The following is a 115,343-nucleotide window of genomic DNA, read 5'->3' on the forward strand; positions in this document are numbered from 1 at the left end:
GCGTTTGTGGGGGCCAGCACGGTGGTCGACGCGCAGGCCGCGCAGAAGGCAGCGTCGTCCAGTCATACCCTGGTCGCAAGCTCCGGTAACAGCGCCGGGCTTGCCGGGTTGCTGGTTGCCAGCCTGATCAATACCCAGATGGGCAGTGGCAGCTTGCAGCGCGATGCGGAAAATACCGCCGCCAAGGAGTCGCGCCCGCTGGCGGACCTGCTTGCCGGCGTGCCGTTGCAGGAGCGGTTGCAACAGCGCTTCCAGCAAGCGTCGCTGGTGGCAGGACTCAAGCAGGGGCAGGGGCCGGTCAGCGCTCGCCTGGTGATCGAGCCCAAACTGATGCTTACGCCTGACCGTGGCAGTTTCGTGCTGATCAATCAGGTACAGGTCCAGGACATCGCGGGTTCCGCGTTGTATCGCATGCGCATCGAGGTTTCCAGCCAGCCGATCAGGCGCTGTGGCAAACGCTGTATTGACGACGGCTCGCTGGATCTGGTGCAAGTGACCCAAGTGCTCGACGAATGCATCGACGAGTCGATGCGGGTGCTGGCAACCGACCTGATGTTACCGGTGCCACCAGAGGCGGCCCAGGAAACCCTGCGCTATGTGCTTGACGGCCAGCGTGTGGTCGAGCGCGGCTACCAGTTGGCCAATAACGGTAACTACTGGCGCTATCGCAACCTGTATGGCGCGGTGAAGTCGGTGCCGGTCCCTTTCGAAGACGCGCTGTCCCAAGAGCAGTTGCAGAAGGTCTACGGTCGTTGACCGTGGATCGTTGCGAAATTCTGCGAAATGTCAGTGTTGGCTCCGCCAATATCGACTGACAGCACCCTTGGCGCCTTGCACCGGATCCTGATCAGGAAACGGTAGCGCGTCGATGTTTGCCAGTTGCGCCGCGCTCGGCGCTTCGCGACAGATGTCGGCCTGCTGGCCCGGTGGGTACGCTCCGACGACCAGGAAATCTTCGCTGGAACCCAGGTTGCAATGCCCGGTGCCAGCAGGCAGCAGCAACACGTCGCCTGCCTGGACGTCGATCACTTGGCCATCGGGGCCGCCGATCATCAAGCGCGCTTGACCGCTGGCGACGCCCAGAACTTCGTGGCCCTCGGTGTGGTAATGGTGGAAATCGTAGATCCCGTAGCGCCATTGCGGCGGCCAGCCGTTGCTGCGGAACATCTCTTCCAGCTGGGCAGCCAGATCACCTGCCTGGGCAGCCATCGCGTCACGGTAGATGATCACCGGCAGGCGCGGATGGTTGGGTACCCAATCGTTGCGTTCCAGCATCAGGGTCTGAATGGACGCCGATACCCAGTTCAGTGTGCTCATCGATACATCTCCATCGCGGTAGCCGAACCCAGGAATGTGGGAGCGAGCCTGCTCGCGAATCGGTGTGACAGACGACATTGATGTCGAATGTGCCGCCGTCTTCGTGAGCAGGCTCGCTCCCACAGAATCTAATGGGCTAGACGATGTTTGCGATGCGAGAGTTCAACGTCGCTGACCGGTGCCGCTCGTCAACGCTTCTCCTTCATGATCCGCTCGACTTCGCCCGATGCCTTTAGCGCTTCAAACGCGCGCTGGGCCCTGGCGACCGTTTCGTCCGGCGTGCTCAGGCTGAAAGCCAGGTAGACCCGGTGGGGCTGCTCGTCGAGGGCATAGACTTCCTCCAGCTGATTGAAATCCATCTGGGCATCCTGGCTCATCAGGCGTGCCGTGTTCTCCGGCATCGGCACCAGTTGGACCTGACGGTTCAACAGTTTCTGAAAGTTGTCGTGGTTGTTCGCCGACACGACCAGCCGACTGAAGCCACGTTCTTGCAGATAGATCTGCTTGGCGTCATTACGTATCACGCCGATGCTGTACTGCTTGGCCTCTTCAAGGTTGCGGACAGTGATGGGGTCGGCGTCGCGCAGCTTGTAGAGCCGGCTGGTGGAACGATGGATTTCACCGACCCACTTGAACAGCTGTTCACGGGCCGGGGTGCGATCCAGTGGGAAAATCAGCACGTTGGGCTCGCGCAAGGCCATCTCATAAGCTCGCGCCCAGGGATACAGGGCCATGCGAAAATCGCTGAGGTTGGCCTGTTGCAGCGTGTCGGACGCGATATGGATGCCGGGGCCGACGAGTTTGTCGTCGCGCAGATACGCGTAAAGCGAGTCCTCGGTCACGACCTCGATCGTTTCGGCCTGGCTTGTGAGGCTGATCAAGGCCAGGAGTACGCAGGAGCAGAGCATCAGAGAGTGGCGCATACAGACCTCGACGTTGATGGATCTTCAGAGGGAGACGCGGTTGCGTCCCTGGTGCTTGGCCCGGTACAGCGCCTGGTCGGCGCGTTGCATCAGTGGATCGAAATGATCCATGGTCTCGGGGTCCAGCTCGGCGACGCCGATGCTCAGGGTGACGAAGGGCGAGACCGATGAGCCGCTGTGGGGCAGCTTGCGTTCGGCCAGGGCGGCGCGCAGCCGCTCGGCTGCCTCGCAGGCCTGCTGCGCGTCGATGTTTGGCAGCACGACGACGAATTCCTCGCCACCCACTCGCGCGGTCAGTTCGCCGGAGCGCCCGAACACGTCACGCAGGGTTTCGGCTATCTGTTGCAGGCACAGGTCGCCGTTCATGTGGCCGTAGGTGTCGTTGTAGATCTTGAAAAAATCCACGTCGCACATGAGCACCGCCAGCGGCGTCCTATGACGCATGGCGCGGCGGAACTCGACTTCCTTCAGTTCGTCGAAGTGGCGACGGTTGGCCAGGCCGGTCAAGGCGTCGTGGCGGGACAAGGCTTCGAGGGCCTGGTTGGCGGCCTTGAGTTCCGCCGTGCGCGCCTCGACCAGTTCGACCAGTTGATCGCGGCTGGCGGCGATCGCCAGTTCGTCCGAACGCTGGCGCTCCAGGTGCGCATGGAGATTGTCCTGCAGCTCGTTGACCTGGGTTTCGAGCAGGCTCAGTTCGTCCTGGCGGTTGACCGAGCGCTGCAATTTGAGGTGACGCTTGAGAGTTTGCGGAGCGAGCTCACCCAAATGCCGGGCAATATGCACCACATGGATGGTCACCAGGCGGTTGAACATGGTCATGACCAGCCCGGCCAGGAGCATCGATTGGATGATTTGCGTGATGACGATGGTGCGCGCTTCGCCCCACAGGCGCCTCCAGAGCAGTTGATTATCGCCCTCGATGATCAGCTCGCCGACTTTTTCATGAGCGCCGAGATAGGGTTGCGCGATGAGCTGGCGCTGCAACACCGGTGCCGAGCCGGCGTTACCGGTGGTGTAGCGGTTGAGTTCGATGATTTCCGGTGAGCGGCCGGGCCGCAGGACATTCAGGACCACGCGTCCGACCGGCGCTGCACTGGCGACACTGTTGAGCTGCTTGTCCAGGGACTCGCGATCCATTTCCCAGATGGCGTGGGCCAGGGTGTCCTGGAACACCTGGTCAATCAGCCCCAGCTCGGAATTCATCTCCGCCAGGTTGCTTTCCCAGGCCAGCCAGGTGCGCCATGTCACCATCGCCACGGTGAAAATCAGGCAGAACAGCAGCGTCGCGAGCACCAGTCGACGCCCCAGGGAGCTGAGGGCCTTGGCCTGTGGTCGTTGAAAGGGCGCCGGGGCGAAGTTGCCGTCCATCTCATAACCACTTGCGCGCGATGGCATCGTAGACGCCGTTGCGACGAATGGCCTCCAGGCCGGCGCGGAATTTCTCGACGGTTTGCGCCGGCGTGTTGCGGCTGAATGCCATGTTCAAGCCGTCGGCGCTGCTCAGTTCGGGCAGCGGCAATGACCGGATGAGGACTTTTTCCGGGTCTTCGCCGTTCTGCCGAGTCAGGTACAGCGCGTTGAGCTCGTTGGAAATCCACAACTCCACATGGTCGACCTTGAGCTTGCGGTAGTTGTGTTCGTATTTGGTGCTCGATTGCAGATCCTCGCCGATGCGGAACCCCTTCGAGACCAGGTATTGCTCGCCGACGTCCTGATTGACGGTCGCGATCTGGTGCCCATGGGCATCTGCCAGGGAGCTGAGCTTCACTGGCCGCTCAGCCAGGGAGTAGATGTACCACTGGGTCGGGGCGATGGCGCCGATCCACTGGAAAAGCGCTTCGCGTGCGGGCGTGCGGACGATCGAATAGATCAGGACGTTGCTTTCGTTGAGCGCCAACTCGTACGCGCGGGCCCAGGGCATGGGCTGGATCGACGCCTGGACGCCGATCTCCTTGAGCACGGCCTCGACGACCTCGGTGCTCATCCCGGTCACGCGTCCGTTCTGCGTCATGTTGTAGGGCGGCAACTCCTCCGTGACGATGCGCAGCGGCGGCTCAGCCGCGGTGGCCAACGCCGACCCACCTGCAAGCAGGAGCATCAGGACGCCAAACATCAGTAAGCGGTTAAGCTGCAAAGCCATTGATCATCACCCTATGCGACCAGCAGAGCCTGACGAGGCCGGAGGGCCGCCGTCACACAGGTTATCGGCCAGGTGGAGGGCTGCTTGAGGAGAGCGTTCGATTGTCGGGGCTGACGGCTCTATCCCGTGGTCGCCAGAACTATCGTCGGTGAACCTTGCGTCGATACAGCACTCACTTGTCAGGTAGTTGCCTCGGCTGAGGCGACTGTTTTTTGCCGATAAGGAATTCGCATGGACCAGATTTCGAGCCCGCATGTCCTCCCCGTCGAACGCGAATTCAGCCCGCGCGCGGTCATCACGGGGATCGTGCTTGGCATCCTCCTGACGCCCTCCAATGTCTATGCCGGATTAAAAATCGGCTGGTCATTCAACATGTCGATCATTGCCTTGCTGGTCGGCTACGGCATCTGGCAGGGCCTGGCCAAACGCTCGGCTGCGGCGCTGCCGTGGACGTTGCACGAAAGCAACATCAACCAGACCGTCGCGTCGGCAGCGGCGTCGATCATCTCCGGCGGGCTGGTCGCGCCCATTCCGGCGTACACCTTGCTGACCGGCCAGCAACTGGACGCTGTGCCGATGGTTGCCTGGGTGTTTTCGGTGAGCTTCCTGGGCATCTGGATTGCCTGGTACCTGCGGCCGTCATTGCTCAATGACAAGGCGCTGAGGTTCCCCGAAGGCATGGCGACCCTGGAAACCCTCCTGCACATCTACAACCATGGCCAGGAAGCCGCGACGCGGCTCAAGGTGCTGCTCGGCGCGGCGCTGCTGTCCGGGCTCGCCAAGTGGGTGGATACGTTTTGGTGGGCCATCCCGCGTTGGTCGCCGAACGCCCATTTGGAGCGCCTGACCTTTACTGCAGACCCTTCGCTGTTGCTGGTGGGGTTCGGCGGCATCATCGGCATCCGCGTCGGCCTGACCCTGCTGCTCGGCGCGCTGCTGGCGTGGGGCGGGTTGGCGCCGTGGCTGCTGGAAAATGGCCTGGTGCAGTTACCGCCCGGCAGCAGTGGACCGCAATTTGCGGTGCTGGTGGAGTGGCTGCTGTGGCCGGGGGTGAGCCTGATGGTCTGCTCGACGCTGGCTTCCCTGGCGATTCGCCTGTGGGCCTTGCACGGTTCCACCAAGGCCAGCGGCGCGGCGACCTGGGTGATTCCCAAGGCCGGCCCCGCCCTCGGTTTCCTGTTGGCGATCATTCTGGTGGTAAGCCTGCAAGCGCTGTTGTTCGGCATCAATCCGTGGATGGCCCTGCTGACCATCCCCTTGGCCATCTGCCTGGCGGCGGTGGCGGCCCGTGTGGTTGGCGCCACGGGTATTCCGCCTATCGGTGCCATCGGGCAATTGTCCCAGTTGAGTTTTGGCATCGTCGCCCCGGGCCAGGTGCCGATCAATCTGATGAGTGCCAATACCGCCGGCGGTTCGGCCGGGCAATGCACAGACTTGATGAACGATTTCAAGGTGGGCCGAGCGATCGGCGCCACGCCGCGCAAACAACTGCAGGCGCAGACCCTGGGAATCTTCATCGGCAGTATCGTCGGCGTGCTCGCTTACCTGGCGTTGATCCCCGACCCGCAAACCATGCTGCTCACCGAAGAATGGCCGGCCCCGGCGGTCGCCACTTGGAAGGCCGTGGCGCAAACCCTGACCCATGGCCTGGACTCACTGTCAGCCAGCATCCGCTGGGCGATTTTCATCGGCGCCATCGCCGGCTTGCTGCTGGGCATCCTCGACAGCCTGCTGCCGGCCCATCGGGCCCGCTACCTGCCAAGCACGGCGGCCTTGGGCCTGGCCTTTGTCCTGCCGGCCTCGGTATCGCTGATGATGGCCCTCGGCGCCGTGCTCACCTGGCTGGTGAGCTGCCGCTGGCCAAGCCTCACGGAACGCTTCGCTATTACGGCGGCGGCGGGGTTGATTGCGGGGGAGAGCATTACCGGGGTAGGGGCGTCGTTGTGGGAGATGGTTGGGAATATGTGAGTAGGGGGTGTTGAAAGATTGATCTGTGAGCGTTACTGGCAGAGTTATTTGTTGGGCTTTCCCCGTAGCTTACATATCCCTGCAACCCCCGTGGCGAGGGAGCTTGCTCCCGCTGGGCTGCGTAGCAGCCCCTCTCAACAGCCCTCGGTGTGTCTGGCTGATTGGTAGTTCTGATGACATATCCAGTCCGCTGTGGGAGCGAGCCCGCTCGCGAAAGCGGTTATAAGTCAGCATCAATTCACTCCTAAGTCTGTCGCCGATGTCCTATTTTTTAACTTTATTCAACGCATTTGCTAATGCTTTTTCCAGCTCTATCCAGTTTCTTGCGTTTTCAGAGTGTACTGGGGTGTCCCAGTTGGATTTTGATATCAGAACGACTCTAAAGTGACCCTCTTTACAAAATTCCGGGTACCACCCGATATCTAAAATTTGATCCGAAGGGAAGCTGGCTTGAAATAAATCCTCTTTCAGGTCGTCTATGAGCTGTGATAGCTCCTTTGTTTGATTTAAATGCGAAATATCATCAAATGTTATCTTTCCGCCAAGCTGGTATATTTTCTGAGTGTTCATCGGTTATTTTTTCTTGGTGTACTTTTTAAATGATTCTTTGGATATCGGGTGGCCATGTATTGTGCGGGCACTCAATTCAACTCGCATAAACCTAGTCTCTTTGCCATTGTTTGCTCCGACCGTTCGTCCTAGATCCATAACTTTCCAAGGTTTTCCATTGTTAACATTTTGCCCGTTTGCAAAAACATAACGTTCCAGTGCTTCGATATCAGTACCCGGTAAGTACCTGGCTGTACCTCCATTTCCAGTAGATTTTATGACGGTGGACCAAGGTGATTTTGGAGAAACATGCTTGTTTCCATGATTTGTCCATTCGACGTCCGGAAGCTGGGGCGAACCTTCGTTGATACTTGCTTTTTGTTCGGGAGCCTGATCGCCCTTCTCAGGAGTGCATTGACCTTTTCCCGGGCAATCCACCAACCCCAACGGATCCACCCACCCCGTCGGGTTCAGGGTGTACCGGTACCCATTGAGCCCACCCGCCAGCTTGCTCGGATCAGGCGTGAGGTACCGGCCCGTGTCCGGATTGTAGTAGCGATGCCGGTTGTAATGCAGGCCGCTTTCCAGGTCGTGGTATTGGCCTTGGAAACGCAGCGGTTGGGTCAGTTGTTTGTCGGCGCCGTGGGCGAGTTTGGTGAGTTTGCCGTAGCCGGTGTAGTGCGCCGCCCAGACGATTTCGCCCTGGTGGCTGGTCAGTTCCTGCGGTGTCCCGAGGTGGTCGTTGTGGTAGTAGAACGGCGTGGCGTTGTTTGGGCCTTGGCCTTCGAGCAGGGCGAGGGGGCGGAAGGTGCCGGGCTCGTAGACGTAGCTTTGGTAATGATGGTCGCTGCTTTCAGCGATGAGCTGGTCGCCTTGCCAGATGAATTCGGTGGTCTGGCCGTCCACGGTCTTTTCGATGCGTCGGCCGAAGGCGTCGTAGCGGTAGGAGGTTTCGTTGCCGTCCGGGGTGGTGAGGCCGATAAGACGGTGCTGGCTGTCGTAGCGGTATTCGGTGACCAGGCACTGGGCTTTGCCGCGGCGTTCGCGGACCAGGTTGCCGTAGGCGTCGTAGTCGTAGTGGCGGTCGCCCTCCATCAGCAGGCGGTTGCCCTTGAGCCTGGTCGGGCCGGGGCGGTCGTGCAGCAGCAGGTTGCCGGCCGGGTCGTGGGAAAAGTGCTCGGGGGGCTGGCTGTGGGCGTAGTCGATGCGCAGCAGGCGATCTTGCGGGTCGTAGTGGTAGGCGCGTCGGTTTCGGGTGTCGGACAGCGTGGCGAGGTTGCCGTTGGCGCTGTAGGAGTAGTCGCGCCAGAACAGTTGTTTCTGCTGGGTCTGCCACACGGTCTGGGCCTTGAGGCGGCCCTGTTCGTCGTAGTTGTAGTCGCTGAGCAGCAGGCCTTGCTGGCGCTGGCGTTCGCGGGTGCCGGTGAAGCGGTGTTCGGTCAGGCACTGGCCGTTGAGGTCGATGGCCAGCAGCGCGCCGCCATAGAGGTGGCGGTAATTGAGGGTGCTGCGGTCGGGCAGGCGGCAGTAGGTCAGCCGGCCGGCCTCGTCGTAGCGATAGTGCAGGGTGGCCCAGCCCTGGTGTTCGGCGACGAGGCGGTCCTGGTTGTCGTATTCGTAGGCCAGCGGCCAGTGGCCGTCGTCGACGCTGACCAGCCGGCCGAGGGCGTCGTAGCGGTACTCGACCGGTTTGCCGTCGGGCAAGGTCTTGCGCAACAGGCGGCCGGCGCTGTCGCGCTGGTAAGCGGTGAGCCGCTGGCTGCCATCGGCACCGAACTCGGTCTTTTCCAGCAGGTGGCCGTTGAGGTCGTAGGCGTAGCCGGTGCGCTGGCCGTCGAAGCCGGTTTCCTGTCGGATCAATCCGTTGGGCGTGTAGGCCAGCTGATATTTTTCGCCGGATTCATTCTCGACTTCGGTGAGCAACAGCCGCGCCGAGTCGTAGCGATACTTCAGTTCGCTGCCATCGGGATTGAGCCGCCGGCTGATCAGGTGCAGGTCGTCGGCGTATTCGTAGCGGGTGATGCGCCCCAGTTCGTCGCGTTCGGCGGTGACCTTGCCGTAGGCGTTGTAGCTCCAGGCGCGGGTGGCGCCGGTGGGCAGGGTGGTTTGCAGCAGGCGGCCGACGGCATCCCATTGGTAGTGGGTAATCGCGCCATGTTCGTCCTTGCGGGTCAGCAGCCGCCCCAACGTGTCGTAGGAAAAACTCCGCTGGCTGTCGTCGGGCAGGGTTTCTTCGGTCAGCTGGCCTTGGCTATTGCGGACAAAATGATGGGTGCCGCCGTCCGGGTAGCGGATCGAGAGCAGTTGCCCCTGGGCGTCATAGGCGTACCGGGTGCTGTGACGATCCGGGTCGATGGCCTCGACCACATCGCCCTGGGCATTACGCCGGTAGGTCCACACGGCTTTGCCGCGCTGTCGGGCGTGCAGGAAGCCGTTGCGGTATTCGTAGGACGTCGGCTCGCCTTCAGGCGGAATCAACGCCACCAGCCGTCCAGCTTCGTCGTAGCGGTATTCGGTCACCGCGCCCAAAGGATCCTGCTCGGCGGTCAGCCGACCCTGCTCGTCATAAGCCTTGAGCTGTTCGCCGCCAACGGGATCGACCTGGCGCACCAACCGTGCGCGGTTGTCGTGGACGTACACCTCCTGGCTGCCATCCCGATGCCGGACCGTGACGCTGCCGTCTTCGCCCCAGCTGTAGTGGCTGTCCATCTGCGCGAAGGACGCCCAGTGCCGCACGCAGCGCGCCGCCGGGCCGAGGCCTTGCCATTCCCAGTAAAAACTCGCGCCGCCGGCCAGTTGCCGCTGGAGGATGACGTGCTGGTCGTCGTAGTCGTAGCGCTCGCTTTCGCCGGCGGCATTGGTCGCCTCGATGAGTCGGAAACGGCCGTCGTAGCGGTAGGTCACCAGCGTCTGTTCGGTGCGCCAGGCTTCGTCCGGATGCTGTTGCGGGTCAAAGCTCTGATAGTCGATGGCGACCAGGTGGCGATGCTCATAGCGCAACCGCAGGCCGCGCCGGGCGCCGTTGTCCAGGCGGCTGATGTCTCCGTAGATGTTGCGCTGGACGGTCAGGCGGTTGTCGTACCGATCGCTCAGCGCCGTCAGATGACCGTCGCGAAAGTGCAGGAAAGGGGCGTCTTCGCCGGGTTGGGCGATGATCAGTTCGTCCGGCTCGCGGCTCAGGTAGATCGCTGCGCGGGCCAGGCTGTTGTGGATCGCCGGGCGCTGAAGGTTGGGGCGAGGAAAGGTTGTTCGGCGGTTTTCCTGGTCGATCCAGATCACCTGCTCACCCTCGATCACCAGGCGATGGGCCAGGCCATGGCTCCAGCCACGGCCGAGGCCGATGTCCAGCTCGGCGGCGCTGGTGCGATAGAGACGGGTGAAGACGAAGGGCAAGCGCCCGTCGAGGGTGCCGTCCTCCAGGGTCAGCAGTTCCTCGCCGGTGACCATCGACACCGGGCAGCCGTCGGTGCGGGTCTGGGCGGCGCTGTCGGCGGGGTCGCCGTTGGGGTTTTTCGAGGGGGCCGGGGCGTCGTCGTGGGGTTCGTCTTTTTTCAGCGTGGTGTTGCGCTGCGCGTCCCAGCGCAATTGCATCCGGCCTTTTTTCACGCTGGCGGCAATGCCTCGCGCCGCCACGGTTTTGTAGCGGTCCACGTAGGCCATGAACCCGTTCACCACCGCGAAGATCGCCCGGATGAAACGTGTTACGGCGTCCAGTAGCCGGACGCTGTGCCGGACCAGGCGCAGCGACAGGTAGGCAATCCCGGCGCCCGCCCCGGCGAAGGTCAGGACCACGCCGATCAGCAGGTCGATCACCAACTGCACGACCACCATGGACAACGCTTTGGCCGTGCCGCCGGCCACTTCGCTGGGCGGCAGCATGTCCAGCCAGAGACTCGCGGTGCGCACCAGCAGGCACAGCGCCGCTTCGTCGCTGGCGAGCAACTGCAGCTTGGCCATGATCTGCGGGGACGACTCGGCAAGTTCGATCAGGTCCGCCGCACCGCTGCCCAATTGATCGCCAAACCGGCTCGGGTCCTTGAGGATGTCCGAGAGCAAGCTGATGCTGTCCCACACGCCCTCGATGGCCGCCCAACCGCCGGCGAGCAGGCCATTGCCCACCGCGGCCGCCGACGTCGCCGACGATTGCTGTGCCCACTGCGGCTTGAAGCCCTGCCATTCGCTACGCAGCCAGTCCGTCAGATCAGCAGTCAGGCCGTTGTAGGAAGAAAACAGGTCGTCGATCTGCCTGGGCGTGACTTCGCTTTGAACGTGAACCCGGTAGTAGCGACCCGCTTCGCCTTTGAAGGTCCCGACACCCTGGGCATTCAGCTGGACGGGGGTGACCTCGCCGCTGTCCACCGACACTACATCCACCACGATGTCGCCCAGCGGAATGTCGTACGCCGATTCGAGCTTGCTCTCGATCGTCAGGACCCCACCCTTGGGGCACTGGGCCACGGTCGAGTGGAAATCACTGTCGCGGCTGCTGACCGTCGTGGCGCTGCCACCAAAAAGAAGCACCCGTTCCATGCCCATCAGCGACGGCAAGTCGGCCGCCTGGCTGGCCCGGTCCGCCGCACGGGCGTACCAGCGGCCGAGTTGTTCGCGGTAGAGGGAAAGGCTGTCTTTGAAGCTGTCGAGTTCCGCCTCGATGCGGCGCACCTGATCCATCAGGAAGCGGTCTGATCAGCGGCCAGCAGGAAAAATCGGTCGAACATGGGCAGGCGTCTCGCGAAAAATCGGGGTGCGCGAGACTTTGCCGAGGAAGGCTAGGGAAATAAGTCAGACAAGGAGACGGGTGATGTAGGACGCTTCTTTAAGTGGTCCCAAACGCCCGGCCACTCACGACCGGGCGCTCCGAGTCAGTGCGAATGCCGCGGCTCACCACTGCGGGCGATTACCCGCAAATGCAACGTGGCCGGCTCCAGGCAGCCGCCGGTGGACAGCTGTCCGACCAGTTGCCGATAGAGTTCCTGCCAGGGCGTTTGCGAGGGCGGGATGTTGGGTGTCCATTCGCGACGGCGCCGTTCCATTTCGGCCTCGTCGACCAGCAGGTTGACGGTGCGGGTGTTCAGGTCCACTTGCAGCCGGTCGTTGGTTTGCAGCAGCGCCAGGCCGCCGCCCACGGCTGCTTCCGGGGACATGTTGAGGATCGACGGGCTCGCCGATGTGCCGCTCTGGCGGCCGTCGCCGAGGCAGGGCAGGGAGTCGATACCGCGTTTGATCAGCGCTGCGGGCGGCGCCATGTTCACCACCTCGGCGCTGCCGGGATAACCCACGGTGCCAACGCCGCGAATGACCAGGATGCAGCGCTCGTCGATGTCCAGCGCCGGGTCGTCGATCCGCGCGTGGTAATCCTCCGGCCCTTCGAACACGATGGCCCGGGCTTCGAAGCTGTTTTCGGCGCCGGGCTCGGACAGGTAGGTCTTGCGAAACGCCTCGCCGACCACCGACATCTTCATGATCGCGCTGTCGAAAAAATTGCCGCTGAGCACGATGAATCCAGCGCGATGCTTGAGCGGGGTAGCAAACGGGTAGATGACATCGGCGTTGCTGGTCAGGCTGCTGCTGACGATTTCGCCAATCGATTTGCCGCTGACCGTGGCGCAGTCTTCGTGCAGGCGCCCGGCCTTTTGCAGTTCATGCATGACTGCCGGCACGCCACCGGCGCGGTGGAAGCCTTCGCCGAGGTACTTGCCGGCCGGCATGCAGTTGACCAGCAGCGGCACGTCTTCGCCAATCCGCTGCCAGTCGTCCAGGCTCAGCTCGACGCCCATGTGCCGGGCGATGGCAATCAGGTGCGGCGGGCAATTGCTCGATGCGCCGAGTGCCGAGGCGACGGCGATGGCGTTCTCGAACGCCTCCCGAGTCATGATCCGGGATGGGCGCACGTCCTGGCGCACCAGTTCGCAGATGCGCTTGCCGGTGGCGTAGGCCATCTGCCCGCGCTCGCGATAGGGCGCCGGAATGCTCGCGCAACCGGGCAGCGACATGCCCAGGGCTTCGGCCAGGGCGTTCATCGACAGCGCGGTACCCATGGTGTTGCAGTGGCCCACGGAGGGCGATGCCGCCGTGGTCATTTCCATGAAGCCTTCGTAGTCGATTTCGCCGGCGGCCATCAGGTTGCGTGCGTGCCAGAGCACGGTGCCGGAGCCGATCAGTTCGCCCTTGTGATGGCCGTCGAGCATCGGCCCGCCGGAGAGCACGATGGCCGGCAGGTCGGTGGTCGCCGCCGCCATCAGGCACGCCGGGGTGGTCTTGTCGCAGCCGGTGGTGAGCACCACGCCGTCCAACGGGTAGCCATGGAGGATTTCCACCAGGCCCAGGTACGCCAGGTTGCGATCCAGGGCAGCAGTGGGCCGGCGCGACTGTTCGGCGATCGGGTGCACCGGGAATTCCATCGGGATGCCGCCAGCGTCGCGAATACCGGCCTTGACCCGTTGCGCCAGCTCCAGGTGATGACGATTGCAGGGCGTCAGGTCGCTGCCGGTCTGGGCGATGCCGATGATCGGCCGACCCGATTGCAGCTCTTCGCGGGTCATCCCGTAGTTCATGTAGCGCTCGACATACAGGGCGGTCATGTCCGCGTGAGCCGGGTCGTTGAACCACTGCTCGCTGCGCAGGCGGCGTTTTGGCGTGTCACTCATGATTCATTTCTCTCTTGTAATTGGATGAATCGACGATCTGTCGGGCTCAGCGATCGAGCAGCCCCCGCGCGGCGAGATTACGCAGCAAGGCGCCGACGCCGAAGGTCCAGGGCGCGGCCTCGCAGCTGTGAGTCACCTGATTATGCAAACTGCCGAGCAACGGGCTGCTGATACTGACCCGGTCGCCCATTTTGTGGGTGAAACCGCTGCCCGCGTGGTCGCGATCCTCGGTGGGGGCAAACAGGGTACCGAGAAACAGCAGGAAGCCATCCGGGTATTGGTGGTTGGCGTTGAGTGTCTGGCCTGCGAGGTCCTGCGGGTCGCGGCTGATCTGGCTCATGGAGCTGCAGCCGTGCAGGCGGTAACCGTCTTCGCCGTGTACCTGGAGATCGACCTCGCAGGCCCGCACGTCGTCCAGGCTGAAGTGTTCATCGAACAGCCGAATGAACGGCCCGATGGCGCACGAGGCATTGTTGTCCTTGGCCTTGCTCAGCAACAACGCGCTGCGGCCTTCGATGTCCCGCAGGTTGACGTCGTTGCCCAGGGTGGCGCCGTGGATCTGGCCGCGGCTATTCACCGCCAGCACCACTTCCGGTTCCGGGTTGTTCCATTGCGAGGCTGGATGAATGCCGATCTGGCTGCCGCTGCCGACGGCGGCCAGCACCGGCGCCTTGGTGAAGATTTCCGCGTCCGGCCCGATGCCGACCTCCAAGTACTGCGACCACATGCCCTGTTCGATAAGGAAGGCCTTGAGGCGCATGGCTTGCTCGGAGCCCGGGACGATCGAGCGCAGGTTGTCGCCAATGACGCTGTGCACCGTCGCGCGCACGGCTTCGGCCCGGGCTGCGTCACCGCCAGCCTGCTCCTCGATCACCCGCTCGATCATGCTCGCGGCGAAGGTCACGCCGGCGGCCTTGATCACTTGCAAGTCCAAGGGCGGCAACAGGAAGGGCCTGGCCGGGTCAGCATGCATGCCGGTGTTGGCGAGCAGCGCGTCGACGCTGGCGATGAACGTGCCTGGCGTCTGCCTGACCGCTGTCAGCGGCGCGGGCGTTTCCAGCAAATCGCTCAAGGTCGCGAAACGCTCCGACAGGTCGAACACTCCGTCGCTGCGCAGTACGATTGGCGAAGGCCCGGCGATCCGCCCAGGGACCCAGGCACGACCAATCAGGGTGCCGGCCAGGCCATCGACCGGCAGCGTGTTCTCGGGGGTAAGCATCAGCGACATGGGCAGTCTTCCTGGTTCGTAAAGCTTTCAAGCTAGGGCGCGCTGGTGATGAACTCCAATGAGATATATTCAGTATCTGATAACGTCCGGTTATTGCATCGTGAGGGTTGCCCATGTCCGATCTGTCCTTTTCCAGCTTCTGCGGCTGGCTCAAATTCCGCCATCTGCTGCTGATCGATACCTTGGGCCGCACCTGCAACATGCACCTGGCGGCCGAACAGATGAACCTCAGCCAGCCGGCGGTGAGCAAGATGCTCAAGGAAATCGAGAGCCTGCTCGGCTTCGCCCTGTTCGAGCGGCGCCCGCGCAGCATGCCGCCCACCGCGCTGGGTGAGCATGTGCTGCGCTACGCACAGATCGCTTTGAATGACGCGCGCTCGTTCGTCGAGCAGATCAGCAGCCTGCGGGAGGGCGGCCATGGTTATCTCAAGGTCGGCGGGATCTTTGCCGCGACCGCGGTGGCCCTGCCCGAGGCGATCCTGCAGATCAAGCAGCGCTGGCCGTTGTTGTCCATCGAGGTGGTAGAGCAGACCAGCAATCACCTGATGAAGATGCTGGAAGAGAAGAAGCTCGATCTGGCTGTGGCACGGTTTACCGAGCAGAGCCAGCAGCAGCGCTACGACTTCCAGCCCCTGGCTCCGGAACCATTCTGCATCGTCGTCAACGACCGGCATCCGCTGGCAGACGCCGGGCCGATATCGCTGCAGCAACTGGTGGACCTGCCGTGGATTCTCTACCCGGTCGGCACGCCGATCCGCGCCCGCATGGAACTGGCGTTCGCCGAAGCGGGCGTGCGGATGCCGCGCAACACCATCGATACGATTTCCATGCAGACCTTCCTCCAGGTGCTGAAACGCGGCCCGATGATCGGCATGTTGCCCAATGCCATGGTCGATCCGCTGCTGGAAAGCGGCCAGCTCAAGACCCTCGATACCCCGTTGCACCTGGTGCCGCAGGATTACGGCATCCTCACGCGAAAGGACGAGCCGCTGGTGGGCGCGGCGCTGGAGTTTGCCGAGATTCTCAAGGACAACGCCCGGCTGAGCAGGTGAACGTGCCGCCGCCATCGCGAGCAAGCTCGCTCCCACAGTTGTTTTCGGTTGACTGAAAGGTCCGGGACGCCCCGCCCCTGTGGGAGCGAGCTTGCTCGCGATGGCGGCGGTCTGGCTGCAATGATCCTGTGCCAACCCTCAATACCGATAACAACTGGTTATCAACTAATCCAAAAATGCCATTGGGAATGAATCGATCCACGACAGTAGAGTCCTCGTTCAATCGCCGGATGAGCCGCTCATTCGACGTGACCCAATAACAACAATCAGGGGTTACCTCATGCAAACCATCTCCGAGCCGTTGCCTGCCCAGGCGCAAGCCGGCGAACTGGATTTCGAAGACCGGACCTACCGCAAGGTGATCTGGCGGATCCTGCCAGTGCTGCTGTTGTGCTACATGGCGGCATACCTCGATCGGGTCAATATCGGCTTCGCCAAGCTCGATATGCTCGCCGAGTTGCAGTTCAGCAACACCGTGTACGCCTTGGGCGCCAGCATGTTTTTCTGGGGCTATTTCCTGTTCGAGGTCCCCAGCAACCTGTTACTGCATCGTCTGGGCGCGCGGTTCTGGATCGCCCGGATCATGCTCAGTTGGGCGGTGATCTCCATGGCCGTGGCCTACACGGTGCCGCTGGCAGCGTTCTTCCACGTCGAATCGAGCACGATGTTTTATGTGCTGCGTTTCCTGCTAGGCATCTGTGAAGCAGGCTTTTTCCCCGGCGTGATCCTCTACCTCAACTACTGGTTCCCGACCCACCGGCAGAGCCGGGTGATGTCCGGGTTCCTGCTGGCGTTGCCGGTCAGCCTGACACTGGGCGGGATCCTGTCCGGGTGGCTGATGAACAGCATGCAGGGCGTGCAAGGCATGTCCGGCTGGCAGTGGATGCTGATCATCGAGGGCATCCCTTCGATCATCATGGCCTTCGTGGTGATCGTCTGCCTGGCCGATAACATCGACAAGGCCAAGTGGCTGTCGGCAGCGGAAAAGGCCATGCTCAAGGCCAACCTGCAAACCGACAACCAGGGCAAGGCTTCGCGCTTGAGCGAAGTGTTCTTCAACCCTCGCGTCTGGTTGCTGGTGCTGATCCTGCTGACCTTCAACACCGGTTTCTACGGCCTGGCCTTCTGGATGCCCTCGATCATCAAGAGCACCGGCATCACCAATAGCCTGCACATCGGCTTGCTCACCGCCATTCCCTACTCGGTGGCAATCGTGGCGATGCTGCTCAATGCGCGGCACTCCAACCGCACCGGCGAACGGCGCCTGCACGCAGCCATCCCGGCATTCATTGGTGGCGCCGGGCTGATCCTCAGCGCGTTTTTCGCCGATAACCTGGTGTTGTCGGTGCTGTTCCTCAGCGTCTCCGCCTCGGGGATCCTCAGCCTGATGCCAATTTTCTGGACCCTGCCGGGCACTGTGCTGTCGGGCGTTGCCGCCGCAGCCGGGATCGGCATGATCAACGCGATCGGCAACCTGTCGGGCTTCACCGGTTCGATGATCACGGCCGTGGCGGAGACCCTGACGGGCAATATCAACAACGGTACGTACGTCCTGGCGCTGTGCCTGTTGGTCAGCGGTGGGTTGATCCTGGCGATTCCCGCTTCGATGCTCGGCAGGACAGCCAAGACCGCGCCCACCGCCGCGCAACTGGAGACCGCATGAACATGCGAGGCAAGCGGGTGCTGGTGACGGCGGCGGGACAGGGCATCGGCCTGGCCAGCGCCGTGGCCTTCGCCCAGGCCGGCGCCGAGGTGTTCGCCAGTGACATCGATATTCGCGCGCTGGCGGGCATCGAGGGGGTCACGCCGATGCTCCTGGATGTCACCTCGGCCAGCGCCATCGACGCTGCCCGCGAGCGGATTGGCGAGCTGGACGTGCTTTTCAACTGCGCCGGCTACGTGCACAGCGGCACCATTCTCGATTGCGACGAAGCCGCCTGGGCGCGCTCGATGGACCTCAATGTCAGCGCCATGTACCGCATGATCCGCGCGTTTCTGCCGGGTATGCTGGCGCGTGGCGGCGGGTCGATCATCAACATGTCGTCGGTGGCGTCCAGTATCAAGGGCGTGCCCAATCGTTTCGCCTATGCTGCCAGCAAGGCGGCGGTAGTCGGGCTGACGAAGTCCGTCGCCATCGACTTCGTCAGCCAGGGTATCCGTTGCAATGCGATATGCCCTGGCACCGTCGACTCGCCTTCGCTGCGCCAGCGCATTGCCGACCAGGCGGCGCAGCAGGGTGTCGAGGAGGAACAGGTCTACCGGCAGTTTCTCGACCGCCAGCCCATGGGCCGCATCGGCAACACCGAGGAGGTCGCGCAATTGGCGCTGTACCTGGGCAGCGACGCATCTGCCTACACCACTGGGACGGTACACGTCATTGACGGTGGCATGAGCCTCTGAATTTTCACTTGAGCAGGAGCACTTCATGAAACTGTTGCGTTACGGCGAAAAAGGTTCGGAAAAGCCCGGGCTGCTGGATGATGACAATCAGATCCGTGATCTGTCGGGCCACGTGCCAGACATCGCCGGGCAAGCCCTGGCTCCTGAAAGCCTGGCAAGACTCGCCACCATCGACCCGCGCAGCCTGCCGGTCGTGGGCGGCCAGCCGCGGATCGGCGCGTGCGTCGGGCAGGTCGGCAAGTTCATCTGCATCGGCCTGAACTACGCCGACCATGCCGCCGAATCGAACATGGAGGTGCCGAAAGAACCGATCATCTTCAACAAATGGACCAGCGCCATCTGCGGACCGAACGACGATGTCCAGATTCCCCGTGGCTCGCTCAAGACCGATTGGGAAGTCGAACTCGGCGTGGTCATTGGCAAGGGCGGGCGCTACATCGACGAAGCGAACGCCATGGAGCATGTCGCCGGTTATTGCGTCATCAACGATGTGTCGGAACGCGAGTGGCAACTCGAACGCGGCGGCACCTGGGACAAGGGCAAAGGCTTCGACACCTTCGGCCCGCTTGGACCCTGGCTGGTGACGAAGGACGAAATCGCCGATCCCCACGCGCTTGATCTGTGGCTGGAAGTCGACGGACATCGTTATCAGAACGGCAATACCCGGACGCTGATCTTCAGCGTGCCGCAACTGATTGCCTACCTGAGCCGGTGCATGAGCCTGCAGCCCGGCGACGTGATCTCGACCGGGACGCCACCGGGTGTCGGCCTGGGCATCAAGCCCAACCCGGTGTTCCTGCGCCCGGGCCAGACCATGCGCCTGGGCATTCAAGGTTTGGGTGAACAGCGTCAGGTGACGGTGCAGGCGGACTGATCACTGGCTTTACCGCCGTCTTCGCGAGCAGGCTCGCTCCCACAGAATCTCCGCCTCCCTGTGGGAGCGAGCCTGCTCGCGAAGACGCGGGTCCGGCCACACAGGAATGGGAACTCTGGAGAGACTGTTCGTGCCAGTAAAAATCGCCGAAGATGCGCCACCGTTTCAAGAGAAATGACGCCCTCCATGCGCGACGACTCCCACACGCAGTTCTTCCGCTTCCAGACCCCTGATCCAGCCATCGGTCCGCGAGAGCAGGCACCGATGCTTGCGCAGGAGCTGGCCTGGGCGCGGGACCGTGCGTCCATGCATGACTTCAGTTGGTTGGTCGTACTGCTGCCGCCATTGAGCATGGGCCCGGTGCTGCCGGGCGTGGTGCTCCTGGCGGGCCTGGGCCTGGTCCAGAAGTTGTTCGCCCCGGACCTGGACGTTGATCGGATCGTCGGCGACTCCTTGGGCTGGCTGGCGCTGGCGACGCTGCTTTTCGTGGCGGCGTGGATACTGTCCAATTACCTGCGCGATTCGCGCGACCCGACCAAGCACTACTGGCAATCGATGCCCGATCAAGGGCTGGTCGAGCTTGAGCGTCATACGCTGATCTCGGCCATCAGTCTGTGGGCCAACGATTTTGATCCCGATTGCAGCAGCCTGATGTCATGGAAAAACGACAAGCTGGTGCGGGTGCAAAGCTCCGGCGTGTCGCAGTGGATCCTGGCGATGACCACGGCCGGCGATTGGCTGGTGCTCAAGGAGGAATTTCCCGGCGACTTCTGCTACCGACGGGTAGGGCAGATGCCCGCGCCGGAGAAGCAGATGCAACCCCGGCAGCAACTGGCGATTGCCTTCGCTCCCGGCACCCAGTTGGCGCTTGGCCGGCGTTTCGACGGTGCGCCTTTGCCAATGACGCAGACGTCTTACTGGATGTCCGCCGATGAGATCAAGCGACTCGCGCAGATTGCCCATCACTGGATGTTTTTCCCGCCGGACCGTTATGCGGTGGTCAATGCTGATGATGCCGGTTGGGTACGACGCCTGGCGGACAAAGCCCTGGCCAGCGTCGAGAGCCAGGCTGTGCCACAGGGCAATTAGCGTAGCCAGCCTCAACGCGTTTTGCTGCGCGCGACCCGCTTCATCACCACCACGAAAAACACCGGGACAAACACCACCGCCAGCGTGGCGCTGATCATCCCGCCGATTACGCCGGTACCAATCGCTTGCTGGCTCGCCGAGCTGGCCCCGGTGGCGATCGCCAACGGGACCACGCCGAGGATGAACGCCAGCGAGGTCATGATGATCGGCCGCAGGCGCAGGCGCGCGGCCTGGAGCGTGGCGTCGAGCAGGTCATGGCCATCGTCGTAGAGGCTCTTGGCGAATTCGATGATCAGGATGGCGTTCTTCGCTGACAGGCCGATGATGGTAATCAGGCCGATCTTGAAGAACACATCGTTGGGCATGCCACGCAACGAAACAGCCATTACGGCGCCGAGCACGCCCAGCGGTACCACCAGCAACACCGAGGTCGGGATCGACCAGCTCTCGTACAGCGCCGCCAGGCACAGGAACACCACCAGCAGCGACAGGCCCAGCAGGATCGGTGCCTGGCTGCCGGACAAGCGCTCCTGCAAGGACAGGCCGGTCCATTCCTGGCCCATGCCCTTGGGCCCCTGGGCCACCAGCCGTTCGATCTCGGCCATGGCTTGCCCGGTGCTGTAGCCCGGCGCCGGTTCTCCGGAAATACTCACCGCCGGATAGCCGTTGTAGCGAGTCAACTGTGCCGGCCCCTGGGTCCAGCGCGCCTGGACAAACGCCGACAACGGCACCATCTTCCCGCTGCTGTTGCGTACGTGAATCTTCAGCAGGTCCTCGACCTGGCTGCGCTGGTCACCCTCGGCCTGGACCACCACCCGCTGCATGCGGCCCTGGTTCGGGAAGTCATTGATGTAGGCTGAGCCCACCGCCGTGGACAACACGCTGCCGACGTCGGCAAAGGAGATGCCCAAGGCATTCGCCTGTTTCCGATCCACTTCCAGTTGCACCTGCGGTGCTTCCGCCAGGGCGCTTTCACGCACATTCATCAGCACCGGGCTTTTATCCGCGGCGGCGAGCAGATCGCTGCGGGCCTGCATCAGCGTGGCGTGGCCGAGGCCGCCGCGGTCCTGCAAGCGGAACTCGAAACCGCTGGAGGTGCCGAGACCGTCCACCGGCGGTGGCAGCACGGAAAACACCATGGCGTCCTTGATTCCACCGAAGGCCTGGTTGGCGCGATCGGCGATGGACGCCGCCGAATCGTCGCCACCGCGCTGCGACCAGTCTTTCAGCGTGGTAAATGCCAGGGCCGCATTCTGCCCGCTGCCAGAGAAGCTGAAGCCGAGGATGACCGTGCTGTCGCCGACCCCAGGCTCGCCGGCATTGTGCGCCTCGATCTGTTCCACCACCTGTACCGTACGATTCTTGCTGGCGCCCGGCGGCAGCTGGATGTCGGTGATGGTGTAGCCCTGGTCTTCCACCGGCAGGAACGAGGAGGGCAGGCGACTGAACAGCAGGCCCATGCCCACCAGCAGCACGCCATAGATCAACAGGTAGCGCCCGCTGCGTTTCATCGCGTAGGCGACCCAACCCTGGTAACGGTTGCCGAACCGGTCGAAGCCACGGTTGAACCAGCCAAAAAAACCGCCCTTTGCGTGGTGATCGCCTTGGGTGATCGGTTTGAGCAAGGTCGCGCAAAGCGCCGGGGTCAAGGTCAGCGCGAGAAAGGCCGAGAACAGTATCGACGTCGCCATCGACAGCGAGAACTGCTGGTAGATCACGCCCACCGAACCCTGCATGAACGCCATCGGAATGAACACCGCCACCAGCACCAGAGTGATGCCGATGATCGCCCCGGTGATCTGGCCCATGGCCTTGCGCGTCGCTTCCTTGGGCGACAGGCCTTCCTCGGCCATGATGCGCTCGACGTTTTCCACCACCACGATGGCATCGTCCACCAGGATGCCGATGGCCAGCACCATGCCGAACATGGTCAGTACGTTGATCGAGAACCCCAGCGCGAGCATGGTCGCGAAGGTGCCCATCAGCGCCACCGGCACGACGAGGGTGGGGATCAGCGTGTAGCGGATGTTCTGCAGGAACAGGAACATCACCGCGAACACCAGCAACATCGCCTCGCCGAGGGTATAGATCACCTTGGTGATCGAGACCTTGACGAACGGCGACGTGTCGTAGGGAATCTTGTACTCCACGCCGGCCGGAAAGTAGCGCGACAGCTCGTCCATCTTCGCGCGCACCAGGGTGGCGGTGTTCAGCGCGTTGGCGCCCGGCGACAGCTGCACGGCCACGGCGGTGGAAGGTTTGCCGTTCAGGCGCGTGGAGAACTGATATTCCTGGCTGCCGATTTCCACCCGCGCGACATCGGCGATGCGCACCGTGGAGCCGTCGGGGTTGGCCTTGAGCACGATGTCGGCAAATTCCTGCGGGGTCGAGAGCTGGCCCTTGACGACGATGGTCGCGGTGATTTCCTGGGTGCTGCGGCTCGGCAGGTCGCCGAGGCTGCCGGCCGAGACTTGGGCGTTCTGCGCCACGATGGCAGCGTTGACGTCGGCCGGGGTCAGGTTGAGACCCAGCAACTTCTGCGGGTCGATCCAGATCCGCATGGCTCGCTCGGCACCGTACAGCTGGGCCTTGCCGACACCGTCGAGGCGCTTGATCTCGTTCATCACGTTGCGCGCCAGGTAATCGCTGAGCGCCACGTCGTCGAGCTTGCCGTCGCTGGAGGTGAGGGTGATCAGCAGCAGGAAGCCGGCGGAAACCTTGTCCACCTGCAGGCCCTGCTGGGTAACCGCCTGCGGCAGGCGCGACTCCACGGCCTTGAGGCGGTTCTGCACGTCGACCTGGGCCAGTTCCGGGTTCGTCCCCGGTTGAAAGGTCGCGGTGATCGTCGCGCTGCCGAGACTGCTCTGGGATTCGAAATACAACAGATTATCGGCGCCGTTGAGTTCCTCCTCGATCAGGCTGACCACGCTTTCGTCTACCGTCTGCGCCGAAGCGCCCGGGTACACGGCGTAGATCTCGATTTGCGGCGGAGCCACGACCGGGTACTGCGCCACCGGCAGTTGCGGAATGGCCAGGATCCCGGCCAGCAGGATGAACAGCGCGACGACCCAGGCGAATACCGGACGGTCAATGAAAAAATGCGGCATGGCTTAGTGTCCTGCCTGTGGCCCGGGAACCTGGGCGAGGGGGAGAGGGGCGTCGTCGACCCGGACCTGTTCACCGGGGCGGGCATGCTGCAGGCCTTCGACGACGATGCGATCGCCCGGCTTCAAGCCTTGCGTGACGATCCAGCGATCGTTCTGCGCCGCGCCCAGTTGCACCGGTTGCTGACTGATCTTCTGCTCGGCGTCCAACAGCAGCACCTGCGCGACGCCGGCGCTGTCGCGCAGGATCGCCCGTTGCGGCACGGTGATTCCCTGGCGGTTGACCGCCTGTTCCAGGCGCACGCGAATGAAGCTGCCGGGCAGCAGATCGAGGTCGGGGTTGGGAAACTCGCTGCGCAGGGTGATCTGGCCGGTGCTCGGGTCGACGCTGAGGTCGGTGAACAGCAACTTGCCTGGCAGCGGATAAGGGCTGCCGTCGTCCTGGATCAAGGTGGCCTTGGCCTGGCCCTGGCCGACGGCTTGCAACTGCCCCGCACGGAACGCGCGACGCAGCTCATTGAGTTCGCGGGTCGATTGGGTGAGGTCGGCGTGGATCGGGTCCAACTGCTGGATCAGCGCCAGTGGCGTGCTTTCGTTCTGCCCCACCAGCGCGCCTTCCGTCACCAGGGCCCGGCCGATGCGCCCGGAAATCGGTGCGGTCACCGTGGCGTAGCCCAGGTTCAGCTTCGCCCGTTCAACGGCCGCCTTGTTGGCGGCGACGTCGGCTGCGGTCTGGCGCACGGCGGCCCGGGCATTGTCATATTCCTGGCCGCTGATCGCCTGGTCATCGATCAACTGGGCATAACGCTGCGCCTGCAACCGGGCCTGGAACGCATTGGCCTCGGCCTTGCGCAACGCCGCCTCGGCGCTGTCCAGGTCGGCCTTGAACGGTGCCGGGTCGATGCGAAACAACACGTCGCCCTGCTTGACGTCGCGGCCTTCTCGAAACACTCGCTGCAAGACCACGCCGGCTACCCGTGCACGGACCTCGGCCACCCGTGGCGCGGCGATACGGCCACTCAGTTCGTTGCTGATCGACAGTGGCCCGGCCTGGACGGTCTCGATACGCACGCTTGCCAGCGGCGCGGATTCTTCCGGGGTCGAGGCGCTGTCACAGCCGCTCAGCAACGCCCCGACCAACAGGCCCAGTGTGACGAAAGGAATCTTGGACATGGTGCTTCCCCAATATTGAACCGCCCATGGTAGGGACCGGAGCCAAGGTCAGGGGTGAAGCTTTGTAGGCGCTCTGTGAAATTGTGTAACCGCGCTAGATCCGAAAGTGCTCCACCAACTGCTGTTGATGGTTGGCCATGGCATGCAGCGAGTGGCTGGCCTCGGAGGCTTCGTGCATCTGGCCGCTCAAGGTTTCGCTGATGCCACGAATGCCGCTCACCCGATGGCTGATGTCTTCCACGACCGAGCTTTGTTCCAGGGCTGCGCTGGCGATCTGCTGGTTCATCTGTTCAATCACTTCCACGGCCCGGGTGATACGTTGCAGTGCCCCGTGGGTCTGCTCGACCTGGACCACACTGCCCCTGGCCAGCTCGCGGCTCGACTGGGTGCTGTGCACCACCTCCTGGCTCAGTTGCTGCAACGCTTCGATCACCGTGCGTATCTGCTCGACCGAGTTCTGCGTGTTGCTCGCCAGATGCCGGACTTCGTCAGCCACCACCGCGAAGCCGCGCCCCTGTTCGCCGGCGCGGGCCGCTTCGATAGCGGCGTTCAAGGCCAGCAGGTTGGTTTGCTGGGCGATGGCGCAGATGACGTCGAGCACCTGGTTGATCTGCTGGCTGTTGTCCGCCAGTACTCTGACCTGCCCAAGCGTTGCCTCCAGCCGCTGGTCCAGGGCATCAATACTGTTGACGGCATTGGCGAACATTTCCTGCCCTGATCGACTGGCATTCTCGGCTACCGTTGCGGCATCGGCGGCCTGGTGGGAATGGCGGGCAACCTCCTGGGCGCTGGCGCTCATTTCGTGCAAAGCCGTCGCCGCCAGTTCTACCTCGCGGTATTGCTGCTGCATGCCCGTGCTGACGTCGCGGGCAACCCGCGCCGAGGTGTTGGCCGTCTCACGGGTGTCGAGGGAGGCTTGCTGGATATCCCGGATGATCGGTTGCAGTTTGTCGAGAAAACGATTGAAGCCGTCGGCCAGTCGGCCCAGTTCATCGTGCCGGGTGTTGGGCAGCCGCTGGGTGAGGTCACCGTCGCCTTCGACAATCGCATCAAGCATATGCGCCACCCTCAGCAGTGGCCGGGTCACGCCGTATGCGCTGAGCCAGACAAGCAACAGGCCCAGCCCGGCGCAGAGCAACCCGAGGCTGAGGTTGAACCCGTTGGACTGGCGCTGCTTGTCGTCCAGTTGTGCCTGCATGTGCAAGGCGGGCGCCTGCACCAGTGCTTCCGGCACGCGTATCTGCAATTGCCAGGGACTGTTGGCCGGAGCGGTTTGCACCGTTTGCTGCACATCGACCGAAGTGCCCGCCACGGCGCCGCTGTGGCCGGCAATCTGCCCGGAGGGGGAGAGAATACTGATCTCGCTGTGGCCGGGGTACAAGTCATCGGCAAGGCTGGCGGCGAGTTGCTGAAGGGTATCCAGGCTGATGTCCGTGCCGACGATACCGATGACTTTGCCCTCGTCCAGCAGCGGTATGGAAATGCTGCTCATCAGGGTCTTGCGGCCTTCGACTTCGATCGCGTAGGGCTCTGTCACGCATGTGCGCCCCTGGGTCTGCGGGCAGATGTACCAGGCGTTTTCCGGCTCGCTGCCCGGTGGCGCGGTGTTGGCGCTGATCTGGGCTTCGCTGAGCACTTCTTGCACCAGATGGCCGGGTTGGCTTTGTGACCAGTACAGGGCAAAGCGGCCGTTTTCATTGCCGGCGAGGTCGCGCTGCCCGGCGAAACCGGCGTCTGAACCGACCAGCGCGTCGGGAAGCAGCACCACGTAGAAACCGAGGACTTTTTCGCGCTTCGCAAGGGCCTGGCGGGTTGCGGCGATCAGGTCCTGGCGCAGTTGCCCTGGGGTCAGTCGCCCGTGCAATGCCTGGGTGCGCAGCTGAAGCACTTGTTGGGCAAAACCTTCGCCATAAATCGCTGTTTCGCTGAAAAAACGCTCCACCCGCTGACCGTGTGCCAGGGCCTGTGCCCGCAGGCCTTCCAAGGCCGATTGTCCTAGCAGCTGGCTGCTTTGCTGCTTCAGCAGCGTCGCGCCTCGCTGGTTCTGATACAGCGAGGCAGCGGTCAATGCCCCGACCACGGCGAGCAGGCACAGACCGCTCAACAGCGTGATCCGCCATTGGATAGAGAGACGAGCGAAGAACATGCTGAGGTTTCCTGCGCTTGGGGATTTTTATTGTTTTGGGCCCAACAGCGTTCGAACGGCGGGCCAGACTATCTTGCGGCAGGAAACGTCGCCCGGTTATCCCGAATCGGCAGCCGTTGTGCGTCGTCATGGGACCATTGCGCATCACTCAAGAACACGCTGAATTTGTGATGAGCAGTTTTGGGGCGTCGCTTCGGATGCTGCCGTTTTGGGATAGCGCAGGGTTCTGGCGAGGGCATAGCATCGGTTCCAGCGTACAACCAGAACAATAAGCTTTTGGCGAACGGCGCCGTTGGCCGTCCCGATCCCGCAACACTGCCTCATACAATAAGGTCAAGAACAATGAGCGTATCTTTCCCGATCAATAGCTCGACGGAGTTGAAGCGCGGCGCCCTGGGTGTCGGCTTCATCATCTTCTTTGTGATTTCGGCGGCGAGCCCCCTGAGCGTGATCGCCGGTGGCTTTCCCATCGGCATCATGCTCGGCAACGGCGCCGGTACGCCCGCGCTGCTGCTTCTGGCGTTGTTGGTATTGTTGGCCTTTTCGGCGGGATACACCGCCATGTCCCGGCACATGACCAATGCGGGCGGCTTCTACGCCTTTACCTCCCGTGGCCTCGGTGGGTTGGCGGGCGGGGCGGCAGGCGTGTTGGCGATGTTTGCCTACAACATTCTCCAGGTCGGCCTGTACGGGATGTTCGGCGGTGTGGTCAGTGGCACGATGGCCAGCATGTTCGGCCTGGAATTGCCGTGGTGGGCTTATTCGCTGCTGGCGATGGCGAGCGTTGCGATTCTCGGCTATCGCAAGATCGACCTGTCGGCCCGTGTGTTGTCGGTAGTGGTCATCGCCGAATACCTGGCGATCCTGACGCTGGACTTCGCCATGCTCAAGTCCGGTGGCGACAGTGGCATCAACCTCGATTCGTTTGACCGCAGCCACGTATTCAGCGGCACGCCTTCGATCGGCCTGTTGTTCTGTTTTGCCGCATTCATCGGCTTCGAGGCCACGACGATCTACGGGGAGGAGGCGAGGAACCCGCAGCGCACGATTCCCATTGCCACCTATGCGTCGGTGCTGTTGATCGGTGGTTTTTATGCGCTGTCGGTCTGGGCCATGGTCATCGGCGTCGGGGCCGACAAGATCGTCCCGACCCTGCAGGCGCTGCAGGATCCGACCACGTTCATTTACGGCCTGTCCGATCATTTTGTCGGCCCGCAGCTGACCCAGGTCATCCGCGTGCTGTTCATGGTCAGCATCTACGCCGGGCTGCTGGCGTTCCACAATGCCGCGGCGCGTTACTTCTATGCCATCGGCCGGGACGGGTTGCTGCATAGCCGGTTGGGGACGACCCATCGCGTACACCAGAGCCCACACATGGGCTCGGTCCTGCAAAGCCTGATTGCCGCGGTGGTGGTGCTGATTTTCGCCGCGCTGGACGCCGACCCGATCCTGCAACTGTTCGCCTGGTTCTCCAACCTGGCCACCCTCTGCGTCATCCTGCTCATGGCGCTCACTTCGGCTGCGGTGCTGGTCTATTTCCGCAAGCACCCGGAACTGAAACTCGGGCTGTGGCGCGGTCGGATCCTTCCCGGCTTTTCATGCCTGGCGTTACTCGCGGTGCTAGTCCTTGCCGTGCTGCATTTCGATGTGCTGACCGGCGCCAGCCAGCTCTTGTCCTACGGCCTGTGCGCCGTCATTCCCGTCGCGCTGGTCGTCGGCGTGTTCCTCGCCGCCCGACTGCGCAAGGTCGCGCTCGAGCGATACAGCGCACTGGGTAGCCACAAGCTCTAGGGCGCCAACCCGGCAACGCCAATCACCCAGATAACCCGTTCGCTGCCGTTCCGCACGGTTCGGCAGTGCGTGAAAGGAAGGTTCCATGCACGATTATCAAATGCTCATCAATGGGCTCCCGGTCAACGGTGAAAATGGCCACTTCGATGTGCTCAATCCGGCCACTGGTACCGCGTTCGCCCGTTGCCCAGCCGGTTCCCTGGCCCAGTTGGACCTTGCTGTCGAAGCGGCGCAGTCGGCCTTTGTCGAATGGCGACACAGCAGCCACGAAGACCGCCGCCGACGTTTGCTGGATATCGCCGATGATATCGAGCAGGAGGCCGACGCATTGGCCCGGCTCATCGTCCTGGAGCAGGGCAAGCCGCTGGCGCTGGCGTTCTCCGAAGTCATGGGCGCGGCGGCCTGGACCCGCTATGCCGCCGAGCAGCAGATTCCCGTCGACCTGGTGGAAGAGACCCCGACCCAGCGCATCGAGCTGCATCGCAAACCCTTGGGCGTGGTGGCCTCGATCACACCGTGGAACTGGCCGTTCATGATCGCCGTCTGGCACATCATGCCGGCGTTGCGGGCCGGCAACTGCGTGATCAGCAAGCCTTCAAGCCTGGCACCCTTGAGCACCCTGCGCCTGGTGGAAATCATCGCCGGTCATGTGCCTCATGGCGTGATCAATGTGGTGACCGGTGAACAAGGCTTTGGCCGCGCGATTACCTCTCACACCGGCATTCAGAAGATTGTCTTCACCGGCTCGACCGCCACCGGCCAGAGTGTGATGCGCGGCGCCGCCGCCAACCTCAAGCGCCTGACCCTGGAGCTGGGCGGCAACGATGCTGCGATCGTGCTGCCCGGCACGCCGGTCGAGGCGGTGGCCGAGGATATTTTCCAGGCGGCCTTCCTCAACATGGGCCAGACCTGCGCCGCCCTCAAGCGTCTGTACGTCCATCAATCCCAATACGAGGCCTTTGCCGATGCGTTGACGGGCATTGCGGCGCGCCAGGTTGTGGGCGATGGCCTGGAGCCCGAGGTGACCTTCGGCCCGGTGCAGAACGCTGAACAATTGGCGCTGGTGGAGGCGCTGGTAGCCGACGCCCGTGGCCATGGCGCGCGGGTGCTGTGTGGCGGTGCGCGACTGGACCAGCCGGGCTTCTTTTACCCGCCAACCCTGGTCGCCGACGTCACCGATGGCCATCGCCTGGTGGACGAGGAACAGTTTGGCCCGGTGTTGCCATTGATCGCCTATCAGGACGTCGAGGATGTCCTGCGCCGCGCCAATGCCGGCGACATGGGCTTGGGTGGCTCGGTTTGGGGCAGCGATATCGAGCAAGCCCAAGCACTGGCCAGTCGCCTCGAAAGCGGCGTGGCCTGGGTCAACTGCCACGCGCAGATCCAGCCGAATACGCCGTTTGGCGGCAGCAAGATGTCCGGGTTCGGCGTCGAGTTCGGCCTTGAAGGGTTGCTGGAATTCACCGGCCAGCAACTGCTGTACGTACGCAAGCGTGAAACACAGTGAGGACTGCAACCATGTACGAGCACTACAAGACAGCGCAAAAGAAATTCTGGCATCCGATGAGTTCATCGGCCCCCGCGAACCGCTCGAAGACGTTGGTCATTGCCCGGGGCGACGGCAACTACATCACCGACATCGAAGGCCATCGCATGCTCGACGGTGTCGGCGGCTTGTGGAACGTGAACGTCGGCCATAACCGAGCTTCGGTGAAGGCGGCCATTGCCGCGCAGATGGATGAACTGGCGTATTACCAGACCTTCGACGGCATCGCGCATCCTCGGGTGTTCGATCTCGCCGAGCGGCTGACGTTGATGTTTGCCGAGGAAAACATGGAGCGGGTGCTGTTCAGTTCCGGCGGTTCCGACGCAGTCGAGACCGCGTTGAAAATGGCCCGCCAATACTGGATCGCCAGCGGCGAACCCGGACGCACGCGCTTCCTGTCGTTGCGCAACGGTTACCACGGCGTGCACATGGGCGGCACCTCGGTGGGTGGCAATGGCGTCTATCACTACAACCACGGGCCGCTATTGGCCGGTTGCCATTTGCTCGACACGCCCTGGCTGTACCGCAACCCCTGGGACTGCCGCGACCCGCAGGAGCTCACCGCCCACTGCATTCGTCAGTTGGAGGACCAGATCGCCTTGCTCGGTGCGCAGACCATCGCCGCGCTGATCGCCGAGCCAGTGCAGGGCGCCGGCGGCGTGATCGTCCCGCCGGCCAACTACTGGAAGAGCCTGCGCGAGGTGTGCGATCGCCACGGCATCCTGCTGATCGCCGATGAAGTGGTGACCGGTTTCGGCCGCACCGGCTGCATGCTCGGCAGTCGTGGCTGGGGCGTCGCGCCAGACGTACTGTGCCTGGCCAAGGGCATCACGGCCGGCTACGTGCCCATGGGCGCTACCGTGTTCAATCGGCGTATCGTCGAGGCGATCGAGAACGGGCCGGGTTTCAGCAGCGTGATCATGCATGGCTACACCTACAGCGGACACCCGACCGCTTGCGCCGCGGCTTTGGCGGTGCTGGACATCGTCGAGGCCGAAGATTTGCCGCGCAACGCCGGCAAGGTCGGCGCCCAGTTGCTGGAGCAACTGCAACCGCTGGCTGAACGTCATGCGGTGGTCGGCGAAGCGCGCGGCAAGGGCTTGATGATCGCTCTCGACCTGGTGGCGGACAAGGCCACCCGTGAACCGCTGGACCCGGCCACCGGGCTGGCCTCGCGCATCGCCGAGCATGCGCGCCGCGCCGGCGTGCTGGTGCGCCCGATCGGCAACAAGATCGTCCTCTCGCCGCCGCTGACCCTCACCTCCGATGAGGCCGGCTTGATGGTCGACGCGCTGGATGACGCGCTCGCCAACTGCCGCTGACCCGGTCCACCGGCGTAGCGTGCTGCGCCGGCTCCCCAAATAAAAAAGCAGCCTGCAAAGGCGCACCACAAGGAGCTCAGCCATGCGGTCCCTAGCGCGTATGGAATTTTTCGGCAGCGGTCTTGCCTGCACGCTGGCGCTCTGCGCCGCGAGCCAGGTCCAGGCCTATGAGCTGTATGCCGATGACGACACGCACCTCAACGCCGACATGCTGGCGGTGTTCGGCCATTTCAACAGCCGCAAGAATTACGACGGCAGGTCCGGCGGTTCTACCTGGCGTGAGGGCTTCATCAAGTACGGATTAAGCGGCGACCAGGGTCTTGCCGGCCATGGCACCGCCTACGGCGCGTTCAATCTGGTCAGTTCGGCCACCTGGGGCGATGGCGACGCGGCCGGCAATATGCTGGGCAGCGAGCGCACGACGAAGATCGAAGACGCTTACCTGGGCTGGCGCTCAGCCGACCTGTTCCCGGTGCTGGGACGGGACGGTATCGATATCTCCGGCGGCCGCCAGGTGGTCAAGCTGGGCCGGGGATTCCTGATCAACGATGACGGGCCCAACCTGGGCAAAGGCCCGGCGGACGGGCGTTTGAACCGCGGTGGCGCCTATTACCTGGCCGCCCGGCATGCGTTCGACCAAACCGCCGTGTTGCGCCTGGGCGGGCAGGATGGGCTGCACGGCAGTGTGCTGTGGCTCAAGTCCGACAACCGCGCCCAGGCCGAAACCGAACTGGCCGCCGGCACGCTGGACTACACCACCCAGGCCGGTACGCTGGGGCTGACCTGGGTGCATGGCATGGACGTGAACGACCGCTGGGCCAGTGATTTCCAGCGCCAGCGCAAGGGCATGGACGTCTACAGTGTTCGCGGCGAGGGCGATGCCGGCATCGAAAACGCCAGCCTGGCCTTCGAATACGCCTGGCAAGACAAGGACGCCGGCCCGCAGAGCGCCTGGTACGCCGAGGCCGGCTACACCTTTGCCGATATCGCCTGGACGCCGAAGCTGACCTACCGCTACACCCGTTATTCGCAGAAATGGGACTCGCTGTTCACCGGCCAGAGCACCGGTTACGGCACCTGGTTCCAGGGCGAAGTCGCGGGGAACTACGCGGGCCCGTTCAACAGCAATACTGGCATCCACCATCTCGGCCTGACCGCCAGGCCATTGGAGAACCTGACCCTCGGTGCGTTGTACTTCGACTTCAACACGGTGCGTAAGGACAACGCCCTGAACCTGGATGCCCGGGAGCTGGACCTGTATGCCGAATGGGCGGTGAACGAGCATTTGATCGTCACGCCGCTGATCGGCCTTTACAAGCCGGACCGGGATGCAACGACAGGGGGCAATCAAGTGACGGGCAATGGCACCAACGTGTACAGCCAGGTGACGGTGGCCGTGCCGTTTTGAGGCAGGGGCTATTCGCTAAACCCTGTGGCGAGGGAGCTTGCTCCCGCTGGGTCGCGCAGCGGCCCCTCTTTTTTGGGCCTGCTACGCCCGAAGCGTCGGACCGGTCCAGCGGGAGCAAGCTCCCTCGCCACAGGTTGGGTGTTTTTTTAAGTGGTCGGTATGGCGCAAGATCCCTTTCTAGCCCACAGCATGCGGATGTTGCATCCGCTCGGCAATCCGCCGGGTGGTGTCCATGACCATTTCAATCACGGTTTCCTGGCGCAGCAGCTTGAAGCTGTGGGTGCTGCCGACGGCCGAAAGGCTGCCCACCACTTCATCGAGCCCGGGATTGATGATCGGCGCCGCGATACCGGTCAGCCCTTGGTTGAGTTCGTCGTGGGTCAGGCAATAGCCGTCCTTGCGGATCTTTTTTGCCGCCTTGGAAAAGCCCGCCCAGTCGTAGGTGTTCGCGGGGTCGTTGGCCAGGTGCTCGTCGAACAGGCGTTGCAGCCGCCGACCTTTCTGGAAAGCAATCAATACCTTGGATTGGGCACCGCGAAAAAACGGCAGCGGGTGGCCGCGGCCGAATGAGAACTGGTAGGTGTCATTCGGGTCGGCGATGTAGGTATTGATGATGTGACCGTCATAAAAAACGCTGGCGAACACGGCGAGGCCGGTCTGTTCGGACAGCTCATGCATCAGCTCGCGCCCGGCGACGAGGATCGGGTCGTACTGACGCATCATCCAGTCAAGCTCGATGATGCGCGGCCCCAGGCCGTAGCTGCCGGCATCCACCCGGGTCAACAGACCCGCGTCACACAAGTCCTTGACGTAACGGTACACGGTCGCCCGCGACAGGCCCATGCGTTCGGCAATGGTATCGGGGTCGATCTTCAGTCGATCCGGGCCGAAGAGGTCCAGGACGCTCAGCATTTTGCTCAGGCTGCTCATTTCGCTCCTAAAGGGGAGTGGCGCGTAGGTGGCCGTTTGGGTGAGCACTATAGGTAGGCGCGTCGCTGATGAAAAGCCTGCGAGGTCGTCCATGTGTGCGCTGCCAAGGTAACCCAATACCTGAGAAATACAAGTCTCAAGGCCAGCGTTTAGGCTTTATAAAATAACATAAATCTCAAAATACGAGTTTAATGTTAAAAAATAGCTTGTTTTGTCGAATTTCATGTGTGATAAATCTCAGCCACTGCAAACGCTCGATGAAGAGGGCTGGAAATGAATGGTGCGCAACTGATAGTGAAGGCGGCGGTGGCAAGCGGTATCGAGTACTGCTTCGCCAACCCCGGGACGACCGAGATTCCCCTGGTGGCGGCCATGGCCAGCGCGCCAGCCCTCAAGCCGGTGTTGTCGTTGTTCGAAGGGGTATGCACCGGTGCCGCCGATGGTTACGGCCGGATTGCCGGCAAGCCGGCGATGACCCTTACCCACCTCGGGCCGGGTTTTGCCAATGGCATCGCCAACCTGCACAACGCCCGTCGCGCCAACACGCCGATCGTCAACGTCATCGGCGACCACGCCTCATGGCATGTCAATTACGATCCGCCGCTGGCGAGTGATATCCAGGCGTTGGCCGGGAGCGTATCCGGTTGGGTGCGCACCTCGCGCACGGCAGCGGGCATTGGCGAAGATTTCCAGGAAGCGGTGCGCGCCGCCTGGCAAGCCAAGGGCCAGATCGCCAGCCTGATCCTGCCGATGGATCTGCAAGCCAGCCCGGTGCAGCGGGAGAAAGCCTTCGCCTCGTTGCAGGCCCCGGTCCGGCGCTTTGCCGGTGATCGGGTCGAGGCAGTAGCGCGGGCGCTGCGTGACGGTCGGCGGCTGGTGTTCATCGTTGGCGACCAGGGCCTCTCGGTCGCCGGCCTGGAAGCGGCGGGGCGCCTGGCCCGGTTGCCCGGCGTGCGGATGTTCGCCGAAACCTTCCCGCGCTTGAGCTATCGCGGCGGTGGCCTGCCGGACCTGGATCGCCTGCCTTACTTCCCCGAGGTGGCTATCGAAATCCTCGACCAATACGACGCCGTAGTCTGCGCCGGCGTCCCGGAGCCCATCAGTTACTTCGGCTACGAAGGCATTGCGTCGCGGCTGGCGGAGCGTGAGCGGCTGTTGTGCCTGGCCGAGGTGGGCGACGACGTTGCCGGAGCGCTCACCGCACTGGCCGATGCGCTTGAGGCGCCGGCGCATATACCTACGCCGATCGGGATCGAGCTGCCCGCCGCCGAGGCTGAACTGACGCCTCAGTCGGTCGGGCAGGTGCTGGCCGCGTCGCTGCCGGACGACAGTATCGTTTCCGTCGAAGGCGGCACGTGCGGTTATCCGTTTTTCACCGCCTCGGCCCATGCCGCGCGGCACCGCGTGTTGACCAATACCGGTGGCGCCATCGGCCAGGGAATTCCGGTGGGATTCGGCGCCGCCATGGCCGAGCGGGGCAACAAGGTGTTCTGCCTGCAATCGGACGGCAGCGCCCAATACACCATCCAGACGTTATGGAGCATCGCCCGCGAACAACTGCCGGTGGTGATCCTGATCGCGGCCAACCATCGCTACGCGATTTTGCAGAACGAACTGCGCCGCTTCGGCATGACCGAGCTGGGCCCCGAGGCCCTGAGCCTGACGGTGCTGGACCGTCCACGCATCGACTGGAAAGCCCTGGCCAGAGGCTACGGCATGCCGGCCAGTACGGTGCATACCAATGGTGAGTTGCAGCGCGCCCTGGCTAACGCCAAGGTCGACGGCGGCCCGTGCCTGATCGAAATGGCACTGTGAAGGAGCGGATATGAGCCAGATCCAATTGTTACCTGCCGTCGAGCAGTTCCTGTCGCAGCCGGGGCGCCTGTTCATTGGCGGCGCTTGGCAGGACGCCGCCAGTGGCCGGCGGTTCGCCGTGGAAAACCCGGCCACCGAACAGACCCTGGCCGAAGTGGCTGAAGGCGCTGAACGGGACGTCGACGCCGCCGTCGCTGCCGCCCGCGCAGCCTTCACCGGCAGTTGGGCGCAGCAGTCGCCGGCCCAGCGCGGCCTGTTGCTGTTTCGTCTGGCGGAGCTGCTCGATCAGCATCGCGAAGAGCTGGCGCAACTGATCACCCTGGAAAACGGCAAGCCGATTGCCACGGCCCGTGGAGAAGCGGCGAGCGCGGCCAACATCATTCGCTACTTCGCCGGCTGGCCGACCAAGATCGAAGGCAGCACACTGCCGGTGTCGCCCGCCAGCGGCGCACCGATGCTCAACTACACCCTGCGCGAACCGGTGGGCGTCTGTGCGTTGATCGTGCCGTGGAACTTCCCCCTGACCATGTGCGTGTGGAAGCTCGGCCCGGTATTGGCGACCGGTTGTGTCGCGGTGCTCAAGCCTGCCGAGCAGACGCCGCTGGTTGCGATTCGCCTGGTGCAGTTGATCGAGGCCGCCGGATTCCCGGCCGGCGTCGTCAACCTGCTCACCGGCCTCGGTGTCCAGACTGGCGCACCGCTGGCCGGGCATCCGGACGTCGACAAGATCGCCTTCACCGGCTCGACCCAGGTCGGCCGGCTGATCGCCCAGGCGGCCACTGGCAACATGAAGAAGGTCTCCCTGGAACTGGGTGGCAAGTCGCCGAACATCATCTTGCCGGACGCCGATATCGTCCGCGCCGCCAAGGGCGCCGCCGACGGCATTTTCTACAACCAGGGCCAGGTCTGCACCGCCGGCTCGCGTCTCTACGTACACGCCAGCGTCCTCGACCAGGTGCTTGAAGAACTCCAGCGCCACGCGGCCGCGCATGTCCTCGGGCCAGGCCTGGATCCGGCCAGCAGCATGGGCCCGCTGGTCTCGGCCCGGCAATTGGGCACGGTCCGTGGCTACCTGCAACGGGGCCAGGAGGAGGGGGCCGAACTGATCTGCGGTGGCGACCGGCCGGCCCATCTTGAACGCGGCCACTTTATCCGCCCCAGCGTGTTTCTCGACCGTGCCGAGCGCGCCTGCGTCGCCCGGGAAGAAATCTTCGGCCCGGTGCTGACCGTCATGAGCTGGACCGAAATCGACGAGCTGGTGCTGCGCGCCAACGACTCGCCGTACGGGCTGGCGGCCGGCCTCTGGACCCGTGACCTGCGTTCCGCCCATCGCGTGGCCGCGCAGCTGAAGGCCGGGTCGGTGTGGATCAACTGCTGGAACGTCGTCGACCCGGCGTCGCCCTTCGGCGGTTACAAGCAATCCGGTTGGGGGCGGGAAATGAGCAAGAACGTGATCGATGCGTACACCGAAACCAAAAGTGTCTTTGTCGATCTGGCCTGAGCGAATAATCACAAGAGGAACTGCTATGGATCTGGAGTTGCAAGGCCGCGTGGCAATCGTCACCGGCGGTGGGATGGGTATCGGCAAGGAAGTCGCGCGTTTTCTGTCCCAGGAGGGCTGCAAGGTGGTGATCTGCGCGCGGCGCATGGAGTATCTCCAGCAAGCCGCCGAGGAAATCAGCGCAGAGACCGGCAACGAGGTGCTGCCGCTGTTCTGTGACACCAACCAGATGTCGGCGGTGTCCGACATGGTCGAAGCGGCCCACAAGCACTTTGGCCGCATCGATATCCTGGTCAACGGCGCGGCGGCCCCGTCCGGCGTGGTGCGCAACGACATCGAACATGCCGGCGACGATGAGTTGCTCTCGGACCTCAACACCAAGGTGATCGGCTATTTCCGTTGTGCCAAGGCGGTGACGCCGCACATGAAGGCCGGCGGTTTCGGTCGCATCATCAACATCGGTGGCCTGACCGGGCGTGGCAGCAAGGTCCTCTCGGGCATGCGCAACCTGGCCATCGCCCACATGACCAAGACCCTCTCCGACCAACTCGGCCCGTCCGGCATCACGGTCAACCTGATCCACCCCGGCGTGGTCGACACCCCGCACATCCAGGAGCTGTACGAGCGCGAAGGGGTCAAGCAGGGCAAGACGCCCGAGCAGGTGGAGCAGGGCTACATCGACGCGACGCCGATCCGGCGCACCCTGGCGCCGATCGAAATGGGCTGGCTGATCGGTTTCCTCGCGTCCCCCAAGGCCGGCGCGGTGACCGGCGAATCCATCGGCATCGATGGCGGCCTGACCCGTGGCATCTTCATTTGAGGAGCAGCTGTGATGAATAACGGAACGCTTTTAGTCGCCACCGTAGGGCAGGCGGTCATCCGCAGCGCCGACGATGGCCGCACCTGGCATCGCCTGGGCCTGGGCCAGGACCTGGAATTCGATGCAATCACCCGGTCCCTGAGTTTCCACCCAGGCACTCCCGAAGTGATCTACGCCGGCACCGACGTCGGCCTGTGCATCAGCCGGGATGCCGGTGGTTATTGGCAGCGGGTGGATTCGCCGTTCAATGGCCAGACCGTCTGGAAGGTCGCGGTGGATCCGCAGGACGCGCAACGCATTTTCATCGGCACCGGCGCGCCTTCCCGGGCGGTGCTGTGGCGCACCCTCGACGGCGGCCAGAGCTGGGATCGTGCCCCGGTTGAGATCCCGGAGTTCTGCGACGGCGTCAGTCGTCCACGCTTGCTGGCCTTCGCCTACGACCCGACGGATCGCAACCAGCTCTGGTTCGGCCTGGAAGAGGGCGGGCTGTTCCATAGCCGCGATGGCGGCGACAGCTGGACCCGCGTCGATGACCGCTTGTTGTGGGACTACAACTCGGATGTGCACAACATCCTGGTGCTGCCCAACCATGGGCAAAAAGTCATCGTGGTGGTCTGCGTCAATGCCGTCTACCGCAGCCTCGACGAGGGGCAGACCTGGACCGGCATCGTCGCCCGGGAAACCTTCGGCCTGTATTACGTGCGCGCCATGAACGCGCCGCTGGGCAGCGAGGACACCCTGTACCTGAGCATCTCCGACGGCACGCCAGGCACCACCAGCAAGGTGCTGGTTTCCCGGGACGCGGCCTTGAGCTGGGAAGTGTTGCCGCTGTCGCAACAACCCAACTCGTGTGTCTGGGCGATTGCCTTCAACCCGGCTGATCCTCGCCAGATCGTCGCCGGCACCAAGTACGGACACCTGTTCACCTCCGAGAACGGCGGTGATGGCTGGCAGAAGCAGTGGCGTGAATTCAGCGAAATCGCTGATGTGCTCTGGACGCCCGCCGTGGCGCAGATCAAGTCCGGGCATCAATCCATCGTCAAGAAAAACTGAGGTATCGCGCGATGAAAGTCGAGGTCGTTCGTACTCATCTGTCGCTGTTCGTGAGTGACCCTGAAGTGTCGGCGCGCTGGTACGCCGACGTGTTGGGCATGCATGAAAGTGCCCGCGGTGAAAGCTGGATCATGATGGCCTTCGGTGCCAAGCACCACGACATCGCCTTGATCCGCGCAGCACCGGGGGCCCATCAGGGCGGCCTGGGATTGCAGCACTACGGATTGGAGATCGCGGGTGACATGACCACCCTGCGCCAGCTCTACGGCATGTTGCTGAACAAGGGCGTCGAGGTGGTGAAAATCACCGATCACGAGATTGGCAACGGCGTGTATTTCAACGACCCCGATGGCAATCGCATGGAATTTTTCCTCGAGTCCGAACACGACGACGAGCGCGGCAAGGCCCGCTTCAAGGCCGCTGGCGCGCCCAGCCGGCACTTCGATCTCGACCCACTTTGAAAGAGGCTTCCGTTATGAAAACCGCGAATTTCTCCAGCTACCACATCCGCAAATGGTACAGCTTCGTCGAGGAAACCCTGGCCAACGAAACCGGCCAGCTCGCCGATGGCGAGCCGTTGTTCAAATATGCCATCGGCGCGGTGATCGCCAATCCTTACGCCGGACGCTTCAGCGAGAGCCTGGCCGAGCTGATCGAACCGTCACCGTTGTTGGGCGAGGAATTCGGCCGGCGCATCCAGGCACTGGCGGGCGGGCGGCACATCATCAGCTACGGCAAGGCTTGCCTGGTGGGCAGCCAGGGTGAGTACGAACACGGCAATGCGCTACTGACCAACCCGGCGGCGGACCCGATTCGCCTGGCCTTGGGCGGCGGCAAATCCTGGGTGCCTTCCACCGGCAAGCGCGGTGTGCCGGGTACGACCATTGATGTGCCGCTGGCCCACAAGGACGCGCTGTATGTGCGTTCGCACTACGACAGCATTTCGCTTTCGTTCGGTGACGGTCCTTCCGCGGACGAGTTGATCATCATCTGGGCCTTCGCCACGCGCGGACGCCTGCATGCGCGTCTTGGCGGCCTCCGGGCAGCGGACGTCAAGGGCAATGACGGCCTGTACTGAAGCGCGCTGATCGCGGGAGCAAACGTATGTCGGCTAACAGCCAGTTCTTCACCAATCGGACGGGGATGCGCCTGCGTTATGTGCGCTGGGGCAACCCGTCAGCAATTCCGCTGCTGCTGCTCCATGGGCTGCGCTCCTACGCCCAGACCTGGGCGCCGCTGGCCGCTGCGCTGGGCGAGCAGTATGCCTGCCATGCGCTGGATCAGCGCGGCCGTGGCGAGAGTGACTGGGCCGAGGCGTCCAGCTATCGCACCGAGAGTTATGTGAGCGACCTGGAAGATTGGGTGGCTCATCTAGGCCTGGAGCGTTTTGTCCTGGTGGGCCACTCCCTCGGCGGCACCAATGCGCTGGAATACGCCCGGCTCAATCCCGGGCGACTGCACGCGCTGGTAATCGAGGACATCGGCCCCGGTTCGTCGATCCGTGGCGAGGGCGCCGAACGTATACGCCGCGAGATGAGCCAGACGCCGGTGGTGTTTCCCGACTGGGACAGCGCCGAGCAGTTCTGGCGGCAGTCGCGACCGGGTCTGTCGGCCGATGCGCTGGCGTCCCGATTGCGCTTTTCCATGAAGCAGACGCCGACGGGCATCGAATGGCGTCATGATCAGAAAGGCATTGCCGAGGCGCGCCTGAACATCACGCCGACTGACTTGTGGCCAGCGGTGCGGGCGCTGGATTGCCCGACGCTGTTCATTCGTGGCGCGCGTTCGGATTTTCTCCCGTTGGCGACCCTGGAAGCGATGCGCGAGGCCAATCCGCGGGTGCAGACAGCGGAAATCGCCGACGCCAGCCATTATGTCCATGACGATCAGGGCGACGTGTTCAACCGGGTCGTCGCGGATTACCTGCGTGATCAACTCTTGCAACTACAACAATAAAGCGGTGGATAGCGATGAAGCAGGACAAAACCCAGGTTGTCATCGTGGGCGGCGGCCCGAACGGGATCACGGCGGCGCATTACATGGGGCTGTACGGCATCGACTGCATCGTCCTCGAATTGGCCGAGGGCATCCTGCCGTATCCACGCGCGGTGGGCATGGACGATGAGGCGCTGCGCGTGCTGCAAGGCATCGGCATCGCGGAGTTGGCGGCGCGGGACATGATCTGCAACGTGCCCCTGCGTTACTACAACGCACGCGGTGTGTGCTTTGCCGAGGTCAAGCCGAGCACGGCCCATTATGGCTGGCCGATGCGCAACATTTTCATGCAGCAATTGCTTGAAGGGACCTTGCGTGAGCAGTTGGGCAGGCACCGGGGTGTCGAGTTGCGCCAAGGCCACGAAATGCTCGACCTGGAGCAGGATGAAGCGGGCGTGACCTTGCAGGTGCGCGACGCCCAGGGTGAGCTGTATCAGTTGAGCGCACAGTACGTGATCGGTGCCGACGGCGGCCGCTCTAGCGTGCGCAAGAAACTCGGTATCGAGCTGCTGGGGCTGACCCACCCGCGCAAATGGGTAGTGGTCGACACGGCCAACGACACCCTGGATGCGCCATACACAGCCCTGCATGCCGATCCCCAGCGGCCCTTCGTGTGCATCTATTTGCCGTACCAGCAACGACGTTGGGAATTCATGCTGCTGGAAGGCGAGGACGAGGCCCGCATGTGCGAAGAAACAACGATCCGACAGCTGATCCGTGGCCATATCGGCGATGCGGTCGATCAGCTGGAGATCATCCGGATCCGCGCCTACACCCACAACTCGCGAGTGGCGGCGCGGTTTGTCGCCGGCCGCGTGGCGCTGGTGGGCGATGCGGCGCACATTTCTCCGCCCTGGGCCGGGCAGGGACTCAACTCGGGCCTGCGTGACGTGGTCAACGTGGCGTGGAAACTGGCGGCGATCCTCCAGGGCCGGGCATCATCGGCGATACTCGCCAGTTACGACCAGGAGCGCCGCGGCCATGCGACGGACCTCATCGCGCTGGCCGATAACATGGGCGCGGTCCTCGGCCTGACCAACCCACTGATGGCCGGCGTGCGTGACTGGTTGTTCCAGGCAGTGAACAGCGTCGACAACCTTCGCTCGCACTTGCTGGAGTTCAAGTTCAAACCCAAGGCGACCATCACCAAGGGCCTGGTCTACCACGAGCGCGCCGAGCTGCACGAGGATGACCTGGTCGGGCAGCTATTCATCCAGCCGTCGATCGAAGATGCCCAAGGGCAGCGTCGACAGCTGGATGAGGTGCTGGGGCATTCCTACGCGGTGCTCGGTTATCGGGTCAATCCGGCCGCGCACCTGGGCGAAGAAACCGCGGCCTGGTGGGCGCGCTGGGAGACGCGCTTCATCCAGATCAATCGTTCGCGCAGTGGCGTGGGGCGCAATCAGCCCTTGGCGGCCGAAGGCGCCATATGCATTGAAGACGTTGATAACCGTCTGGGCGAGTGGTTTGCCAGGGTGCGCGATTGCGTCGTGGTGGTGCGGCCGGATCGGTTTGTCGCGGCGATCACCACGCCCGAGCGGCTCGAAGGCGTGTTGCGCAAACTGGCGGAGCAACTGTCATGAGGCGTGAAGATGATGTGTTGGTCCGGCTTCACGATGCCGCGCAGGCGGTACATGCCTTGCCTTCATTGGAATCAAAGGCTTTCGATTTACCGAAGGGCTACGCCTTGCAGCGCGAGGCGTTGCGCCGACGCCAGGCCGGCGGTGAGCAGTTGAGCGGTTGGAAAGTCGCTTTCGCTGGCCGTGCGGCGCAGGAACGCTTCGGGCTCGATGAGCCGGTATTGGGCGGCTTGACCGATGCCATGGCCGTCGAGCCCGGCAGTGCGGTGGCGCTTGCACGGCTGATCCAGCCGAAGCTGGAAATCGAATTGGCGTTTGTCCTCGGGCGCGCGCTGGAGCCTGGTTTTCACAGCGACGATGACATCCTCGCCGCCGTGTCGGAGGTCGCGCCAGCATTCGAGATCGCCGATTGTCGCTGGCAGGGCTGGCGCTTTGGTGTCGGCGCGTTCCTGGCCGACAATGCCGCCGCGGGGCTGTACTGCCTGGGGCCACGGGTGGGTTTTGATCCCGACCGACTGTGCGAAGTGAACTATCGCCTGGTGTGTGACGGGGTGTCTTACGGCGAAGGTAACGTCCTGGCGCGTGAAGACACTCCGGTGGCGAATCTGTGCTGGCTGGTGCGGCGCTTGCTGGCCGACGGGCAGCGCGTCGAAGCGGGGCAGGTGGTGCTTTCCGGGTCTTTATTGGCGCCCCTGGATATCAAGGCCGCTGAATACCGCTTGCACATGCTTGGCATGGAACTGGCTTTGGTTTTCCAGCGATAAGAACAATTCTCTCAAGGACGCGATAAACCCCGTGGCGAGGGAGCTTGCTCCCGCTGGGCTGCGAAGCAGACCCCTTTTTGTGAGCGCTTCGCCCTGGAGCGCCAGCCCGGTCAAGCGGGAGCAAGCTCCCTCGCCACGGGGTTTATCGATTTCCTTGGATATCAGCATCGGGCAATGAGCGCAGGGCCACCGAGGAACAACGATCATGTTCGCCGAAGTTCGTACCTTCAATGATCCTCAACAGCACGCCGGTTCGATCCTCGGCTGGCATCAGGTCTATGACCAACTCGGCCGTGGCTGCCTTTCCAGCGAGCTGCGGCAGGTGTGCGCCGAGCGCTTCCAGATCTTCCAGGAGGTGCTGGACAAACGCGTGGTGCAGCGCGGTAGCGCGCCGAAAGGGCGCTTGTGCATTGCCCTGTCGCTGGGCAATGCGCCGGTGGTCCAAGGGCACCAGGTCGGCGCCCACAGCGTCGTGCTGTTGCGCGACGGCGAAGATTTCATCTTACACGCCCCGGAAGGCATGCATTTCTTCGCGGCCAATGTCGACACGGTGCGTTTTGCCAAGCTGGCGGCTTATGAGCTGGCGGACGAACAGCTCAAACGTCTGAAAAGCGTTTCGCAAATCAGCGTGGATGAAGCGGTGTTGTCGAGGGTCCAGCAGCAGATCCAACCGCTGTTTCGTCACCTTTTGGAACAAGCGGGCGCCGCCAATCCCACCGTGGAAAAAATCCTCGAAGACGTCCTGCTCAATGCTTTCCTCGATCTGTTCAGCCATGCCTCGGACGAGGTGCGTGGGCGTCGCGGCAACGTTGCCGTCAATGCCTACCTGGTCAAGCGCTGCCAGGAATTGGTCATGGCCAGCGCCGAAGTACCATTGAGCATCCTGGACCTGTGCGAACAATTGCGCGTGAGCCGCAGGACCCTGCAGAACAGCTTCCAGGCGGTTACCGGGATGCGTCCGGTGGAGTACTTGCGCAACCTGCGACTCAATGCGGTGCGTCGTCGTTTGATCAGCACCCGTGCGACCGCGCTGAATGTCAGCGAGATCGCCGTGGCGATGGGTTTTTTCCACCTGAGCCACTTCGCCACCCATTACCGGGCACTGTTTGGTGAGTCGCCTTCGGACACACCCCGGGCACCGGCTTGATGGGCTGCGGTGTTACCAAACCATCCCCCCTGCACCCATAAAAGGCGGCCGCTGAGCTGTTTGGTAGCACACCGGGTGCGACCCAGCCTGTAGCGCGCCCGTCGTTTCCTCGACAACTTCCTCAAAATCAATCCCTTGCACAGCCAACGGTTCGCTTGGCACGCATTCTGCTTTTGTGAATACATGGATAATTGGATACAAAAATGCAGAAGGTGCTGCCATGCAGTTTGCCCCGACCTACGCTGAACGTCCGCCCATCACTGCCGAGGAGGAAGCCTACAACTTTTTGCTCGAAGCCATTTGCGGCGGGCGCCTGCGCAAAGGCGACCGGCTGATCGCCGAGGACATCGCCAACGAGATCGGCATGAGCCGCATGCCGGTGCGCGAGGCCTTCCGGCGTCTGGATGCCCAGGGCCTGGTGACCCTGCGGCCCAATCGCGGCGCGGTGGTCAGTGGCCTGGACATTGACGAACTGCACGAAGTCTTCGAAATGCGCAGCGCACTGGAAGGCCTGGCGGTCCGCGTTGCCACGGCGAAAATCGGCGAGCGTCAATTGGCCGCCCTGGAACGCCTGCTGGACGAGATGGACGATTACCGCGAAGAGAGCGCCGAGTGGGTCAGCCGCCATCGCGCGTTCCATGAATATCTATGCAGCCTCAGCGGTCGGCCGCGCTTGTTGAAGCAGATCAGCGCGCTTTATTCGCTGATCGAAGCGCCGATGCGCCTGTGGCTGCAGCACGTGGAAAAGCCCCTGAGTGCGCGCCAGGAGCACACGCTGATCCTCGATGCCCTGCGTGCGGGCGATGCCGCAAAGGCCGAGGCGGTGGTGCGTGCGCACATCGAGGGCACCGTTCCTGAATTGATCGAGTTTCTGCAATCGAAAAAATAACGAGAGCAGGCTTTAAGCCTGCCCCGTGTTTTGACTTTGAGTACTGCCGTCATTTACTGAACTGGAGTGTCTGGTCATGCATAAGCCTCGCCTGTTGGTCGCCGCTTTATCCTTGGGATTGTGTGCTCAGTGGGCGCTAGCCGCGCCCGTTGTCCCGGATCGCTTGCTCAAGGTCGATAAACTCGTCTATTGCTCGGGCATGGATTCGCCACCGCTGGTGTCCTTCGATGCGGCGCAGAAACCCAAGGGACTGACCGTGGACCTGGGGCTGGAAATCGCCAAGCGCCTGGGCGACAAGAAGGTCGAATGGCGGGTCATTCCGTTTTCCGGTTTGCTGCCGGCACTGTTGGCCCAGCAGTGCGACATGATCGTCGACCAGCTGTTCGACAAGCCCGAGCGCCGCGAGGTGATCGACATCGTCAACTACATGTATTCGAGCCAGGCGGTGGTGGTGCCCAAGGGCAATCCGAAGGGCCTCAAGACGCTCAAGGACCTCTCCGGACACAAGGTCGCGGTGCTCAACGGCTCCACCATCAAGACCCTGCTCGACGCCGAGAATGAAAGCCTGTCCAAGGCCGGCAAGCCGCCCATGAAACTGGTGGTCTACAACTCCGACACTGATGCCTTCCAAGCGCTGCGCATCAGCCAGGTCGACGCCTACGGCACCACCGTGGAAACCGCCGGTTACTACGCCACCATGGCCCCTGACCTGTTCGAGGAAGGCGTGCCGGCCTTCAGCCGGATTCTCACCGGGCTGGGTATGCGCAAGGACGATCCGCAACTGACCGCCGCCGTGCAGCAGGTGATCGGCGATATGCGCAGCGATGGCAGCTACAGCCAACTGCTCGGCAAATGGCATGTCTCCAGTGACACCCTTGATTGAGGCGAACCGTCGATGAATTTCAATTGGGATGTGTTCTGGCAGTACCTGTTGCAGCCCAGTGAGGTGTACCTCACCGGGCTGTGGCTGACCTGCCTGATCAGCGTGCTGGCGATGCTGCTCGGCTGTGTCCTGGGGCTGGCGGCCGCGCTGCTGCGGTTGTCGAAGAACCCGTTGCTGCACCTGCCGGTGCGCTTCTACGTGTGGCTGATGCGCGGTACGCCATTGCTGGTGCAGATCGTCTTTCTCTACACCGCGCTGGCCGCTGGCGGGATTTTCCGCTTCGAAGACATCGACCTGTTTGGGCTGGTGATTCCCGGCAATATCCAGGCGGCGATCATCGCCCTGGGCCTCAACGAGGGCGCCTACATGGCCGAGATCATTCGCGCCGGCATCGGTGCGGTGGACAAGGGCCAATACGAGGCCGGACGTTCCCTGGGCATGACCTTCGCCAAGCTGATGCGCCGCATTGTCTTGCCCCAGGCGTTCCGGGTCATCGTTCCGCCGCTGGGCAACGAGTTCAACGTGATGCTCAAGAACACCACGCTGGTCAGCGTGATCGGCGTGCAGGAACTGCTGCTCAGTACCCAGATGGTCACGTCGGCGACGTTCCGGGTGTTCGAGCTGTACCTGGTGGTGGCGATCTATTTCCTGCTGCTGACCACGCTGTGGGGCTTTTTCCAGCGCTGGCTGGAGGGCCGTTTCGGCCAGTCGGACCGGCCGTCGTCACCGCCGCCGGCGTCGCTGCGGATGTTTGGTCGCAGCACCTTGAACCTGCTGAGGGCACGTTGACCATGGCGCACAAGAGTGAAGAGCTGATCATCGAGGCGCTGGACGTGCACAAGTCCTTCGGTGAGTTGCAGATTCTCAAGGGCATCTCGCTGCAGGTGCGGCGCGGTGAAGTGGTGGTGCTGATCGGCGCGTCAGGCTCCGGCAAGACCACCTTCATCCGTTGCATCAATCTGCTGGAAGACATCCAGGGCGGACGCATTCGCGTCAATGGCCAGGCCATGGGTTACCGCGAGCGGGCCGACGGCAGCCTGGTGCGTGAGTCGGAGCGCAACATCGCCCGCCAGCGAAGGGACATCGGCATGGTGTTCCAGCGCTTCAATCTGTTCCCCCACATGACCGCCCTGGAGAACATCATCGAGGCGCCGATCCAGGTGCTCGGCGTGCCTCGCGCCGCTGCGCTGGAACAGGCTCGCGGCTTGCTGGAGCGGGTCGGCCTGGCGGACAAGGCCGATCACTACCCGTCGATGCTTTCCGGCGGTCAGCAGCAGCGGGTGGCGATTGCCCGCGCGCTGGCGATGAAACCCCAGGCCATGCTGTTCGACGAACCGACCAGCGCCCTCGACCCGGAAACCGTTGGCGAGGTCCTGCAGGTGATGAAGGAGTTGGCCGAGGAGGGCATGACCATGGTCGTAGTGACTCACGAAATGGGCTTCGCCCGGGAAGTGGCCGACCGTGTGGTGGTCCTGGACCAGGGCGAGCTGATCGAGCAAGGGCCGCCGGAGCAGATTTTCTGTCACCCCATCCACCCGCGCACCCGGGCCTTTCTCAGTCGCGTGCTGTGACCTTTCCCCGGCCATGAATTCCCCGTATTGAAGAGCCTTTGCCATGTTGAAATTTTCTGCCCACGAATACCCATATCCGTCGCAGCGCCAGAGCGTTTTTGCCCGTCGCGGCATGGTCGCCGCGTCCCAGCCCCTGGCGGCCCAGGCCGGCATCGAGATCATGCAAAAAGGCGGCAACGCCATCGACGCCGCCATCGCCACGGCGGCGGCGCTGACGGTGGTGGAGCCCACCGGCTGCGGTATCGGCGGCGACGCCTTCGCGTTGGTCTGGTGCAAGGGCCAGTTGCATGGGCTCAACGGCAACGGCCATGCACCGGCGGCCTTGAGCATCGAGGCGGTCAGGGCGGCCGGCCATGAACAGATGCCGGTGTATGGCTGGACACCCGTCACCGTTCCCGGCTGCCCGTCGGCCTGGGCCGAGCTGTCTCGGCGCTTCGGCAAGCTGCCTTTTGCCGAGTTGCTGCAACCGGCGATCAGCCTGGCGCGGGACGGTTTTGTAGTGTCGCCGGTGGTTGCCCATCAATGGCAGGTCGCGGTGAACGAGCTCACGCCTCATCGCGATCCGGTCCTGAAGGCCTGGTTCGATACCTTTCTCATCGAAGGTCGCGCGCCACGGGCCGGGGAGATTTTCCGCAACCCGGCCCAGGCCCGCACGCTCCAGGAACTGGCCGCCACGTGCTGCGAAAGCCTCTATCGCGGCGCATTGGCCGAGCGCCTGGATGCCCATTCCCGAGCCAGCGGCGGCTACCTGCGCGCCTCGGACCTGAGGGATTATCGCGCCCAGTGGGTCGACCCCATCCACGTCAATTACCGTGGCGTCGATGTCTGGGAGATCCCACCGAGCGGGCAGGGCCTGGTGGCCTTGATGGCGTTGAAAATACTTGAAGGCTTCGACTTCGATCACCGTGACAGCCAACAGACCTGGCATCGCCAGTTGGAGGCGATGAAGCTCGCCTACAGCGACGGCCTGCACCACATCACCGACCCCCTGCACATGCGCGTGGCGGTGGCCGATTTGCTCAGTGATGACTACAGCGCCCGCCGTCGCGGACAGATCGGCGAGCAGGCCCAACCGCCGAAGCCCGGCGATCCCCACGCCAGCGGCACGGTGTACCTGGCGACCGCAGACGGCGAGGGCAATATGGTCTCGTTCATCCAGAGCAACTACCACGGGTTCGGCTCCGGCGTGGTGCTGCCCGACAGCGGAATCGCCCTGCAGAATCGCGGCCAGGAGTTCAGCCTCGATCCGACTCACGCGAACTGCCTGGCCCCCGGCAAGAAGACCTTCCACACCATCATTCCCGGATTCCTCACCCGCGATGGCCAGCCCCTCGGCCCCTTCGGCGTAATGGGCGGCTACATGCAACCCCAGGGACATGTGCAAATGGTCATGAACCTGGTGGATTTCGGCCTGAACCCGCAAGCGGCCCTGGATGCGCCGCGCTGGCAGTGGCTGGGCGAGATGAAGGTCGGCATCGAGCAGGGCGCTTCACGGGACCTGATCAATGCCCTGGCACGCCGCGGCCACGAGGTCCAGGTCGCCAGCGACCTGACCGATTACGGGCGCGGCCAGATCATCCTGCGCGATCCGGTCACTGGCGTCTTGTGTGGCGGGACCGAACCGCGGGCGGATTCGCATATCGCGGTCTGGTAGCCGCTGCAGAGGGCGTTACCCAACACCACCGCCGGCCTGCTCTTGAATCAGTTCGGCCAAGGTCGCGACGGGGTCGGCAAGGCTCTGTCGCGAGCGATGGATGAGGCCGATATCGCGGTGAAAGGTGTGCTGGCCCAAGTCGAGCGCCCGCACACCTTTCGGCCATGGCTGATGGGCCGATGTCTGCGGCACCAGGGCGATACCGACGCCTTTTTCCACCAGTTTGATGATCGCGTCCAGTTCATCCAGCTCGCACACTTCGCGCAAGGTGAAGTGCATCTGCCGCAGGAAACGGTCGACCTGCCTGCCACCGAAGGACGACCGGTCATAGCGGATGAAAGGTTGGCTGGACAGCAGCGTCGACCAGTCCTCGCCGAGCATTCCACGCGGGACGATCAACCGGTAGGGCTCAAGCGCCAGGGTCGTCCAGCGCAGGTCGCTTTGCAGCGAGAACGGCGGGCGGATCATCACCGCCAGATCGATTTCGCCGGCGTCCACCAGGTTGATCAGCTCGACCGACAGGCCCGGCACCACACGCGTGCGACATTGCGGACATTGCTGGTGGAACCTGGCGAGGGCGTCCGGCAGGTAGGAGCGCTGGACGGAGGCGATCGCGCCGATGTTCACGAGTACGCTGGGAGGAAGCCCGGGCGTCGTGGAGCCGAGATTCTCGTAAAGGCGAATCAGCTCCTGGGCTTGCAGGAGTATCTGCTGGCCCCGCTTGTTGAGGTGGGCCGAGCGTCCCTTGCGGTCGAACAGCTCGAAGCCCAGTTCGGCTTCCAGACGCTGGATCTGCGCGCTGACCGCCGCCTGGGTGAGGCCGATCCTGTGCCCGGCGGCGGCAAAGGTGCCTTCGCGCGCCACGGCGATGAGGGTCTTGAGTTCTTTGATCATTGATCAACATTAGTTGTGTTTCTAAGAAATTTATATTGATTTTTTTGTTGTGCGTGCGCGCCTAGGATGGGCTGCACGCGCCGTTGCGTATCCCGATAGATAAACGTCCTTGGAGTCCCGATGAGCCTCTCACCTTTCCACCTTGCGATTCCGGTGTATGACCTGGCGGCAGCCCGCACTTTTTATGGACAAGTCTTTGGGTTGGAGGAGGGTCGTTCAAGCGAGCAGTGGGTCGATTTCAATTTCTATGGGCATCAACTGGTGATTCACGAGCATCCCAAGACCGCGTCCCAGGAAAGCGTGCACAGCAACGCAGTGGACGGCCACGACGTGCCGGTGCCGCACTTCGGCGTCGTGTTGGGCTGGGCGGAATGGGAAGCACTGGCCGAGCGATTGAAGTCGTTTGGTACCGAATTCGTGATCGAACCCTACGTGCGCTTCAAGGGCCAGGTCGGCGAGCAGGCGACGATGTTCCTGTTCGATCCATGCGGCAATGCGCTGGAGTTCAAGGCGTTCAAGGACATGAGCCAGTTGTTCGCGAAATAACGGTTGGGCGTTAAAGACGTAGAAGCAAGCTGAATGCAAGGCTGAACACTTACTATCCCTGTGGGAGCGAGCTTGCTCGCGAAAGCGGAGGGTCAGCTTGCAGTGATGTTGGATGTGCTGACGTCTTCGCGAGCAGGCTCGCTCCCACAGGTATGCGGTTCACTTAAGAACAACGGTGTATCTGTGGCGAGGGAGCTTGCTCCCGCTGGGTCGCGAAGCGGCCCCAAAACCTGCCGCATGGGGAGCATCAGGCACACCGCACCTGCCGGTTCACGACTGCTTCGCAGCCGAGCGGGAGCAAGCTCCCTCGCCACGGGTTCGACGGCGATCAGCGCCCATGCCAACCCAACTGGCTCGAAATCTGCTGCGTCGCCTGCATCAGTTGCTTGACGTAGTCCTGCTTCAACTCTTCCCGGAAGCGAAAGCACGGGAATGAAACGCTCATCCCGCCAATCACATGGCCGAAACGGTCGCGGATCGGTGCGGCCAGGCAGCGCATGTTGTCTTCGAATTCTTCGTGATCCTCGGCATAGCCCTGCTGGCGCACAATCTCCAACTCCTGCAGATACGCCTCGACACTGGTCAAGGTATTGGCCGTACGGCGCTCGAAGCTTTCCTGCGCGAGGTGCGCGAGCAGCTCTTCCTCTTCCAGCCACGCCATCAGCACCTTGCCGATGCCGGTGCAGTACAACGGCGCCCGCCGGCCGATGCGCGAGTACATGCGCAGGTTGTATTTGGAGTCGATCTTGTGCACGTAGACGATGCTGCCTTCGTCAAGGATCCCCAGGTGCACGGTCTCGCCGGTCAACTCGTTGATCCGGCGCATCCCCGGCTCCGCTTCGCGAACGATGTCCAGATGGGGCAGGGCCTGGGCGCCCAGTTCGAACAGCCGGACGCTGAGGCGATAACGGTCTTCGGCATCCTGCACCACATACCCGCGAGCCTTGAGTGACTGCAGGAAGCGATAAACCGTGGCCTTGGACATGTCCAGTTTGGTGGCGATTTCCGACACGCCGCTTTCTTCCGGATGCTCGGCCAGGGCTTCGAGCACGGCCATGGTCCGGCCAACCGCCGACACCAGATCGTTGTTGGGAATGACGCTGTTGTCCATGAAGGCTCCAACGTGAAAGTAAAACCCAAGGATATACGCAAGCAGAACAAAACGCTGTTTCATTTTTGCTTGACGAGGCCGGAAATCTGACTAGACTCGGGCCTTGAGATAAAAATGAAACGCCGTTTTAAAAACAAGAAAGGCGCGTAGTGATGGATTTGACACTCAACCATGGCCCGGACACCCGCTTCCCCCGACCGCTGAAGGTCGCGTTGGTGGGGGAGTGCATGATCGAGGTGCGCGGCGGGCCGGATGCCGAGATCACGCAGACCTTCGGTGGCGATACGCTTAACACCGCGGTCTACCTGGCCCGATTGAATCCACGTGGCGCTGTCGCCGTGGACTACATGACCGCGGTGGGCAACGACGCATTCAGCGCGGCCATGCGCCAGTCCTGGCTGGACGAAGGCATTGGCGATGCGCATGTCCGGGTGATTGAAGACGCGCTGCCGGGGTTGTACTTCATCCAGACCGATCCACACGGCGAGCGGCGGTTCCTCTACTGGCGCGGGGAAGCGGCGGCGCGGCGCATGTTCGAAGGCGCCGAGGCCGAGGCCGTGCTCGCTGCGCTGGCCGATTACGACTATGTCTACCTGAGCGGCATCACCCTGGCGATCCTCCTGCCGGAGGGGCGCGAGCGCCTGATCCATGCCTTGCACCGGGCTCGCCGGGCGGGCACGCGTATCGTCTTCGATAACAACTACCGTCCCCACCTTTGGCCCGACCCTGAAACGGCTCGGCAGGCCTATCGCGATCTGCTGCACCTGAGCGACCTGGCGCTGGTGACTTGGGAAGATGACGCGAGCCTGTTCGGCTACCACGATCCTGATGCCTTGTTCAGCGCCTACGCCGAGGCGGGAGTCCGCGAAGTCGCCCTCAAGCGTGGCGCGGCCAGTTGCCTGATCCAGTGTCCCGCGGGGCGTTTCGAAGTGCCCGCGCAGACCGTCGCGCAGGTCATCGACACCACCGCTGCCGGTGATTCGTTCAACGCTGCGTACCTGGCCTGCCATCTGCGCGGCGGTGATCCGCAGCAGGCCGCCCGCTGGGGCCATCGCCTGGCTGCCGAGGTCGTCCAGTACCGGGGCGCGCTGATTCCGCAGGCGGCCATGCCGAGCATGGGCACGTCCTCATTTCCTTTTGTCGAACAGGTCTGACTTATGAAAATCGTTGAAGCGCGTGTCATCGTTACCTGCCCGGGGCGCAACCTGGTCACGTTGAAGATTGTCACCGAGGAAGGCATCTACGGCATTGGCGACGCAACGCTCAATGGCCGCGAACTGGCCGTCGTCGCCTACCTGGAAGAGCACGTTCTTCCCGCGTTGATCGGCCGTGATGCCCATCGCATCGAGGACATCTGGCAGTACCTCTATCGCGGCGCTTACTGGCGTCGGGGGCCGGTGACCATGACGGCCATCGCCGCCGTCGACGTGGCGCTCTGGGACATCAAGGCCAAGGCCGCGAACATGCCGCTGTACCAATTGCTCGGCGGTAAGAGCCGTGAGCGGGTGATGGTCTACGGGCACGCCACCGGCAAGGACATCGAAGGCTGCCTGGACGAAGTCGCCCGTCACGTCGAGCTGGGCTACAAGGCCGTGCGGGTGCAATGCGGAGTCCCGGGCATTGCCACGACGTACGGGGTCGCCAAACGCAGTGGCGAGCGTTATGAACCGGCCGACAGCGACCTCCCCGCGGAACACGTCTGGGACACCGCCAAATACCTCAACTATGTACCCAAGCTGTTCGCCGCCGTGCGCGAGCGTTTTGGCGATGACCTGCACATTCTCCACGACGTGCATCATCGCCTGACGCCCATCGAGGCCGGGCGCCTGGGCAAGGCCGTGGAACCGTACAACCTGTTCTGGCTGGAAGACTGCACGCCGGCGGAAAACCAGCAGAGCTTCCGCCTGATCCGCCAGCACACCACCACGCCGCTGGCGGTGGGCGAGGTGTTCAACTCGATCCATGACTGCCGCGAGCTGATCCAGGAACAGTTGATCGACTACATCCGCACGACGCTGGTGCATGCCGGCGGCATTACCCACGTGCGGCGAATTGCCGATTTCGCCGCGCTGTTCCAGGTGCGTACCGGTTTTCACGGGGCCACCGACCTGTCACCGGTGTGCATGGGCGCGGCCCTGCATTTCGATACGTGGGTGCCGAACTTCGGCATCCAGGAACACATGCCTCACGAAGACCGCATCGATGAGGTCTTCCCTCATGCGTATCGCTTCGAGGACGGCCATTTCACCCCGGGCGAAACGCCAGGGCATGGCGTCGATATCGATGAAGAGCTTGCCCGCCAATACCCCTACAAACGCGCCAGCTTGCCGGTCAACCGTCTTGAAGACGGCACGCTGTGGCATTGGTGAAACGGTTTCAACCCATTCAAGGAAACGGGACGAATGTCCCGCCAGGAGTCTTCCGATGAAAGCGTTCCAGGTAAGAGCACCCTTCGAGTTCGGCCTGGCCCAGGTCGACCGCCCCGAGGTCGCTCGTGGCGAGGTGCTGGTCGATGTGGCGTATGCCGGCATCTGTGGCTCGGACATGCACATCATTCACGGGCAGAACGCATTCGTGCGTTTCCCCAGGGTCACCGGCCATGAATTCTCCGGAGTGATCCGGCAGGTCGGTGAAGGTGTCGAGCACCTCCAGACAGGCGACCGGGTGTGCATCGATCCGGTGATCAGTTGCGGCACCTGTTATCCCTGCCGCATTGGGCGGCCGAACGTCTGCACGCGGCTGCAAGTGATCGGCGTGCACCGTGACGGCGGCTTCAGCGAGCAGGTCTGCGTCCCGGCCGAGAACGCTCACCGCTTGCCCGATTTGATGTCCCTCAGCCACGGCGCCCTGGTGGAGCCTTATTCCATTGCCCTGAACGTGCTCGATCGGATGCAGCCGCAGCCGGGTGACAGCGTGTTGATCTACGGCGCCGGGGTGATCGGCCTGACCCTGGTGCAAATGGCCCGGGCGCTGGGAATGACCGACATCACCGTGACCGATGTCATTGACAGCCGCCTGGAGACAGCGCGTGCGCTGGGCGCCAGTCGGACCCTCAACGGACAGCAAGTCGATGTCGAAGCGCTGATGCGTGAGCACACCCAGGGCGAGGGCGTGCCGTTGATCGTCGACGCTGCCTGCATTCCGGCGCTGATGCCGCAGATGGTGCGCCTGGCCTCGCCGGCCGGGCGCATCGGATTGCTCGGCTTCAATGCCACGCCCAGCGATCTGGTGCAGTTGGAGATGATCAAGAAGGAATTGACTCTGGTCGGTTCCAGGCTCAACAACCGCAAGTTCCCCCAGGTGATCGAACTGATCGCCAGCGGCAAATTGCAGGTCCAGGACCTGATCAGCCATCGCGTCAGCTTCGATGAAATGCCCGGCGCCATCGACCTGATCGAGAAGCACCCCGAGCAAACCCGAAAAGTCCTGGTGGAGCTGACGAGCGCCCTTCACTGAGCCGTCTGCATCACCGGTTTCATCGTGCCTGTCATGGGCACCCTCACCGAATAAACACAACAAGCGGGAGGTTCCACCATGTTTGGTCAAGGACGTAGCTTAATCATCATCATGCTGTTCCTGGCCGGGGTGATCAATTACCTCGACCGGTCGGCATTGTCTGTGGCGGCGCCGTTCATCCAGAAAGACTACGGTCTGAGTACGGGTGAGATGGGCATGATCTTCAGCAGCTTTTTCGTCGGTTATGCCGCCTTCAACTTCATCGGTGGCTGGGCCGCCGACCGTTATGGCGCGAAGACCACGTTGCTGCTGGCCATGGTCCTGTGGTCGTTATTCAGCGGCCTCACGGTGCTGACGGTGGGCTTCGCGTCGCTGGTGCTCATCCGGATCCTGTTCGGCATGGGCGAAGGTCCGCTGAGCGTCACTACCAGCAAGATGGTGAACAACTGGTACACCCCCAAGCGCCGGGCGCGAGCCCTCGGCGCCTCGATGTCCGGCACGCCGCTGGGCGGGGCGATTTCCGGTCCGGTGGTGGGCTTCATTGCGGTCACCTACGGCTGGAAGGTGTCGTTCATCATCATCATGCTGGTCGGCCTGATCTGGGCCGCAATCTGGTACAAGTTCGTCAAGGAGAAGCCCGAGGGCGAGGGCGCCGAGGATATCCTGCGGGCGGAGGGGCAGAGCGAGCTGGCGTCGCAACCGGTATTCCCGCTGCGGTTCTACCTCAAGCAGCCGACGGTGCTGTTCACCTCCCTGGCGTTCTTTTCCTATAACTACACGCTGTTCTTCTTCCTGACCTGGTTCCCCAGTTATCTCACCATGGCCCACGGCCTGAACGTCAAGGACATGAGCATCGCCACGGTCATCCCCTGGCTGCTGGGGTTCCTGGGTCTGGCATTGGGTGGGTTCATTTCCGACTTCGTGTTCAAGAAGACCGGGCGGATCATGTTCTCGCGCAAAGTCGTGCTGGTGACTTGCCTATTGGCCTGCGCCGGTTGCATCGGCGTCGCCGGGGTGGTGAAGACGCTATATCCGGCCGTGATCCTGGTGGCGCTGGCGGTGTTTTTCCTCTACCTCACCGGCGCGATCTATTGGGCGATCATCCAGGATACGGTGCCTGCGGCGCGTGTCGGCGGCGTCAGTGGCTTCATGCATTTCCTGGCCAACACCTCGGGCATCATCGGGCCGACCCTGACCGGGTTCATCGTCCAGTTCACCGGCTCGTTCACCAGCGCGTTCCTGCTGGCGGGCCTGCTGACTATCATCGGTGCGCTGTGCGTGGCGCGTTACGTCAAGCCGCTGGCGGTGGCAGGTGTCGCGCCGCAGGCCGATGCAGGCGTCCAGCCGCGTCCAGCCCTCGACCATCCCTGAAGGAGGATAGCCATGTCGCTCAACCAACGCGTTCCCGCCACCGGCCAGGCCCGCGAGATCGGCATCGTGCACCTGGGCCTGGGGGCCTTCCACCGGGCGCATCAGGCGGTGTACCTGCAACGCAATCTCAATCGCCACGGCGACAGCGACTGGGGCTTGTGCAGCGCCAACCTGCGCTCCAATCAAGCCTTGGTCGAGCAATTGCGCGAGCAGGACGGTCGTTACCATGTGGCGGAGTATCGTGACCGCGAGCAGGTGACGCTGCGGGAAATCGGGGTGTTGCGCGAGGCCTTGTATGCGGGCGAGGGCGGTCAGGAACTGGAGCAGTTGTTGCAACGCATGGCCGCGCCGCAGACGCGGATCGTCACGCTCACCGTCACTGAAAAAGGCTACTGCCTGAGCCCTTCTTCAGGGCAGTTGCGCCGTGAGGATCCGATAATTGCTCATGACATCGCTCATCCGCAGGCGCCGCGTTCGGCGCCCGGCATGGTCCTGGAAGCCCTGCGTCGTCGTCGCGCCGCGGGCGTCCCGGCGTTTACCGTATTGTGCTGTGACAACATGCCCGACAACGGCCAGCGCACCCGCCAGGCGGTAAGCGCATTGGCCGCGTTGCAGGATCAGGCGCTGGCGCAGTGGATCGAGCAACAGGTGGCATTTCCCAGCTCCATGGTCGACCGCATCGTGCCGGCGATGGACGAGGAGTCCTTCGCCCGGCTGGCGCAACAATTGGACTGTCACGACCGCGCCGCCGTGGTCTGTGAAAGCTTCAGCCAGTGGGTGATCGAGGACCACTTTCCCCTTGGCCGACCGGACTGGGAAGCCGAAGGCGTGCAGATGGTCGACGATGTGCGCCCGTTCGAAACCATGAAATTGCGCATGCTCAACGGCAGCCATTCGTTGCTGGCCTATGTGGGGCTGCTGGCCGGGCATGAGTCAGTCTTCGAGGCCGTCAGCGATGTAAGGCTGGCGCATTTTATCGAGCGCTACATGACCGAGGAAGCCGCGCCCACGCTGGACATGCCGGCAGGAATCGACCTGTTGGTTTACGGTCGCGACCTGCTGGCGCGCTTCGCCAACGACAGCCTGCAACACCGCTTGCGCCAGATTGCCATGGACGGTTCGCAAAAATTGCCGCAGCGCTGGTTGCTCGGCGCAGAGCAATTGCTCGACCAAGGGCGCGGCATCGACTGCACCGCGCTGGGAATTGCCGCCTGGATTCATTACTGCACGCAGCCGTTGCCCGGTCGACCGGCGCATGTGGTCGACGACCCGCTGAGCGCAACCTTTGCCGACGTTGCGGGGCGCTTCGACGGCGCATCGCGGGTCGATGCTTTTCTCGACCTTGAAGAGGTCTTCCCGCCGGCGCTGTCGGCTCGGGCCGTATTTCGCGATGCGGTGCACTGTGCCTACGCCGCCTTGACCCGCGATGGCGTGAACAGCCTGTTGCACACCTTTGCCGCACCCAACTGATAACAAGGAGAAGAACATGGAACAGACATGGCGTTGGTTTGGCCCCAAAGATCCGATTTCCCTGGCGGACGTTCGCCAGACCGGTGCGACCGGCATCGTCACCGCGTTGCACGAGATTCCCAATGGCCAGGTCTGGCCAGTGGACGCCATCGCGGCGCGCAAGGCGCTGATCGAAGCGGCCGGCTTGACCTGGTCGGTGGTGGAAAGCATTCCGGTGCACGAAGACATCAAGCGCGGCTGCGGACGTCGTGACGAGTACATCGCCAACTACCAGCAAAGCGTGCGTAACCTGGCGAGCTGCGGCATCGATATCGTCTGCTACAACTTCATGCCGGTGCTGGACTGGACCCGCACCGACCTGACGTATGAACTGGCGGATGGCGGTTGGGCCTTGCGCTTCGACCAGACTGCTTTCGCCGCCTTCGACCTGTTCATCCTCCAGCGGCCGGGAGCGCAAGACGAGTACAGCGCCGAGGATATCCAGCAGGCCAAGGCCTATTTCGAACAACTGTCGCCGGCCGGGCGCGAAGCTTTGGTCGATACCCTGATCGCGGGATTGCCCGGCGCCGAAGAACACTACAGCCTGGACAAATTCCGCGAGTTGCTGCGTACCTACGCCGACATCGACGAGGCCAGGTTGCGTGAGCACCTGGGGTATTTTTTGCGCGCGGTCATTCCGGTTGCGGAGGAGGTGGGCGTGCGCATGGCGATCCACCCGGACGACCCGCCCCGGGCATTGCTTGGGCTGCCGCGCATCCTTTCTACCGCCGAAGACGCTCAATGGTTGCTGGACGCCGCGCCAAGCCCGGCCAATGGCCTGACGTTCTGTACCGGCTCCTATGGCGTGCGCGAGGACAACGACCTGGTGGCGATGGCCAGGCACTTTGCGCCGTTCATCTACTTCACTCACCTGCGTTCGACCCGTCGGGAAGCCGATCCACGCAGCTTTCATGAAGCCCATCACCTGGCTGGAGACGTCGATATGGTCGGGGTCATCAGTGCCCTGGTGGCCGAAGAGCGCCGGCGCGAGCGCGAAGGCGGCCCGCGCTTGCCGCTGCGTCCAGATCATGGGCATCAGTTGCTCGACGACCAGCATCGCAAGAGCAATCCCGGCTACTCCCTGATCGGCCGCCTCAAGGGCCTGGCAGAAATCCGCGGCGTGGAACTGGCCGTGCGCCGACAACTGGACCAAACAGCACACTAAACCCAAGCAACACCCCGTGGCGAGGGAGCTTGCTCCCGCTGGGCTGCGTAGCAGCCCTGAACCCAGGCACCTCGGTGCATCAGGCAAATCGCGTTCAACCGGATTGGGGGCGCTGCGCACCCCAGCGGGAGCAAGCTCCCTCGCCACAAAAGCGGGTACCGGTAGGGAAACGAGGCAGGAGTGCAGACGCGTCGGTGCATACCATACCCAACTGCCTACACGAACCCGTGGCGAGGGAGCTTGCTCCCGCTGGGCTGCGCAGCAGCCCTGAAACAGACACGTCGGTGCATCAGGCAAATCGCATTCAACCGGTTTGGGGGGCGCTGCGCACCCCAGCGGGAGCAAGCTCCCTCGCCACAAAAGCGGGTACCGGTAGGGAAACGAGGCAGGAGTGCAGACGCGTCGGTGCATACCATACCCAACTGCCTACACGAACCCGTGGCGAGGGAGCTTGCTCCCGCTGGGCTGCGCAGCAGCCCTGAAACAGACACGTCGGTGCATCAGGCAAATCGCATTCAACCGGTTTGGGGGGCGCTGCGCACCCCAGCGGGAGCAAGCTCCCTCGCCACAAAAGCGGGTACCGGTAGGGAAACGAGGCAGGAGTGCAGACGCGTCGGTGCATACCATACCCAACTGCCTACACGAACCCGTGGCGAGGGAGCTTGCTCCCGCTGGGCTGCGCAGCAGCCCTGAAACAGACACCTCGGTGCATCAGGCAAATCGTATTCAACCGGATTGGGGGCGCTGCGCACCCCAGCGGGAGCAAGCTCCCTCGCCACAAAAGCGGGTACCGGTAGGGAAACGAGGCAGGAGTGCAGACGCGTCGGTGCATACCATACCCAACTGCCTACACGAACCCGTGGCGAGGGAGCTTGCTCCCGCTGGGCTGCGCAGCAGCCCCTGAAACAGGCACGTCGGTGCATCAGGCAAATCGTATTCAACCGGATTGGGGGCGCTGCGCACCCCAGCGGGAGCAAGCTCCCTCGCCACAAAAGCGGGTACCAGCATCAATCGAGGCAAGCGTCAGGACGCCGGGGCTTTTGTGGCGAGGGGATTTATCCCTGCTGGGCTGCGCAGCAGCCCCTGAAACAGACACCTCGGTGCATCAGGCAAATCGTATTCAACCGGATTGGGGGCGCTGCGCACCCCAGCGGGGATAAATCCCCTCGCCACAGGTTCCACCATGTCCCCGGACCAAATAGTTCTGTGTTCAGAGGATTGAATGTGTGGCCTAGTCGGCGGGGGCTTCAGGTTCGAGCGCCCGCAGCCAGCGGTTTTCCGAGCGGCTCAGGTGCTGGCGCATCGAGGTTTGTGCTCCGAGCACGTCCTTGGTGGACACGGCGTGCAGGATTGCTTCATGTTCAACGACTGCCGTCTCCCACGTCAGTGCGTTCTCCGCGTGTTTGCTCAGGTGCGCCGAAATTGGATTGTGACGTTCATCGAACAGAGCGGTGATGATCCGCACCAGGGCGGAGTTGCCGCTCATTTTCGCCAGGCGCTGATGAAATCTGCGGTCATCCTCCAACGGCGGCAGACCACTGGCGATGCTCGCGCGCATGGCATCGATGCATTCCTGCAGGTAGCGGTAGTCGCTTTTCTTGCCATGCAGACACGCCAGGATCACCGACTCGCCCTCGATCAAGGCACGAGCCTGCATGAGTTCCGAGGGACTCTCGCCCAAGGTCATGCTCGGTTTTTTTGCATCGCCGGACCTGGCCCGTACGTACACGCCGGAGCCCATCTTGATCTCGATGTCGCCGTCGATTTCCAGGGCGATCAGCGCCTCGCGAAGGGACGGCCTGGAAACCCCGAGAAGCTGGGTCAAATCGCGCTCGGGGGGAAGTCTTGCGCCCGTCTTGAATTCCCCCTCGGCAATGTAGTTACGCAGTTGATCAGCGATTTTCTGGTACGGCTTGCGTTCGGTGGCGTTGATCGGTGAGACCATGGGTGGGCGTCCATCTGAGAGTCCGCAAAGGCTACCATAGCCGCTTGATCGTGTTCATTCATGTGGGAAAGAGTGCAACGACTCACATCACCGCACCGATCTGCCAGGGCAGGAATTCGTTATCGCCCAGACCGTTTTCCTCGCTGCGGGTGCGGCTTCCGGAGGCGGTCTGCAGCATCACCCGGAACAACCGTTCACCGGCCTCGGCCACCGATTCCACACCGTCGACAATGCCACCGGCGTTGAAGTCCATGTCCAGCTCCATGTGATGGAACAGGCGGGTGTTGGTGGCGATCTTCAGGGAGGGCGTGGGCTTGCAGCCGTAGGTCGAGCCGCGACCCGTGGTGAAGCAGATGAGATTGGCGCCGCCCGCCACCTGACCGGTCGCGGACACCGGGTCGTAGCCGGGGGTGTCCATGAACACCAGGCCCCGGGTATCGATTTTTTCAGCGTAGTGATAGACCCCCATCAGCCCGGTCGAGCCGGCTTTTGCCACCGCGCCCAGGGATTTTTCCAGAATGGTGGTAATGCCTCCGGCCTTGTTGCCCGGTGATGGGTTGTTGTTCATGTCGCCGTCGTTGTGTTGCACATAGGTTTCCCACCAATGGATGCGCTCCATCAGTTTCGCCGAGATGTCGGCGGACGCGGCGCGGGCTGTCAGCAGGTGTTCAGCGCCGTAGATCTCCGGGGTTTCCGAGAGGATCGCGGTGCCGCCCTGTTGCACCAGCAGGTCCACGGCCGCGCCGAGCGCCGGATTGGCCGTGATGCCTGAATAGCCATCCGAGCCGCCACATTGCAGACCGACGCACAGGTGGCTGGCGGCTACGGTCGTGCGTCGGCATTGGTTGACGATGGGCAGCATCGCATCAATCGCGGCAATACCCCGTTGCACGGCTTCTCGGGTGCCGCCTTCGTCCTGAATGATCAGGCTGGCCTTGAGTGCAGCGCGGCGATCACCCAGTTCATCCATGAGCGGGGTGAGTTGGTTGACCTCGCAACCGAGGCCGATCAACAGCACCCCGGCAAAATTGGCGTGATCGGCATACCCACGCAAGGTGCGCTTGAGGATGTCGATGCCTTCACCCTTGGCCCCCATGCCACAGCCACTGCCATGGGTGATTGCGACGACGCCGTCGACGTTGGGGAAACCTTTCAGCCGCTCGGATGAAAAGGCCTTGGCGATGTGCTTGCAGACGGTCGCCGAGCAGTTGACGCTGGCAATCACGCCAATGTAGTTGCGCGTGCCGACGCGTCCATCGTCACGCAGATAACCTTCGAACGTAGCGCGGTGACTGCTCGGCAATGTGGGCACATAGACGTTCTGCACGCTGTGTTCGGCATTGGTCGCAGACATGTTCAGGTTGTGCACGTGGACGTGATCGCCGGGCTCTATGTCTCGGGTTGCCTGACCGATAGTCTGCCCGTATTTGAGTACCCGATGGCCGGCCGACACCGGGCGCAGGGCGACTTTATGACCGGATGGAATCGGTTGTCGGGCGGTCAGCGTGATGCCATCGGCGTTGAGGCTTTGACCTTCGGGAATGTCGCCCCGGGCTACGGCAACATCGTCACCGGACGCCAGGACAAGCAAGGTGGAAGCAGGCGGGTTCATACGGTGTCCTCCGTTGCCTAGCACTCGATGATTGCCTTGACCACACCCTGGTTGGGGTCGAGCAATGTGGAGAAGGAACGGGCCACGTCGCTCAGCAGCAACCGATGGGTGTTCAGGGCTGCATCGGGAATCAAGCCCTCGCGCAAACATTGCTCGACGTACTGGAAATCTTCCCGGGTGGCGTTGCGGCTGCCCATCAGCGTGGCTTCGCGCTTGTGGAATTCAGGATCGGAAAAAGTAATCGAGTCTCGTACCACCGAGATCATCACGTAGGTGCCACCGTGGGCGATGAATTCGAATCCGCGCTCCATCGCCCGGGCGTTGCCGGTGGCATCGAATACCACGTCGAAAAAATCGTCCCCGGTCAGTTCGGCCAAGGCCTGCTTGTCGCCTTCGCCGATGTGCACGGCCGCGTGGATATCCAGATGTTCCTTGCAGAACGCCAGGCGATCCTGGCGGGTATCCAGTACGGTGACTTTCGCCCCGCGCAGGCTCGCGAAAATCGCCGCCGCCATGCCGATCGGGCCGGTGCCGACCACCAGGGCGTGTTTGTCTGCCTGGACGTTCGAGCGACGTACGGCGTGGGCTCCGATGGAGAGAAATTCGATCATCGCCGCCTGGTCCAGGGAAACCCCCACGGCCTTGTGCACGAACTCCTGGGGAACGCTCAGGTATTGAGTGAAGGCGCCGTCGCAATGGACGCCCAGGACCTGGATGCGGGTGCAGCAGTTGGTCTTGCCTTGACGGCAGGCAACGCAAGTGCCGCAGGAGAGATAGGGCATCACGTAGACGACATCACCGACAGCCAGGTCGCTGGAGGCGTCGCTGGCTTCGACAATTCCGGAGAACTCATGACCCATGACGCGCGGGTACTCGAGGAAGGGCTGGTTGCCGCTGAAAATATGCAGATCGGTGCCGCAGACGCCGACACGCTTGACTCGAATCAGGACTTCACGCGGTTTCCTGACGGGCATTTCACGTTCGATGGCGGTTAGCGAGCCGGGTTCGTTACAGACAATAGTCAGCATGTTGATGCGCCTTGGCTGGCGCGCAGGCGGAGGCTGGCTGCACGCGGTAGGAGGGGAGTGAGCGCACGGCTGCCGGGACCGGGACGCTCTTTCTTGTTGTAGGCGCGCAGTGAGCTGCGCCGCTGATGTTGGCTCGAAACTACACGGCGAAAAAAATATTGGCAAGACCAATCAGATAAAAAGTAGATTGGACAGACCAATAAAATTGAAGCAGCGAGCTTGCTCGCGATAGCGATCTAGCGGCCTGGATAGATGTTGGATATGCCGCCGTCATCGCGAGCAAGCTCGCTCCCACAGGGATCTGAAGTGGCCTCGGGAACTATGCTCACTACATTCAACTGTGGGAGCGAGCTTGCTCGCGATGGGGCCGTCACATTCAACATCCCTGCTGGCTGCTACACCGCAATCTCGAGCGGGCTTCCCACAGGATCTGTGAATTAGTGCCCGTGAACCGTCACACGATTGCGTCCGGTCTTTTTCGACGTGTACAGCGCCTGGTCGGCCCGGGCGATCAGTTCGGCGTGGTCGTTGGCGGGCTGGCTCAGGTCGGCCACGCCCAGGCTGACGGTGAAACTTATGTCCTGGCCGTTGTACTGCACCAGCGACTCTTCAACTGCCTTGCGCAGGCGCTCGGCGAAAATCTGCCCGCCGGCCGAGTCGGTGTCCGAAAGCACCACGCCGAACTCTTCGCCGCCGTAACGCCCGGCGACGTCGGATTCGCGCACATGCTCGTGCAACAGTCGGGCGACTTGCTCGATGACCTTGTCGCCGGCCTGGTGACCGTAGGTGTCGTTGACCCGCTTGAAGTGATCGATGTCGAGCATCACCAGGCTCAGCGCATTGCCGTAGCGTTGATGGCGGGCGTAGGCGGCTTTCAGGCTGGCTTCCCAATGACCACGGTTGTACAAGCCGGTCAGGCGATCGGTGCTGGACAGCAGTTGCAGTTGTGCGTTGGCGGCCTGGATCTGGTGGCGGTTGGTGGCGACGTCGGTGACGTCGTAGATCACCAGGCAGATGTGATTGATCCGGTTGTCGGGCGAGCGCAGCGGCAGCAGCGTGGTGTTCTGGTACATGAACTCTTCCTGGCCGGTGATCGGCTGGTAGCTCTTGAACCGCATCAGGTACGGGCGCTGCTCCCAGACCGTGAATGCCGGCGTGCCGAGGGTCGCGACGCTCTCGACCTTGCGGCTGAACCAGGGGCGATCGATTTCAGGAAACAGGCTGAAGAAGTTGCGGTTCTGGGCATCCTTGGGCTGCACGCCGGAGCGGTTCTCCATGAAGGTGTTCCAGACTTGTACGCGGTACTCGCGGTCAAGTACCACCACGCCGACGTCGATGCTCTGAACGATGGCCAGCAACCAGTGGAATTCGTTCAGATCGATGGATTCGCTCATGGCTCAGTTCATCAGGTAGGCGAGTTTGTGGGTAAGCCGCTCGATAGAGTCTTCCGTGAACAGCAGCAACAGGTCGAAGCGGATATCCTGGCCTTCCAGGCCATAGCTGATTTCCACCGCCAGGGTCTTTTTCCAGTGGACGCGGTTGGCGCGGATCAATTCATCGATTGCTGCATGCTGACCCAGGATCTGCGGATGCCCCTGGGAAAAAATCACGTCGATCTGTTCGGCGATGCTGCTCAGGCAAGCACCGATCAGGATGCTGGAAAGGTCCACCAGCATCTCCAGGTCCGAATAGTCGGCGCTCTCGCGCTGCATCAGTTGCCCGATGTCGGCGATCTCCGAGTCATGGAATATCAGCAGTGCTTCACCGGCGATGCCGCTGCCGATAAAGCCTTGGCAGATGGCCGTGAGTTGCTGGGAGCTGCCGACGTCGTTCAGCGCCATGTGCAGTTCCCCGACTTCGAGGATGTTCACGTTCGGCACCGGCAATTGCACGAAGACGCCCAGGACCTTGGCAATCAGCGCCGCGGCCTGGCCGATGGCAACGTTGACCGTCTCGCGGAACGCATCCTGGAAACTGATGGCCGCGTTCGGTGCCGGTCGATTTTGCAGCGGTGCCTGGCCGGGTTGAGTCAGTAGACCCAGCCCGGTGAGCGTCTGGCGCAACTGGTTTTCGTCGAAAGGTTTTTTCAGGAACGCCAGCGCGCCCAGTTCATGCACCCGGCGTACCGCTTCGTCCTGGACGTCGCCGGAAATCACGATGACCTGCGCTTTCAAGCCCTCGGCGCGCAAGGCACTCAATACTTGATAACCATCCATCTCCGGCATGGTCAGGTCGAGCAGCACCACGTGGCCAAGGCCCTGGCGTATGGCATCCATCGCCTGGCGACCGTTGACCGCCTCGGTGACTGAAACCGGCCAATCTTGCGGCAGCGCACGCAACACCTGCTTGCGCGCCATGGTGGAGTCGTCGCACACAACCAGGGGGATCAGCGACACAGGCGCACCCAACAAGACTTAACGGCGCAGATTCTTCGTACATCGATCATAGGCGGCAGCGGTCCTCTGATTCACGAATGGGGTGTATCCAGCACAACGTCCGGTGAGATGCTGTCCTTGAAAACTGGACCATTAAGTCAAGGACGTCAAATGCACTTCGTCATTTGACGCAATTGCGCCGGACTCACACCAAGGCGCTGCTTGAACGTCGTTGTCATGTGCGCTTGTGAGCTGAAACCGCAGGCGAGGGCGATTTCCGGCAGTGTGGCCGAGCAATCGCGTATCAGCGCCCGGGCCCTGGCGAGGCGTCGGTCGATGAGGTAGCCATGGGGGCTCTTGCCTGTCGCGGCCTTGAACGCACGCATGAAGTAGCCCTCTGACAGCCCCAGCAGCTGCGCCATCGCCGGTACGGCCAATGGCTGATCGAGGCCTGCGTCGATGAATTCATCCAGCAAGCGCATCCGGCTGTCGGTGAGGGAACCTTGGGGCCTTGCCGACTTGGAGTTTTCCGCTGCCGCGCATTCGGCCAGTGCCAGGGCCCAAGCCTCCCAATCGTCGTCGATCGAGCCGTGCAGGAGCGCGCGACGCATGCGCTGCGCGAGCGCAATGGCCCAAGGGTCGATGCGATTGTTGAAGGGATGATCGCCCTCAAGCACGAATCCATCGGTGCGTATCAGGCGCAGGTATTCGCCGCCATGAGGTGACTGTGAATACACGTCGCACTGGGCCGGGACGAACGCCAGCCCGTTGGGCAGCGCATTGAAGGGCTGCACCCGGTCGCTGCCGATCGCATGCAAGCCGCGCTGGCTGTCGAACGCAAAACCGATCGCCGACTGGCTCGCGATGTAGCGCGCTGCATAGGCGCAGCCGGGGAGCAATTCGATCGCCCACGGCCCTGCTTCGATGCGACGGGTCGATCCAGTCTTGCGCGGCGGTTGTGGGCGGTTGCGATGGCTCATGGTGTTCATAGTAGTAAAGCGACGCCGGAAAAGTCAGGTCGGTTTTTTGAAAGCCGGGGCTCGGCGCCCCTGGCTAGACTGGACGAAATTCCAGGAGGCCATTCTCATGTACACACTGACGCTCGACGAGATTGAACAAGCGGCTCGGCAGGTCTATCAAGTCATGCCCGCCACCGCCCAGTACGCCTGGCCCTTGTTGGCGCAGCGGCTGGGATGCACTGTGTGGGTCAAGCACGAAAACCATACCCCCACCGGGGCTTTCAAGGTGCGTGGCGGCATTACCTTCATGCATTGGCTCAAGCGTGAGCACCCGCAAGCAAAGGGGATCGTCACCGCCACCCGTGGCAACCACGGCCAGAGCCTGGCGTTGTCGGCCAGCGCCTCGGGACTGAAGGCGTTGATTGTCGTGCCGGAGGGTAACTCGATCGAAAAGAACAATGCCATGCGCGGCTTCGGCGGCGAAGTGATCGAATACGGCCGCGATTTCGATGAGGCCCGGGAGGAGGCGGCACGCCTGGCGCAAGCGCAGGGCCTGTTTCTCGTGCCGCCGTTTCATACCGAGCTGGTCAAGGGCGTCGCCACCTATGCCCTTGAGCTGTTCAAGGCTGTGCCCGACCTGGACACCGTCTACGTACCCATCGGCTGTGGCTCGGGGATTTGCGCAGTGATTGCCGCGCGCGATGCCCTGGGCTTGCAGACCCGGATCGTGGGGGTGGTCTCCACCGAGGCAACGGCTGCAAAAATGTCATTTGAAACCGGAGAAATCTGCGAAACCGCTTCGGCCAATACCTTCGCCGACGGCCTTGCCGTGCGCAGGCCGATTCCCGAAGCCTTGGCCATCTACCGCGCCGCGGCGGCGCGGATCGTGGCGGTCAGCGACCAGGAGATTGCCGAGGCCATGCGCGTCTATTACACCGACACCCATAACCTCGCCGAAGGTGCTGGCGCCGCGGCACTGGCAGGGCTGATTCAGGAGCGTGGGTTGATGGAGGGAAAAAAGGTCGGGGTGGTGCTGTCCGGGGGCAATGTCGACAGGGCGGTGTATGCCGATGTGATTGGCTGACAGCCAAAGGATGGCCGGCTCGAAGGGTAATGCTGTTCACTTAACAAAATGATGTACCCGTGGCGAGGGAGCTTGCTCCCGCTCGGCTGCGAAGCAGTCGCAAACCGGCGGATGCGGTGTGTCTGATACTACGTATTTGGCAGGTTTTGGGGCCGCTTCGCGGCCCAGCGGGAGCAAGCTCCCTCGCCACGGGTTCCCCGATCGCCTTAAGTGAACAGCATTAGCCTCGAAGGGGAGCTTTTGTGACTCTATTCCGGAAAGGTCATGAGTTGTCAGCGACCTTTCGGGTGCGTAAGCTGCCCCCATGAACCAGCCATCCATTACCTCACCCAGCGCCCGCGGCCCCGTCGATCACGATATTCGCGATCAGATTGTCGCCGCCGCCAATGAACACTTCAGCCAGTACGGTTATGGCAAGACCACGGTTTCCGACCTGGCCAAGGCCATCGGTTTTTCCAAGGCGTACATCTATAAATTCTTCGATTCCAAGCAGGCGATCGGCGAGGCTATCTGCGCCAATTGCCTGTCGAAAATCGTTGCTGCCGTCGAAGCAGCCATCCAGGAAGAAGGGCTGTCGGCGACGGAGCGTTTTCGCCGGCTGGTCAAGACCGTGATCGCGACGGGCGTGGACCTGTTCTTCAATGAGCGCAAGCTCTACGACATCGCTGCGTTCTCGGCCTCGGAGCGCTGGCCCAGTTCACAAATCTACAACGAGCAGATCAAGAGCTTCGTGCTGCAGATCGTCCGGGAAGGTCGTGAACTCGGCGAGTTTGAGCGCAAGACGCCACTGGACGAAACCGTCGAAGCCATTCACCTGGCGCTGCGGCCGTTCGTCAACCCGTTGCTGCTGCAGTACAACCTCGATTTCGTCGAGGAAGCGCCCACGCTCACTTCCAACCTGATCCTGCGCAGTCTTATGCCCTGAGCTAGAGGTTCACAGAAAAAGGGCTGCTGCGCAGCCCAGCGGGAGCAAGCTCCCTCGCCACGGGGGTGGTGAACTCCTCATGAATAGCCTTACCTGATATTGCCAATTAGTGACCATTTCAAGGAATGATCACCGGGTTGCCACGGGCGTTTCCTCAGGTGGCTGCCAGCCACCGCCGAGCGCCCGAAAGGCCGCGACTGCCGCCCGTGCCGATTCCGTTCGCGCCTGCGCTCGGGTGTCGGACGTGCGCAGCAGGGTCTCGTCGGCATTGAGCACATCGATCAGGCTGGCGGTACCTTTCCGGTAGGCGATAAACGTCGATTGGCGAGCCTGGGTCAGCGACGTTTCCCCTTGAGCAAGGGTCGTCGCCTGGGCTTCGCGGTTCACCAGGGCGCTGAGGGCGTTTTCAACCTCCTCGGTGGCGCGCAACACCGACTGGCGATAAGCCGCCAGCGCTTCGGCTTCCTGGCCCTTGGCCTGTTCGATCTGAGCGTTGATGCGGGCGAAATCGAAGAGCCTCCAGCGCAGCCCCAGCACACCCGCCGACTGGCTGGCCCCGCCGCTGAAAAGATTGCCGCCGGACACCGCCGTGGCACTGCCGAGCAAGGCGCTGAGGGAGAATTTCGGATAATACTCGGCGACGGCCTCGCCGATCCGTGCGTTGGAGGCCGCCAGGCGGCGCTCGGCGACGATGAGGTCAGGTCGACGTCGAAGCAGGTCCGCAGGGGTTCCTGTCGTCGCCATCGGTGGGGCGAGAGGAATATCGCCCACCTGAGCCAATTGCGGGCGATGGGTGCCAGGTGGCGTGCCGAGCATCACATCCAGCGCATTCATGGCCGCGTCCAACCCGGCTTGCAAGACCGGCACGGTGGCCTGCACCTCTGACAATTGGCCCTCGGTCTGGCGGACCTGATAGCTGGCGGCCAGGCCTTTGCTGTAGAGCAATTGGACTTTTTCCAGCAGGTCCTGCTGCGTCCTGACCTGGCGGTTCGCGATGTCGAGCCGGGTCTGTAGACCCCGCACGGTGATGTAGATGTCAGCGACCTGCGCGGCGACGGCCAGGCGCGTGGCGACGGCACCGGCCTCCGACGCCTGGTATTCGGCCAACGCCGCCTCGCGCCCGCGGCGCAGGCCGCCGAAGGCATCTATCTCCCAGCCGGCACCGAGGTTGAGCTCGTAGAAGTTTCCGTATCGGTCGTAGCCGGGCGTCGAGTCCAGCACCTGGCCGAGCGGGGTCTCGACCGATTGGTATGAACGCGCGGCCTGGCCACTGATGTTGCCCGAGGGCAGCAAAGCGGCGTTGGCCGCGCCCAGGCCGGCCCGTGCCTGGGTGACGCGCGCCGACGCCTGCGCCAGGTCCAGGTTCTGTTCCAGGGCTTGTTGGATGAAGGCGGTGAGGGTGGGATCAGCGAAGCCTTCCCACCAGTTGACCAGCAGGGTCGGTGCGGCCGTGGAGCGCTGTTCGACCGCAGGCTGGCCCAGGTACCGGCTCGGAAGCGGCGCGGCGGCACGTTGGTAATCCGGGCCGACCGCGCAACCTGCCATGAGGCTGGCACTCATTAGAAGAGCAATGGGGCGCAGGGGAGGCATCGTATTTCCTTGAGTGGAGATTATTTGTGACCATACTAATTATTGGTCACTTAAAGTCAAATTATCTTGTTCGCAGCGGTTTTTATCTCGTCGTTTAGGCCAGAACGTACGGTGCTCAGAAGAAGGGCGTCCGATCAATTGGTGTTTTAGTGACGATTGACATAAACGGTCACAAGCATTGAGAATGCGCCTTCCATCCTAGCGTTCAAGTAAGGGACCCTATGCTCCGGCGCCGACCTGTCACCATTGCCGCTTGCTTGTTGCCGCTCGTTCTGACGGCGTGCGGTGAGTCCTCCACCACCAAGGACCCGCGCACGCTGGCGCCGTTGGTGCGGGTGTCCGAGGTATCGGCGGCGTCCGATACCTCGCGCGCCTTCACCGGCGTGGTGACCGCCCGCGTCCAGAGCGATTTGGGTTTCCGGGTTTCCGGCAAGGTGCTCGAACGTCTGGTCGACACTGGCCAGACCGTCAAGCGGGGCCAGCCACTCATGCGCCTTGATCCCATCGATCTCGGCTTGCAGGCACGCGCGCAGCAGGAGGCCGTCGCCGCGGCCCGGGCGCGGGCCCGGCAGACCGCGGATGACGAGGCGCGGTATCGCGACCTGGTCGCCGCGGGCGCTATTTCCGCCTCGGGCTACGACCAGATCAAGGCCGCCGCAGACACCGCGAAAGCGCAACTCAGCGCCGCCCAGGCGCAGGCTGACGTAGCGCGCAATGCCTCCGGCTATGCGGTGCTGCTGGCCGACGCCGATGGCGTGGTGATGGAGACCCTGGCCGAGCCCGGACAAGTCGTCAGCCCTGGCCAAATCGTCGTGCGACTGGCGCGTGCAGGCCAGCGCGAAGCCGCTGTGCAGTTGCCCGAGACCCTGCGGCCCGCCCCCGGCGCAACCGCGCAGGCGAGGCTTTATGGCAACGCCGCCGCGACGGTTAACGCCAAGCTCAGGTGGCTGTCGGATTCCGCCGATCGGGTCACACGCACCTTCGAGGCACGTTATGTGTTGGAGGGCGCGCTGGCCAATGCCCCGCTGGGTTCGACAGTGATGCTGCGCATCAGTCCGGGCACCCGGTCGGGGCAGGCGCTGCAAGTGCCGATCGCCGCGCTGCACGACTCGGGCAAAGGTGCCGGCGTCTGGGTGATCGCCGGTGAACCGGCAAAAGTTTCCTGGCGTCCGCTCCAGCTACTGGGCCTGAGCGACGACACTGCGCAAGTCTCGGGCGAGCTGAAAGTCGGCGAGCGGATCGTCGCACTGGGCGCGCATCTGCTACGCGAGGGTGAAGAGGTGAGGCTGGCTCAACCGGGCGATGTGAAGGTTGCGGAGAATCGTCCATGAGCTTCAATCTCTCGGCGCTCGCCGTTCGCGAGCGCTCGATCACGGTGTTCCTGTTGTTCCTGATTGCTGTCGCGGGTGTCCTGGCGTTCTTCCAGCTGGGCCGCGCGGAAGATCCGCCGTTCACCGTCAAGCAACTTACCGTCATCACCGCCTGGCCAGGGGCGACGGCCCAGGAGATGCAGGACCAGGTCGCCGAGCCGCTGGAAAAACGCCTGCAGGAATTGAAGTGGTACGACCGCACGGAAACCTATACGCGCCCGGGGCTCGCGTTCACCATGGTGTCGCTGGTCGACCGCACGCCGCCTTCCCAGGTTCAGGAGGAGTTCTACCAGGCGCGCAAGAAGCTCGCCGACGAAGCCATCAAGCTACCGGCCGGTGTCATCGGGCCGATGGTCAACGACGAGTTTTCCGACGTGACCTTTGCGCTGTTCGCCCTGAAAGCCAGAGGCGAGCCGCAGCGATTGCTGGTGCGTGACGCCGAGGCGTTGCGCCAACGGCTGCTGCACGTGCCGGGTGTAAAAAAGATCAACATCATTGGCGAGCAGGCCGAACGGATTTTCGTGTCCTTTTCCCATGATCGGTTGGCGACCCTGGGGGTTTCGCCGCAGGAAATCTTTGCCGCCCTCAACGGCCAGAACATGCTCACGCCAGCAGGGTCGATCGAAACCGTCGGGCCGCAGGTCTTCCTGCGCCTGGACGGCGCCTTCGACAAGTTGCAGAAGATTCGCGATACACCGGTGGTGGTACAAGGTCGCTCGCTGAAGCTTTCGGACGTGGCGACCGTCGAGCGCGGCTACGAAGACCCGGCCACATTCCTGGTGCGCAACGGCGGCGAAGAGGCGCTGTTGCTGGGCGTGATCATGCGCGAGGGCTGGAACGGCCTCGACCTGGGCAAAGCGCTGGATGTGGAAACCAGCAATATCAATGCGGGCATGCCACTGGGCATGACGCTGACCAAGGTCACCGACCAATCGGTGAACATCGACTCGGCCGTCGGCGAGTTCATGGTCAAGTTCTTCGTCGCGCTGCTGGTGGTGATGCTTGTCTGCTTCCTGAGCATGGGCTGGCGCGTCGGGGTGGTGGTCGCGGCAGCGGTGCCGCTGACCCTGGCGGTGGTGTTCGTGGTCATGGCCGCCACCGGCAAGAACTTCGACCGCATTACTTTGGGGTCGCTGATCCTGGCGCTCGGGCTGCTGGTGGATGACGCCATCATTGCCATTGAAATGATGGTGGTGAAGATGGAGGAGGGCTACGACCGGATCAAGGCCTCCGCCTATGCCTGGAGCCACACGGCCGCGCCGATGCTTTCCGGCACCCTGGTGACCGCCATCGGCTTCATGCCTAATGGCTTCGCCCAATCGACCGCCGGCGAGTACACCAGCAATATGTTCTGGATCGTCGGCATTGCGCTGATCGCTTCCTGGGTGGTCGCGGTGGCGTTCACGCCGTACCTGGGTGTCAAGCTGCTGCCCGACATCAAGCAGGTCGAGGGTGGTCACGCGGCCATCTACAACACCCGCCATTACAACCGCTTCCGCCAGATACTGACCCGCGTCATCGCACGCAAGTGGTGGGTGGCCGGGACGGTGATCGCAACGTTCTTCGTAGCGATTGTGGGCATGGGCCTGGTGAAGAAGCAGTTCTTCCCGACCTCGGACCGCCCAGAGGTGCTGGTGGAAGTGCAGATGCCTTATGGCACCTCCATCGAGCAGACCAGCGCCACCACCGCGAAGGTCGAAGCCTGGCTGCAACAGCAGGAAGAGGCGAAGATCGTCACCGCCTATATCGGTCAAGGCGCGCCGCGTTTCTACCTGGCGATGGCGCCGGAACTCCCCGACCCGTCCTTCGCCAAGATCGTGGTCCTGACCGACAGCCAGGAGGCGCGCGAAGCCCTCAAGTTCCGTCTGCGTGAAGCGGTCGCCGAAGGGCTTGCCCCAGAGGCGCGGGTGCGGGTGACCCAGCTGGTGTTTGGCCCTTACTCGCCGTTCCCCGTGGCCTATCGGGTGATGGGGCCGGATCCGGCGAAACTGCGCGAGATCGCCAGCCAGGTTGAGGGCATCATGCAGGCAAGCCCACTGATGAGGACCGTCAACACCGATTGGGGGCCGCTGGCGCCGACGCTGCATTTCAACCTCGATCAGGACCGCTTGCAGGCGGTGGGGCTGACGTCCAGCGCAGTCGCCCAGCAACTGCAGTTCCTGCTCACGGGCGTGCCGATCACGGCGGTCCGCGAGGACATCCGCTCGGTGCAGGTGGTCGGCCGCGCTGCCGGCGATATCCGCCTCGACCCCGCAAAAATAGACGGCTTTACCCTGGTGGGCGCGACGGGCCAGCGGATTCCGCTGTCCCAGGTGGGCGAAGTCGATGTGCGCATGGAGGACCCGATCCTGCGCCGACGTGATCGCACGCCGACCATGACCGTGCGCGGCGACATCGCCGAAGGCCTGCAACCTCCGGATGTCTCCAGCGCAATCATCAAGCAACTGCAACCGGTGATCGACAGATTGCCCAGCGGCTACCGTATCGAGCAGGCGGGCGCGATCGAGGAGTCGGGCAAGGCCGGTAAGGCCATCGTGCCGCTGGTGCCGATCATGGTCGCCATGACGCTGCTGATCATCATCCTGCAAGTGCGTTCGGTCTCGGCGATGATCATGGTCTTCCTTACCGCACCGCTGGGCTTGATTGGCGTGGTGCCGACGCTGCTGATCTTCAATCAGCCGTTCGGCATCAATGCGCTGGTCGGGCTGATCGCGCTGTCGGGCATCCTGATGCGCAATACGTTGATCCTGATCGGGCAGATCCATCACAACGCCAGTGAAGGCCTCGATCCGTTCCACGCGGTGATCGAAGCCACGGTGCAGCGAGCCAGGCCGGTGCTGCTCACGGCGCTGGCGGCGATCCTGGCGTTCATTCCGCTGACCCATTCGGTGTTCTGGGGAACGCTGGCCTACACCCTGATCGGTGGCACGTTCGTCGGCACCATCATGACGCTGGTATTCCTGCCGGCGATGTATTCCATCTGGTTCAAGATCCGTCCCGAGACGAAGAGGGCAGCATGAAAAATCACCAAGGTCTGAAACGAATCGTCGTCACCGGTGTGGGCATGGTCGGGCCGCTGGGTTGCGTCGTGGATGAGGTGTGGCAGCGATTGCTGGCCGGGCATTCCGGCATTCGCAATCTGTCTGCCGACGTCACCGAAGGCACCGGCGTCGCGGTGGGTGGGCAGGTGCCGACCCTTGAAGAGGACGGCATTGCCGGTTACGACCCGGAGCGCCTCATCGCGCCCAAGGATCGCAAGAAGATGGACCGCTTCATCGAGTTCGCCCTGGTGGCGGCTCACGAAGCCCTGGAGCAGGCCGGCTGGCATCCTGTCGAGGCCATTGATCAGGAGCGAACCGCCACGATCATTTCCTCGGGCGTGGGTGGTTTCGCCACGATTGCCGATGCCGTGCGCACTACTGACAGTCGTGGCCCGCGTCGTTTGTCGCCGTTCACCGCGCCGGCTTTCCTGGCCAACATGGCGGCCGGGCAGGTGTCGATCCGGCATGCGTTCAAAGGGCCCCTGGGCGCACCCGTCACGGCTTGCGCCGCAGGCGTGCAGGCCATCGGCGATGCGGCCAGGCTGATCAGGAGTGGCGAGGCGGACATTGCCATCTGCGGCGGCACCGAGGCGGCGATAGACCGCGTGACCCTGGGTTGTTTCGCGGCAGCTCGCGCGCTGTCTACCGGGTTCGCCGAGCGCCCGCAAGAGGCCTCGCGGCCGTTTGATCGTGATCGCGACGGTTTTGTCATGGCCGAAGGCGCCGGTTTGCTGGTGATCGAGTCGCTGGAGCATGCGTTGGCACGTGGCGCCAAGCCCCTGGCTGAGCTGGTCGGTTATGGCACCAGTGCCGATGCCTATCACCTGACCGCAGGGCCGGAGGACGGCAACGGTGCTCGCCGCGCCATGGAGCAAGCCTTGCGCCAAGCCGGTATCAGCCCCGCCGAGGTGCAGCACATCAATGCTCACGCGACCTCCACCCAAGTTGGCGACGCAGGTGAGCTGGCAGCGATTCGCGCGGTGTTCGGCGTGGACTCCGGTGTGGCGATCACCTCGACAAAATCCGCCACCGGGCATCTGTTGGGCGCCGCCGGAGGCATCGAAGCCATTTTCACCGTCCTCGCGCTTCGTGATCAGATCGTGCCGCCGACGCTGAACCTGCTTCATCCGGATGAGGCAGCCAGCGGGCTCGATCTGGTTGGGCTGACGTCGCGGAAGATGCCGATCACCCACGCCCTGTCGAATGGGTTCGGCTTTGGTGGCGTCAACGCCAGCGTGCTGTTCCGTCGCTGGGAAGACTGACGTCGGCTCAGCGGCGCAAGAAGAACAACAGCAGCGCGATCAGGCAGGTCAGCGCCTGGATCGCGCCCAGCGTGGCGATGGGCGAAAAGCTCAATACGGAGGCCAGCCAGGTGGTCAGCGCCGCCGCGCCCATGGACAAGAATCCCAGCAACGCCGAGGCCATGCCGGCCTCCTTGCCGAAAGGCCCCATGGTGATGGCGGTGCCCAGCGGGTTCGCCAGGCCCATGCCCCAGAGAAACGTCACCATCGAGACGGCATACCAGCCCAGGCCTGGGTCAGCCGGCCCGACCACGAGCAGGCCACCGCCGAGCATGGCGCAGGCAATGCCCAGCAAGGCGATGGTGCGCGTGCCGTAGCGGTGCGCCAGGCGCGGGGCCGCCATGCCGGCGGCGAACACGACGAACACCGTCGAGGCGAAATACAGGCCGGCTTGCACTGACGTCAGGCCGATGCCTTTCATCAGGATCGCCGGGGCGGCGGCGAAAGAGGCGAACAAGCCGCTCAGCAGCAGGCTCATCGACAGGGCGGGGAGGATAAAGCGCTTGTCCGCCATCAGCCTTGCGTAAGCGCGCACGACGCTGCCGGTGGAGTGCGGCGCCCGGCGATCGGCGGGATGGGTTTCACCCAGATCACGAACATAAAAAAACGCCAGCACCACGGCGGCCAATCCCACCAGGATGAAGATGGCGCGCCAGCCGAGCGTGACGGTCAGCAGGCTCCCGGCCAGCGGTGAAAAACCCGGCGCGGCGGCGGTGGCGACCATCGTCAACGACAGGGCGCGGGCCAACGTCTCGCCTTCGAACAGATCCCGAGCGATGGCGCGCGACAACACCGAGGCCGCGCACACGCCCAATGCCTGGACGATGCGCCCGGCGATCATGACATCGAGTGTGGTGGCGAGCCCTGCGATGACGGTCCCGACCATGAATACCGACAACCCGCCCAGCACCAGTTTCTTACGCCCATAACGATCGGCCAGCGGCCCGACCACCAACTGGCCCAGGGCAAAGGTGACGAAGTAGCTGGAGAGCGTCAGGCCCAGTTCGCGGGCGGTCACGCCCAAGTCATCGCCAATGACCGGGAACGCAGGGAGGATGATGTTGGTGGAGAGCATGCCGATCGCCGCGAGGCCTGCGAGCAGGGCGACGATTCGACCGGTCAGGGCTGGACGCGATGCCTCTGGCTGCGCTTGCGCAATCGCTGATGCACTTCCAGTTTCCATGGATCACCCTCTGGCTGGTTATTGTCTGCTTATGATGATCGTAATATGACGATCGACATCTGATGCGTCAAGTCAAAAGAGAATTCAGAGGGGCGGGTGCGATGAAGGGGGGCCAGCGGGCTTGAAAAGGTTTTCGTTCTGCGCGAAATGGCTCGGTCGGCGCTTGTCGGCGCCGACCGAGCCAGGGGTTTTACCAGCGGAAGTTGACGGAGGTCACCAGCTCGCGCTCGTCGCCGTAGCGGCAGATGGCTGCTTCGCAGTAAACGTATTTCTTGTTTGTCACATTGTTCGCATTGAGGGAGACGTCCCAGTTCTTGTCGATCTGGTAGCTGGCCATGGCATCGAACAGGGTGTAGGCGGGCAATTGTGAATCGATGCCCGACGCCTGGGTGGTGCCTTTGTAGCGCGCGCCGCCGCCCACCTTCAGCTGTGGCACGCCGAAGAGCGCGAAGTTGTAATCAGCCCACAGCGCGGCTTGGTGGTAAGGCGTATCTTCGCTGCGCTGGCCGACTTCGCTCTGGATTACGCTTTTGGTGATGCGTGAATCGGTGTAGGCATACGTCGCGATGACTGTCAGTTGAGGCGTGACGTCGCTCTTGGCTTCCAGTTCGAGGCCACGGGAGCGCTGTTCGCCGATCTGCTGCGGGTTGTTACCGGCGAGGTCGCGCTTGACGACGTTTTCCTGGGTCAGCTCATAAACCGCTGCGCTCAACAGCGTATTGCTGCCAGGAGGCTGGTAGCGGATACCGATTTCATACTGCTTGCCTTCGGTCGGCTCGAACGTCTGGCCAGGAGCATCGGCAACCGCTACCGGGAAGAACGATTCGCTGTAGCTGATGTAAGGGGCCAAGCCGTTATCGGCCTCGTACACCAGGCCGGCGCGCCAGGTGGTGGACTCGTCGTCCTGGCTCAGCTTCTGGCCAGTGGCGAAGCCTTCCTGGTCCTGGTCGGCCCAGTCATGGCGACCGCCCAACAGCAGCAGCCAGTGATCATCGAACTTGATCTGGTCTTGCAGGTAGATGCCGGTCTGGAAGGTATCGATCTGCGAACCACGGTCACGGTTCCGGCGCTTGTCTACAACAACTGGCTGGCCGTAGTTGTAGTCACCGATATTGATCGATGTCGAGTTGGCGCGGAAATTGTGCGAGTCATACGACGCATCATAAGTATCCGCGCCGACGAGGAAGGTGTTTTCAATACCGCCAATGTTCCAGCGCGTCTCGATGTTGGTGTCGCTGGCCAGTGCCCGGGAACGCTCGCGCCGGTCACTGTACTGACGACGAAGGACGCCGGTATTGGCTGCTCCGTTGATGGCTGCCGTGCTGGTCTGTGCCTGCATGTATTTCCACTTCACATCCGCTTCGTAGTAACGGAGTTTGTTGCTGATACGGGTGTGCTCATCGAAGCGGTGTTCGAACTCATAACCGATGGCGGACATCTCGCCATTCATGTCGTCGTAATCGGGCTCGCCGATGAAATCGTGGCGGCCGATGGTGACCGGCCCGTTGCCCACGCCCTTGACCAATTGATAGGGCAGCGGGGCGGAGAAACGGGTGTCGCTCTTCTGATAGAACGAGAGCAGGGTCAGCGACGTATCTTCATTGGGGCGCCAGGTCAGGGCCGGGGCGATGTAGAGCTTGTCGTCGTTGATGTAGTCCTGCTGGGTGTCGCTGTCGCGCTTGAGCATGGTCAAGCGGTAGCTGAGGACTTCGCTGTCGCCGAGCGGCCCGCTGAAGTCGGCGGTCAGTTGTTTGCGATCATGGTTGCCGTATTGCATGCCCAGCTCGTGCTGTGGGGTTTCGGTCGGGCGTTTGCTCACGCCGTTGACGAAGCCACCGGGCGACAGTTGGCCGTACAACACCGAAGCCGCGCCGCGCACGACCTCCACGCGTTCCAGACCATAGGGTTCCTGCACACCGTCGTAAGAGTTGTACTGCAAGCGCATGCCGTCGCGTAGCGAACCGCCCGTGGCGGATTCGACGTCGAATCCGCGCATGCGGAACCGGTCGGAGGTGCGGTTGAAGCTGCTTGGCTGGCTGGTGAAACCCGGGGTATAGCTCAGGGCATCTGCCAGAGTGTCGGACTTGCGATCACGCATTTCATCGGCGGTCACCACGGAAACCGATTGCGGCGTTTCGGTGATGGCTGCGTTGGATTTGGTGGCGCTGCCGTTACGCAAGGCGACCTTGCCGGCCAGCGGCGCCGTCGGGTTTTCCACGGCGGCGGCGTTGATGTTGATTTCGCCGAGTTGAAGAGGGGCATTGGCAGCAGCCTCTTCCTGTGCGGCCATCGCCTGTGCTGAAAAAATGCTCCCCAAAGCCAGTGCCAGCGTGCTCAGGTGAAACGCAGGATGACGCGAGACGTAACGTTTTTCGGTGCCAACTATTGTTTTTCTGACGAGCATCGAGGAAGTCCTTGGGGTTGTTTTTGTCTTCGCAGGCCTGCTGTCCCGGTCCAGCGGCATCGGGCAAACGAACGAGGTTAGTGTCTACTGGCCATAATCTGACTGTGAATGATAAGGGTTTGCATTAATATTGTCAGGCTTGTAGCGAAATTATTTTGGTTTCGACATATTCTGTGCCCCACTTTTTTGGCCCTTGGTGGATTTCCCTGTGTTGTCAGGGGAAATGATCCAGGGGGATCTGTACGATGGATGAAACGATCAGGCCCTCTAGGGCGTTGGAGGGACGGTCATGCTGAAAGCCAGCAACGTGCGGCTGAGCTATGGCGAGCAACAGATTCTCAACGGTGTCAGCCTGGATATTCCCGAAGGTTGCTTCACCGCGTTGATCGGGGCCAACGGCTGCGGCAAGACCACGCTGCTTAATGTACTGGCGCATATGTTGCGGCCGAGCGCGGGTGACGTGCACCTGGGCGGAAAATCGTTGGGACAGTATTCTCGCCGCGCATTGGCGCAACGAATGGCGTTGTTGCCCCAGCGCACCACGTCGCCGGCCGGCATGAGCGTGCGGGAGCTGGTGATGCAGGGGCGCTTCCCCTGGCAGAGCTGGTGGCGCCAATGGTCCGACCAGGACCAGCAGGCGATTGATCGCGCCATCGACCTGGCGGGTATCGGGCCTTTGCTGGATCGCTCGCTGGCCACCCTGTCGGGCGGGCAGTTGCAGCGCTGCTGGATTGCCATGACCCTGGCCCAGGACACTCCGGTGATCCTGCTGGACGAACCGACGACCTTTCTCGACATCGCGCACCAGATCACATTGCTCGAATTGCTGGTGGATCTGCGTGAGCAAGGCAAGACCATCGTGGCGGTGCTGCACGACCTCAACCAGGCCGCGCGTTACGCCGATCACCTGGTGATGATGCGCGAGGGGCGGTTGCTGGCCCAGGGCGCGCCTGCCGAGGTGTTCACTCGGGAAAACCTCAAGGCGGTCTTTGACCTGGACGCGCACATCATTACCGACCCTTATTCCGGCGATCCGTTATGTGTCCCGCAAACCACCCGTAGCCAGCCGTCGGCTGTGCGGGAGGCGATGTGATTCACGGTTTGCGCTTGCCGGTGTGGCTGGGCCTGCTGATTGCGATTGCCCTGGCCGCGCTGCTGCATCTGGCGGTGGGCGCCAAGAGCATCCCCTGGAGCGAGGCGTGGCAGGCCTTGGTTGCCTATTCGCCAGACAGCCCCGACCAGAGCGTCATTCGTGGCAGCCGCCTGCCACGCCTGCTGGTGGCCATGCTGGTGGGCGCGAGTCTCGGCCTGGCCGGTGCGATCATGCAGGCGGTAGGCGACAACCCATTGGCCGACCCGGGGATTCTCGGCATCAACAGCGGCGCGGCATTGTTCGTCGTGTTCGGCTTGCTAGTGCTGCCGGGTCACGACCTGTCGATGATCCCGCTGTTTGCTTTCAGCGGCGCCCTGGTCGCCGCCGTTGGTGTTCTGCTGCTGGCGGGCAGGGGTCACAACCCGATTCGACTGACGTTGTCCGGGGCGATGATCGCGGCGTTGTTCAGTGCTATCACTTCGATTTTACTGTTGCTTGATCAGCAGGGGCTGGACAGCCTGCGGCGCTGGCTGACCGGCTCGATCGGGGTGACCGGAGGCTCGATGCAGGCGTGGGTCTGGCCGTATGCCGTGTTGGGCATGTTCCTCTGCCTGGTCAACGTCCGCGCGCTGAACGCGCATCGGCTGGGTCCGCAAGCCGCCGCCGGCATGGGCGTCAACCTGTTGAAGATGCGTCTGTTCGGCCTGGCTTCGGTGGTTCTGCTGTCAGGCTGCGCCGTGGCCCTGGCGGGGCCGATCGGTTTTGTCGGGCTGGTGGTGCCTCACACCGCGCGCCTGTTGTTCGGCGATGACTACCGTCGGTTGCTGCTGGCCGCGCCCTTGCTTGGCGCGCTCCTGCTGATCCTGGCGGACATCGCCGCCAGGACCGTGGTGCGTCCCTTCGAGCTCAATACCGGGATCGTCACGGCGCTGATCGGCGGGCCGATCTTCGTGGTTCTGGTGTTGAGGAAAGTCCGATGATGCGCTTGGGGCTGACCCTGCCCAGAATGCTGCCGTTGCTGCCCTGGGTGGCCCGGCCGATCGACCTGATTTCGGTGCTGGTGTTGCTGCTTGCCTTGGTTGCGTTGGCCCTGTACGCACTGACGGTCGGCAGCTATTCACTGGATGTTGCCCAGGCCTGGCAAGCGCTGGCAGCCCCTGACCAGGCCAACCCGACGACGCGTAATCTGCTGTGGGAGTTGCGCCTGCCGCGTGTCTTGCTGGCGATCCTCGCCGGGGCGGCGATGTCGCTGGCCGGCCTGTTGATGCAATCGTTGACGCGCAATCCCCTGGCGGCGCCGGGCCTGGTAGGCGTGGAGTCGGGCGCCAGCGTCACCATGTTGTTGATCATCGTGCTCTGGCCCACGCTGCTGCCGCTGGAGCTGTATCCGTTGGCGGCACTGACCGGTGGGCTGGCCGTGGCGTTCTTCGTCGCGTTGCTGTCGTGGCGCCAGGGCATCTCGCCGCTGCGCCTGATCCTCGTCGGCGTCGGGCTGACCGCCATGCTCAGTGCGGTTGCCGACCTGCTCATCACCTACGGCAATATCGACCAGGTGGAGTCAGCCTTGATGTGGCTGGGCGGCAGCTTGCATCGGGCCGGCTGGGCCCAGGTCCATAGTCTCGCCGCCTGGTTGCTGCTGGCGGGGGCGCCGCTGCTGTTTTTTCATCGCCAGTTGAACCTGTTGCAGTTGGGTGAAAAAGTCGCCCTCAGCCGAGGCCTGAATGTGACGGGTGTCATGGCCTTCCTGTTGCTTTGCAGCGTCATGCTGACGGCGGCAGCGGTGGCGAATGTCGGCACCATGACCTTTGTCGGCCTGGTGGCCCCGCACCTGGCGCGCCAACTGGCGGGTGATCGCCACGGTGCCCTGATGCCTTTATCCGCGTTGACGGGGGCGCTGCTGGTGCTGGCGGGCGACACACTGGGGCGGGGGCTTTTCCCACCGTTGCAATTACCGGCGGGGCTGGTGGTCGCGATCATCGGGGCGCCTTATCTGATCGTCTTGTTGGCGCGTCAACGCAGTCGCTGAGAACACAGCGACGCTCATATTGAAGTTATCTGGAGGCAAGCGCGTGCGGGGAAGGGTGAAGGGAATATTCCAAGGGTTGCTCGGCATGCTGTGCGTGTCGTTGGCATTGCTGTCCATGCCTGCTGGCGCGGCTGAAACCAAGGTATTCGAGAACAGTTTCGGCCGGGTTGAAGTGCCCGTTTCACCGCGTTGCATCGTGTCGTTGCATGATTTCAGCCTGACCACCCAACTGCTGGAGTTGGGTATCAAGCCCTGCGGCTCGACAGGGCGCAAGAAGCTGTTTTCGGATGTGCTGTTTCGTGGCGCGCAGGAGCGCTTCGATGTGACGGGCATTCAATACATCGGCTCGCACCAGTCGCCTGACCTCGAAGCCATTGCGGCGTTGAAGCCTGACCTGATCATCGGCCTGTCCTATCACGCCGACCTCAAGGACAAGCTCAGCAAGATCGCCCCGGTCGTTCTGTTGCCGTCGCGAGAGAGCGATATCAAGACCTACGCCAAGGAACTCGCCGACCTGGTCGGCAAGCAACAGCGCTATGAAGAAATGCTTCGCGAATACCAATGGGTGGTCAGCGAGTTCAAGAAGCGCGTCAAGGACCCTGCGCGCATCACGGTCACCACGCTGGAAGTCTATACCGATGGTTTCCAGTTGATCGGCCGTGGCGGGATGGATGACGTTATCGCTGATTTCGGGCTGGGGCGTGTCGCCGCGTATCGTGAGGCGCGGCAGAATGTGCCCTACAGCCTGGAGCGAATCGGTGACTTCGACAGTGATTTCATTATCGACACCTATGAGGAACTGCTCGATTCGGAAACCAGCACCGCAGCTTTCCGCCAGTCCCCTCAATGGCGGAACCTGTTCGCCGTGAAGAACCGTCAGTTTCTTTACCTGAACCGCAGTCGTTATGCCGATACGATGCAAGGCCTGCTGGGGTCCGCTTACCTGCTGATGTCCCATATCGCTGAGCGCGAGAGTGTGCTTCAGGGCAAGTGAATCGTAGCAGCTGTCATACTATCGTCATTAATGACAATCATTCTCTATTGCGGTTGTTACTCGTTTGTATTAGTTTGTGCTCTCGAAAAATACGCTCATCGGAATGGCGAGGGATTACAAATGGAAACTGGTTTGGCGCGTGCACAGGTTCAATCCATGGAAGGCGTACCGGGCAACGAGCAGACCTTGCCGTTCATTTTCGAAGCGCCCGCCACGGGGGCTCGCTGGCAGGATAGCCGAGCGCAGATCCTGCAGGCAGTCGAGGCCGAGTTGCCGCGTGTCGGCGGCATTCTGTTCCGCGGTTTTGCCTTCAGCGGGGAAGCTGATTTCGAGGAATTTGCCCGCGGTTTTGGCCATGAGCTGCTGACCTACGACTACGCCTCCACGCCGCGCACCAAGCTCAACAACCGCGTATACACCTCCACTGAATACCCTGCCCACCAGGTCATCCCGCTGCACAACGAGCAGTCCTATTCGCTCAATTGGCCGATGAAGATCTGGTTCCACTGCGTACAGGCTTCTCCTGTGGGTGGTGAAACCCCGATCGCCGATAGCCGCAGGGTCTACCAGCAACTCGATCCGGCGATCCGCCAGCGCTTCGCCGAGAAACGCCTGATGTACGTGCGCAACTACGGCAACGGCCTCGACTTGCCCTGGCAGCAGGCGTTCAGCACCGAAGATCGCTCGCAGGTGGAACAATTCTGTCGCGCCAACCACATCCAGTTCCAATGGACGGACGACGGCGAGCTGTCCACGCGCCAGGTCTGCCAGGCCGTGGCCCAGCATCCGGTGACCGGGGAGTGGGTATGGTTCAACCAGGCGCATCTGTTTCATATCTCCAATCTCGCTGCGCCGGTACGCGAGACGCTGATTTCCATCGTTGGCGAAGAGGGTGTGCCACGTAACGTCTTCTACGGGGACGGTTCACCCATCGAGCTGGAAGCCCTGGAGCATGTGCGCGGCGTACTGCAGCGCTGCCAGGTGACTTTCCCCTGGCAGGCGGGCGACGTGCTGATGCTCGACAACATGCTGGTGGCTCACGGCCGCTCGACATTCCAGGGCGCGCGAAAGGTCGTGGTCGCCATGGCCGAGCCTGCTTCGGCGGGTTGAGCCCGACGCTCTTGCATTAAGCCGCCGCATTGGGTGGCTTATTCCAAACAAGCAAAATGAAGGACATCAAATGCTCGATCGCCTGATGCATCGCTGCTGGCTGCGTGGAATTCGCCTATCGGAAGCCGAAGGTCAACTGGACATCGTGCCCGGGTCGCAAGGTGCTTTGACGGATGAACTTGAAGCTGAGCTCCGTTCGCGAGAGCACGAAGTGTTGCAATGGCTGGCCCTGCATCCCGATTATCTTGATGCGCGGCCACTGACCGACAATGAGCAGGCGCTCTGGTTTCTACAGCGACTGGAACCCGACAGTTGTGCCTATAACCTCGCTTACGCAGGACGAATCAAGGCGCAGTTCGTAACGGAGGACTTGCCTCGGCGCCTACAAGACGCCTGGGCCGCGATTCAGCGGCGTTACCCGGTGTTGAGCACGGCCTACGGTGAACGCAACGGCGACCTGGTGCAGTGGAGTCGTAGCGAAAATATCCAGCCGTTGCAGTGGGTTGCCTTGCAGGCGGCGGACACCGATACCTTGCAGCAACGCATTGCCGAACTGGCCGACCGGCCTTTCAATCTCCAGGCCGGTGAAGTTAGCCGAGGTGTGGTGCTGAGCAACGCCCGGGACGGTCATACCGAGCTCACGCTGCTGCTGGTGATCCATCACATCGCTGCCGATCCGGCCACGTTCCATATCGTGCTCAACGAGCTGTTCGCACAGGTCGATGGTCAGCCGTTGCTTGCAATCAATCCTGATGCCTATCGCAACTACAACAGTGAGCTGCACGTGCGTAGCGAGGCGACCGAAGCTGCGGAGCTGGCTTGGTGGCAGGCACAACTGAGCGAAGCTCCAACGCTGGAGTTGCCGACGGATTTCGCCTTTGGCGGTAACCGCTCATTCGAAGGGATGGAGCTGCCGGTTCGCTTCGATCCCGCCACCACGGCGAGGGCGAGGGCCCGGGCCCGCGAGTGGGGCGTGACGCCTTACGTCTGGTGGTTCTCGCTGTTTCAACAGTTTCTCGGGGTGTTGTCCGGGCAAGACGATTTTGTGCTGGGTACGGCCGGCGGTCTGCGTTTGCGACGCGAACACCTCAATTTGCCGGGCTATCTGGTCAACTCGCTGCCGGTTCGCTGTCGCTTGCAGCCAGACCTTTCAAGTCGTGACTGGGCCCGTGAGGTAGACGCCACCGTCAAGCAGGCCCTCGCGCACCGACACTACCCGTTCTCGCGCCTGGTCAAGCAGTTGAACCTCGAGCGTCAGGCGGGCAAGGCGCCGCTGTTCCAGCACATGTTCACGCTCAACAAGGAACGTGCCGCGCCGTTTCACCAGTACGTGGACCCCGTGTTGTCGGAACAGCGTGGAGCGGCCCATGAACTGAACATGGTTGTGGTGGATGAGGAGGAGGGTTTCCTCTGTCGGTGGCGTTATAGCAAGGCTTTGTACCGTCACGAAACAGTCCAGGGTTATTGCGACCAGTTCGTTGCATTGGTCCACGCGGTCATCGACCAGCCGGACGTACCTTTTGCCCAGCTCGACTGGCTACCGTCCGTGCAACGATCGATCCTCAGTGGCGAGGACTTACCGGTCCCGGTCAGCAACGCCTGGCAGGCGTTCGTCCAGCAGTGCGCCCACAAGCCTGAGTCGATTGCCCTGCAAGACGAACAAGGCACATTGAGCTATGCCGAGCTGGGCCGAGCGGTGGTTGCCCGTGGCGAGCGCTTGCAGACAGGCGCGAACCTGGAGGGTGCTCGCATCGCCTTGTGCCTGCCCCGCAGCCGCGAGCTGGTGATGCACATGCTCGCGGCCTGGCAGTGCGGCGCCACGTACCTGGCCCTCGATCCGCAGTGGCCGCAGTCGCGTTTGCAGGACATCTGCGAGGATGCCACGCCCCGGGTCTGGGTGGGCGAGGGCCAGCGTCCCGAATGGCTGCCTGAACCGGTACGGTGGCTGTCGTTGCCAACCGCGTCGTTGTCCAGCGAATCGCCATTGCGCGCAGCCGTGGCCGCAGACCTGCCGGCTTACGTCGTCTATACCTCCGGCTCCACCGGACGGCCGAAGGGCGTGGCGGTCAGCCAGGCCAACCTGATTCATTACGTGACCGGCTGCCTTGAACGCCTGAACCTGTCCGCCGATGCCAGCCTTGCAAGCCTGGCCAGTTGCGCCACCGACCTGGGGCACACGGCGTTGTTCGGTGCACTGCTCAGTGGTCGGCGCCTGCGCCTGCTGGCCGAGGAGCTGGCTTTCGATGCCGAGGAGCTGGCTGCGGTGCTTGAGCGCGAGCCCATGGACCTGCTGAAAATCGTGCCGTCGCACCTCAACGCCTTGCTGGTCGCCAATGATCCGCAGCGCTTGTTGCCGCGCCAGTGCCTGGTGACCGGCGGCGAGGCCCTGGGCCAGGCACTGGTTTCACGCTTGCGCGCCTTGCAGCCGGACTTGCGCATCGTCAACCACTACGGCCCCAGCGAAACCACCGTCGGGGTGTTGACCCATGAGGTCGATACCCGCGGCGCAGCGCCGCTGGGTCGACCCCTGCCGAATGTCCAGGTCAGCGTGCGTTCGCCCGCCGGCGCACTCTTGCCGACAGGCGTCAGTGGCGAGCTGTACGTCGAGGGGGCGACCGTTGCGTTGGGTTACCTCAGCGCGACCGACGCAGACCGGGCCCGCTTTAGCCCGCACGGCTATCGCACCGGCGATCGGGTTCGAATCAATCATCAAGGGCAGGTGGAGTTTCTCGGTCGGCTCGATGAGCAGGTGAAGATTCGCGGTTACCGGGTAGAACCGGCCGAAGTCGCGGCTCGATTGCGCGCGATGCCGCAGGTCGGCGATGTGCAGGTGCTGAACAGCCCTTCGCCGTTGACCGGCAATCGCCTGGTAGCTTTTCTGGTCGCGCCAGCTGCCGCGCTGCCCGACATTCAAGCTGCCCTGCAAGCGCAACTGCCGGACTACATGCAACCGGCCCAATGGCATTGTCTCGAGGGTTTCGCCTTGCTGCCCAACGGCAAGGTCGATCGCCAGGCATTGCTGCGATGGGACGAGCAGGCGCCGGCCCAGGCGCCGGCGAAGACATCGCTCGATCAGCCGTTGGACGCGGTTGAAAGCGCATTGCTGGACATCTGGCGCGGGCTGCTCGGCAATTCCGACCTGGGGCCCGATGACAACTTCTTTGCCCTGGGCGGCGACTCGATCCTCGGCTTGCAGATCATTGCGCTGGCGCGCCAGCAGAACATCCTGATGACGCCCAAGCAGCTGTTCGCCGAACAGACCGTGCGCGCCTTGGCGCGAGTGGTGCAAACACCGCAGCGCAGTCTCGAACAGCGCTTGCTCGACATCGCTCGGGAAATTCTTAGTAACCCGGAGCTGCGGGTCGATGACAATTTCTTCAGCGTTGGTGGAGACTCGATCCTGAGCCTGCAAATCATCGCCCGGGCCAAGCAGCAGGGCCTGCAACTCAAGCCCAAGCAGATTTTCGAGTTCCCGACCGTACGCGGCTGGGCCGAACACGTGGTTGACCTTGGCGCGGCGAAGGAGGGTGCCAAGCCTTCCGAGCTCGAGCCCACTGCGGCATTTGCCCTGACGCCGATCCAGCAATGGTTTTTCGCCCAGGAGCAAAACCAGCCCGGGTATTGGAACCAGTCGTTGCTGCTGGCGTTGGACCAGCCATTGGAACCGGCGCGGTTTACCCAGGCCGTGGGCGCGCTGTTGCAGCGTCACGCCAGCTTGCGCCTGGTCTTCGAAGCCTCGGCGCATGGCTGGCAACAACGTTACCAGGCGTTCTCTCAATCCCAGGTCAACGGGTTGTTCCATGTCGAGGAGCAACCCCTGAGCGAAGCGCTGTTGCAGCAGTGGCAGCAAGGCTTCGATCTGGCAACGGCGCCGTTGATTCGCTGGGTGTATTTCTCCCAGAGCCGGGAGCTGCTGTGCACGGCGCATCACTTGCTCGTCGATGCAGTGTCGTGGCAGGTGCTGCTGGAGGAGCTGGAAAGTCTCTACCTGCAACCGGACCTGGCGTTGCCGGCCGTCTCGGCGGGTTTCCATGTGTGGAGCGAGGCCCTGCAGCAGCACCGCCGCGAGCCGGCCTTGCTGGCCCAGGTTGATTACTGGCACGAACAACTGCGTGCAGAGGGCGTTCTCCCCGAACAGGCGAATACCTACGGCGCAAGCCGCACGCTAGACACGCAACTCTCATCGGAGCAGACGCAGTTGTTGCTGGGCGACTGCCACGCCGCCTACGGCACCCAGGTCCAGGATTTGCTGGTGGCGGCTTTGGCCGGCGTCATCGGCCAGTGGCAGGGTCGCGAGCGCGTCACCCTTGAGCTGGAAAGCCATGGCCGCAGCGGCTGGGAGCAGGCCCCCGATTTGTCCCGCTCGATCGGTTGGCACACCAGCCGCTATCCACTGGCGGTCGACACTTCCTGGGATCTGGAGCCCTCGATCATCGCGGCCAAGGAAGCCCTGCGCCGCGTACCCGAGCAAGGCATCGGCTACGGCCTGTTGCGCCAGGACCCGGCGCACGGCCTGGCTGCGGCCTCGCTGTTGACGTTCAACTACCTGGGGCGGGTCGACCAATGGATCGGCGCTTCGCGCCTCTGGCGCCTGGCGCGGCCGGTGTGTCCAGGCATGCGCGCCGAGAGCACGCGTCGCACGCATTGGCTGGACGTGACGGCGCTGGTCAACGAAGGGCAACTGCACGTGGAGTGGCGTTATGCGCCGCAGGTCCATGACCCGGCGCTGGTGAGCGAGTTGGCGCGGCAGTTCCAGCAGCGGCTCACAGCCTTGCTGGAACATTGCCAGGCGCCCTCGGTTGGCCGCGCCACGGCTTCGGATTTCGCCGACTCCGGCTTGTCCGACGATGAATTCCTGGGGCTGCTCGAACAACTCGAACAGTGAAACCTCTGCGTCCCCAAACATTACAGGTTCGGATACCGTCAGCATGAACGACAAGGTCAAAGCTCTTTCGCGCAACATCGAAGCTATTTACCCGCTGGCTCCCATGCAGCAAGGATTGCTGTTCCACAGCCTGATGCACCCGGGCAAGGGCATGTATCTGCTGCAATACCGGCACGTCATGGTCATGCCGAACCTCGACCTGGCGGCGTTCCGCCAGGCTTGGGCGCAAGTGGTGGAACGCCATGAACTGCTGCGCACCTCCTTCGTCTGGAAGCAGCAGAAGCGCCCGATGCAAGTGGTGCACAAGCAGGTCGAACTGCCGATCACTTACGAGGATTGGTCGCACCTGAGCGACGCCGAACAGCACGCGCGTCTGGAACAGTTGCTCAGCGCGGAACGCGCTGAAGGGCTGGACTTCACCAAGGCACCACTGATGCGGGTCAGGCTGTACAAGTTGGCGCCCGACACCTATCAGTTCGTGCGCAGCTACCACCACATCCTGATGGATGCCTGGTGCTTCTCGATCATCATGATGGACTTCCTCAACGGCTACCGTGCCGCTCAGGAAGGCCGTCGATTGAACCTGCCGGCGCCTCGTCCCTATCGCGATTTCATTCGTTGGCTGGAAACCCAGAAGCCGGAGGATCACCAGGCCTTCTGGCAACAACGCCTGGCGGGTTTCGACACGCCAAACGAGTTCGGCTTCGGCCATGTCGGCCGCATCCAGGGCGCCAGTGAACCGGTCGAGGATTGTGTCGAGTTTCTGCAGCCTGAGCAGACCTTGGCGCTGCAAAACGTTGCGGCGCAGCACGGCCTGACCCTCAACACGCTGGTGCAGGGTGCCTGGGCCCTGTTGCTGGCGCGCTACAGCGGCGATCGCGACCTGGTGTTCGGTATCACCGTCGCCGGTCGTCCGGTCCACCTGCAAGGTATGGAAAGCATCGTCGGCCTGTTCATCAACAGCTTGCCGCTGCGCTGGAGCTGGCGCCCGGATGACGCGCTTGGCCCGTGGCTGAAAGCCTTGCAGACCGAGAACCTGAGCCTGCGTGAACACGAGAGTGTGTCCCTGGCCGACATCCAGCGCTGGAGCGACGTCCAGCGCCAGGACCTGTTTCAGAGTCTGTTCGTGTTCGAGAACGCGCCCATTACCGCCGACCTGCGCCAGGGGCAGCTGGACTACCTGATCAGCGACATGGCCAACCGCACCCACACCAATTACCCGATCACCGTGGTCATCGTGCCGGGTGAGCGCCTGCACCTGCAACTGACCTACCAGACTGACTGGTTCCTGCGTGAAGAAGTCGAGCAGATGCTGCGGCATTTCCGTGCCCTGCTGTTGAACATGGGCGAGGCCCTGGGCGCGAACGCCGCGACGCCCTTGCATCAACTGGCGATGCTCGATGAAAGTGAAATCCGCCATCAGCACCAGGTCTGGGCCGGTGGAGGCCTGGCGGCCGATGAACAACTGCTGCAACCGTTGTTCATCGAGCGCTTCCAGCAGCAGGTCCGCCAGAATCCGCAGCGCATTGCCGTCGTGCATGGCGAGCACAGCCTGACCTTCGATCAGTTGAACCGCGCCGCCAACCGGCTGGCCCGGCACCTGCGTGCGCAAGGTGTGAGCAGCGACGATCTGATCGCAGTGTTCGATGAGCGCGGGCTGGACCTGGTGGTGATGATTGTCGCCACGCTCAAGGCCGGTGCCGGTTGGCTGCCGCTCGATCCACGCAACCCGGCCCAACGCCTGGCCCAGGTGCTGCGCCAGAGCCGCACGCCGTTGCTGGTGCACAGCGCGGGGCAGGGCGAGTTGGCCATGCAGGCACTGGATCTGCTCGAACAGCGGCCCAAGGCCGTGCGTTATGACCCCTCGGTGCTGAGCGGCTACAGCGATGAAAACCTGAACATCGCGGTGCACGGCGACTCGTTGGCCTATTGCATCTTCACCTCCGGCTCCACCGGCACGCCCAAGGGCGCCATGGTGGCCCAGGCGGGCATGCTCAACAATATTCTGGGCAAGCTGCCGGGGCTGGGGCTCGATGCGAATGACGTGATCGCCCAGACCGCACCGCAGTGCTTCGATATCTCGGTCTGGCAAACCCTCGCAGGCCTGGTGCTCGGCGCACGCACGGTGATTCTTGGTGACTGTGTGGTACAGGACCCCGAGGCGCTGGCAACGGCCATCGGCCGGCATGGCGTCAGCATCCTCGAAGCGGTGCCGTCATTGATGCAAAGCCTGCTCGACGCCGGCCTGGAGACGTCGCCCCTGCGCTGGGTTCTTGCCACGGGTGAGGCCTTGCCGCCAGCCTTGGCGCGACGCTGGTTCGAGCGCTATCCGGCGATCCCGCTGATGAACGCCTACGGTCCGGCCGAATGCTCCGATGACGTCGCCTTCCACCCGCTGCTGGAGCGTTTGCCGGAACAAAGCATCAACGTGCCGATCGGGCGCGCCACGCTGAACAATCGCCTGTATCTGCTCAATGCTGATCTGCAACCGATACCGGTTGGCGCAGTGGGCGAGATTTTCGTCGCCGGTGTCGGCGTCGGGCGCGGCTACATGGCCGACCCGGCGCGCACGGCGGCGGTGTTCCTGCCGGATCCGATCGCCAACGACGGTTCGCGCCTGTATCGCACCGGCGACCTGGCGCGCTTCCTGCCCAATGGGGATATGGAATACGTCGGACGCACCGACCATCAGGTCAAGATTCGCGGCCACCGTATCGAACTGGACGAGATCGAAGCCTGCCTGACCCGTTACCCAGGGGTGCGGGAAGCGGTGGTGGTGGCCCGCGACGACCAGCAGCGCTCCAAGGTGCTGGTGGCTTATGTCGTGGCCGAGGTCGCGTGCAGCATCGAGGCGTTGCGCGAGCATGTGCTGGGCAATCTTCCGGCCTACATGATCCCGAGTGCATTCGTGTTGCTGGAGCGTTTCCCGCTCAACGGCAACGGCAAGATCGATCGCAAATCCTTGCCCGCTCCGGATTTCGCCGCGCAAAGCCAGGCCCGCTATGTGGCACCCAGCAGCGCGTTGCAAGGCCAATTGGTGGAGGCCTGGCAAAGCGTGCTCGGGCTCGAACAGGTGGGCGTCGAGGATAACTTCTTCGAACTCGGCGGCCATTCGCTGCTGGCCACTCAACTGATTGGCCTGATCGGCAAACTCACAGGCAAGGACTTGCCGTTGCGCGTGGTCTTCGAGCGCCCGACCATCACCGCCATGGCCGATTGGCTGGAAAGCCAGGCCGGTACGGTAAAACCGTCGCCAACCCTGCTGCCGCGGCCGGAAAAGCTGCCGCTGTCGTTTGCCCAGCAACGTCTCTGGTTCTTGCAGCAACTCGACCCGCAGAGCCCGGCGTACAACCTGGCGGGAGCGGTACGCCTGACCGGCGAGCTGCATGTCGCTGATCTGCGTGCGGCGTTGCAAGCGGTAGTCGACCAGCACGAGGTGCTGCGCAGCGGCTTTGTCAGCGGGGCCGAAGGGCCGAGCCAGGTGATCCTGGCGCAGACCGAACTTAATTTGCCGCTGATCGATGTGGCAAGCGAGGACGCGCTGCACGATCGGCTGCGTCAGGATGCAATGACCCCGTTTGCGCTGGAAGCGGCGCCGTTGCTGCGCGCCCGGCTGTATCGCCTGGCGCCGCAGGTATTGGTCCTGTCGCTGAACTGCCATCACATCGTTGCCGATGGCTGGTCCCTGCAACTGATCATCGACGCTTTGTGCGAGCAGTATCGCAACCGCCGCCAGGGCCAGGCGACTCAACAGCTCGCCCCGGCGATGCAATACGCTGACTACGCTGTCTGGCAGCGCCAGTGGATGGGCAGCAAGGCGTGCGCGCAAGAGCTGGCCTACTGGCGCGAGCAACTGTCCGGTGAACTGCCAGTGCTCGACCTGGCGGCCGATTTTGCCCGACCTGCCCAGGCCAGCCAGGCCGGAGGGCGCGTCGAGCGACGCTTGCCCGAGGACCTGGCGGCCCGCCTGAAGGCGTTCAGCGCCCGCCACGGCTGGAGCAATTTCATCCCGATGCTGACCGCCTTCCAGTTGCTGTTGCGCAGTCGCAGCGGCGAAGACGACATTCTGGTCGGTGTTCCAGCGGCCAACCGGCACCATGCGGTGTCGCAGCCTCTGGTCGGTTGCTTCGTCAACACGCTGGTGTACCGCAGGAAACTTTCCGGCGAGCGCAGCCTGCTGCAACTGATGAGCGAATTGCAGGCGCTGTCCGTGTCGGTCCAGTCCCATCAGGATCTACCGTTCGATTACCTGATCGAACAACTCGGCGTGGTTCGGCAGGTGAGCTACAACCCGCTGTTCCAGGTCATGTTCAACTATTTCCCAGGCAATGCCCTGGAGCGTTTCGACCTCACCGACGTCATTGCCGAACCGCTGGACAATCGTCCGGACAGCGCGCTGTGCGACCTGCACCTGGATGTGCGCGACAGCGAGCACGGCATCACCCTGAGCTTGCAGTACAGCAGCGACCTGTTCCGCGAACAGACTGTGCAAGCGATGGCCGCACAGTACCTGGCGTTGCTCGACGCGTTGATCGAGCAGTCCGATCAGCCGTTGGGTGAGCTGGCATGGCAGCCGGCCGAGCGGGATCTTGCGCGGATTGATGGTCGCACGGTGAACGGTCATCAGGACATCCTCCAGGCCTTTGCGCTTCAGGTTGCCCGCCACCCCGCGGCGATTGCCGTCGTGGCAGGCAATGAACAGCTGTCCTACGCCGAACTGGATCAGGCCGCCGAGCGGTTGGCGGCGAAGTTGCAGGCCCAGGGCGTCGGTATCGAAGACCGCGTTGCGCTGAGCCTGCCTCGCGACGCGCGCCTGCCAATGGCCATGTTGGCGGTGCTCAAGGCCGGCGCTGCGTATGTGCCCTTGGCCGAGGACACACCACCGGAGCGTGGCCGCTACATTCTTCAAGCGGCCCGGCCCACGTTGTGCCTGGGCACGGCGGCGAGTCTCGGTGTGTTGGCGCAGTGGAACAGCGGCCTGCCGTTGCTCGACATTGAAGCCAGCGCTTCAACCGACACCTTCAATGCAGTGACCTGCGTCGCCGGTCAGCTCGCCTACGTGCTGTATACCTCGGGTTCCACCGGCCAGCCCAAAGGCGTGGCGATCAGCCGTGGCAACCTGATGAACCTGATGCTGGCCGTCGAGCAGGTCCTGCCGATGACGGCCCGGGACCGGGTCCTGGCGCTGACCACTGCGACGTTCGACATTGCCATCGTCGAGTTGCTCCTGCCCCTGGCCCGAGGCGCCAGTATTCTGCTGGCCGATCGCGAACAGGCGCGGGACCCGCAGGCCATCGACCAGTTGTTGCTGTCCGGGCAACCCACCGTCATGCAGGCCACGCCGGCCACCTGGCGGATGCTGGTGGCGCATACCTCGCGCAGTTGGCAAGGCGTGCGCGCCATCTCCGGTGGCGAGGCCTTGCCGTGCGCATTGGCCGAAGCCATCGAGGGCAGGGGAGCCGAGGTCATCAACGGCTACGGGCCGACGGAAGCGACCGTCTACAGCACCTTTGAAGTGCGCAGCGGCAACGAAGCCGGCGCCGAGGTGCCGATCGGGCAGCCGGTGGCCAATACCGCCGCGTACATTCTCGATGCCGACTTGCAATCGGTGGCCGCCGGTGTTCCCGGTGAGCTGTACCTGGCCGGGGCCAACCTGGGCCGGGGTTATTTCGCCGCTGCGCGCCTGACCGCCGCGGCGTTCCTGCCGGATCCTTTCGTGGCCGGCGCGCGCATGTACCGTACCGGCGACCGGGTCAGGCGTAACAGCAATGGCAGCCTCGATTACCTGGGACGCCTGGATTTCCAGGTCAAGCTGCGGGGTTTCCGTATCGAATTGGGTGAGATCGAAGCGCTGTTGTCCCGCATTCATGGGGTTCGCGAGGCGGCTGTCGTGTTGTTGGGCAGCGGTGAGTCGGCGCGCCTGGTGGGCTATTACGCAGGCGATGCGCTGGATGAAGCGCTGCTGCGTGACACCCTTGGCGCTCAGTTGCCGGACTACATGCTGCCCAGCCAGTTTGTGCGTCTCGACACGCTGCCGTTGAGCCCGAGCGGCAAGATTGACCGCAAGGCCCTGCCGGCACCGCAACAGCGTGACAGCCAGCAGGGTGCGCTGTCGGGTGAGTGGGAACAGACTTTGGCCGAGCTCTGGAAGGAGCTGTTGGGATGCACCGAGGTTGGCGCCGACGACAACTTTTTTGCCTTGGGCGGACACTCGCTCCTGGCGGCGCGAATGGTCGCGCGGATCGCCGAACAGCATGGCCGGCGCCTGCCATTGCGCAGCGTGTTCGAGCAACCGCTGCTGCGTGACCTGGCCGCTACGCTGGCCCAGGCAAGCACCGAGGCCGACGGCATCCTGCGTGCTTTCGAAGAGCCCTTGGCACCGTTGCATTTCACCCAGCAACGCTTGTGGTTCCTTGATCGCCTGCAGGGCGATACCCAGGCCTATCACTTGTCCCTGGCCCTGCGCCTGGCTGGCAACTTGCAACCGGCCGTGCTGGAGCAGGCGCTGGCGCAACTGGTTGCCCGTCAACACAGCCTGCAAACGCTGTTCAGCGAAACAGCCGAGGGTGCGCGGCAGCGTGTCGAGGCTCTCGACGTCATGCCGCTGAGCTTCGAGCCACTGGAAAATGATGAGCAATCGAGCGCTTTCACCCAAAAACTGAGCCATGAGGCGCAGCGTCCGTTCGACCTCACCGCGCCGCCGCTGTGGCGCGTGCGTGTGTACCAAGGCCACGACCGCAGCGTGCTGCAAGTGACCGTGCATCACATCATCGCTGATGCACGCTCGCTGGAGATTCTCTTCAACGAACTGCAACTGATCTACCAGGCTTTGCTGGAAGGGGGCGACGCTTGCCTGCCACCGCTGCCGCTGCAATTCTCCGATATCGCGGCCAGCTGGCAGAGCCCGGCCGGGCACGCGCGAATCGAAGCGCAGCTCGGGTATTGGCGTGACGCCCTGGCGGGCGAGCCGCCCGTGCTGAATCTGCCGACCGACATGCCGCGGCCCGCCGAGCAGGGCTACAACGGCCAGCGGCTGCGCTTCAACCTGCCGATTGCGCTGGTCCGGCGCCTGCGCGAAACGGCACAACGTCACGGCCTGACCGCTTTTGCTCCGTTGCTGGCGGCCTGGAAAACCTTGTTGGCCAGGCACTCCGGACAGCGCGAAATCTGGGTCGGCCTACCGGTCGCCCATCGCCATCAGGCCCACACGGATAACCTGATCGGTTACTTCGCCACCACCCAGGTCCTGCGTAGCCACATCGACCCGCAACAATCGGTCGAGCAGTTCTGGCAACAATTGCAAGCCACTCACCTGGCGGCGCAACAGCATGCCGACGTGCCGTTCGAGCGCTTGGTGGAAGCGTTGCAGGTGCGCCGCGATCTCAGCCACACGCCGCTGTTCCAGGCGTTGTTCAACCTGATCCAGCGGGATGCCAACGCAGCGCTCGAACAGCGCTTCGCCGGGCTGCCGTCACAGCGCCTGAACGTCGAAAGCGCCAGCGCCCTGGTGGACATCGGCCTGCATATCGAACAGCAGGGCGAAGATTGGCAGTGCGTGCTGGAATACAACACCGACCTTTTCCTGGCACATACCGCACAGCGTTACGCCGATGAGTTCCGTTACCTGCTCGAAGGCATGCTCGAGCAACCCGAGGCGCGCCTCTGGGACATCGACCTGGCGAATGCCAACCATGCGCTCGCCGAGCGGCCGTGGAACCGGCCCGCGCAATCCTTGACCGCCGCAATGGACGTGATTGCCCGCTTCGAACGGCAAGCTGCCCTGACGCCTGAAGCCCTTGCCGTCGATTGCCAGGACCGACAGCTGAACTACGCGCAACTCAACGCCATCAGCAATCGACTGGCCCATTGGCTGCGTGCGCGCAATGTCGGCACTGATGATCTGGTTGCCGTTTGCCTGAGTCGCGGCCCGTGGTTGCTGCCAACCCTGTTGGCGATTCACAAGGCGGGCGCGGCGTACCTGCCGCTGGATCCGCAACACCCGAGTGAACGCCTGCGCTTCATCATCGATCACGCGCGTCCAGCCCTGGTGCTCGGCGAAAGTCTCTGCGCCGAGGCCTTGGCCGGCGTCGATCACGTCCTGCTCGATCAGTTGCCGCTGGATGCCAGCAGCGACGCCAACCTGACGCTGGCGGTGGACCCGCGGCAGCGCGCATATGTGATCTACACCTCGGGCTCCACCGGCACACCGAAAGGCGTGCAGGTGACCCGTGGCAACCTGAGCAATCTGTTGGCCGGTCTCGATCGCTTGCTGCCGCTTGGTGCCGAGGATGTCTGGCTCGCCAGCACCACGTACGCCTTCGATATGTGCAAGCCGGAGCTGTTCCTGCCGCTGGTCAACGGCGCCGCGATCCTGCTGGCGCGGCGCGAGCAGGTGGTCGATGGGCACCAGCTGTTCGCGCTGCTGCGTCGGGCCACGGTGTTCCAGGCGACACCGGCCGGTTGGCAGATCCTTCTGGAGACCGGCCAGGCTGACTGGCCGCCGTTGCGTGGGCTGATCGGTGGCGAGGCGGTGCCCGGTGAACTGGTGAACGAATTGCGTGGCCGAGGCGTGGCGTTGATCAACGCTTATGGCCCGACGGAAACCACCGTCTGGTCGACCACCCAGGCGTTGCAAGACGTGCCGTCCGGCGTCGCCGACATCGGCGCGCCCTTGCTCAACACCCGTTGCTACGTGCTCGACGACATGCTCCGCCCGGTTCCGCTGGGCGCCACTGGCGAACTGTATATCGCCGGCTCCGGGGTCACCCGTGGTTATCAGCACGCGCCCGCCATCACGGCGGCGGCGTACTTGCCCGACCCTTATACCGGCGAACCCGGCAGCCGCATGTACCGCACCGGCGACCTGGTGCGCCGACGCGACGACGGGCGACTGGCCTATGTCGGTCGCGGTGATTTCCAGGTCAAGGTACGCGGGTTCCGCATCGAACCGGGTGAAATCGAATCGCTGCTGCGTCGTTACCCAGGCGTCGAAGAAGCCGTGGTGATGATCGATTCGCGCAGCCAGTGCCTGTTCGCCTGGCTGCAAACGCCGAACCCGGTTGATCAGGCGGCGCTGCGTCGGTATCTCGAAGGTGTGCTGCCGGGCTACATGATTCCGGCCGGCTTCATCGAACAACCGCGCTTTGCCCTCAACGCCAACGGCAAGATCGACCGCAAGGCATTGCCGGCACCGCAGCCCGTGGCGATCCAGGGCGTGGCACCGCGCAATGAACTGGAACAGCAACTGGCGGACATCTGGCAGAACCTGCTCGAGTTGCCGCAAGTCGGTGTGTTCACCAGCTTCTTCGAGCTGGGCGGGCATTCGTTGTTGGCGATGCGTTTGATGACCCAGGTCGAAAGCCGCTTCGGCGTCAAGCTTGAGCTGCGCAGCCTGTTCCAGAACCCGACGATCGCGGCGCTCGCCGAGCAGATCGAAAAGCCCCAGGGGCCTTCGACCGACGAAGCCCTGGACGAAATGCAGCGCCTGTTATCAGAGATGGAAGAGTAAGGATGAGTACGATGACGCAACAAGCTTTCCTGGAGATTGCGCAGCGGCTGGCATCCTTGCCCGCGGACAAGAAAAAAGTCTTTCGCCAGCGCCTGGCCGAGAAGGGCATCGACAGCTGGCGCCTGCCGATCGTCCCCGCCGTGCTCGGCGAAGGCGAGCACAGGCCGCTGGCGCAGGCGCAGCGGCGCTTCCTGTCGGCTGAAGCCCTGAGCAGCCGGGCCCTCTACAATCTGTGCTCGGTGCTGCGATTCGACGGGCGTCTGGACGGCGAGCGTCTGCAGCAGGCGATGCAGCAAGTCGTCGATCGCCACCAGATCCTGCGCACTCGCTACACCACGGATGCCAACGGGCAATTGCAGCCTCATTGCGAGCCGCAACAGGTCCGCTTGCCAGCCGTCGAGCGGTTGACGTTGGCGGCGTCTGACCAGGCGCAATGGTGTGCCGATGAGTACGCCCGCCAACTTGCCGAACCGTTTGACCTGGCTCAGTCGATGCCTTGGCGCTGGCAAGCGTTCAGTGACACCCAGGAGCAATCCACCTGGCTGTTTTTCACCATCCATCACGTCGCCTATGACGCCTGGTCGGCCCAGCAACTCACACTTGAACTGGCCGAGGCCTATCGGGCGCTCGCTTCGAACCAGCCTGCCGCACAACCCGAGTTGAGCATTCAATACGCCGATTACGCCGCGTGGGAACGCGAGTGGCTGGACAGCGACATTTGCCGGCAGCACATCGACTTCTGGCGCGACCAACTGGCGGACGCGCCGGCGCCCCTGGCGTTGCCACTGGACCGGCCGCGCCCTGCGGCCACCCAACGTCGCCACAGTGGCGCGATCCTGGCCCGGGAGCTATCGCCGCAACTGACCGCAACGGTGGAGGCGGCCATTCGCAACCAGGGGGTGACGCTGTATATCTACGGCCTGACGGCCTTTACCTGCCTGCTGTCGCGCTACAGCGGCGAGACCGATCTGTGCCTGGGCACGTCGGCGGCCCAACGTGACCGTCCGGAGCTGGTGCCGCTGATCGGCCCGTTGCTCAATACCCTGGTGGTCCGCCAGCGTCTGCAGGACAACCCGGACTTCGGCAGCGCCTTGCTGCGGACCCGCGATACGGTCGCGGCCGCATTCGACCATCAGCAGTTGCCCTTCGAAAATATCCTCGAAAGCCTTGAGCGTCCGCGTTCGAGCCCGCTGTTCCAGGTCATGTTCGTTCAGGTTGATCTACCCGAAAGCCGCACCCTGTCCTTGCCCGGTGTGGCGGTCGAGGTGCTCGACCCGCCGCAACGGCATGCGCGTTTCGACTTGACGCTGCGCATGGTACGTAGCGCTGACGCGCGGCTGCGCTGCGAGCTGGAGTACAGCGACGAATTGTTTGATGCGGCCACGGTCGAGCAGATGCTCGACGACTTGCTGGCGATTCTGCACGAGGGCTCGGTGCATCCGCAGCGACGCCTGGCGGATCTGCAACTGGTTTCGCCACCCAGCGAGTTGCATGGCCCCGCCCCGGATACGGCGCCGTTGCCGTTGGACCGGCAAGTGTTGCACTGGGCCAATCAGACGCCGTCCGCTGCGGCACTCTGCAGCGCTGGGCGGACCCTTGATTACGCCACGCTCGGCGCCGCCAGTCGGTCGATGGCCGCGCGGCTGGCCGGGCAGGGCATCGGACCTGGGCAGGTGGTTGCCCTGTGCATGCCGCGCTGCGCTGAACAGCTGTTGGCGACCCTGGCTTGTTGGCAGCGTGGCGCGACCTGCCTGTTCCTCGACCCGGCGCAACCGCCGCAGCGCCTCGCGCAGTTACTGCAAGACAGCAGGGCGAGCCTGTGGGTGACGCTGGCGCACGCACCTGAAGCCGGCGTGGGCCTCGCGCATCTGGTGATGAGCGACGCCGACTGGTCGGCCGATGCCAATGCCGGGCAGGGCGAAAGCCTCAGCCAGCCGCAATTGCCTGCCTACCTTATCTATACTTCGGGCTCGACCGGCCAACCCAAAGGCGTGCTGGTCAGCCATGCCAACCTGGCGCATTACGCGAGCGCAGTCGGCCAACGCTTGCACGCCTTACCCGGCAGCCGTTGGGCGACCCTGGCGACCGTCGCCGCGGACTTGGGGCTGACCTCGGTATTCGCCGCGCTCGCCGCTGGCGACCCGCTGGTCTTGCCGCCGGCTTCGTTGGCTTTCGATCCACCCGGCTGGGCTGACTTTCTTGATCAGAATCCCGTCGATTGCCTGAAGATCGCGCCTTCGCATCTGCGCGGCTTGCTGGCATTGGACGATGCCCGTCGGGTGTTGCCCAAGGACATACTGATCCTCGGCGGCGAGGGGTTCGATCAGGCCCTGTTCGCCAAGGTGCATGAACTGGCGCCGCAACTGCGTATCTTCAATCACTACGGCCCGTCGGAAACCACGGTTGGGGTGATCTGCGGGGAAATCACCGGGTCCGACGCACTCGAAGCGGGTCAGTACTTGCCGTTGGGCCAGCCTTTGTCCGGCTGCGAGTTGCGCATCGTTGATGGCAATGACAGAACCGTACCGCTCGGGGTTGCCGGTGAGCTGTTGATTGGCGGGCCCCAGGTTGCCCAGGGCTACCTCGGGCAACCCGGGTTGACGGCGCGCGCGTTCGGTTGCACGGCCCAGGGGCAGCGATTCTATCGCAGCGGTGACCGGGTGCGCCTGGATCGCAACGGGCGGCTGGTATTCCTCGGGCGCCAGGACGATCAGGTCAAGATCCGTGGTTTTCGTGTCGAACCGGGCGAGGTCAGTGCCTGGCTCAACGCCCAACCCCAGGTGCGCGAGGGGGCGGTGCTTGCCTGCGAAGTGAAAGGACGCACGCAACTGGTGGCCTACCTCACCCCCGGGATCGGCTCTTCGATGACCACCGAAGCCTTGGCGATGCTGCAAGCCGAGGCCAAGCGCCAACTGCCGGAACACATGTTGCCGGCCTATTGGCTGGCCCTGGAGACACTGCCGCTGACCGCCAACGGCAAGCTCGACCGGCGCGCATTGCCCGAGCCCGCAACGGATGAGCCGAGCGCTGAAACCGTCGAGCCACCGAGCGGCGCGACCGAACAGCGCCTGGCGCAACTGTGGTGCCAGATTCTCGGTTGCGCGCAAGTCGGGCGCGGGGATGATTTTTTCGCCCTCGGCGGCGACTCGATTCTCAGCCTGCAATTGATCGGCCTGGCTTCACGGGAAGGGCTGAGGCTGCAACCTCGCGATGTCTTGCAGCATCCGACATTGGCGGCCATGGCGCTGTGCATCGATTGCCGCGCCGAGCCCGCCTTGCTCACGGTGCTGACCGCCTTTCGCGAGCTGCTCGGCCAACCCGCGCTGGGCGCGGATGCGGATTTTTTTGCCATGGGCGGCGATTCGATCCTCAGCCTGCAACTGATCGCGCGCTTGCGTCAGGCCGAGCTGCGCCTGATGCCTCGGCAATTGTTGGAGAACCCAACCCCTCGGCAATTGGCCAAGGCGCTGACGCCGGTCGTGGCGCCTGTCGTCGCGGCAGTCGAGCCGAGTGACGTGGCGAAGCAACCACAGCCGCTGTCCCACGCCCAGCAACGGGTGTGGTTCATGCAGCAGCTCGATCCGGCTGAAACCGCCTACAACGTCACCCAGTTGCTGGCCTTGCGCGGCGATCTGGATGTGCCGCGTCTGCAACGTGCCTGTCACGCGCTGGTCGCCCGTCATGATGCGTTGCGCTGCCGCTTCTTCGAAGAGCAAGGGCAAGTCTGGCAGCGCCTGGACGATACGCCCGCGGCGATCTTCAATGTCCATGACATCGGTGGCCTGACCGGGGCGGAGCAGGATGCGGCCATCGCCAGTGCGGCCAAGCGGGTCTTCGATCTGACGCAGGGGCCCTTGCTGGCGGTCGATGTGTTTTGTGTCGCACCCGCTGACTACCGCTTGCTGTTCAATGTGCATCACATTGCCGTGGACGGTTGGTCCATGGGCCTGCTGGTCGAGGATCTGACGTCGCTCTATCAGGACCGGACGCTGTCTTCGACAAGCGCTCTGCTGCCGTTGATCAATGCGCAGCGGCAGCAGTTGGAAGGGGACCACGGCAAGACGCTGTTGGCTTATTGGCGGCAACGCCTGGAAGGCTTGGGCAACGAGCCTCTGGAACTGCCCGGACAACCCACTCGGCCGGCAGTGCAGGCATACGCCGGAGCGCGGGACGAGTTCGCTTTGCCCGGTACGCTGAGTGCCGCTGTGGAGGCGCGGGCAAGGGCACTAGGCGTCACACCGTTCGTGGTGTATTTCGCTGCGTATCAATTGCTGCTCTGGCGTCATGGCGGACGCAGTGACTTCGCCGTCGGCGTTCCAGTGGCCGGACGCGAGTTGGCAGAGAGCCAGGCGCTGGTCGGCCTGTTCGTCAACACGCTGGCGCACCGGGTGCAGATCGATGCTCGCCAGAGCCTGCAAACGTTCGTCCAGGCCTTGAACGGCAGACTGAGCGAGGACCTGGCCCATCAGGCGCTGCCGTTCGAGCAATTGCTCGACGTGCTGAATGTCGAGCGCAGCCTGGATCGCACGCCGGTGTTCCAGACGATGTTCAACTACCAGGTCGACCACCAGCAGTCCCGCAGCCTGAACCTGCCTGGCGTCAGCGCACAGGCCCTGGCATTGCCGGGCGGGGTGGTGAGCGCCAAGTTCGACCTGACCTTCAACCTGTTTACCCAAGGGCGTGGTGCCGAGGCCAGTACCGGGTTGATCGTCGAATACGCGACCGCACTGCTGCAACCGGGCACCACCCGGCGGCTGGTGGAGGACTATCAGGGATTGCTCGCCAGCCTGGCGGGTGTTGACCTCCAGACACGCTTGCTGGAAATCCCGCTGCGCTCCGTCGTGACCCTGGTGACTGCCGGTGAGCCGTTGCAATTGTCCGGCGAAGCGGATTTCGTGACGCGTTTCGAAGCGCAAGCCGCTGCGCATCCCGAGCGCATCGCGGTGTACTGCGCTGACCGGCAGATAAGCTACGGGACGCTGGATGCCCAGGCCAACCGCCTCGCTCATTGGCTACTGGCCCAAGGCGTGGGCGCCGAATCGATGGTTGCCTTCTGCCTGCCTCGGGATGAGCGGTTGCTGGTGTGCATGCTGGGCATTCAGAAGGCCGGGGCGGCTTACCTGCCGCTCGATCCCGGCCATCCACCGGCTCGCCAGGCGCAAATCCTCGACCGGGCGCAGCCGCATCTGCTGCTCTGCGATTCGCCGAGCGTCGATCTGCCGGCGCCGTTGCGCGTGTGCCCATGGGCGGACCTGCCGCTGGGGCAATTCGCGGCCCAGGCGCCGGAAGTGGCGGCCAATCTTGGGCAACTGGCCTACACCCTCTATACCTCGGGCTCGACCGGCCAACCGAAGGGCGTGCAGATCAGTCGCGGCAACTTCGCCAACTTCCTGCTGGCCATGGAACAGGCGCTGCCCTTGGCAAATGTGCAGCGCTATCTGGCCTTGACCACGGTCACCTTCGACATCTGTGGCCTGGAGCTGTGCCTGCCGCTGGTGCGTGGCGGTGCGGTCGTCCTCGCCGACGATGACGAGCGCCAGGATCCGCTGCTGCTTGCGCGCTTGATCGAGGAAAAAAATGTCGACCTGATCCAGGCCACACCGGCGACCTGGGCGATGTTGCTGCAAGGCGATCGCCAGGTGCTCAAGGGGCGCGTGGCCCTGGCCGGTGGCGAGGCAGTGTCGGCCGAATTGGCCCACGAGCTGAAGCAGTGCGTGGCGCAACTGATCAACGTCTATGGCCCGACCGAGACCACGGTGTGGTCGACCCAGACGCCGATCGATGCGCTGCAACTGCCCGTCGCGCCGATTGGCCGACCGCTGCTGAACACGCGCTGTCATGTTCTCGACGAACACCTGTGCGAAGTGCCGCCTGGCTGCGTGGGCGAACTCTATATCGCCGGCGACGGCCTGGCCCGCGGTTATGCCGGGCAGCCGGGGCTGACCGCCGAGCGCTTCATTGCCGACCCGTTCGGGGGTAACGGCGGGCGTTTGTATCGCACTGGCGATCTGGCGCGCTGGCAGCCCGACGGCCAGCTGTACTACCTCGGGCGTACCGATGACCAGATAAAGTTGCGCGGGTACCGCATCGAACTGGGAGAAATCGAGGCGGTTCTGCTCAGCCATCCCCAATTGCTGCAGGCGGTCGTGGCCGTGCAAGGCGAGCATCTGGCGGCGTTCTGGGTTGCGGAGGCTGAAAACGCACCTGACGAGGCGGCTGTGCGCGATTATCTGCAGACACGTTTGCCGATCTACATGTTGCCGACGCACCTGCAAGCGCTGGAGCGGCTGCCGCTCAACACCAACGGCAAGGTCGATCGCAAGCAGCTGCCGCGCCTGCTCGCGGTGGGCGACAGTGCACCCGCTACCGAGCGCGCATTGTCGGCGAGCGAGGCCTTGCTGATGCAGATCTGGACCTCGGTGTTGCACGTGCAACACGTGCCGGTTGATGGCCATTTCTTCCAAATGGGCGGGCATTCGCTGATGGCCGCTCAAGTGCGTGGGCGCTTGCGCGAGCAGGGGTTTGACGTGCCATTGCGCTGGCTGTTCGAAACGCCGGTGCTGGCGCAACTGGCTGAGCGAATCGAAGGGCTTGCGGGGCAGCAGGACCTGGCTTCGCTGACGATCTCGCCGGTTGATCATGAGGTCGAGCAACCCTTGTCCTCGGCGCAACAGCGGGTCTGGTTGATGCAGCAGATGGACCTTGCCGACAGCAGTTTCAACATGAGCAGTAATGTCCGTTTGCGCGGGCAATTCGACATCCAGGCCCTGGAGCGTTCATTGCAGCGGCTGGTAAGCCGCCACGCCATCCTGCGCACCACTTATCACCAGCGGGACGGCGAACCGCGCCAGCGCATCCACCCGCAATCGACAGTGGCCCTGGAAACCGTCGCGTCGACGCAGGCGCAGTGGCCGGTTGAAGCCCGGGACAGGGCACTGTGCCCCTTCGACCTGGTTCGCCAGGCTCCGCTGCGGGTGGTCCTGTATCGCCTCGGCGAACAGGATCATGTGCTGCAAATGATCATGCATCACATTGCCTCCGATGGCTGGTCCGGCGCTATTCTGGTCGATGAGCTGATCGAGGGCTACGAGGCCTACAGCACCGGCGTGCTACCGAGCCAGGAAGCGTTGCCGATCCAGTACGTCGACTACGCCGTATGGCAAGGTTCGGCCGCGGTCCGGTTGCGTCAGCGTGACGGCCTGGAGTTCTGGCGACGGACCCTGGCCGGCATTCCGGCGCAAGTGCCGCTGCCGTTCGATTTCCCGCGTCCGGAGCGTGACAGTGGCGCCGGGGCCGCAGTGGATTTCCAGTTGTCGCCCGCCATGGTCGGTCGGCTTAAGAGGTTCGCCCAGGACAGTGGAACGTCGCCGTTCATGGTGCTGCTGACTTGTTATGCCGCGGTTCTGCAACGCGAGACGCAGGGTCGCGATCTGGTGATCGGTACGGACGTGGCGAACCGCGACCATCCGGCCACCGAATCGCTGATCGGCTTCTTCGTCAACCTGCTGGCCTTGCGTGTCCGCCTGCAACCGGAGTTGAGTTTCCGTGAGCTGGCGCTCCAGGTGCGTGAGGTCTGCCTGCAAGCGTTTGCCTGGCAGGACACGCCGTTCGAACAGGTCGTGGAGTGCCTCGAGCTGCCGCGCGTAGCCAATGTCCACCCGCTGTTGCAGACCTTGTTCGTGCTCGACAACACACCACGCCAGCAGCGTCAGCTGGGCGATCTTCAGGTCGAGCCGCTGGCCGGCGAGCAACACCATTCCAAGTTCGACATGGCTCTGTTCGCCAGCGAAGACTCTGATGCCATCAGCCTGCGCTGGGTGTACCGCACCAGCCTGTTCCGCCAGGCCACCGTCGAGCGCTTGCGCCATGCCTTCGAGTCACTGCTGGAGCTGGCCCTCGGCGCGCCGGACAATCCCATCGATACCTTGATTCCGACTGTAAAGGGAGCCGCTGCAATGTCCACGGACAACCCGCTGCAACGCAAAATGAGCAAATTGGGCAAGATGCGCCAGAGCGGATCGGCGGCGACCCGTGAGCCCATCGAAGCCCGGCCGCTGCGAGAGGAGGCGAAATTTCCGCTGCTGGTCTCGCTGCGTGACCGTGAACTGGCCCCGGCTATCTGGGCCGAAGCCAACCGCGACAGGGTCGAAAACTGGCTGCGCGAGCATGGCGGTATCCTGTTCCGTGGGTTCGACCTGCCGACACCGGCGGATTTCGAGGCGTTCTGCCAGGCGCTGTGCCCGCAGTTGTATGGACAGTACGGCGACCTGCCGAAGAAAGAAGGTGGCAAGAACATCTACAAGTCCACGCCATACCCCAAGGACCGGATGATCCTGTTCCATAACGAGAGTGCGCACCAGCACCGTTGGCCGCGCCGCCAGTGGTTCTACTGCGAGACGCCAGCGACCTCCGGTGGCGCGACGCCGATCGTCGACAGCCGCCAGGTCTACCGCGAACTGCCGGCCTGGTTGCAGGCAAACCTGCGGCGCAAACAGCTGATGTACGTGCGCAATTTCAGCGCCAGCCTGGACGTCAGCTGGCAGCATTTCTTCCAGACCGAGGATCGGGCCGAGGTCGAGCGAATCTGCCGTGAGAGCAACATCGAATTCCAATGGCGCGGCGCCAATGACCTGCACACCCGCCAGGTTTGCCCGGCGGTGATCCTGCATCCATTGACGGGCGAAGAGAGCTTCTTCAATCAGATCCAGCTGTACCACCCGGCATTTCTCGATGCCGATATCCGCGAGCAGTTCCTGCGCGATGGCGAAGCCGCCATGCCCAGGCAGGTGTTCTACGGTGACGGCTCGGACCTCGAGCCGGCCGCCATCGATGCCATCAATGCCGCCTATGATCGCTGCGCCGTGCGTTTCGATTGGCAACAGGGCGATGTGGTCATGCTCGATAACATGCTGGCGGCGCATGCCCGGGATCCGTTCGAGGGCGAGCGCAAGATTGTCGTGGCCATGGGCGAGATCTATGGTCGTCACCAGGTAATGGCTGCCCCTGCGCAGACCGAAGAGCATTCCGCAGAGTTGACCCCATGATGGATCTTGGACTGACGCTTTCACCGCAACAGAAACAACTGGCCCAGGCCAATCCGCAAGCCTGGCGCTGGGTCCGCATGCGCTTGGCGGGCGTGCCCGAGGGCATCGTCGAGCAACGCTTGCGCGACGCCCTGGCGCAGCATCAGGCGTTGCGCCTGCGTTACGAGCGCCCACTGGGCGCCACCGGCCTGCGCCAGCGGGTTATCGAACCTGATGCACTGCGGCTGGACTGGCGCCAGGGGCGGGCAGCCGACGGTCACGATGGACAGTCGTGGCTGGAGGCGGCCCGGCGTCGTTGCGACGCCGAACAACCCGACATTCTCGCCTGGCAGCTCGACGATCTGTTGCTGTTGGCAGTCCCGGTCTACTCACTGGACCAGCGCAGCCTGATCGGCTTGCAGGAACACTTGCTCGGGCGTGCCGCAGCGCTTGACGACGAGCCCATGCAGTACGCCGACTATGTCGAGTGGATCAACGGCCTGCAACTGGATGAAGACGCCGAGCAGGGCGCGCAGTTCTGGCGCAACCTGGCCTTGCAGGACATTCCCGGCATGCGCCTGGTCGAGCGCTATGGCATCGCCAGCGGACGTCACGCGGTCGTCCGCCAGGAAGTTGAGCAGCGCTTGCCGACGATGCTCACGGCACTGGCCGATCGTGAAGGCGTGGCCGTCGAGCAGTGGGTGCTGGCCGCCTGGGGTTCATTGCTCGGCAGGCTCAACGGGCAGCAGCAGGGACAGTTGGGGTTGCAACACGATGCTCGCGACAACTACGAGGAATTGTCCGGCGCGTATGGGCTGTTCGAGCAGACTTTACCGATGGTCCTGCAAGTGTCCGAACACAGCACGCTGACCAACCTGGCCCGGCAACTGGCCCGGCAACTGGAGAGCGCCGTGGACTGGCAGGAATATGTCGGCCAGGCACAGTTGTTGCCCGAGTGGCGGGCCAGCTTCCAGGCCGGCCTGCGGGTCTCGCCCGTGCCGCAACTGGACATGTCGCAGTGGCTGTCTTTCGACACACCGGTCGAACTGCAACTGCAATTGACGCTCGATACCCAGGGCCACGGCGAGCTGGCGTTGGCCTACGACCTCGGCCTGTATCGCGAGGGGCAGATGCAGGCGCTGCTCAAGCGTTTTGCCCATTGGCTTGGCCAACTGGTGCAATCGCCCGACGGGCTCATCGCTGACGTTGACGCGCGCCTGCCTGAAGAACGGCTGGCCTCGGCGCAGACTGCTGCCCTTGGACCGGACCTCGATATCATCGCGACCTTGCGCCGCCATGCCCAGGCACAACCGTCGCGTCCGGCGCTGCGGTATGCCGAGCAGGTATTTTCCTACGCTGACCTGGATGCCCTGAGTGATCGTGTCGCCGGCAGCCTGAACGAGGCTGGCGTGGGCCGCGAGCAGGTCGTTGGGCTGTATCTGCCGCGTGGCGCGCAGATGCTGATTGCGATGCTGGCCTGCTTCAAGGTGGGGGCCGCGTATCTGCCGTTGGACCCACAGCAACCACCGCTGCGTCTGGCCGGCATACTCGACGACGCCCAACCGGCGTTGTTGCTGCACCTGGAAGGGCTGTTGCCCGAGACATCGGTGCGGACCCTGTGCTGGACGCAGGCGAGCAACGGGCCGGCGTTCGCCTCGCCAGTCTCCGGCACAGCGCAGGACCTGGCCTACGTGCTCTATACCTCGGGCACCAGCGGCAAGCCCAAGGGTGTGCAGATCGAACAAGGGCAACTGCGTCACTACGCCACCCAGGTGATCCACGCGTTGCAATTGCCCGAGGGCGGGCATTACGGGCTGGTGTCCTCGTTGCTCGCAGACCTGGGCAATACCGTGCTGTTCCCGGCGTGGCTGCGGGGCGGCTGCGTGCATGTCCTGGCGCAGACGACCGTGACCGATGCGCGGGCGTTTGCCGATGAGCTTCGGCGCTACCCACTGGACGTGCTCAAGATCGTACCTTCGCACCTTGAAGCGCTGATGGGCGAGCAGACCGCCGACGTCCTTCCACGCCAGGTCCTGGTGCTGGGCGGAGAGCCGATCGGCGAGGCGCTGTTGACCCGCCTGGCGCAGGCCGCACCGACCTGCCGTGTTTACAATCACTATGGTCCGACCGAGACCACGGTAGGGGTGTTGTGGCGGGCGATCGATCTGGAGCAGGGGGTGAGTGGCTGCGCATTGGACCAGGTGTTGGGTGCCAACCGTATCCACCTGCTCGACGAGCGGCAGCAGCCGGTACCGTCAGGCCAGGCCGGCGAGTTGTGCATCAGCGGCGCCAGTGTTGGTCGGGGTTACGTCGGCAATGTCGGCGGCAACGCCTTTGCTGTCGAGCCTGCCAGTGGTCATCGTCTATACCGTACGGGCGACCTGGCCATGCGCCAGGCCGATGGGGCCGTGCGCATTCTGGGGCGCAACGACCAGCAGGTGAAAATCCGTGGGTTTCGCCTTGAGTTGGCCGAGGTCGAGCAGGCAATGCTGGCCCAGCCAGGCATCTCGCAGGCTGCTGTGCTGCTGGACGGCGAAGGTGACCACGCCCGATTGCTGGCCTTCGTGGTCACGGAGGAGGCGTATTCGCAAGGAACGGATCAGTTGCGCGCCAGCCTGGCCCGCCAGTTGCCAGACTACATGCTGCCCAGCGCTGTCCTGGCGCTGAAGGCCATGCCGTTGAACAGCAATGGCAAGCTCGATCGCAAGAACCTGCTCGAACGCGCCCGGCAGCGTTTGCACAATACCCGCGTGGCACCGGCCGGCGAGCTGGAGGCGGCGATCCTCGCCATCTGGTGCGAAGTATTGGGAGTCGAGGACCTTGGCGTCACCGACAACTTCTTTAATGTCGGTGGGCATTCGCTGGCCGCGATCAAGGTGGTGTCGCTGATTCGCGAACGGTTGGGCCTCGACCTGCCGACCAACCTGCTGTTCGAACGCTATACCGTGCGTGACCTCGTCCAAGGCCTGGGCGAGATCGGCAATGGTCCGTGGAAGGTCCTGAACACTGCCGATCCGCATGCCCCGGCGCTGTTGCTGGTGCATGGGGCGCAAGGGCACCTGCTGGCCTACCAGCCGCTGGTGGACAACCTGCGCGACGACGTCGCGGTGTTTGGTCTCGCCGCGCTTGAAAGCGGCTGGGCGGAAGGCGACATGGATGCATTGCTGCGCCGATACGTGGCGAGTATCCCGGCGCAGCTCAAAGAGCGCCCACTGGTACTGTTGGGCTGGAGCCTGGCCGCGCGCCTGGCCATGTTGCTGGTGCCGCATCTGCAAGCCGGTGGTTTCAGGGTCGCCGGGTTGGTGGTGCTTGATCACGATGCGCAGCGCAGCCTGGCCGGCGAGGGTGATGAAGCCGGCCAGTTGATTGCCGATTTCGCTTTTTATTGCCGCAGCCACGCTCAGCCGCTCGGCGAGTCGCTACGGGAGCGGTTGACGGGCCGGTTGGCCGGCCTTGACTATGCCGAGGGTGTCGCCCGGCTACTGGACGACGAACAGGTGCGCGCGCATCTGCAATGGGTATCGGCCGACGCGGAATTGTTGGCGTTGATGGCGCAATATCGCGCGATCAAGACCCGCTTGTACGAGCAGGCCTTGCCGACCGTCGATGTGCCGGTCTGGCTCTGGCGCGGCAATGCCCACGGCGATTTGCGCGCGCCGTGGCAACGCCATGCCTTGCAACCGGTCAGCCAGTGGACATTGGACGTGGGGCATCATGAAATGCTCGGCGAGCCGCGACTGGTCGAAAACCTGCTGCCTTTACTGTTGCAAAACTCTGCCAAGGTGGTGCCGGTCCCATGATGTTATTGAAAGAACTGCTGCATGATGCGCGATGGCGCATCTTCCTTGCGGTGCTGTGCAGTGCCTTGAGCGCGGCCACCAGTATCGGCCTGATCGGCTACATCAACCGTTGCCTGGAACAAGGCCTGGATGACCTCGGTCGGGGCTTGCTGCTGTTCGGTGGCCTGTTGGTGCTGTTGTTCATCAGCGGGGTCATCTCGCAATGGTTGCTGGTGCAGATCGGTCATCGCCTGGTCTACCAGCTGCGCCTGCGGTTGGTGGGCAAGGTGCTGGGCACCGCGCTCGAACGCGTCGAACGGCTGGGCAGCCCACGTATCTACAACGCGCTGACCAAGGATGTGACCACCGTCGCCACGGCGTTCAAGCAACTGCCGATCTCCTTGTACAACGGTCTGCTGCTGTTGGCGGGGCTGGCTTACATGGGCTGGTTGAGCTTGCCGTTCTTTTGCCTGACGCTGGCGGTGATCGCCGCTGGCGTTGGTCTCGATGTGTTGCTGGGGCGCAAGGTCAAGACCTTGATGCAGGCTGTGCGGCAACAGGACGACCAATTGACCGAGCAGTTCGAAGCCACGATCCAGGGGCGCTGCGAGTTGGGCCTGAGCCGCGAGCGCCGGCATCTGCTTTATCAACACAAGCTGGAACCCATCGCGCGCGCCTCGCTGGACGCCTCGGTGCGCGCCGACACCCTCTGGGCGGTGAACCTCAATTGGACGACACTGCTGGTGTTCATGTTGATCGGCACACTGTTTTTCCTAGGCCAGGGGCTGGGGTTGCTGGACCAGCAGGTGGTGGTCGGCTACGTGTTGGCGATCATGTTCCTGCGCACCCCCATCTCGATGATCCTCGACGCCATTCCCGCAGTGATCCGCGGTCATGTCGCGTTGCAGGCCATTGACTCGCTGGCGCTGGGCGAGACGGTGGAATTCAAGACGCCGACGCAAGCGGCGCAGCCGTTTCGCGAACTGCGCCTGGCGGACGTGCATTACCGTTATGCCGGCAAGAACGAGGAGTTTGCATTTGAACTGGGTCCGATCGACCTGACGATTCGCCGTGGCGAGCTGATTTTCATCGTCGGTGGCAATGGCAGCGGCAAGTCGACCCTGGCCAAGCTGCTGACCGGCCTCTACGTGCCCGCTTCCGGGGAGGTGTCACTCAATGGCGTGGTACTGGATGCCACTACCAGTGAGTGGCACCGGGAGCATTTCGCCGCGATCTTCGCCGACTTCTATCTGTTCGCCGATGTGCTGGGCGAGGCAGGAGACCATGCAGGGCTCGAAGCCCGGGTGGACCATTATCTGGAGCGCCTGGGGCTGGCCCACAAGGTCGAATTCGCCGCCGGGCGCCTGTCCACCACTGCCTTGTCCCAGGGGCAGCGCAAACGCCTCGCGTTGCTGTTGCTGATGATGGAAGGCCGGGAAGTGTTCCTCCTGGATGAGTGGGCGGCGGACCAGGACCCGGTCTTCCGCCATGTGTTCTACAACGAGTTGCTGCCCGAGCTGAAGGCCGCCGGCAAAACTGTCATCGCGATCACTCACGATGATCGTTATTTCGATGTGGCGGACCGGGTCTATCGCCTCGACTACGGCCACCTCGTTGATTACGACCGGGCCACGGAGAACCCCTTTCAGTTGGTGAAATGACGGCTGCGCTCAGGCGCCTTGAACCTGGCGTCTGGATTCATCGAGGGGGCAGCTGCTGCAATAGCCAACGCCGGGGAGGCGGTAGCGAATGCAGCAGATGCGCCTCAGGCGCTGCGGCTCGTCCTCGCCGATGTCGTGGTAACGCACGGGCGCGAACAGCGGGTTGCGGCGGCCGTCGGGACGTAGCCGGGCAGTGAGGATCTCCCTGGCCGGCAGGGTGCTGGAGGCATCAGCCAGCGGGTGCAGCTCGATTCGCGTGGTGACGAATTCGAAAGTGTTGGCGGCGTTGCTCCAGAACAACCGGGGCGATGCCCGGCTGACACTGGCAAGAATCTCGATGACCGGTTCCAGATGGCAGTCGACGAGCGTATGGAACCGCTCGAAGGCCGTGCACCGGGGGAGTATCTGGCCATCGTCGCGCAAATGCAGGGCCTGGGGCCTGGCGTCGTCGCCGAGTTTCAAGCCGACATCAGCCAGGGCGAGCGGCAGCTCCCGTTGCTGGAGCAGATTGGCGGCCATGACTGGCGCCAGGAAGGTACTGAAATACCACTTGGACCACAGCGACACCAGGGCCAGGCGCTCATCGGTCTTGTAGCGTGCCAGCAGATCGTCGACGAATGCACTGAACGTCTCATGCTGGAAGAACACGGCGGCCGGCAGATCGGTGCGCGGGAGGCTGCGCAGTTGCAGTTTCTCTTCAAAGGCTGCGAGCGGCCCGATGAACAGCGGAGCAAGGCTGGGAATCATTGACTCATCCGTGACCGCGAATCGAGAGAGGTTATCGTTCAGGGGCGAAGTATAAACAGCGTACTGCTGTCTTGCGACTGCTCGCCAGCAATGAAATATGTGCGCAACGTAAGATTTTTATAATATTAATGAGAATCGCTACCATTAGTATTGTATCGTAGCGATCTTTTCCGTCATGCCAGTCAAAGGAGCAAGCAATGAGTTTGGATAGCCCGGATACGCGGTTTCTGGTTGTCGTCAACGAAGAGGAGCAGTACTCGATCTGGCCGGACTACCGCAGCGTGCCCGACGGCTGGCGCACCGTGGACATGCAGGGCAGCAAGGAAGAGTGTCTGGCTTACATCGAGAAAGTCTGGACCGACATGCGCC

General features: G+C 63.2%; 73 protein-coding genes and 1 pseudogene (2 of these 74 cut by a window edge). 49 read left to right on the plus strand and 25 right to left on the minus strand.

What is annotated here, in order from left to right; translation table 11 throughout:
- Positions 1-756, plus strand: the 3' portion of a protein-coding gene (locus tag J3P91_RS12505; protein ID WP_434604510.1) for a hypothetical protein. It extends 153 nt beyond the left edge of the window; the window shows 756 of its 909 coding nt (coding positions 154-909); its start codon lies beyond the left edge, outside the window; the stop codon is at positions 754-756.
- Between the two features lie 30 nt (positions 757-786).
- On the opposite strand, the gene J3P91_RS12510 is transcribed toward J3P91_RS12505, so the two are convergent.
- The 4 genes from J3P91_RS12510 to J3P91_RS12525 all read right to left on the minus strand — a co-directional run bounded on the left by J3P91_RS12510 (position 787) and on the right by J3P91_RS12525 (position 4,380).
- Positions 787-1,317, minus strand: a complete 531-nt coding sequence (locus J3P91_RS12510) for a cupin (protein WP_434604512.1) — start codon at positions 1,315-1,317, stop codon at positions 787-789.
- Between the two features lie 188 nt (positions 1,318-1,505).
- Positions 1,506-2,240, minus strand: a complete 735-nt coding sequence (locus J3P91_RS12515; RefSeq protein ID WP_434568749.1) for a substrate-binding periplasmic protein — start codon at positions 2,238-2,240, stop codon at positions 1,506-1,508.
- Between the two features lie 24 nt (positions 2,241-2,264).
- Positions 2,265-3,608 carry a GGDEF domain-containing protein gene (locus J3P91_RS12520; RefSeq protein ID WP_434574199.1) on the minus strand — a complete coding sequence of 448 codons (1,344 nt, stop codon included), beginning with the start codon at positions 3,606-3,608 and terminating at the stop codon, positions 2,265-2,267.
- A 1-nt stretch (position 3,609) separates the two neighbouring features.
- Positions 3,610-4,380: a substrate-binding periplasmic protein gene (locus J3P91_RS12525; protein WP_434604514.1), complete on the minus strand. Its 771-nt coding sequence runs from the start codon at positions 4,378-4,380 to the stop codon at positions 3,610-3,612.
- A 231-nt stretch (positions 4,381-4,611) separates the two neighbouring features.
- Here J3P91_RS12525 and J3P91_RS12530 point away from each other — a divergent pair, with 231 nt between their 5' ends.
- Positions 4,612-6,348, plus strand: coding sequence for an OPT family oligopeptide transporter (locus J3P91_RS12530; protein ID WP_434604516.1), 1,737 nt, complete (start codon positions 4,612-4,614; stop codon positions 6,346-6,348).
- 264 nt (positions 6,349-6,612) lie between these two features.
- Here the strand turns inward: J3P91_RS12530 and J3P91_RS12535 are convergent, their stop codons facing one another.
- From J3P91_RS12535 to J3P91_RS12550, 4 genes are all read right to left on the minus strand, one after another.
- Positions 6,613-6,918 (minus strand): hypothetical protein, encoded by a 306-nt coding sequence (locus J3P91_RS12535; RefSeq protein WP_434604518.1) that lies wholly within the window; start codon positions 6,916-6,918, stop codon positions 6,613-6,615.
- A gap of 3 nt (positions 6,919-6,921) precedes the next feature.
- On the minus strand, positions 6,922-11,568 hold the full coding sequence (locus tag J3P91_RS12540) for an RHS repeat-associated core domain-containing protein (protein WP_434604520.1): 4,647 nt from the start codon (positions 11,566-11,568) through the stop codon (positions 6,922-6,924).
- Between the two features lie 191 nt (positions 11,569-11,759).
- A complete protein-coding gene (locus J3P91_RS12545) occupies positions 11,760-13,544 on the minus strand; it encodes an IlvD/Edd family dehydratase (protein ID WP_434604522.1) in 1,785 nt (594 codons plus the stop codon).
- A gap of 46 nt (positions 13,545-13,590) precedes the next feature.
- A complete protein-coding gene (locus J3P91_RS12550) occupies positions 13,591-14,772 on the minus strand; it encodes a fumarylacetoacetate hydrolase family protein (protein ID WP_434604524.1) in 1,182 nt (393 codons plus the stop codon).
- Between the two features lie 113 nt (positions 14,773-14,885).
- On the opposite strand from J3P91_RS12550, the gene J3P91_RS12555 reads away from it, so the two are divergent.
- The 5 genes from J3P91_RS12555 to J3P91_RS12575 all read left to right on the plus strand — a co-directional run bounded on the left by J3P91_RS12555 (position 14,886) and on the right by J3P91_RS12575 (position 20,187).
- The gene (locus tag J3P91_RS12555; protein WP_434604526.1) at positions 14,886-15,824 is read left to right on the plus strand and encodes a LysR family transcriptional regulator; all 939 of its coding nucleotides are present in this window, start codon (positions 14,886-14,888) and stop codon (positions 15,822-15,824) included.
- Positions 15,825-16,104: 280 nt separating this feature from the next.
- The gene (locus tag J3P91_RS12560; protein WP_434604528.1) at positions 16,105-17,487 is read left to right on the plus strand and encodes an MFS transporter; all 1,383 of its coding nucleotides are present in this window, start codon (positions 16,105-16,107) and stop codon (positions 17,485-17,487) included.
- On the plus strand, positions 17,484-18,224 hold the full coding sequence (locus J3P91_RS12565) for an SDR family oxidoreductase (RefSeq protein ID WP_434604530.1): 741 nt from the start codon (positions 17,484-17,486) through the stop codon (positions 18,222-18,224). Before J3P91_RS12560 ends, J3P91_RS12565 begins: the two co-directional genes overlap by 4 nt.
- Before the next feature lie 25 nt (positions 18,225-18,249).
- Positions 18,250-19,098 (plus strand): ureidoglycolate lyase, encoded by an 849-nt coding sequence (locus J3P91_RS12570; RefSeq protein WP_434604533.1) that lies wholly within the window; start codon positions 18,250-18,252, stop codon positions 19,096-19,098.
- Positions 19,099-19,284: 186 nt separating this feature from the next.
- Positions 19,285-20,187 carry a hypothetical protein gene (locus tag J3P91_RS12575; RefSeq protein ID WP_434604535.1) on the plus strand — a complete coding sequence of 301 codons (903 nt, stop codon included), beginning with the start codon at positions 19,285-19,287 and terminating at the stop codon, positions 20,185-20,187.
- An 11-nt stretch (positions 20,188-20,198) separates the two neighbouring features.
- On the opposite strand, the gene J3P91_RS12580 is transcribed toward J3P91_RS12575, so the two are convergent.
- From J3P91_RS12580 to J3P91_RS12595, 4 genes and pseudogenes are all read right to left on the minus strand, one after another.
- Positions 20,199-23,294, minus strand: coding sequence for a multidrug efflux RND transporter permease subunit (locus J3P91_RS12580; protein WP_434604537.1), 3,096 nt, complete (start codon positions 23,292-23,294; stop codon positions 20,199-20,201).
- A gap of 3 nt (positions 23,295-23,297) precedes the next feature.
- Positions 23,298-24,464, minus strand: a complete 1,167-nt coding sequence (locus tag J3P91_RS12585; RefSeq protein ID WP_434604539.1) for an efflux RND transporter periplasmic adaptor subunit — start codon at positions 24,462-24,464, stop codon at positions 23,298-23,300.
- 94 nt (positions 24,465-24,558) lie between these two features.
- Positions 24,559-25,314, minus strand: a complete 756-nt coding sequence (locus J3P91_RS12590) for a methyl-accepting chemotaxis protein (RefSeq protein WP_434605116.1) — start codon at positions 25,312-25,314, stop codon at positions 24,559-24,561.
- Between the two features lie 150 nt (positions 25,315-25,464).
- Positions 25,465-26,610, minus strand: a pseudogene (locus J3P91_RS12595) (PDC sensor domain-containing protein); the annotation flags it as partial.
- A gap of 342 nt (positions 26,611-26,952) precedes the next feature.
- Between J3P91_RS12595 and J3P91_RS12600 the strand changes: the two are divergent.
- From J3P91_RS12600 to J3P91_RS12615, 4 genes are all read left to right on the plus strand, one after another.
- Positions 26,953-28,401: an APC family permease gene (locus J3P91_RS12600; RefSeq protein ID WP_434604541.1), complete on the plus strand. Its 1,449-nt coding sequence runs from the start codon at positions 26,953-26,955 to the stop codon at positions 28,399-28,401.
- An 85-nt stretch (positions 28,402-28,486) separates the two neighbouring features.
- On the plus strand, positions 28,487-29,908 hold the full coding sequence (locus tag J3P91_RS12605; RefSeq protein ID WP_434604543.1) for an aldehyde dehydrogenase family protein: 1,422 nt from the start codon (positions 28,487-28,489) through the stop codon (positions 29,906-29,908).
- A gap of 11 nt (positions 29,909-29,919) precedes the next feature.
- The gene (locus J3P91_RS12610) at positions 29,920-31,269 is read left to right on the plus strand and encodes an aminotransferase class III-fold pyridoxal phosphate-dependent enzyme (RefSeq protein WP_434604545.1); all 1,350 of its coding nucleotides are present in this window, start codon (positions 29,920-29,922) and stop codon (positions 31,267-31,269) included.
- 82 nt (positions 31,270-31,351) lie between these two features.
- The gene (locus tag J3P91_RS12615; protein ID WP_434604547.1) at positions 31,352-32,677 is read left to right on the plus strand and encodes a hypothetical protein; all 1,326 of its coding nucleotides are present in this window, start codon (positions 31,352-31,354) and stop codon (positions 32,675-32,677) included.
- Positions 32,678-32,854: 177 nt separating this feature from the next.
- Here the strand turns inward: J3P91_RS12615 and J3P91_RS12620 are convergent, their stop codons facing one another.
- Positions 32,855-33,607: an IclR family transcriptional regulator gene (locus J3P91_RS12620; protein WP_434604549.1), complete on the minus strand. Its 753-nt coding sequence runs from the start codon at positions 33,605-33,607 to the stop codon at positions 32,855-32,857.
- A 273-nt stretch (positions 33,608-33,880) separates the two neighbouring features.
- On the opposite strand from J3P91_RS12620, the gene J3P91_RS12625 reads away from it, so the two are divergent.
- The 15 genes from J3P91_RS12625 (at position 33,881) to J3P91_RS12695 (ending at position 49,279) form a co-directional block, all read left to right on the plus strand.
- Positions 33,881-35,422, plus strand: coding sequence for an acetolactate synthase large subunit (locus J3P91_RS12625; protein WP_434568732.1), 1,542 nt, complete (start codon positions 33,881-33,883; stop codon positions 35,420-35,422).
- 10 nt (positions 35,423-35,432) lie between these two features.
- Positions 35,433-36,923, plus strand: a complete 1,491-nt coding sequence (locus tag J3P91_RS12630) for an aldehyde dehydrogenase family protein (RefSeq protein ID WP_434604551.1) — start codon at positions 35,433-35,435, stop codon at positions 36,921-36,923.
- 25 nt (positions 36,924-36,948) lie between these two features.
- Positions 36,949-37,743: an SDR family NAD(P)-dependent oxidoreductase gene (locus tag J3P91_RS12635; protein WP_186705869.1), complete on the plus strand. Its 795-nt coding sequence runs from the start codon at positions 36,949-36,951 to the stop codon at positions 37,741-37,743.
- A 12-nt stretch (positions 37,744-37,755) separates the two neighbouring features.
- Positions 37,756-38,796 (plus strand): VPS10 domain-containing protein, encoded by a 1,041-nt coding sequence (locus J3P91_RS12640; RefSeq protein WP_434604553.1) that lies wholly within the window; start codon positions 37,756-37,758, stop codon positions 38,794-38,796.
- Between the two features lie 11 nt (positions 38,797-38,807).
- Entirely contained in the window at positions 38,808-39,257 is a 450-nt protein-coding gene (locus tag J3P91_RS12645) for a VOC family protein (RefSeq protein WP_305495050.1), read from the plus strand.
- A gap of 14 nt (positions 39,258-39,271) precedes the next feature.
- Positions 39,272-39,874 (plus strand): amino acid synthesis family protein, encoded by a 603-nt coding sequence (locus J3P91_RS12650; protein ID WP_434604555.1) that lies wholly within the window; start codon positions 39,272-39,274, stop codon positions 39,872-39,874.
- A 26-nt stretch (positions 39,875-39,900) separates the two neighbouring features.
- Positions 39,901-40,752 (plus strand): alpha/beta fold hydrolase, encoded by an 852-nt coding sequence (locus tag J3P91_RS12655; protein ID WP_434604557.1) that lies wholly within the window; start codon positions 39,901-39,903, stop codon positions 40,750-40,752.
- 14 nt (positions 40,753-40,766) lie between these two features.
- Positions 40,767-42,374, plus strand: coding sequence for a bifunctional 3-(3-hydroxy-phenyl)propionate/3-hydroxycinnamic acid hydroxylase (locus tag J3P91_RS12660; protein WP_434604560.1), 1,608 nt, complete (start codon positions 40,767-40,769; stop codon positions 42,372-42,374).
- Entirely contained in the window at positions 42,371-43,135 is a 765-nt protein-coding gene (locus J3P91_RS12665) for a 2-keto-4-pentenoate hydratase (protein ID WP_434604562.1), read from the plus strand. The genes J3P91_RS12660 and J3P91_RS12665 overlap by 4 nt, the downstream gene beginning before the upstream one ends.
- A 205-nt stretch (positions 43,136-43,340) precedes the next feature.
- Positions 43,341-44,282 carry a helix-turn-helix domain-containing protein gene (locus J3P91_RS12670; protein ID WP_434604564.1) on the plus strand — a complete coding sequence of 314 codons (942 nt, stop codon included), beginning with the start codon at positions 43,341-43,343 and terminating at the stop codon, positions 44,280-44,282.
- Between the two features lie 220 nt (positions 44,283-44,502).
- Complete coding sequence (locus J3P91_RS12675; protein ID WP_434604566.1) at positions 44,503-45,171, plus strand: GntR family transcriptional regulator; 669 nt, start codon at positions 44,503-44,505, stop codon at positions 45,169-45,171.
- Between the two features lie 76 nt (positions 45,172-45,247).
- Positions 45,248-46,054 (plus strand): ABC transporter substrate-binding protein, encoded by an 807-nt coding sequence (locus tag J3P91_RS12680; protein ID WP_434604568.1) that lies wholly within the window; start codon positions 45,248-45,250, stop codon positions 46,052-46,054.
- Positions 46,055-46,066: 12 nt separating this feature from the next.
- Positions 46,067-46,843 carry an amino acid ABC transporter permease gene (locus J3P91_RS12685; protein WP_434568722.1) on the plus strand — a complete coding sequence of 259 codons (777 nt, stop codon included), beginning with the start codon at positions 46,067-46,069 and terminating at the stop codon, positions 46,841-46,843.
- 2 nt (positions 46,844-46,845) lie between these two features.
- On the plus strand, positions 46,846-47,625 hold the full coding sequence (locus tag J3P91_RS12690) for an amino acid ABC transporter ATP-binding protein (RefSeq protein WP_305495035.1): 780 nt from the start codon (positions 46,846-46,848) through the stop codon (positions 47,623-47,625).
- A gap of 43 nt (positions 47,626-47,668) precedes the next feature.
- A complete protein-coding gene (locus J3P91_RS12695; RefSeq protein ID WP_434604570.1) occupies positions 47,669-49,279 on the plus strand; it encodes a gamma-glutamyltransferase family protein in 1,611 nt (536 codons plus the stop codon).
- A gap of 15 nt (positions 49,280-49,294) precedes the next feature.
- Here J3P91_RS12695 and J3P91_RS12700 read toward each other — a convergent pair whose 3' ends face one another.
- Entirely contained in the window at positions 49,295-50,173 is an 879-nt protein-coding gene (locus J3P91_RS12700; RefSeq protein ID WP_434604572.1) for a LysR substrate-binding domain-containing protein, read from the minus strand.
- Between the two features lie 120 nt (positions 50,174-50,293).
- Between J3P91_RS12700 and J3P91_RS12705 the strand changes: the two genes are divergently transcribed.
- A complete protein-coding gene (locus J3P91_RS12705; RefSeq protein ID WP_434604573.1) occupies positions 50,294-50,719 on the plus strand; it encodes a VOC family protein in 426 nt (141 codons plus the stop codon).
- Between the two features lie 328 nt (positions 50,720-51,047).
- Here J3P91_RS12705 and kdgR read toward each other — a convergent pair whose 3' ends face one another.
- Positions 51,048-51,830, minus strand: a complete 783-nt coding sequence (kdgR, locus tag J3P91_RS12710) for a DNA-binding transcriptional regulator KdgR (RefSeq protein ID WP_434604575.1) — start codon at positions 51,828-51,830, stop codon at positions 51,048-51,050.
- Positions 51,831-51,982: 152 nt separating this feature from the next.
- Between kdgR and J3P91_RS12715 the strand changes: the two genes are divergently transcribed.
- The 6 genes from J3P91_RS12715 to uxuA all read left to right on the plus strand — a co-directional run bounded on the left by J3P91_RS12715 (position 51,983) and on the right by uxuA (position 59,331).
- Positions 51,983-52,984, plus strand: coding sequence for a sugar kinase (locus J3P91_RS12715; protein ID WP_434604577.1), 1,002 nt, complete (start codon positions 51,983-51,985; stop codon positions 52,982-52,984).
- A 3-nt stretch (positions 52,985-52,987) separates the two neighbouring features.
- Complete coding sequence (manD, locus tag J3P91_RS12720) at positions 52,988-54,199, plus strand: D-mannonate dehydratase ManD (protein ID WP_434604579.1); 1,212 nt, start codon at positions 52,988-52,990, stop codon at positions 54,197-54,199.
- Positions 54,200-54,254: 55 nt separating this feature from the next.
- A complete protein-coding gene (locus tag J3P91_RS12725) occupies positions 54,255-55,286 on the plus strand; it encodes a Zn-dependent oxidoreductase (protein ID WP_434604581.1) in 1,032 nt (343 codons plus the stop codon).
- A gap of 78 nt (positions 55,287-55,364) precedes the next feature.
- Positions 55,365-56,657 (plus strand): MFS transporter, encoded by a 1,293-nt coding sequence (locus J3P91_RS12730; RefSeq protein ID WP_434568715.1) that lies wholly within the window; start codon positions 55,365-55,367, stop codon positions 56,655-56,657.
- Between the two features lie 12 nt (positions 56,658-56,669).
- Positions 56,670-58,127: a mannitol dehydrogenase family protein gene (locus J3P91_RS12735; RefSeq protein ID WP_434604583.1), complete on the plus strand. Its 1,458-nt coding sequence runs from the start codon at positions 56,670-56,672 to the stop codon at positions 58,125-58,127.
- 16 nt (positions 58,128-58,143) lie between these two features.
- Complete coding sequence (uxuA, locus tag J3P91_RS12740) at positions 58,144-59,331, plus strand: mannonate dehydratase (RefSeq protein WP_434604585.1); 1,188 nt, start codon at positions 58,144-58,146, stop codon at positions 59,329-59,331.
- Positions 59,332-60,562: 1,231 nt separating this feature from the next.
- Here uxuA and J3P91_RS12745 read toward each other — a convergent pair.
- From J3P91_RS12745 to J3P91_RS12770, 6 genes are all read right to left on the minus strand, one after another.
- The gene (locus tag J3P91_RS12745; protein WP_434604587.1) at positions 60,563-61,276 is read right to left on the minus strand and encodes a FadR/GntR family transcriptional regulator; all 714 of its coding nucleotides are present in this window, start codon (positions 61,274-61,276) and stop codon (positions 60,563-60,565) included.
- A gap of 82 nt (positions 61,277-61,358) precedes the next feature.
- The gene (locus tag J3P91_RS12750) at positions 61,359-62,888 is read right to left on the minus strand and encodes a UxaA family hydrolase (RefSeq protein WP_434604589.1); all 1,530 of its coding nucleotides are present in this window, start codon (positions 62,886-62,888) and stop codon (positions 61,359-61,361) included.
- A 17-nt stretch (positions 62,889-62,905) separates the two neighbouring features.
- Positions 62,906-63,916 (minus strand): zinc-binding alcohol dehydrogenase family protein, encoded by a 1,011-nt coding sequence (locus J3P91_RS12755; RefSeq protein WP_434604591.1) that lies wholly within the window; start codon positions 63,914-63,916, stop codon positions 62,906-62,908.
- A 437-nt stretch (positions 63,917-64,353) separates the two neighbouring features.
- Positions 64,354-65,310, minus strand: coding sequence for a diguanylate cyclase (locus tag J3P91_RS12760; RefSeq protein WP_434604593.1), 957 nt, complete (start codon positions 65,308-65,310; stop codon positions 64,354-64,356).
- 3 nt (positions 65,311-65,313) lie between these two features.
- The gene (locus J3P91_RS12765) at positions 65,314-66,273 is read right to left on the minus strand and encodes a response regulator (protein WP_434605119.1); all 960 of its coding nucleotides are present in this window, start codon (positions 66,271-66,273) and stop codon (positions 65,314-65,316) included.
- A gap of 185 nt (positions 66,274-66,458) precedes the next feature.
- Positions 66,459-67,271: a helix-turn-helix transcriptional regulator gene (locus tag J3P91_RS12770; protein WP_434604595.1), complete on the minus strand. Its 813-nt coding sequence runs from the start codon at positions 67,269-67,271 to the stop codon at positions 66,459-66,461.
- A 106-nt stretch (positions 67,272-67,377) separates the two neighbouring features.
- Between J3P91_RS12770 and J3P91_RS12775 the strand changes: the two genes are divergently transcribed.
- Complete coding sequence (locus J3P91_RS12775; RefSeq protein ID WP_434604597.1) at positions 67,378-68,334, plus strand: threonine dehydratase; 957 nt, start codon at positions 67,378-67,380, stop codon at positions 68,332-68,334.
- A gap of 304 nt (positions 68,335-68,638) precedes the next feature.
- Entirely contained in the window at positions 68,639-69,259 is a 621-nt protein-coding gene (locus tag J3P91_RS12780) for a TetR/AcrR family transcriptional regulator (protein WP_434568707.1), read from the plus strand.
- Positions 69,260-69,388: 129 nt separating this feature from the next.
- Here the strand turns inward: J3P91_RS12780 and J3P91_RS12785 are convergent, their stop codons facing one another.
- Positions 69,389-70,849: an efflux transporter outer membrane subunit gene (locus tag J3P91_RS12785; protein WP_434604599.1), complete on the minus strand. Its 1,461-nt coding sequence runs from the start codon at positions 70,847-70,849 to the stop codon at positions 69,389-69,391.
- A gap of 221 nt (positions 70,850-71,070) precedes the next feature.
- On the opposite strand from J3P91_RS12785, the gene J3P91_RS12790 reads away from it, so the two are divergent.
- From J3P91_RS12790 to fabF, 3 genes are read left to right on the plus strand one after another with little or no spacing between them, the layout of a single operon-like run.
- The gene (locus tag J3P91_RS12790) at positions 71,071-72,180 is read left to right on the plus strand and encodes an efflux RND transporter periplasmic adaptor subunit (RefSeq protein ID WP_434604601.1); all 1,110 of its coding nucleotides are present in this window, start codon (positions 71,071-71,073) and stop codon (positions 72,178-72,180) included.
- A complete protein-coding gene (locus tag J3P91_RS12795; protein WP_434604603.1) occupies positions 72,177-75,239 on the plus strand; it encodes an efflux RND transporter permease subunit in 3,063 nt (1,020 codons plus the stop codon). The genes J3P91_RS12790 and J3P91_RS12795 overlap by 4 nt, the downstream gene beginning before the upstream one ends.
- Positions 75,236-76,522: a beta-ketoacyl-ACP synthase II gene (fabF, locus tag J3P91_RS12800; protein ID WP_434604605.1), complete on the plus strand. Its 1,287-nt coding sequence runs from the start codon at positions 75,236-75,238 to the stop codon at positions 76,520-76,522. The genes J3P91_RS12795 and fabF overlap by 4 nt, the downstream gene beginning before the upstream one ends.
- A gap of 7 nt (positions 76,523-76,529) precedes the next feature.
- On the opposite strand, the gene J3P91_RS12805 is transcribed toward fabF, so the two are convergent.
- Both J3P91_RS12805 and J3P91_RS12810 read right to left on the minus strand, forming a co-directional pair.
- Positions 76,530-77,744: a multidrug effflux MFS transporter gene (locus tag J3P91_RS12805; RefSeq protein ID WP_434604607.1), complete on the minus strand. Its 1,215-nt coding sequence runs from the start codon at positions 77,742-77,744 to the stop codon at positions 76,530-76,532.
- Between the two features lie 190 nt (positions 77,745-77,934).
- Positions 77,935-80,148 carry a TonB-dependent siderophore receptor gene (locus tag J3P91_RS12810; RefSeq protein ID WP_434568701.1) on the minus strand — a complete coding sequence of 738 codons (2,214 nt, stop codon included), beginning with the start codon at positions 80,146-80,148 and terminating at the stop codon, positions 77,935-77,937.
- A 289-nt stretch (positions 80,149-80,437) separates the two neighbouring features.
- Between J3P91_RS12810 and J3P91_RS12815 the strand changes: the two genes are divergently transcribed.
- The 10 genes from J3P91_RS12815 (at position 80,438) to J3P91_RS12860 (ending at position 114,227) form a co-directional block, all read left to right on the plus strand.
- Positions 80,438-81,241 carry an ABC transporter ATP-binding protein gene (locus J3P91_RS12815; RefSeq protein WP_434604609.1) on the plus strand — a complete coding sequence of 268 codons (804 nt, stop codon included), beginning with the start codon at positions 80,438-80,440 and terminating at the stop codon, positions 81,239-81,241.
- Positions 81,238-82,221, plus strand: coding sequence for a FecCD family ABC transporter permease (locus tag J3P91_RS12820; protein WP_434568700.1), 984 nt, complete (start codon positions 81,238-81,240; stop codon positions 82,219-82,221). Before J3P91_RS12815 ends, J3P91_RS12820 begins: the two co-directional genes overlap by 4 nt.
- On the plus strand, positions 82,218-83,267 hold the full coding sequence (locus tag J3P91_RS12825) for a FecCD family ABC transporter permease (protein WP_434604611.1): 1,050 nt from the start codon (positions 82,218-82,220) through the stop codon (positions 83,265-83,267). The genes J3P91_RS12820 and J3P91_RS12825 overlap by 4 nt, the downstream gene beginning before the upstream one ends.
- A gap of 55 nt (positions 83,268-83,322) precedes the next feature.
- A complete protein-coding gene (locus J3P91_RS12830; protein ID WP_434568698.1) occupies positions 83,323-84,261 on the plus strand; it encodes an ABC transporter substrate-binding protein in 939 nt (312 codons plus the stop codon).
- Between the two features lie 156 nt (positions 84,262-84,417).
- The gene (locus tag J3P91_RS12835) at positions 84,418-85,371 is read left to right on the plus strand and encodes a TauD/TfdA family dioxygenase (protein ID WP_434574191.1); all 954 of its coding nucleotides are present in this window, start codon (positions 84,418-84,420) and stop codon (positions 85,369-85,371) included.
- A 70-nt stretch (positions 85,372-85,441) separates the two neighbouring features.
- Positions 85,442-90,256, plus strand: a complete 4,815-nt coding sequence (locus J3P91_RS12840; protein WP_434604613.1) for an amino acid adenylation domain-containing protein — start codon at positions 85,442-85,444, stop codon at positions 90,254-90,256.
- Between the two features lie 43 nt (positions 90,257-90,299).
- Positions 90,300-99,764 (plus strand): amino acid adenylation domain-containing protein, encoded by a 9,465-nt coding sequence (locus J3P91_RS12845; RefSeq protein WP_434604616.1) that lies wholly within the window; start codon positions 90,300-90,302, stop codon positions 99,762-99,764.
- 11 nt (positions 99,765-99,775) lie between these two features.
- Positions 99,776-108,808, plus strand: coding sequence for an amino acid adenylation domain-containing protein (locus J3P91_RS12850; protein ID WP_434604618.1), 9,033 nt, complete (start codon positions 99,776-99,778; stop codon positions 108,806-108,808).
- On the plus strand, positions 108,805-112,587 hold the full coding sequence (locus tag J3P91_RS12855) for a non-ribosomal peptide synthetase (RefSeq protein WP_434604620.1): 3,783 nt from the start codon (positions 108,805-108,807) through the stop codon (positions 112,585-112,587). Before J3P91_RS12850 ends, J3P91_RS12855 begins: the two co-directional genes overlap by 4 nt.
- Positions 112,584-114,227 carry a cyclic peptide export ABC transporter gene (locus J3P91_RS12860; RefSeq protein ID WP_434604622.1) on the plus strand — a complete coding sequence of 548 codons (1,644 nt, stop codon included), beginning with the start codon at positions 112,584-112,586 and terminating at the stop codon, positions 114,225-114,227. The genes J3P91_RS12855 and J3P91_RS12860 overlap by 4 nt, the downstream gene beginning before the upstream one ends.
- 9 nt (positions 114,228-114,236) lie before the next feature.
- On the opposite strand, the gene fhuF is transcribed toward J3P91_RS12860, so the two are convergent.
- The gene (fhuF, locus tag J3P91_RS12865; protein WP_434604625.1) at positions 114,237-114,974 is read right to left on the minus strand and encodes a siderophore-iron reductase FhuF; all 738 of its coding nucleotides are present in this window, start codon (positions 114,972-114,974) and stop codon (positions 114,237-114,239) included.
- 197 nt (positions 114,975-115,171) lie between these two features.
- On the opposite strand from fhuF, the gene J3P91_RS12870 reads away from it, so the two are divergent.
- Positions 115,172-115,343: the 5' portion of an MbtH family protein gene (locus J3P91_RS12870; RefSeq protein ID WP_186610593.1), read on the plus strand. 44 nt of this gene lie beyond the right edge of the window; only the first 172 of its 216 coding nucleotides appear in the window; it begins with the start codon at positions 115,172-115,174; the stop codon falls past the right edge of the window.

It is taken from the genome of Pseudomonas sp. Z4-7, assembly GCF_051131965.1.
In the GTDB taxonomy this organism is placed as follows: Bacteria; Pseudomonadota; Gammaproteobacteria; order Pseudomonadales; family Pseudomonadaceae; genus Aquipseudomonas.

What these genes read in the sequence shown, in the direction of transcription:
- J3P91_RS12565 (WP_434604530.1), top strand. Translation starts at nt 17,484, where the DNA reads ATGAACATGCGAGGCAAGCGGGTGCTGGTGACGGCGGCGGGACAGGGC.
- J3P91_RS12835 (WP_434574191.1), top strand. Translation starts at nt 84,418, where the DNA reads ATGGAAGGCGTACCGGGCAACGAGCAGACCTTGCCGTTCATTTTCGAA.
- J3P91_RS12805 (WP_434604607.1), bottom strand. Translation starts at nt 77,744, where the DNA reads ATGGAAACTGGAAGTGCATCAGCGATTGCGCAAGCGCAGCCAGAGGCA.
- J3P91_RS12855 (WP_434604620.1), top strand. Translation starts at nt 108,805, where the DNA reads ATGATGGATCTTGGACTGACGCTTTCACCGCAACAGAAACAACTGGCC.
- J3P91_RS12630 (WP_434604551.1), top strand. Translation starts at nt 35,433, where the DNA reads ATGAGCCAGATCCAATTGTTACCTGCCGTCGAGCAGTTCCTGTCGCAG.
- J3P91_RS12775 (WP_434604597.1), top strand. Translation starts at nt 67,378, where the DNA reads ATGTACACACTGACGCTCGACGAGATTGAACAAGCGGCTCGGCAGGTC.
- J3P91_RS12850 (WP_434604618.1), top strand. Translation starts at nt 99,776, where the DNA reads ATGACGCAACAAGCTTTCCTGGAGATTGCGCAGCGGCTGGCATCCTTG.
- J3P91_RS12705 (WP_434604573.1), top strand. Translation starts at nt 50,294, where the DNA reads ATGAGCCTCTCACCTTTCCACCTTGCGATTCCGGTGTATGACCTGGCG.
- fabF (WP_434604605.1), top strand. Translation starts at nt 75,236, where the DNA reads ATGAAAAATCACCAAGGTCTGAAACGAATCGTCGTCACCGGTGTGGGC.
- J3P91_RS12695 (WP_434604570.1), top strand. Translation starts at nt 47,669, where the DNA reads ATGTTGAAATTTTCTGCCCACGAATACCCATATCCGTCGCAGCGCCAG.
- fhuF (WP_434604625.1), bottom strand. Translation starts at nt 114,974, where the DNA reads ATGATTCCCAGCCTTGCTCCGCTGTTCATCGGGCCGCTCGCAGCCTTT.
- J3P91_RS12600 (WP_434604541.1), top strand. Translation starts at nt 26,953, where the DNA reads ATGAGCGTATCTTTCCCGATCAATAGCTCGACGGAGTTGAAGCGCGGC.
- J3P91_RS12785 (WP_434604599.1), bottom strand. Translation starts at nt 70,849, where the DNA reads ATGCCTCCCCTGCGCCCCATTGCTCTTCTAATGAGTGCCAGCCTCATG.
- J3P91_RS12700 (WP_434604572.1), bottom strand. Translation starts at nt 50,173, where the DNA reads ATGATCAAAGAACTCAAGACCCTCATCGCCGTGGCGCGCGAAGGCACC.
- J3P91_RS12590 (WP_434605116.1), bottom strand. Translation starts at nt 25,314, where the DNA reads ATGCAGCAGCAATACCGCGAGGTAGAACTGGCGGCGACGGCTTTGCAC.
- J3P91_RS12570 (WP_434604533.1), top strand. Translation starts at nt 18,250, where the DNA reads ATGAAACTGTTGCGTTACGGCGAAAAAGGTTCGGAAAAGCCCGGGCTG.
- J3P91_RS12750 (WP_434604589.1), bottom strand. Translation starts at nt 62,888, where the DNA reads ATGAACCCGCCTGCTTCCACCTTGCTTGTCCTGGCGTCCGGTGACGAT.
- J3P91_RS12540 (WP_434604520.1), bottom strand. Translation starts at nt 11,568, where the DNA reads ATGGATCAGGTGCGCCGCATCGAGGCGGAACTCGACAGCTTCAAAGAC.
- J3P91_RS12760 (WP_434604593.1), bottom strand. Translation starts at nt 65,310, where the DNA reads ATGAGCGAATCCATCGATCTGAACGAATTCCACTGGTTGCTGGCCATC.
- J3P91_RS12615 (WP_434604547.1), top strand. Translation starts at nt 31,352, where the DNA reads ATGCGGTCCCTAGCGCGTATGGAATTTTTCGGCAGCGGTCTTGCCTGC.
- J3P91_RS12790 (WP_434604601.1), top strand. Translation starts at nt 71,071, where the DNA reads ATGCTCCGGCGCCGACCTGTCACCATTGCCGCTTGCTTGTTGCCGCTC.
- J3P91_RS12560 (WP_434604528.1), top strand. Translation starts at nt 16,105, where the DNA reads ATGCAAACCATCTCCGAGCCGTTGCCTGCCCAGGCGCAAGCCGGCGAA.
- kdgR (WP_434604575.1), bottom strand. Translation starts at nt 51,830, where the DNA reads ATGGACAACAGCGTCATTCCCAACAACGATCTGGTGTCGGCGGTTGGC.
- J3P91_RS12795 (WP_434604603.1), top strand. Translation starts at nt 72,177, where the DNA reads ATGAGCTTCAATCTCTCGGCGCTCGCCGTTCGCGAGCGCTCGATCACG.
- J3P91_RS12675 (WP_434604566.1), top strand. Translation starts at nt 44,503, where the DNA reads ATGCAGTTTGCCCCGACCTACGCTGAACGTCCGCCCATCACTGCCGAG.
- J3P91_RS12825 (WP_434604611.1), top strand. Translation starts at nt 82,218, where the DNA reads ATGATGCGCTTGGGGCTGACCCTGCCCAGAATGCTGCCGTTGCTGCCC.
- J3P91_RS12730 (WP_434568715.1), top strand. Translation starts at nt 55,365, where the DNA reads ATGTTTGGTCAAGGACGTAGCTTAATCATCATCATGCTGTTCCTGGCC.
- J3P91_RS12665 (WP_434604562.1), top strand. Translation starts at nt 42,371, where the DNA reads ATGAGGCGTGAAGATGATGTGTTGGTCCGGCTTCACGATGCCGCGCAG.
- J3P91_RS12780 (WP_434568707.1), top strand. Translation starts at nt 68,639, where the DNA reads ATGAACCAGCCATCCATTACCTCACCCAGCGCCCGCGGCCCCGTCGAT.
- J3P91_RS12635 (WP_186705869.1), top strand. Translation starts at nt 36,949, where the DNA reads ATGGATCTGGAGTTGCAAGGCCGCGTGGCAATCGTCACCGGCGGTGGG.
- J3P91_RS12815 (WP_434604609.1), top strand. Translation starts at nt 80,438, where the DNA reads ATGCTGAAAGCCAGCAACGTGCGGCTGAGCTATGGCGAGCAACAGATT.
- J3P91_RS12620 (WP_434604549.1), bottom strand. Translation starts at nt 33,607, where the DNA reads ATGAGCAGCCTGAGCAAAATGCTGAGCGTCCTGGACCTCTTCGGCCCG.
- J3P91_RS12725 (WP_434604581.1), top strand. Translation starts at nt 54,255, where the DNA reads ATGAAAGCGTTCCAGGTAAGAGCACCCTTCGAGTTCGGCCTGGCCCAG.
- J3P91_RS12515 (WP_434568749.1), bottom strand. Translation starts at nt 2,240, where the DNA reads ATGCGCCACTCTCTGATGCTCTGCTCCTGCGTACTCCTGGCCTTGATC.
- J3P91_RS12755 (WP_434604591.1), bottom strand. Translation starts at nt 63,916, where the DNA reads ATGCTGACTATTGTCTGTAACGAACCCGGCTCGCTAACCGCCATCGAA.
- J3P91_RS12605 (WP_434604543.1), top strand. Translation starts at nt 28,487, where the DNA reads ATGCACGATTATCAAATGCTCATCAATGGGCTCCCGGTCAACGGTGAA.
- J3P91_RS12555 (WP_434604526.1), top strand. Translation starts at nt 14,886, where the DNA reads ATGTCCGATCTGTCCTTTTCCAGCTTCTGCGGCTGGCTCAAATTCCGC.
- J3P91_RS12845 (WP_434604616.1), top strand. Translation starts at nt 90,300, where the DNA reads ATGAACGACAAGGTCAAAGCTCTTTCGCGCAACATCGAAGCTATTTAC.
- J3P91_RS12535 (WP_434604518.1), bottom strand. Translation starts at nt 6,918, where the DNA reads ATGAACACTCAGAAAATATACCAGCTTGGCGGAAAGATAACATTTGAT.
- J3P91_RS12530 (WP_434604516.1), top strand. Translation starts at nt 4,612, where the DNA reads ATGGACCAGATTTCGAGCCCGCATGTCCTCCCCGTCGAACGCGAATTC.
- J3P91_RS12550 (WP_434604524.1), bottom strand. Translation starts at nt 14,772, where the DNA reads ATGTCGCTGATGCTTACCCCCGAGAACACGCTGCCGGTCGATGGCCTG.
- J3P91_RS12840 (WP_434604613.1), top strand. Translation starts at nt 85,442, where the DNA reads ATGCTCGATCGCCTGATGCATCGCTGCTGGCTGCGTGGAATTCGCCTA.
- uxuA (WP_434604585.1), top strand. Translation starts at nt 58,144, where the DNA reads ATGGAACAGACATGGCGTTGGTTTGGCCCCAAAGATCCGATTTCCCTG.
- J3P91_RS12660 (WP_434604560.1), top strand. Translation starts at nt 40,767, where the DNA reads ATGAAGCAGGACAAAACCCAGGTTGTCATCGTGGGCGGCGGCCCGAAC.
- J3P91_RS12735 (WP_434604583.1), top strand. Translation starts at nt 56,670, where the DNA reads ATGTCGCTCAACCAACGCGTTCCCGCCACCGGCCAGGCCCGCGAGATC.
- J3P91_RS12860 (WP_434604622.1), top strand. Translation starts at nt 112,584, where the DNA reads ATGATGTTATTGAAAGAACTGCTGCATGATGCGCGATGGCGCATCTTC.
- J3P91_RS12585 (WP_434604539.1), bottom strand. Translation starts at nt 24,464, where the DNA reads ATGTCCAAGATTCCTTTCGTCACACTGGGCCTGTTGGTCGGGGCGTTG.
- J3P91_RS12650 (WP_434604555.1), top strand. Translation starts at nt 39,272, where the DNA reads ATGAAAACCGCGAATTTCTCCAGCTACCACATCCGCAAATGGTACAGC.
- J3P91_RS12580 (WP_434604537.1), bottom strand. Translation starts at nt 23,294, where the DNA reads ATGCCGCATTTTTTCATTGACCGTCCGGTATTCGCCTGGGTCGTCGCG.
- J3P91_RS12655 (WP_434604557.1), top strand. Translation starts at nt 39,901, where the DNA reads ATGTCGGCTAACAGCCAGTTCTTCACCAATCGGACGGGGATGCGCCTG.
- manD (WP_434604579.1), top strand. Translation starts at nt 52,988, where the DNA reads ATGAAAATCGTTGAAGCGCGTGTCATCGTTACCTGCCCGGGGCGCAAC.
- J3P91_RS12765 (WP_434605119.1), bottom strand. Translation starts at nt 66,273, where the DNA reads ATGGCGCGCAAGCAGGTGTTGCGTGCGCTGCCGCAAGATTGGCCGGTT.
- J3P91_RS12575 (WP_434604535.1), top strand. Translation starts at nt 19,285, where the DNA reads ATGCGCGACGACTCCCACACGCAGTTCTTCCGCTTCCAGACCCCTGAT.
- J3P91_RS12610 (WP_434604545.1), top strand. Translation starts at nt 29,920, where the DNA reads ATGTACGAGCACTACAAGACAGCGCAAAAGAAATTCTGGCATCCGATG.
- J3P91_RS12525 (WP_434604514.1), bottom strand. Translation starts at nt 4,380, where the DNA reads ATGGCTTTGCAGCTTAACCGCTTACTGATGTTTGGCGTCCTGATGCTC.
- J3P91_RS12670 (WP_434604564.1), top strand. Translation starts at nt 43,341, where the DNA reads ATGTTCGCCGAAGTTCGTACCTTCAATGATCCTCAACAGCACGCCGGT.
- J3P91_RS12645 (WP_305495050.1), top strand. Translation starts at nt 38,808, where the DNA reads ATGAAAGTCGAGGTCGTTCGTACTCATCTGTCGCTGTTCGTGAGTGAC.
- J3P91_RS12680 (WP_434604568.1), top strand. Translation starts at nt 45,248, where the DNA reads ATGCATAAGCCTCGCCTGTTGGTCGCCGCTTTATCCTTGGGATTGTGT.
- J3P91_RS12640 (WP_434604553.1), top strand. Translation starts at nt 37,756, where the DNA reads ATGAATAACGGAACGCTTTTAGTCGCCACCGTAGGGCAGGCGGTCATC.
- J3P91_RS12690 (WP_305495035.1), top strand. Translation starts at nt 46,846, where the DNA reads ATGGCGCACAAGAGTGAAGAGCTGATCATCGAGGCGCTGGACGTGCAC.
- J3P91_RS12625 (WP_434568732.1), top strand. Translation starts at nt 33,881, where the DNA reads ATGAATGGTGCGCAACTGATAGTGAAGGCGGCGGTGGCAAGCGGTATC.
- J3P91_RS12770 (WP_434604595.1), bottom strand. Translation starts at nt 67,271, where the DNA reads ATGAGCCATCGCAACCGCCCACAACCGCCGCGCAAGACTGGATCGACC.
- J3P91_RS12545 (WP_434604522.1), bottom strand. Translation starts at nt 13,544, where the DNA reads ATGAGTGACACGCCAAAACGCCGCCTGCGCAGCGAGCAGTGGTTCAAC.
- J3P91_RS12685 (WP_434568722.1), top strand. Translation starts at nt 46,067, where the DNA reads ATGAATTTCAATTGGGATGTGTTCTGGCAGTACCTGTTGCAGCCCAGT.
- J3P91_RS12715 (WP_434604577.1), top strand. Translation starts at nt 51,983, where the DNA reads ATGGATTTGACACTCAACCATGGCCCGGACACCCGCTTCCCCCGACCG.
- J3P91_RS12520 (WP_434574199.1), bottom strand. Translation starts at nt 3,608, where the DNA reads ATGGACGGCAACTTCGCCCCGGCGCCCTTTCAACGACCACAGGCCAAG.
- J3P91_RS12510 (WP_434604512.1), bottom strand. Translation starts at nt 1,317, where the DNA reads ATGAGCACACTGAACTGGGTATCGGCGTCCATTCAGACCCTGATGCTG.
- J3P91_RS12745 (WP_434604587.1), bottom strand. Translation starts at nt 61,276, where the DNA reads ATGGTCTCACCGATCAACGCCACCGAACGCAAGCCGTACCAGAAAATC.
- J3P91_RS12810 (WP_434568701.1), bottom strand. Translation starts at nt 80,148, where the DNA reads ATGCTCGTCAGAAAAACAATAGTTGGCACCGAAAAACGTTACGTCTCG.